We start from the raw sequence: 115343 nt of genomic DNA on the forward strand, positions 1-115343 counted from the left end.
TTGTGAAGTGTTCCGACTTGAAAAAACGCACTACTGCATTGAAGTGGATTTAGACTGCTTCTGCGCGATTAATTGCTTAAATCCACGTTTAATCAATCGAACACATCATCATTCATGATAAGGCGGAAAAGCTTGCAGATTTGCAGGCTTTTTCTATGTAAAAAAGCTGCCGGAACGATCTGCCGGCAGCTTTTTGCTTTCATTAAAAACCTAACGGGTGCAGAGATGTGATATCATCAATCGCCAGCTCAGTCGGAGCGCCGTTTCCGGTCGTCCGAAGCAGAACGGAATCATTTCTTCTTCCGACAATCACGCCTCTGTACGTTTTCCCATTGGCTTCAATCAGACAAAGCGCTCTCGGCATGTTATGCGGCAGTTTTGTTAAAAAGTCGATTTTTTCATGGATGGACATCTTGCTCATCGGTTTTTTCACTTTTCTGGCCGGCGGTGTCTTTTCTTCAGCTTTAGCTGCATTATGCACGGCCTCCGGTTCCTTTTCAGGCTTACGGGCTTCAGGTGCAGGCTCTTCCTTTTTTTCCGCTTCCTGAGGTTGCTGTTTGGCGGTGTCTTCAATTGCCTGCGGCACTTCTAACGGTTCCTGCTGCTTTTTCTGGTTCTCCGGCTCTCTCGCCTCTTGTTTATGCTGACTCACTTGTTCCTCTGCCTGTTTTTTCTCTGTTTGCTGAGCATCTTTTGCCTGAATGTCTTCCCGCTCTTTTTCCTCTGTTTCAATTGCACCTTTTACCTGAATGTCTTCCCGCTCTTTTTCATGGTAAACCGGCTGTTCCTCTGCTTTTGGCGGAGCCGGTTTGGCTTTTCTTTTAATGACGATCTCCTGCATGGACGAGCGTGTTTCCATATAATCCGGCTGAACAATATACATGAGCGGTTTTTTATCCGCGTTTCTTTTCTTATTAGACATCTTCATCCCTCCGATTCTGTCATATTCTATCTATATGACAGAATGCTGAAAATCAGAAGAAATAAAAAAGCAATCCCTATTTGGGATTGCTTGATGGTGAATCTGCTTAGCGGGCAGTGATATGGAAACCTGAATCAACATGAAGATTTTCACCTGTGATGCCTCGGGACATATCGCTAAATAAAAATGCAGCTGTATCTCCCACCTCTTCAGGTGTAGTCGTGCGGCGTAGCGGCGCACGCTCTTCGATGTCTTTTAAGATGGAGTTGAAGTCACTGATGCCTTTAGCAGACAATGTTCTGATCGGACCGGCAGAAATGCTGTTAACGCGGATATTTTCTTTTCCTAAGTCAGCAGCTAAGTACTTCACACTTGCGTCAAGAGAAGCTTTCGCTACACCCATCACGTTGTAGTTCGGCATAACGAGCTCTCCGCCAAGGTAAGTCAGCGTTACGATGCTTCCGCCTTCAGTCATCATCGGACGCGCCGCTTTTGCGACAGCAGTCAGTGAGTATGAGCTGATGTTGTGAGCTAGAAGGAAGCCTTCACGATTTGTGTTTAAGTATTCGCCGACAAGCTCTTCTTTGTTGGCAAACGCGATACAATGCGCGATACCGTGGATCACACCGACCTGCTCCTTAATGCTTGCGAAACAAGTTTCGATTTCCGCGTCGTTTGTCACGTCGCAAGGAAGGATAATGGAATCGTTCCGCTCTAAAGTTCCAGCGAGTTCATGAACAGATTTCTCCAGACGTTCACCTGCATATGTGAAAATCAATCGTGCGCCCGCTTCATGTAAAGAGCGCGCAATTCCCCAAGCGATACTGCGTTTGTTTGCTACTCCCATAACAACAATGTTGCGGCCTTCAAGTGAAAAATTCATATGTATAAAGCCTCCTATATTTGTTAAAGACATAGTATTAGTACCTGATCTTAATACCTATCATATCATAACCTTGTCCAGATGAAAAGCGCATACCAAAGTCAAACATAAAAGAGACCACCATAAGCAGGTGGTCTCATCGGTTTATTTTTATACTGTTTCGTTTAAAAGCGAAATGATTTGTCGGTCCGTGGCCCGATCCGATGGCGAGCGTATTTTCCACAGCTTCGCGGACAAAGTTGGCAGCAACCTCGAATGCCTGATGGATGCTGTCTCCTTTAGCGGTTTGAGCTGTTAAAGCCGCAGCAAAGGTGCAGCCTGTGCCATGCGTATGCTTCGTATCGATATAAGGATGGCTGATTTGCATAAACATGTTTCCATCAAAAAGAAGGTCAGTAATGTGATTGTCCTCAGGCTGGTGCCCGCCTTTGATAATCACATTCTGCGCACCCATCTTTACGAGCTGCTCCGCTGCTTTTTTTCGTTCATCCAGCGAGCGGATCGTCATTCCTGTCAGCGTTTCTGCTTCCGGCACATTCGGCGTAATCGCGTAGCTTCTTGGAATCAGCAGCTCCTTCAGCGTAGCAATTGATTCATCGCGAAGCAAGGACGCCCCGCCCTTCGCGATCATAACCGGATCAACGATTACCCGGCTTAATTCGTATTGATCAATTTTTCTTGCCACTTCTTCAATCATTTCCGCATTCCAAAGCATTCCTGTTTTTACGGCGTCCGGTCTCAAATCCTCCGCCACAGCGTCAATTTGCTCTCTCAATGCCTCTGCAGTCAGCGGGTACACCCCGTGGACGCCAAGTGTATTTTGAGCAGTTACCGCCGTGATGGCAGACATTCCGAATACACCAAGCTCCTGAAAGGTTTTAATATCTGCCTGTATCCCCGCGCCGCCGCCTGAGTCAGAGCCGGCGATCGTCAAGGCTTTATATATACTCATCACACTACACTCCTTTTATTACCCAATCCATTTATGATAGATGGATTTGGCCCGGGCAATATCATTCGTTCCATGGATCAATGCTCTGCCGTCCCGGAACAGCACCATTTTCATATCATCCGAGCGGCAGGAAATTAAATACGGATTTGCTGCTACTTCCAGCCCCGCCTGCCTCAGCTGCCTCGCCATCACGTCAAGATCTGCTTCTTTTGTGAAAGAGGATCTGATTTGCACCGTGTTTCTGCCGCACAATACTGCTGCTTTCGTTTGATTTTCATATGATAAAAACGGAAAATCCTTTGTGCCGCAGCTTGGACACGAGTCATCTTTAAGTCCCGCTGCTCTTACCTCTGACCGCTCATTTTTCCACAGGTCAAAGGAGCGCAGAACAGGCTCGCATTCCTCTCCCGTCAGCAGTTTCAGGGCGTCTGTCACCTGAAGGACAGCAACCTGCAGAACAGCCGGGCTGATAATGCCGGCTGTATCGCATGTCGCACCGCCAATCGGAAGAGTATCGAGTAAACAATGAAGACAGGGTGTTACTCCCGGCAATACAGTAAACGTGAGACCGTAGCTCCCCACACAAGCGCCGTAAAGAAACGGAATGCCTTCTTTCACCGCAGCATCGTTAACAATGAGCCGGGTTTCAAAATTATCGGCGGCATCTACAATGATTGATGCGCCGCGAATCAGCTCGGATACGTTTTCTGCTGTGACATCCATGACAAGTCCGGTCACACCCACATCACTGTTAATGGAACGAAGACGCTGCTCAGCAGCTGCTGCTTTCGGCATTTCCTTTTTGACATCATTTTCTGTATAAAGCTGCTGGCGCTGCAGATTGCTCCATTCGACGTAATCTCTATCGGCGATTTTCACCGATCCGACTCCCGCTCTCACCAGCATCTCTGCGCTGGCTGTTCCCAGTGCGCCGGCGCCGATGATCACAACGCGCGCCTCTCTCAGTTTCTTCTGGCCTTCGCGGCCGATTGGAGCAAACAGCTCCTGTCTGGAATACCTGTCCGTCATACAGGAAGACCTTCTCCCGGACTGCTTGCCGTCCCATATGACTTGGCTGGAATACGGCCTGCTTCATAAGATAGACGGCCTGCTTCTACCGCGAGCTTCATGGCGTGTGCCATTTTCACCGGATCGTTCGCGCCTGATACGGCCGTATTCAGCAGTACGCCGTCCGCTCCAAGCTCCATTGCATATGCCGCATCTTTTGGCGATCCGATTCCGGCATCCACAATGACCGGCACTTTCGCCTGTTCAATGATAAATGACAGATTCAGAGGATTTAAAATCCCCTGTCCCGATCCAATCGGAGAAGCCCCCGGCATAATGGCATGAACACCAAGCTCTTCAAGCTTTCTCGCCAGCACCACATCATCCGAGGTGTACGGCAGCACAATGAACCCTTCTTCAAGAAGCTGTTCAGACGCTTTTAACGTTTCCACAGGATCGGGCAGCAAGGAGCGGCTGCACCCGATGACTTCGACTTTAATCATGTCACAAAGCCCGGATGCTTTCGCAAGCCGTGCAATTCGAACTGCTTCTTCCGCCGTGCTGGCGCCTGCTGTGTTTGGCAGAAGCGTATATTGGGATAAATCAAGCTGCTCCAGAAAATTAGGCTGAGACGCTTCAAAGATATTCATTCTGCGCACAGCAAATGTTAAAATATCAGACTCTGAAACAGCCACCGCTTCCTTTTGAACGTCAAAGGATGGATATTTTCCCGTGCCCAGCAGCAGCCTTGATTGAAATTGTTTCCCGCCAATTGTTAACATTCTCATCCGCCTCCTACAAAATGGACAATTTCAATGACATCACGATCAGAAAGCTCTACCTCGTGATATTGTTCTTTGCCGATAATTTCATTATTTCTTTCAACGATCACGATTTTATTTTCAAGCTGATAAGACGCAAGCAGATCCTGAATCGTACCTGTGTCTCTATCCCACTCAACTAGTTTACCGTTCAGCTGAAGCATCATATCTGAACCGCCTCCTTGCGATCAATTCGAAAGGCGTGCAGCCAGTCTGTCTTGACCTCTTTATTCATCATGAGATCACCGATTAAAGCACCCGTTGCAGGAGCAAGCAGAATCCCGTTTCTGAAATGGCCCGCCGCAAATAAAATGCGGCTGTCCTCAGGGTGTCTTCCAATGTATGGTTTTCCGTCCTTTGTCCCCGGACGCAGTCCCGCCCAAAAACGATCAACCTTCATATTCTGAATCGCCGGCAGCATCGTTTTCGCTTTTTCCATAACCGACTGAAGTCCGCCAAGATCCGGCTTATCGCTCCAATCACCAGGTTTCATCGTCGCGCCGACAACCAGTCTGCCGCTTTTTCTCGGTACAATATAGCAATGATCATGATAAAGTGTTTTTGTCAGCGGAATATCATCATTCCAAACAGACAGGCACTCTCCTTTTACAGGAAAAAATAACTGGTTCAACCCGAGCTGTTTAAAAAACATCCCGCTCCAGACCCCGCTGGCAATCACGACATGGTCCGCATGCACGTCACCGGACGCTGTTTTGACCAAAATGGATTCACCGCCACGCGTCACATCGAGAACGGGAGTATGCTCAAAAATTTCCGTACCAAGCGCTTTAGCCGATTTAGCGTATGCCTTGCATACAAAATAAGGCTCAACATGAACATCGTCCTGAATAAAGCTCGCCCCGTAAATCTCACCGGCCGTATACGGCTCTTTTTCCAGCACTTCTTCTTTTGTATGCCAGCTGACAGAATCCAAATCGTCCATCCGTCTCAGGCGTGACACGTCTTCTTCGGAGAATGCAAGCTTAAACATACCGCCATCATGCCTTCTGATATCAATGCCGGATAATGCAAACAGCTCCTCTCCAAGACTCTGATACAAACGCTGACTGTGCATGGCGAAATCAAAAAACGCATCCCGCTCCTCGCACTCGGCATGGGCGCCAAGCATCCCTGCCGCGGAGCTTGTTGTTCTGCCGCCGATTGTTCCGCTTTCAAGCAATGAGGTGTTTTTCTTTTCTTTTGCCAACTGATAAGCTATCGCGGAACCAATAATTCCGCCTCCAATGACAACTGCATCATAATGCCTTTTCATACTGAATCTCCTTTAGCTTGCGGGAATATCGTCTGGCAGCTTCCAAAGGATCATCGGAAGAAAAAATTCCGGACATGACAGCGATACCGTCTGAACCTGCTTGTTTCACTTCTCTTAATCTGGCAGGTGTCATTCCGCCAATTGCAATAACCGGAATCGAGATCCTCTGTTTGATTTCTGAAAGCAAAGACACGCCTCTGCCCTCAAAGCCTTGTTTGCAATCCGTTTCATACACATGGCCGAACAAAACATAATCAGCGTCTTCCTTTTCTGCCTGAAGCGCTTCCTCCAGTGAATGCACCGATCGCCCAATGTGCAGGTGAGGAAATCTGGCTCTTACTTGTTTCGGCGAAAAGCTGCTGCTCGGCAGCTGAACGCGATGAATATTTGAAAAAAGCGCAATATCAACCCGGCCATTCATCACCAGCTTTTGCTTATCAACACCGCCTTCAGAAATAAGCTCCAGCAGTTTCAAAATGTCAGCCGCCGATTTAGACCGTTCACGAATATGGATGAAATCAACCTCATCCTGAATGGCTATAATTGATCTCGCTAGATCTTTAACCGGCTTGCGGTCATCAGTTATGGCGTGCAGCTCCAAGCCCTTCCACCTCTTTTACGCCGCTGTCTGACCAGCCTTCTTTTCGATAAGCCATACCCCAGAACTGATATTCATAATAGCTCGAAATAACGAAATTCTCTTTCATCTTGGCGCGCACTTCCTCCGTGCTGTTTTCCGCCAGCTCATCCAGGCGGTTAATTTGTTCTTCCACCTGCTGTCTGAACCAGTCACCGCCGTATGTGCTAATCCACTTCTGGTAAATCGGATGCCCCGGATCACATGTCAGCAATTTCTCACCAACCTCATAATAAAGCCAATAGCACGGGAGAAGAGCTGCCAAGATTTCTGCAAAGTTCCCGCTCAAAACCGAACGGTACATATGGGATGTATAGGAGTAAGCGGTAGGAGATGGCTTAAATGACTTCCGTTCTTCCTCACTGATTTCCAAAAGCTCCGTAAACTCGCGATGAAGCGCCATCTCCGCTTCATATGTACCTTGAGCATGGCTGGCCATACGTCCCGTTGTATAAAGGTCCTTCGCATAAGCGGCTCCGAACGATTGCACCTTTGCAAAATGAGTTAAATAGTAAGAATCCTGAAGCACGTAATATTTAAAGCGGTCGATCGGTAGGGTTCCGTCACCGATCCCCTGAACAAATGGATGGACAAAGCTGCCTTCCCACCATTCTGCGGCTGCACTGCGGCATTCTTCTGAAAACTTCACACGTCATTCCCCCTGTCTGATAATAAAAAAACCACTTTCCCGCAAGGAAAAGTGGTTTGGAATTGGCATAGTTATATAACACAAATACCGCTCCACTTCCCTACGCAGGTCTGAACCTGTTCAAGTTATGAGGGTCTAAAAGTCACACTTTTATCTCAGCCCTTATAAAGGACACCCCTAGTGGTTTTACGAATACATATTGAATTGTTCTGCACCTCTATATTAACACGAATCCTTATTTGGTCAAGATATTATCCTTCCAATGTTTTCTTAAGATCCGTTACGTACCCGCGTGATCCGGTGACAATTAAGCGGTCTCCGATTTTCAGTCTTGTATCGCCGTGAGGAACGATGCTGTCCACACCCCGGAAAATCCTGACAAAAATCACGTCGCCTGTTAAAGGGAATTCACGGAGAATCACGCCATCGTATTTGCTGTTTTCCATATTAATTTGATACAGCGAAGACTCCTGGTTCGTAAGCAGTTTCATGACGCCAGGCGCTTCTATCAGCGCGCGAAGCAGCGTTTTGGTCGACAGCAAGATGGAAAAGATGCTGATGCCCTGCTCTTTCAATTTCGCTTCGTTCTCCGGTGATCCGGTGCTGGCAATGACTCTTTCTGTTCCTTTTTCTTTGGCGTATAGTGCGATGTCCGTATTCATGTCTTCATCCCCTGTCGCCACCACAAGGATTTCTGTATCAAATATACCGAGCGATTCAAGGGTTTGATGCTCATAATCAGAAATCGTTTCGACGGAAAATACTGAGTCTGACAGCTTTTCCTCAGCGTTTTCTTGATAAACGTGCACGACACGCACTTCATACTCGTTCTCAGGCAATTCAAGTGTCACAGGCAGTGTCATTTGATTAGCGCCGATAAATGTGATCTTCTTTTTCTCCTCCGGCTGCTCCTGTTTTTTGTACAGCTTTTTAAAACCGACCGGCGTAAAAATACTTGCAATAACCGCCACCAGCGTAAGCGCTCCTGACATATTCGCGCTGATGACATGAAGCTGCTGGCCGATTGTCGCGGCTGCAATCACAAGAGAAAGCGTTGATGTCAGCAGGAAACCAGACGCCAATATCGTGCGGTTATCATACCATTTCTTCAAGTACAGGACAGGAAGAATTTTGCTTACTAGCAGCGCCATAAGCAGCAGCGGAATCATCACTAAAATTTTCGGGTCCTGAAAAAGTGTCCAAATATCCAATTTTACACCGACCATCACAAAGAAAATCGGTATTAAGAACCCGTAGCCGAAGGAATCAAGCTGCTGAACCAGTTCCTTGTTCGGCGAGAGCAAGGAAACAAGCACGCCCGCTAAGAAAGCGCCGAGAATATTTTCTGCCCCCAGTGATTCAGACAGAGCCACCAGTACGATAATTAAGGTGAAAATAGCACGAGTACCGATCTGGATCGTCCCTTTTGACATGGACTGAACAAAAGAACGGTGTTTAAAGATCCGACCGAAGAAGTAGAGCACTACTCCGGCTGCGAACAGGATCATCAAGAGCCACATGTTTCCGCTGTCCTCTCCGTATAAAGAAGAAAAAACAGCAAGAAGAATCATAGTGACCAAGTCAGCAATCACAGCAACAAGCAGGATGATCTGCCCGATGTTTGAATCCATGATCCGTTCTTCCTTTAAGGTTGGAACAACAACACCTAACGAAATCGTAGAAATAATAAGCGTCATTAAAAAAGCATTTTGGATAAATCCAGCCAATACGAACCCATAGGACAGCAGCAATGATAAAATAAAAATACCGATAAAAATAATGGATGCTGTGGCAAATGTATTGGGTGCTTCCTTGCCGTTTTGCAGAAACTGTTTTTTCTTTCCTCTCTCAAAGGAAGAAAAATCAATTTCAAGCCCGCTTAAAAACATTAAAAAGATAAATCCCAGCATAGAGAGCGTCTGAAGCCAAGTATCACCCTCCACAACTAAATTAAGACCGCTTTTTCCTATAATCAATCCCATAATAATTTCAGCAACTACAACAGGGATGCTGAGTTTAAACCGATGCAAAAGGATGGGAGTTAAAAATGCAACGATAAGTACGACAACTAATGATGCGACAGATGTATGCGCCATAATCTGAACCTCCTTTTTAAAAAAACATAACGCGATTTTAACAAGGGTGATGATAAAAAATAAAGTAATAAGGTCTCATTTTTTTTAGAAAATGATTCTTCTATAATTTGCACATAAAAGCTGGTGATGACTCACAGCAATTTGCTTCATAATAAATAAAATCATGAGTAAGGAGGATGCTGCATGGCTTACTACGATATTATCAGCGATATTCATGGCTGCTACGATGAAATGACAACCCTGATAGAAAAACTTGGATACACAATAAAAAATGGATTGCCTGTACATGATGAAGGCAGGGTGCTTGTTTTTGCCGGGGATTTGACAGACCGAGGCCCTAAATCAATTGAAGTCATCCGCTTTGTAGCCGGCGCTTATGAACAAGGAGCCGTGCGTTATGTCCCGGGAAATCATTGCAACAAGCTGTACCGCTACTTAAAAGGAAATCCCGTTAAAGTGATGCACGGTCTTGAAACAACTGCGGCAGAGCTTAAAGCACTTTCTGAAGAAGAAAGAAGAAAAGTCAGCGAACAATTTATGAAGCTTTATGAAACTGCGCCGCTTTACGACATCTTACATAATGGAGAATTGGTTGTCGCCCATGCTGGCATAAAGGCTGACGATATCGGCAAAAACACAAGGAGAGTAAAGGACTTTGTGCTTTACGGCGATGTGACGGGTGAAACGTATCCGGACGGCAGACCCGTCAGGAGGGATTGGGCCGCCGCCTATAACGGGAAAGTATGGGTTGTATACGGACACACACCTGTTAAAGAGCCCCGCATCATAAATCGCACCATTAACATTGATACGGGCTGTGTGTTTGGGAATGAACTGACGGCCTTCCGTTTTCCCGAACTGGAGACAGTCTCCGTTCCAAGCTCTATGCCCTATGACGAATCTAGATTTCGTCCCATATAAAAAAGGAGAGAATCGTTTTAATGATTCTCTCCTTCAACTAATTCTTGCATATCGTGCGGCAGAGCCGCATGAAACGTCATTTTCTCCTGCGTCAGCGGGTGGATAAACGACAGCTGCTCACTGTGCAGCGCCTGCCTGTCAATCTTTTGTCTCGTGCCGCCGTACAACGTATCGCCGCACAGCGGGTGTCCGAGATAGCTCATATGGACGCGAATCTGGTGGGTCCGCCCTGTCTCAAGCTGCAATGCCACCGAGGTTAAGTCGTCTGTTATACGTGTGACACGAAAGTGAGTAACAGCCTTCTGACCGCCCGGTGTCACCATCCGTTCAATGATACTGTCAGGATGTCTGCCAATCGGGGCGTCTATCTTTCCCTCTGTCTCTGTCATTCGTCCATGCACAACCGCAACATATCTGCGTTTCACAAGGCCGTTTTTTTGCGCCGACGATAAAATGGAGTGGGCAAAGCGATGCTTGGCAATCAGCATGACACCTGACGTATCCCGGTCTAGCCGGGTGACAAGATGAACCGTGGCCCGCACTCCGTTTTTTTGGTAGTGATGGATGATGCCATTTGCGATGCTTCCCGCCGGGTGCTCTCGCGACGGAATAGATGACACATACGGCTGTTTGTTTATCACAAGCACGTGTTCATCCTCATACAGAATATCGAGCGGAACAGGCTCGGCCAAAAGCGTCTCGCTCACCTGTTCCTCAGGAAACTTTACAACAAGAAGGTCTCCCTCTCTCAATACGTATTTAACAGTCACATGTTTACCGTTAATGAGAAGATCTCCTCCGCTAAACTTGATGTCGGTCAACAGACGTTTAGAAATCCCCAGCTCGCCCGCATATTCCTTTAAGGTCATTCCGTCTTCAGCGGAAGCGATGTTCTTTTCAATAATAAATTGCTCCACGATACGTCCTCTTTCTACTCACCTTTTCCGATAAATGAATCCTGTACTCTTTTCCAAAACGGAAACGGACGGAATCTTGCAAATCTTACATTTTCGGATGCAACCTGGCAGCGGATGGACTTTACATCCTTATGTAGCAGGGTTAAATGGTCAATTGTTACTTGAAAGTCAACTTCGTTTCTCGGTTTAATCATGCAATCATGATGGGAAGGGAGAAGGAGCGGTGATCCGACCGTCCGGAATACGCGGTTATTGATAGATGCCATTTCCGCAAGCTGAATCGCTCTGATGGATGGGTGGATAATCGCTCCGCCCAGCGCTTTATTATAGGCTGTGCTCCCGGAAGGCGTGGACAGGCAAAGACCGTCGCCTCGGAACGTTTCAAAGAGCTGCCCTTTGATTTCTACATCCGCCACAAGGCTTCCTTCTATGCTTTTAATCGTACATTCATTTAACGCCAAATATCTTTCCTCTCGCTCATTTTCATGGTAGGTCACGATCACTTCAAGGAGCGGATATTCCACAGTATGATACGGTGTTTTCGCAATTGCGAGCACAAGTTTTTCAATTTCATGAGGAACCCAGTCCGCATAAAACCCAAGATGACCCGTGTGAACGCCGACAAAAGCTGTTTTATCTAACCTGTCGCTGTATCTGTGAAAAGCGTATAAAAGCGTCCCGTCGCCCCCGACTGAAATGACGATTTCCGGTTCATTTTCATCCAGTTCCATGTCAAAATCCAATAAATACGCCTGTATTTTGCTTTTCAGCGTATCAGAAACATTATCTCCTTTTGACGATACGGCAAATTTCATGCTTTTTCTTCCCCTTTACCTATTGATGCTCGCTTCCTTTTTTCTTTCTAGAAAAGGCAGCTTGAGCTTCCTGTATTTCACCCTTGATCTCCGACATCTCTTCATCAAGCCGCGAAGCCGCTTCAGAAGCGCGCTGAAGCCTCAGTTTTACTTTTTCAGGAATGTTTCCGCTGTATTTATAATTTAATGAATGCTCAATGGTCGCCCAAAAATTCATCGCCAGCGTACGGATCTGTATTTCAACAAGAACATGTTTCTCTCCGGATATCGTCTGCAAAGGATACATCACGACAAGGTGATATGACCGATACCCGCTCTCTTTATGTTCTGCAATATAATCTCTCTGATCCACAACGGTGAAATCTTTTCGGGCAAACAGCATTTCCTTTACAAATTGGATGTCATCGACAAATTGGCACATGATCCTAAGGCCTGCGATATCCTGCATGGTTTCAATTTCATGTAACGGTATGCTTTTCCGTCTGGCTTTTTCGAGTATACTCGCCACAGGCTTGACGCGTCCTGTCACAAACTCAATCGGTGAATGGTCATCCTCATATTCATAAAGCGTGCGGATCCCCTTGAGCTTCACTTTTAATTCTTCAACAGCCTGGCGGTACGGCACTAAAAAACGCTCCCATTGCTTGTCATCCATCATACATCCCCCAATTCAGCACCAGTTTCTATAGAAATACGCGTTTCACTTTTTCTTCCATTTCTTCTCCGTAGTTCGCATTATCTTTAATATTTTCTAAAAGATACTCCAGCTCCTCATAGAGGCCTGACAGTTCAATGCTTTCCTTCCCTGCCTCTAAAACAATCGGTTTTCTTTGATCATGGGCCTGCTTCAGTTCAGGCCATATATGTTCCTTTATCATGACATATTCAAAAGAATCAGCTAATTCAAGTATGTATACAAAAGCAATGTTGTCAGAATCAACAAGCATTTGACCTGACGGCTTGCGCTCTGCTTCGTTTCCTTCTGTTTCACAGGTAAGGCGAAGCTCATCATCCGATAGTGTTGCATGTAAGATTTCGATTCTGTTTTGCATAATGCTCTCCTTTATAAACAAAGTACAGATTCATTTTATCATATCAAGCTCGATATTGATAAACCAAACATCTAAAGAGATAATAGTAAAAATGAGATTTACAGAGCTGAAAGGAAGACAATCATGAGCCAAGAAATTGAAATTGAATTTAAAAATCTGCTGACAAAACATGAATTTGAAAACATAGCTGCAGCACTGCACTTGACAGAAAAAGAATTTACAAATCAAGAGAATCACTATTTTGACACAAACAGCTTCGCACTGAAACAAAAACTTGCGGCGCTTCGAATCCGCAAGAAAAATGGCGAGTATGTGCTGACCTTAAAAGAACCCGCTGAAGTCGGACTTCTGGAAACCCACCAGAAACTTTCCGGCGTATCTGACTTTACACGTTTCACGATTCCGAAAGGCCCTGTCGAGGACCAGCTGAAGAAGCTTCATATCGATACAGACGCGATTCATTATTTTGGATCTTTAGCAACAAATCGTGCAGAAAAAGAAACAGAAAAAGGTTTAATAGTTTTAGATCACAGCCGATATTTAAATAAAGAGGATTATGAAATCGAATTTGAGGCGGCTGACTGGAATGAAGGCAAACTGGCCTTTGAAAAGCTGCTTCACCAATTCAGTATTCCTCTGCGCGAAACCAAAAATAAAATTCAGCGTTTTTATGAAGAAAAACGAAAGTCTATATAAGGTGGAATGACATAGTGAACGTAACGAATTGGGCGGCTCTCCTTCAGCTTCAGGCATTACAGTCTATATCAAATGCAAGCAGCACGGGCAGTCAGAGCGCCGAAAGCCCGCTTTCAAGCTTCAGCTCCTTGCTCAGCCAATATACAAATGGACTGTCCCAGCAAACAACAACGCCAGCAGCATCTTCAAGCCCGCTCAGCCAGCTGAACAGCGTTTACGGGACATCGCCGTCACTGCTTTCAGCTTACGGGCTTACCTCCTATTCAAACGGCAATGTCGGCCAAATGACAAAAGCGAGTGAAAGCACTGAAACAGCCGCTGTTGATATCTCCTCAAACAAACAAGAGGGTAAAAACATCAGTTCGGGTGACTTCTCAATCGACAGCGCTATAAAAAAAGCCTCTGACAAATACGGAGTCGATGAAAAATTAATCCGCGCTGTCATCAAACAGGAATCAGGCTTTAATGCAAAAGCCGTCAGCGGTGCAGGCGCAATGGGTTTAATGCAGCTGATGCCGTCAACAGCAACCTCACTTGGCGTTTCCAATCCGCTTAATCCGCAGCAAAACGTTGAGGGCGGAACGAAGTATTTAAAACAAATGCTGGATAAATATGATGGCAATGTATCCATGGCGTTAGCAGCTTATAACGCCGGACCGGGAAACGTTGATCGATACGGAGGCATTCCGCCTTTCAGAGAAACTCAAAACTACGTAAAAAAAATAACAGCAACCTATTACGCGTAACCGGAGCGGCTCTTGCCCTCCGGTTTTTTTGCGGAGTGAAATCTTACACATTCATGATTTGTATGTGATATGATATGAAATACAAACCCGGCTCTAAAGCCGAACCCTGTCTTCAAGCACATAAAAGGCAGTTTGTTTGTAGAAATGATGCCTTGTTGCTAAAATAAATCATAGATGAATTGAAATAAATACAGAAAATAACTTTTTGCAATAGGAATTATGATTCCTATTAGCCATATTTAAAGGAGTAGTCAACATGGGACAATCGTTTAACGCACCTTATGAAGCGATTGGAGAAGAACTTCTATCGCAACTTGTTGATACTTTTTATGAGCGTGTCGCGTCTCATCCTTTGCTTAAGCCCATATTTCCGAGCGATTTAACAGAAACGGCCAGGAAACAAAAGCAATTTTTGACACAGTATTTAGGCGGGCCTCCCCTTTATACTGAGGAACACGGCCATCCCATGCTCAGGGCAAGACATCTTCCCTTTCCAATTACAAACGAGAGGGCCGATGCGTGGCTCAGCTGTATGAAAGACGCAATGGACCATGTAGGACTAGAGGGCGATATTCGTGAATTTTTGTTTGGCCGGCTGGAGTTGACAGCAAGGCATATGGTGAATCAAACAGAAGCGGAGGATCGATCATATTGACAAACTATCAGCATGAGCAATACTTCGCCCATTGCCACGGCCATCCAAAAAAACCGCTGGAAATCTACATGTTTGTTGACCCTTTATGTCCCGAATGCTGGTCCTTAGAGCCTGTCATAAAAAAAATGAAAATCAGATACGGACGTTTTTTCACCTTACGCATCATCGCATCCGCAAGCCTTACAGCGTTAAATAAGAAACGCAAAAAGCATCTTCTGGCAGAAGCCTGGGAAAAGATCGCTAGCCGTTCCGGTATGCCGTGTGACGGCAGTGTATGGTTTGAGCAAGGTCAGCCGCTCTCTTCTCCATATATGGCCGCTCTCGCATTTAAGGCAGCCGAACTTCAAGGAAGAAGAGCCGGTATGCAATTTCTTCGGAATATGCAAGAGAGTCTGTTCGTTTCGAAGAAGAATATTACGGATGAAAACGTGCTTTTGGAAATAGCGTCAAAAACAAGCCTAGATCTCGAGGAATTTCAAAAAGACCTTCACTCCCAAAGCGCGGTAAAGGCGCTTCAATGTGACATGAAAATCGCGGCTGAGATGGATGTTACAGCCACTCCGACGCTGACGTTTTTTAATACGCAGCATGAAGACGAAGGACTTAAGGTCCCCGGCAGCTATTCATATCATGTATATGAAGAAATCTTATTTGAGATGCTTGGCGACGAGCCGAAGCCGTCGGAAACACCGCCTCTGGAATGTTTTATTGAATATTTCCGTTTCGTTGCCTCTAAGGAAATCGCTCTTGTATATGATTTGAGTCTTGAAGAGGTAGAAAAGGAAATGAAAAAATTGGCGTTTGCTAAAAAGGTTGCCAAAGTAGAGGCCAAGCATGGAATGTTTTGGCAGTCCCTCACCAGCAGTTCTGATGAATACCAATCATGTGAAAAATAGCCGCAGGCGTGTATATGCTTGAGGCTGTTTTTTTGTGTAATAATCAAACATACGTTCTGCACAAAGCACTAAAGAAACCGCGCCGGGATAAGCGCGGTTTCATATGTCTTAACGACAACAAAGGGGATGGGAGAAATTTTTCACGGTCAAACAAAGGGGTAATGTTTGTTTGTGATCAATTTCACATCCTTATCATATCAAAAGTTGTCGACTGTTGACAACCATTAAACTTAATGTTCATATTTTTGTCACAAAACATAACTGACAGATTTCATTCATATGCTTGTAAGGAACAAGGACGAGGAGGATCGCCATGATGTTTAATGTAATCTCAATTGTGTGCATTGTTGTTTTTTTCTGTTTAAATTTATTAGCTATGATGCATATGCTGCCTCTTTACATTACATCCCCTCTGCTGTTTCTCTCTATTCTGTTTACCTTGTACCGCCTGAACCATCGGAAAACCTTTAAAGGATTTTAAAAAGCCTGTGCATCATTTATGCACAGGCAATTTTTTTAAGACTGCTTTACTTTTAACAGCAGTTCTTCCATCTCATCAAGCTTTTCCTCAAACATTTTGCACGCAGCTTCAATCGGTTCTGGAGACGTCATATCAACGCCCGCTTTTTTCAGGATGTCGATCGGATATTGTGAGCTGCCCGCTTTCAGGAAGTCAATATAGCGGTCAACCGCAGGCTTGCCTTCCTTCAAAATTTGGCTACTTAACGCCTGGGCCGCACTGTACCCTGTCGCATACTGATATACATAGTAGTTGTAATAGAAATGGGGAATCCGTGACCATTCGAGTCCGATTTCTTTATCAATCACCATGTCGTTTCCGAAATACTTTTTATTCAGATCATAATATACATTGGTCAGGAGCTCAGGTGTCAGGGGCTCTCCTTCTTGCGCTTTTATATGGATAAGATGTTCAAATTCTGCAAACATCGTTTGTCTGAAGACGGTTCCTCTAAAGCCCTCAAGCATATGGTTGAGAATATATAAACGCTGTTTTTCGTCCTCTAAATTGTTCAGCAAATATTCACCAAGCAGCGCTTCATTTGTCGTGGAGGCAACTTCCGCGACAAAGATGCTGTAATTGCCGTAAGGATATGGCTGATGTTTTCTCGTATAGTAGCTGTGAACAGAGTGGCCGAACTCATGGACCAGCGTAAAGAGATTATTGACATTATCATGCCAGTTCATTAAAATATACGGATTTGTGCCGTATGTTCCAGAAGAGTAAGCGCCGTTGCGTTTCCCTTTATTTTCATAAACATCAACCCAGCGGTTTTCAAGCCCCTCTTTTAAGATAGAGCGGTATTCTTCTCCTAAAGGTGCAAGCCCCTTTAGCATATAATCTTTAGCTTGTTCGTACGTAACCTTCATACCCGCATCCTTCACAAGCGGTGTATACAGATCATAGATATGCACTTCATCCAGCTCAAGCACTTTCTTTCTCAGTGCAATATAGCGATGCAGCAGCGGAAGATGCTTGTTAATCGTTTTGACGAGATTGTCGTATACCTCTTCAGGGATACTGTTGTTAGAAAGCGCAGCTTCGCGTGCTGATTTGTACTTTTTCATTCTTGCGTAGAAGTTGTCTTTTTTCACAGTCCCGCTCAAGGTAGTCGCCATTGTGTTTTTATATTGGCCGTATGTTTTATATACAGCGTCAAACGCATTTTTGCGGACTTCGCGGTTTTCGCTTTCTAAGAAATTAATAAAATTGCCGTGAGTGATCTGTTTTTCATTTCCCTCTTCATCTTTAATTGATGGGAATGTAATATCGGCATTATTTAACACGCTGAACGTATTTGACGACGAAGACAGCACCTCAGAAGCTTCAGCCAGCAGCGCTTCTTCCTTCTCGCTCAGCACGTGCGGGCGTTCCTTTGTGATTTCCTCAATCGCGTGTGAGTAAAGCTTCAGCTCTTCTTTTTCAAGAATAAACTGCTGCAGTTTGTCTTCCTCTATGGATAAAATCTCCGGAACAAGATAGGCTGTAGCGCTTGCGGCCTGTGTATACAGATTTCCAGCCTTATCATTAAGCCCCTGATAAAAGGAGTTCCCGGTATCTTGGTCTGAGCGCATATGCGCGTATGTGTAAAGTTTGCCCAAACGCTCCATCACCTTATCTTGGTAAGTAAGGGCTTCGTATAAATGATCAGCTGAATCTGCCAGCTTGCCTTTATACTTAGATAAATCCGGTATTAATTCTTTGACAGCTTGAAATTCTTTATTCCAGGCCTCATCACTAGGAAAAATATCCTCTAGTCTCCATGTGTCCTCTACCTTTACCTCGCTTCGGTCAGGCAGTTGATTAGCTTTTTTTTCCTCAGCCATGGTGATCCCCCTCGTTTTCTTTGATTCAAGCCAATTGAAAAAACGGTTGTTTCTCAATAAACTTGTGTTGTGAATATCTTCCGGTTTTTCACTGCCATTTGTCAAATCATATGCAGTTATGAAGAGAACGAATGCCAAAAAAGCAGTAAAAACACGAAAAACCTTTCCTTTTGTGCTTCTCACAACCAGCCCACCACCTTTGTCTTAGGGTGAGCCAAATCAGGAAAACTCATTCGATAAAACAGCTTCTGTCTTTTTCAATGAGATCCTGTAATGATTGGCTGCGCTTTGCGGGCTGATTCAGCACATATACTTCTTTCTGAGTCTCCCTCAAAAATCCCTTCTTGCACAAAAACTCAATGTACTGTTTAACCGCCTCAATGAAATCCTGATCCCTGTATATGCCTCTTAGCAGAATGTTCTTTTTATGAATGTGTATTTTGCAGTGCTGCAAAACGGCTGAAAAGCGAATGGGCGCATGTTTATATCCAAGATCCGTAATAAACAGATAAAGATAGCCCTGCCATACAAAAACGGGACTCTTAAAAACAGCTCCTTTCTTTACAGGAACAAACACCTCTGTCGGAAGAAAAGAGAGAGGTGTTTGCCGTTTTTCATAAAACAGAAGCCTGATCCGATTCATATCTTGAGAGAGAAACCGATGAGTTTTGCGGCGAAAACGGAGAATGGCTCCTGTCCAATCTGAGTGCCTAAACGACGAATCTGGTTCAGCGAAAAATAAATCTTCAGCCGTTGCCTGGCGGATTGGAATCGTTTGGACGGAGCAATAAAAATGGGTTGTGTAAAATGGTATCATGCGGCTGAGCCTCAGGAAAGAATGTGTTTCGGGGCAGTAACATAACAGATCATTGTTCGGACTGGCATTGATAAACTGCCAATGGAAAGCAGACAGCTGGTAAAAGGATGCTGTTGTCCGTTTTAAGCGGCTGCCTCCTAGAATCCACTGCGGTATCATTCCTGCTTGTTTGAAACCGGCTGTTCTTTTTTGAAAGACATCTGGAGCGAGAGTCGCGCATTGGTATTCAACTGCAAGCGTATCCCTCTTTACTTTTGCCAAGATGTCGGGCCTTTGTTTAATCTCTTTCACATACGGCTCTAAAAGCGGGGAAGCCTTTTGCGTTTTCAGCCATACATAAAGCTGCCGTTTTCCTTCTAAGTGATAGGCGCTCTCAGGTTCTATGTCTATCGTGCAGGACTTGTTCTGTTTATGGGCAAAATGCGGTGCTTTCTGAGACCCTAGCTTCACATCGAGCTCCTCAGCACACACCGGGCAGAAAAACCTGGACTGCTTTAATTGTTCTCTCCTCTGCCTGCCTATGAGGTGAAACACTTGGCCGTCTTCTGTCACAGCACTAAACAATTGTCATCTCTCCTTTCCAGATTCATAACTCTTTCTGGAAATAACCGATGAACTCCTGTTCGCTGATGTTTTGCCTATATGTATGTTTTTGATTTTCCAGCTTCAATATGTTGTTTTGAGATAGAAAAAAACCGATTTCCGGCAAGAAATCGGTCTGCTATGATGCAAAGTGTTTTTTTATCGTTTCAAGAGCGTGCTCTGATACAACCAGCTTGCCGTATTCTTCAAGACGGTGTATGCTGATTGAGGATTCAGACGCGTACTCCAACAGGATGCTTAGCTGATTTTCAACCTCTTCATCAGTCAAATTGTGAAAATCCACATATAAATAATATCGGTTCTCAAACGAATATAAAGTCGTTTTACTTCCGTTAACGTTTAATTTAGATAGAGAAATTACATCTTCGAAGTCATCAAACCGCAAGACAAACTGAAGCTTTTGCTCCTTCTCTTCCTGATTGACTTCTTGCTCTTCTTTTTGAAAATCATCCAGCAAGGCGTCAAGATCCTCAGATGCTGGTTCTTGCTTTTTATCCTCAGGAATCGGCAGTTCGAGCTTTTGTCCGTCTTTGGAAAGCTGGGCTTTGGTGACGATAATTTCTAATCCTTTGTCCAGTGCCTGAACTTGAATCCAAAGAGGACCCTCAACAGCGAATTCTTCTTCCTCATGAACTTCATCCATAACTTCCCAGAATAGTTCTTCACTGCGCTCACGATTATACCAAATTTCTTCTCTGTCAAAACCGCGATCTTCAATATCTCCATAAGACATATAAAATTTTACTGTATGCTCGTTAATTCTTTCAATTTCCATTTGCCAACCTTCCCTTCTATATAAGATGTTGAAGGGACATCTAAGCTCCCGATTAATAGTACTTTACTACACTTTACCCATTCCGTCCACATCTTAACCTTGAACCTAGGCAAGTGTGAATTCCTTTGTATTTCTATTTTATGATAAATCAGTCACAAAAGAAATAAAAATGCATCTTCGGCCAAAAAATGGCTTGTCTTCCGCACCACTATCATAAATTGCCTCCCGCTTCATATATTAGTGGTACAAGCGATGGAACGAAAGCGAGGTGCCGATTCATGGAGCATGACTATCTGATATCGCTGCTGCTTATCGTCGGAATTGATCTGATTCTCGGCGGCGATAATGCAGTCGTGATCGCCATGGCCTGCCGAAATTTACCGGACAAGCAAAGACAGCAAGCCATTATTCTCGGAACATTTATCGCCGTTGCGATGAGAATCGGATTAACAAGCGCAGCGGTTTATCTTTTGAATATCCCTTTCCTGCAATGCACCGGCGGAATTTTCCTTCTATATTTGGGATACCAGCTATTAATTGAAAAAAAAGACGCCCAGCACGTCAAAAGCAGCACCTCTCTGTGGAAAGCCATTCGAACAATTGTACTCGCAGACCTGTTTATGTCGCTGGACAATGTTATTGCTGTCGCAGGAGCGTCGCACGGTGAGCTTTCTCTCGTTATGATTGGTCTGTGTGTATCGGTGCCGGTTATTATTTGGGGCAGCAAACTTATCCACATCGCGCTTGAGAAAATACCTTTATTGATTTATGCGGGAAGCGGATTATTGGCTTATACAGGCGGAGAAATGATCGTCCGGGATAAAAAGCTGTCTTTTTTTATGGCTCAGCACGGCGCCGTTGAAGCGCTTCTCCCCATTTTAACTGTCGTCTTTGTCATCCTTGCCAGCATTTATTATCAGCAGGTTGAAAAATAAAAGAAGGCTGATGATGTCTCAGCCTTCTTTTTAACGTGCGATCTATTAGTTTGCCAAACGCTGTGCTTCTCTTAATTGGAAAGAGCGGACTTTTCTTGGCAGGAAACGTCTGATTTCGTCTTCGTTGTATCCGACCTGCAAACGTTTTTCATCGATGATGATCGGACGGCGAAGCAACCCTGGGTGCTCGTTGATCAAGCGGTACAAGTCTTGCAGCGGCATTGATTCAACGTTCACATTCAATTTTTGGAATACTTTTGAACGGGTTGAGATGATCTCATCTGTTCCGTCCTCAGTCATTCTTAAGATTTGTTTTATTTCATCAATTGATAAAGGTTCAGAGAAAATGTTTCTTTCTACATAAGGAATCTCATGCTCCTCGAGCCACGCTCTCGCCTTTCTGCATGAAGTACAGCTTGGTGATGTGTATAATGTAACCATTCATCTTCACTCCTCTAATTAGTAGGATGAACATCTATTTTATTCTTAAATTGAAATTACTCTAAAAAAGGAATCTTTATAGGTATTATACTATAAAAAAGTAAGTGTGAACAGTGTCCTAAGAAAAAAATGTGTCAATCCAGCAAATTTTTATTTTATTCATGTGTTTGCATTCTCAATTAGCTTAACTCATCGAAAATATTTTTTTGCTTTTCTTCATCAATGAGTGTCAGGACTTCATCCGTTTTTTCGTATGATTCCCCGTACCATTTCTCATCTTTATAAGTATGAATCTTTTCATATGTCTGTTTCATGGCTTCAAGAATTTCTTCTTCTGATTCTGTTTTCGGTGACCAGTACAGAATCTCCATCTTGTTGACTTCATTCGTAGCCAATGACCGGCGCCGGTACCCAATTGACTGAGCATGCTTAAAATGCTCTCTTTGATAAAATCTCAGGCGTTTTTCTGTATCAGCATCATCTTCATCCACAGGCTCCACCTCAAGCAATATCGGCTTATTTTTCTTTTTCAGCTTGGCAAGCAGTTTGCCCCCAAGCCCCTGCCCTCTTGCATCTTTTGACACATACAGATAATCAACGAAGATAAAAGATTCAAATTCCGCAAACATTAAAATATGATGCTTGCCTTCGTCTTTATGATAAATATCGCTTCGCTCTTTCAAAAGAGCTTCCATATGCGCTTTTGATTTCAATTCTTCAATTGGAAAGTACTCGCTAAGCTTTTCGTACCAGTTCATTGATTTGCTCCTTATGAGTTCGTTGTCTTCATACTTTTAGATATACCCCATTTCTTCTTGTTTAAACAGCCTTACATCTATAAAGACGTACGAACTTTCCGCATGGTTTCATTTTTTTTCAGCAAGTAAGACGATTCGTCGTTTCACCGGAGATGTTTGATCATGCTCAATTCGCGCGTTTTTCCTGTTTGTAACGACTCAGGCCGGGCTGCGCCAACGCAATCAAAAAAGTCATGCCATATAATACAGCCGCCGAAATAAAAACTGTTTTTGCACCGGCAGCATCAGCCAGCAGCCCCATGATGGAATAGGTAACACCAGACCAAGGAGTCAACAGCGCGTTTTTGGCAGCCATGATCCCGATACGCTTATGTGCCGGAATGACCTCCTGCAATACGGTTTCCTGACAAATATCTCTGACCTGATAAAAAGGCCCCATCGCCGCGCAAGCTAGGGCGCATAAAAACGGCAAGGGAGAAAACGCAAAGAAAAATGTCAGCACTGACATCACAAGTGAGCTGAATATAATCGCGTACCCCATGTTTCGCTCAAAAAATGCAGAAAAATGGATGGCAATGACACTGCCGATCATAGCACCTATAAAATAAGAAGCGTTAAAGATTCCCCACCACACTTCTGTTTCATGCAGAACAGCCACTGTAAAAGCCAAAAGAATGGCAGATGACCAAACTGAGCCGGCAATAGCTTCTATCATGTCCATTGCAGTGATGTCTCTTACAATCGGGGTTGTCACCAAATCCTTCCATACACTTCTGCCAGATGCTGCTTCAGCTGATCTTTTCGTTCCTTCATCGTTCACATGAAGCAGGCTGATGAAAGCTCCGGAAAAGACAAACAGGCAAATGGCACTGCCGACCACGAACTCAAAGGATACAGCATATGTAAGAAAACCTCCAAGTCCCCAGCCAGCTGTTAAAAACAATTGATTAGCGAGTGAAATCACGCCGTTTGCTTTCACGTAATGCTCTTTTGAAACGATGAGAGGCAGCAGCGCGAACCTTGCCGGCTGAAAAAAGGCGCCCGAAAATGAAAAACAAAAAACAAACAGCAGCGTCATGATCAAGGAGGAAATTCCGTTTTGGCTGACACTGTATGCGATTAGCAGCGCAAAGACCGCTCTCAGCAAACTTGCACCGGCAAGAACCTTTTTAAAACCAAGCTTATGGAGTGCATCTGAAATGCAAAAGCTTGCCGCAACACTTGCAAACGACATGAACGATAAAATAAGACCCGAAAAAAAGACAGAGTCGGTCATTTGATAGACCCTTACCATTAAAACGATTGTCACCAGTACTCCAGCTAAAGATTGCAGAGATTGCGACAGAAGCAGCGCAAAGACGTTTTTCTGATGAATAATTTGAATAGTGTCCGCCTCCGTTTTTCCTCTAATTGTAAAAGATATGACTCTTACTTTCTATCAGCCTGTATAAAAAAAATCCTTCAAAACATTTGTTTTGAAGGATTTTCAACTTATGAATAGGCTTTAAATTCTTCTTCCGTGCACATCACAAAATGACCTGGTTTTACTTCACGGAATTCCATCTTTTCTCCATCCTTTAACCGATGCACGGACGGATCGTATTTCTGGCGGACACGATTTCTCTCATAATCCGGGTCAGGAAGCGGAATGGCAGAAAGCAATGATTTTGTATACGGGTGTAGCGGGTTTTCGTAAAGTTCATCTGCCGGCGCAAGTTCAACCAGCTTTCCGAAATACATCACTCCGATACGGTCGCTGATGTGTTTGACCATTGATAAATCATGAGCGATAAACAAGTAGGTGAGCCCTTTTTCCTTTTGTAGTTCTTTCATTAAGTTCACGACCTGTGCCTGAATAGACACATCCAATGCAGAAATCGGTTCATCCGCGATAATAAATTCAGGATCAACGGCAAGAGCTCTCGCAATCCCGATTCTTTGCCGCTGTCCGCCGGAAAATTCATGCGGATAGCGGTTGGCATGCTCCTTGTTTAAACCGACTGTTTGCAGGAGCTCATGAACCCGCTGCATACGCTCTTTCTTCGTTTTCGTCAGCTTATGAATGTCGAGGCCTTCTGCAATAATATCTGCGACTGTCATTCTCGGATTCAGCGATGCATATGGGTCCTGGAAAATCATTTGCATTTTGCGGTTGAATTCGAGCAGCTTTTTGCGGGATTTTTTACCGTGAACATTTTCACCGTTAAACAGCACCTCGCCATCAGTTGCTTCGTACAGCCGAATGATACTTCGGCCTGTTGTCGATTTACCGCAGCCGGATTCACCAACAAGACCTAATGTTTCGCCTCTATAGATATCAAACGACAGGTCATCTACGGCCTTAACCGTTCCTCTCGGTGTAACAAAGTGCTGTTTTAAATGTTTGATTTCTAATAGTTTCTCCGTCAATTTATTCACCTTCTCTCACTAAGACAGGTTTTTGATACGTATTCGCCAGCGTCCGCATTTTCGCTTTTACCGTTTCAGGCGGCTCTACCTTTGGCGCATCAGGATGAAGCAGCCACGATTTCACATAATGAGTATCGGAAACCTTAAACATTGGCGGCTCCTGTTCAAAATCAATTTTCATCGCATATGAGCTCCGGAGCGCAAAGGCATCTCCTTTTGGAGGATTTGTCAAATCAGGCGGCGTGCCCGGGATTGCCGTCAGCTGTTCGTCTCCTGAGCTGTCAAGTGTCGGCATGGATGCCAGCAGCCCCCAAGTATACGGATGTCTCGGATCGTAAAAAATTTCGTCTACCGTGCCGGTTTCTACAATCTGTCCCGCGTACATGACAGCGACCCGGTCAGCAACGTTAGCCACAACACCGAGATCGTGAGTGATAAAGATGATGGAGGTGTCAATTTTCTTTTGTAAATCCTTCATCAACTCCAGAATTTGCGCTTGTATCGTTACATCAAGAGCAGTTGTCGGCTCATCGGCAATCAGAAGCTTCGGATTCGCCGCAAGTGCCATCGCAATGACAACACGCTGTCTCATCCCGCCTGAAAACTCGTGCGGAAATTGGTTGACCCGTTTTTCCGGCATTGGGATTCCTACTAAATCCAGCAGCTCAACAGCACGTTTTTTCGCAGCTTCCTTTGAAATGTTTTCGTGTTTAAACAGCACTTCCGTAATTTGTTTGCCGACTTTCATTGTCGGGTTTAAAGAGGTCATCGGATCTTGGAATATCATTCCGATCTCTTTCCCCCGTACATTTTGCATTTCTTTTTCGGACAGCGGCACTAAATCCTTGCCGTCAAATAAAATCTCACCGCGTTTAAAATATCCCGGGGGCATCGGTATCAGCTTCATGATCGCTTGAGATGTCACACTTTTTCCGGAGCCTGACTCCCCGACGATTGCCAATGTTTCTCCTTTATTCAGATGGAAATTCACTCCGCGGATCGCCTGGACCTCTCCGCCGTATGTTTTAAATGAAATCGCTAAATCTTTTACTTCTAGTAGGCGTGTCACCCGTATCACTCCCTTATTTACGTAACTTAGGATCCAATGCGTCTCTTAATCCGTCGCCGACAACGTTAAAACCAAACATGGTAATGCAGATAAAACCGGCAGGGAAAAACAAACGCCACGGATAATAGGTCAATGCAGGCAATCCGTCAGAAGCCATCGTTCCCCAGCTTGCAAGAGGAGCCGGAACACCAAGTCCTAAATAGCTTAAAAAGGCTTCTGTAAAAATCGCGGTTGGAACAGTTAGTGTCATCGTGACTAAAATAGAGCCCATTGCGTTCGGCACGATATGTTTAAACAGCAGACGGGATGTTTTCGCCCCGAGTGTCTGCGACGCAAGCACGTATTCCTGGTTCTTCAGCTGCAGCACTTGTCCGCGAACGATTCTGGCCATGTTAATCCAGCCCGTAATCGTCATGGCAATAATAATCGTTAACAGCCCTTTCGGAAGAACAACCATCAGCAGGATAACCATTAATAATGAAGGAACAGCCCAAAGGATATCTGCGATACGCATCATAATCTCATCTGTTCTGCCTCCGCGGAACCCTGAAATACTGCCCCAAATAACACCGATCAGCAAGTCAAGAACAGCGGCCGCGACACCGATAAAGATTGAAATTCGCGCACCTACCCATGTACGGACGAAAATGTCCCTTCCTAGATCATCAGTCCCGAACCAGTGATCTTTTGAAGGCGGCTTATCCGCATTTAAGAGATTGGTAGTCGAATAATCATATTTTGAGAAAACAGGCGCAAAAATCGCCATGAGAATAATGAGAACAATAATAACAAGCCCGACCATCGCAAGTTTATTGCTGCGGAAGCGTAGCATCGCATCTTTCCAGAGGGAAAGGCTCTTTTTACTTATTTTCTCAGCATCGCCGGCATTCGCTGCGGCTGGTTCAAACATGTTTTTTGGAATGTTCTGCATGGCCTAGGCTCCTTTCTTTGCTTTGGAAAGCTTGATTCTTGGATCAATAATGCCGTATAACACGTCTACAATTAATACACATAAAAGCAGGATGACACTGAAGAACACCGTTACACCCATAATGACCGTATAATCACGGTTTGTAATACTGTTTACGAAGTGTGAACCAAGCCCCGGGATACCAAAAATGGTTTCAATGATAAAGCTTCCAGTTAAAACCTGCGCGGCCATCGGGCCCATATATGTAACGACTGGCAACAGCGCGTTTCGGATGGCGTGCCGCACTGTAACTGCAGGACGCGACAGCCCTTTTGCTTTCGCTGTGCGAATATAATCACTGTTTAACACTTCGATCATGCTTGAACGGGAAAGTCTGGCAATAAACGCCATCGGCATGGAAGCAAGTGCGATGGAAGGCAAAAAGGTGTATGACCAGGACTCCCACCCCGCGACCGGAAACAGCTCGAGCTTCATAGAGAACACATATTGCAGCACAGCCGCCATGATAAAGCTCGGAACTGAAATACCAAAGATCGTTAAAATCGCGACGGTATAATCCTGCCACTTATTATGGTAAAGGGCTGCAATGACCCCAAACAATACACCAAACGCTAAAGCGAGGAGAATAGCTTCTGCTCCAAGAGTGAATGAAACGGGGAAACCTGAACTGATCAGGTCATTGACACTCTGACCTTTATATTTAAATGACGGTCCGAAATCCCACATTGCAACAGATTTCAAATAGCTCGCATATTGTACAAACAGCGGCTTGTCCAAGCCATAATGCGCATTTAAGTTTGCTTCAATTTCAGGCGGAAGCTTTTTCTCACCCGAAAACGGCCCGCCCGGTGCTGCTTGCATTAAGAAGAATGTCACGGTTACAATCACAAATAATGTGATAATCATATAGACTAAGCGTCTTCCAATATATTTTAGCAAGGGGGAACACCTCCATGATTTTTACATTTTTACAATCCTTCAGTAAGAAAGGTATATGGGAAATAAGTCCCCATATACCTTGAGGTTTTTGTTTTCACAAATAAGACTTATTGAAAGTACGCGTTTCTGAAATAAATTTCTCCGGTTCCAGTAACGATGGTTCCTTTCAGATTTTCGTCTTGCACCCAAGGAATCGTATAAAAATAAACTGGCGCTACCGGCATTTCATCAATGAAAATATCTTCAGCTTTTTTCAGCAGCTCAGCACGTTTTGTTGGATCAGTTTCAGTTTGTGACTGGTTCAAAAGCTTTTTAAATTCCGGATTTTCCCACCCGGTATCGTTATTACCTCCGTCTTTGTCACGGAACATTTCAAGGAAGTTCATAGGATCATTGAAGTCGGCAAGCCAGCCCATACGGGCGATTTGATAATCTTGGCTGTGGAGCTTATCAATATATACATTCCATTCTGAGTTATCAAGCTCTACATCCACGCCTAAATTTTTCTTCCACATTTCTTGCACTGCCTGAGCGATTTTTGCATGTGCATCATCAGTGTTATAAGACAATTTGATTTTCGGAAGGTCAGATGCCTTGCTTAAGCCCATTTCTTTCAGGCCTTTTTCAAGATATTCTTTTGCTGTTTTGACATCGTTGTCTTTGTAGTAGCCTTCTTTGTTATCTTCAAATCCCTTCATTGTCGGCGGCACCGCAGCCATTGCCGGGATTTGTTCACCCTGCGTAATGTTTTTAACAATCGATTGGCGGTCAATCGCATAAGATAATGCTTTACGGATATTGACGTTGTCTAACGGCTTCGCTTCAGTATTGAATTTGTACCAATACACACCCGCCATTGGCTCAACATGTAAAGAACCGTCTTTTTTCAAGCTAGGGAGCGATTCAGTCGGAAGCTGTCCGAGCGGCAAACCGGCCCAATCAAGTTCGCCAGCTTGGAATTTTTTCAGTTCAGTATTGTTGTTGTTGATCATCACCATATTGATTTTCTTCAGTTTGACTTTGTCTTTATCCCAGTATTGATCATTCTTTTCAAGATCGATAGATCCGCTGTGTTTCCATGCCGTCATCTTAAATGGCCCGTTTGACACATAATCGTCTCCGGCATTTGTGTTCCACTTTTTGTTTTTCTCTGCAATTTTTTTGTTAATCGGCATATAAGTATAGAATGCTGTTAATTCAGTGAAGTATGGAGTCGGGTTGTTTAGTTCAACCTTTAATGTCTTATCGTTTTCAGCTTTTACTGCCACATCATCAAGGCTGCCTTTACCGGTATTTGCCGCCTCAGCACCTTTTATGTAGTAGAGCTGGTAAGCGTATTGTGATTCGTTATTAGGGTCAAGCACCCATTTCCATGCATATTCAAAATCTTGCGCTGTGACAGGGTCACCGTTAGACCACTTTGCATCATCACGAATCGTAAACGTATAGGTTTTTCCATCTTTGCTTGTTTCAATTTTAGAAGCTGCCCCTTCTTCAGGCTCACCCTCTGCATTAATACGTGTCAATCCTTCAAAAGTCTGACGGATAACCCCGCCTGATACCGAGTCATTTGCCAAGCCGGGATGTAAGGAGAACGGCTCAGTTTTAATATTAATGTTAAGAGTCGTCTTCCCTTTGCTGTCTTTTTTCCCATCACCGTTTGAACCGCTGCCGCCAAAGCCGCATGCGCTCAGCACGAGAGTGAAAATGAGCATTAACGTGACAATCGACCAACGTTTTTTCATATCCACAAACCCCCTAATAATCATTTTTTCAGCTCCTTACGGCTAAATCCTCAGAAATATCAGACAAATGAACCTGAGTGTTTACATAACTTTTATTCTGTTCCGTCTTTTCTGATTATTTTTGTAAAAAAGCTGTAACAATAGAGTGAACAAGTTCATTATAATGAAACAAATTCTTTATTGCAATATTATTTTATCAATTTAAAATTTTTAAACTTCGTTAGTTTTTCTGCCAATAACGTGATATCCTTCTGCCGTTTAAAGCATAAATTGATTAAAAACTATTTTAGGAGTTTCCAATCCATATTGCTTTATACATATAATATCTAGCTGTTTAACCGCTGAGAGCGGTTATCATTTGGACGATTTATAACTGTTCTTTTATTTATATCATTACAATTTTCATGCAAAAAGAACGTTTTTTCAGGATGACAATTGGCTATAATTGATTTATAATGAAGCAATCAAAAGAAAAGCTTGCTATGAAAAAGAGTAGTACACATTTCACCCGTTTAAAGAGAGTCTGCGGTGCTGGGAGCAGATAACGGGCAATGTGGAATGGACTTTGGAGCAGCTGACCGAACCAAAAAGTAGGCTCAGCCGGAGCAGTCTCCGTTACAAACGTCAGAGTGATTCCATTTTAATGGAATAATCAGGGTGGTACCACGGTTCATTCGTCCCTTTTTTACAGGGGAAGAATGAGCCTTTTTTATTATGTTCTAAGAAATGAGGTTGATTTTCCAATGAAACAGACGATTTTTTCAGGCATCCAGCCAAGCGGTTCCGTTACACTCGGCAACTACATCGGTGCAATGAAGCAGTTTGTCGAACTGCAGCATGATTATCACAGCTATTTTTGCATCGTAGACCAGCATGCGATCACAGTGCCTCAGGATCGGCTTCAGCTGAGAAAAAACATCCGCAGTCTGGCTGCGCTTTATCTAGCTGTCGGTCTCGACCCTGAAAAGGCAACGCTGTTTATTCAATCAGAGGTTCCCGCACATGCACAGGCCGGTTGGATGATGCAGTGCGTCGCTTATATCGGCGAGCTTGAACGAATGACACAATTTAAGGACAAGTCAAATGGCAAAGAAGCAGTTGTCTCGGGCCTGTTAACGTACCCGCCGCTGATGGCTGCTGACATTCTGCTGTACGGAACAGATCTTGTGCCTGTCGGCGAGGATCAAAAGCAGCATCTTGAGCTGACACGAAACCTTGCAGAGCGATTTAACAAAAAATATAACGACATCTTTACAATTCCGGAAGTGAAGATTCCAAAAGTAGGCGCTCGGATCATGTCTCTGACTGACCCGCTGAAGAAAATGAGTAAATCTGATCCGAACCAGAAATCTTTTATTACATTGCTGGACGAACCAAAGCAGCTTGAAAAGAAAATCAAAAGCGCTGTGACAGATTCTGAAGGTATTGTAAAATTTGATAAAGAAAACAAACCGGGCGTTTCCAACCTTCTTACGATTTATTCAATTCTCGGCAATACGACGATTGAAGAGCTTGAAGCGAAATACGAAGGAAAAGGCTATGGCGAGTTCAAAGGTGATTTGGCAGAAGTGGTAGTCGGCGCATTGAAGCCAATTCAAGACCGTTATCATGAACTGATTGAGTCAGAAGAATTAGACCGGATTCTTGATGAAGGCGCTGAGCGGGCGAACCGGACAGCAAACAAAATGCTCAAAAAAATGGAAAATGCCATGGGTCTCGGCCGAAAAAGACGATAACAAAAAGACCGCTCTTGCGATTTGCAAGAGCGGTTTTTTTAATTTACCTTTGATTCATTTTCTATTTCCCAAAGCTTCTCGAAAAAAGGCTGACCTTTGATCAGGTTTTCGCAAAAAGCCAAATGCTTGTCCGACCAGCCTTCAATGGTTTCGTTATACAGCATGTCCCAAATCTCTTCAAAGCTCATCCGTTTGATTTGTTCATACATATGCGGGTTCCACTCTGTGTACCAGTAGCCAATCTCCGCACGGTTTTTCAGCCCTTTTAATTGATCCAGGGCCATAAACATAAGCTGCTTAATTTGCCGCTCTTTTCTCGTTAATCCTCTGACATGCTCTGGTGCCAATGATAAGATATGATATTCTTTTGAGGACTCCAGCTTCTTCGGCTCAAATTCATACGTTTCCGGCTCTACATCTTTCACCATTTCATACACGAGCTGCTCCTGCCGCGGGATAAGGCGGCTTTTTCTGACAGGGATCGTGTAGCCGATTGTATCAACAGCCAAAATGCCGATTCCGTCCGTCACAACAAAACAATACTCCAGCTTTGTGCGTTCATGATTTTTGCGAATGTACGATTTTTGATGAACCTCTTCAAGCAAATCTTTCGGAAGCTCTGACAAATCGTTTTCTATGTAATGAAACAATACTGACGGCACCCTTAAGAGAGGCACCTGATCCAAAAGCTCAACCGTATCTTCCTTGCGCCATTCATGAAAGTGGCATACATTGTAGCCATTTTCTTCCCCTTCAAACCAATTGACCCACACATCATGAAGAAATAACATCTCTAACCCCTCACTTTATAAAAACTGTTGTCCACAGTATAGGCAAGGTGCAGAGAAATTATTCCATAGAGATTGAGGAAATCTGGAATAACTGGGTTTCTGTTATAAACACAAAACAAGCAGACTTCCTCGTATATTTTCTGACAAAGGAAATCTGCTTACTTTAGGAATTCGTTACATTTTCTAACGAACATGATTTTCATTTTTATTTAATATTTTTGGGATCCAGAGCATCCCGCAAGCCGTCACCGACAAAGTTAAAGCACAGCACGGTAATTAAAATAAATAGCCCGGGAAATAATGGGTACCACCATGCTTGAATCATCACTGTGAAATTTTGTGCGTCTTGAAGCATATTTCCCCAGCTTGCGATTGGCGGCTGAATCCCAAAGCCTAGGTAGCTCAGCGCGGACTCAGCGAGAATAACTGAACCTACCTTTAATGTTGCTGACACAATAATCGGCCCTAACGCATTGGGGAGAATATGTGAAAAGATAATTTTGTGCGTCTTCGTTCCGATTGTTTTAGCAGCCAGAACGTATTCCCTTGAACGAAGCGATAGAAACTCTCCTCTTACCAATCGTGCCGTTGTTGTCCAGCCGGTGAGACAGAAAATTAAAATCAGTTTGTCCACGCCAGGCTTGAAAATGGTAACCAGCGTGATCAGCAAGAAAATATCCGGAATAGATAATACAATGTCGACCAGACGCATAATGACAGCATCTACGATTCCTCTGAAATATCCTGCTAACGCCCCTAAAACCGTTCCGATTAGAATCGAACCGACTACAGACGCAAAACCAACCAATAAAGAGACACGCGCTCCATACAAGATCCGGCTGAAAATATCACGCCCGAACTTATCCGTTCCCATCAGATGTTCAAGGCCCGGTGCCTTATATTTATCAAGCAGGCTTTGCTGCTCTTGGGGATAAGGCGCAATCAAAGGAGCGAAAACAGCCGACATAATAATAATAAACAGTAGGACGGCCCCTAGAATGGCCAGTTTGTTTTTCGAGAATTTTTCCCAGAAGATCTTGGTCATCGTATCTGGTTTTTTCGAAATATTTTCTTTCAGCCTGATCTCCGGCGAGGGAGTTGTTTGTAGCTCTGACATCTCTGTTTCCCTCCTTTTAATATTCGATCCGCGGATCAACAATCGCATAAAGGATGTCTGCAATGAGGTTTCCGACAACGACAAGAACCGCCGAGATCACGGTCATTGCCATGATAACCGGATAATCGCGCTGGAATGCTGAATCGACAAACAGCTTTCCTAACCCCGGCCAAGTGAAAATCTGCTCTACGACAACCGCTCCGCCGATAAAGGAGGGAATCATTAAACCGAAGATTGTAATGACGGGTAATAATGCATTCCTCAATCCATGTTTAAATAGCACTCTGTTCTCTTTAAATCCTTTTGCTCTCGCTGTACGAATATAATCTTGATTTAATACATCAAGCATATTGGATCTCGTGTATCTCGTCAGTCCGGCCATGTCAGCTGTAGCTAAAACGAATGCAGGCAGAATTAAATGATGAATCCGGTCAAATATATTGAATTCGGTATTCAGCGTCTCGACGCCCCCGGTTGGAAACCATCCGAGATTTACAGATAACACCATAATCAAAATTAATCCAAACCAAAAGTTTGGAATAGCCAGACCTATAAACGAGGTAAATGTAATGCCATAGTCGAGCTTTGAATACGGCCGCTTTGCCGACAGGACACCGAACGGAATAGAAATCATAAGAGCCAAAATCGTTGAAACTAGCATCAGCAGGAGCGTATTGGGCAGTCTTGCCATAATCAATTCTGAAACAGGCGTTCCTTTTCTGACAATAGACGTTCCGAAATCACCTTGCACCATGTTGCCTAGCCACTTTAAATATTGAACGTACTGAGGATCATTCAGACCGTATTTTTCAATAAACTGCTCTCTGTCAGCCTGGCTGATTTTCGGGTCCATCATTAATGTCATCGGATCTCCGGGCGCGGCTTTCATGATAACAAATGATAAAATCGTAATTCCCAATAAAATCGGGATAGACATTAAGGTTCTTCTGATAATATATGCAGCCATATACTTGTCCCCCTTTACTTTCCTTATTCAAAACAGAAGAGGGAGAAAACGCTCTCCCTCCCCTTTAAGGGAAATTTATTTTGCAAGCCACCATTTTTCAATATTATACAAATCACGTTTCGGATGATATTTGTATCCTTCAAGATTTTCCGGCATTGCCATATGGTTGTTAGGGTAATACAAGAACGTATACGGCTGGTCTTCCGCAATTTTTTGATAGATCTGCTCATATTCTTTTGAATACTGCTTTCTGTCACTGATTGATTTTGCATCTTTCATGAGTTTATCCGCTTCGGCATTTTTATACCAAACGAAGTTTAAACCCTTTTTAATCTGGCTTGAATGGAAAGTGTCATATTGATCCGGGAATGTGGATAAACTCCATCCCATGACCATTGCATCATAATCCCAATTCGGAGGATTCATTTGTTCAACGAGAGCGCTCCATTCAACGATCTGGGTTTTCACTTCAATACCGATTTTTTTCAGCTGTTCCTGAACGACGACAGCGATGTCTTCACGGACTTTGTTTCCTTGGTTCGTTTTAAGGGTAAACGAGAATTTCTTTCCGTCTTTATCCAGAATACCGTCACCGTTCGTATCTTTCCAGCCGGCTTCTGCAAGCATCTGTTTCGCTTTTTTCTCGTTGTACTCAAATTTCGGAACATCTATATCTTTAGGATAGTTCCAAGATAAAGGGCTTTCCGGAATGTAAGCTACCTCGCCGTCTCCATCTAATACTTGGCTGACGATTGACTCGCGGTCAAGAGCGGTTGTCAGCGCTTGACGAACCTTTTTATCCTTGAATAATTCATTTTTTTCATTCCACCCGATGTACACATAACTTAATGCCAAATCAGTAACGATTTTTAGGTTATTGAATTTTTCAGCCGTTTTGTAGTCAGTGGCGGGCACATTAAAGAAATTAATATCGCCTGCCTGCAGCTGAGCAACGGCAGCATTTGCGTCAGGAATGACTTTATACGTCACAGTATCTAAATACGGTCTTCCTTCAAAGTAATCATCATTCGCTTCGAGCTTAATATATTGGCCCTGCTTCCATTCTTTAAACTTAAATGGTCCTGAACCGATTGGTTTCTTTCTGTTAAACTCATTTTCTTCTAAATCGGCAATCGGAACATTACCGAGAATATGTTTCGGCAGAATAGCTGTGCTGTCTAACGCATTGTTGTAGAAATTACCGTCTTTATATTTCAGCTTGAACAAGACTTCGTAATCGCCTTTTTTTTCTACGGATTTCAGCATTTCATATGTTGAACCGCGTTCTCCCTTGTAATCTTTGCTTAAAGGGACACTGTACGTAAATACGACGTCGTCTGCAGTCAGTTCTTTTCCGTCATGAAATTTAACGCCTTTTTTAATTTTCACATCATATGCAAGACCGCCGTCTAATTCTTTAATGCTTTCAGCGAGTGACAATTTCACATTTAGTTTTTCATCCGTTTTCGTTAAAAAGCTGTACAGCATATTTTCAATATCCGTACTTGCTTCATCCGTAGAATACAGAGAGTTAAAAAGTGTGGGTTCTCCGATTGAACCAACAACCAAATCCCCGCCCTGCTGCGGTTTGCCGGTTGATTTTTTCTCGCTGCTGCTTGATTTCGATCCCGAGCAGGCCGATAAAAAGATGGCCATCACCATTAATACACTTAGCATCATCAGTGCGGTTTTACGTCTTTTCATTAGATATTCCCCCTCTTGAAATGTTCGTTCTTCTTAGCTGTTGTTTATGTAGTATGCATACCCCCTCTCAAAGCTGTGCGGGCAACATTAGCTATAAAGGTGACAAGCCACAAAATGGCTGGGAGCAGCTTCTTTGAATTCTGGTATTTGTTCCTTGCAAATCGGCTTTGCAACAGGGCATCTTGTATGGAAAACGCAGCCTTTTGGCGGATTGGCCGGACTTGGCAGTTCTCCCTTCAGGACGATGCGTTCACGTTTGACAGATCCTTTTTTTCTTGTAACCGGGACAGATGATAAAAGGGCTTGGGTGTATGGGTGCAGCGGGTTGTCATATAACTCATGCTTGTCGGTCAGCTCCATCATTTTGCCAAGATACATCACTCCGACTCTGTCGCTGATATGGCGGACGACACTTAGATCATGAGAGATAAATAGATACGTCAGATTAAATTCTTCCTGCAATTCTTCCATTAAGTTGATGACCTGGGCCTGAATCGATACATCAAGTGCAGAAACCGGTTCGTCTGCAATGATAAGCTCCGGATTCAGCGTGAGGGCTCTTGCAATGCCGATCCGCTGACGCTGCCCGCCGGAAAACTCATGGGGATAACGGCTGGCAAACGACGGGTGAAGGCCAACTCTCGCAAGCAGCTCTTCGACTTTCTCATTTCGTTCTCGCATCGTGTACATGTGATGTGTGTTAAAAGGCTCCTTAATAATAGAACGCAGCGTTTTTCTTGGATTCAGCGAAGCAAATGGATCTTGAAAGACCATCTGAATATTTTTGCGGACGTTTTTTCGTAAATTCTCCTCTGACAGATTGGAAATATCCTGTCCCTTAAAGAGAATCTGGCCTTCAGTCGGTTTGTACAGCCTGATCATCGTTCGGCCGGCAGTCGATTTTCCGCAGCCCGACTCTCCAACGATTCCGAGTGTTTCTCCTTTTTTTAAAGAAAACGAAACACCGTCCACCGCTTTCACATCACCAACTTTTCTTTGAAAAAAGCCTGAGCGGATCGGGAAATATTTTTTCACGTCCCGAAGTTCTAAAATTGTTTCCTGATTAGCTGCTGTCATGATTGTTCGGCACCTTCTTCCTCGTATAAAAAGCATCTCACTGATCTTCCGCTTTTGTGTGTCAAAAGCGAAGGCTGATGGGTCCAGCATTTATCCATCGCTTTTGGGCACCTAGGAGCAAAACGGCACCCCGGCGGCAGATTATCCGGTGTCGGCACACTGCCTTTAATCGCATTTAATTTATCAATCTCTCCATCTATGACAGGAATAGACATAAGCAGTCCTTCTGTATAAGGATGAAGGGGCTCTAAAAATAACTCATCGACTGAGGCATTTTCTACGACTTGTCCGCAGTACATGACAATGACTCTGTCGGCTGCTTCCGATACGACACCTAAGTCATGTGTAATCAGCAAAATTGAAGTATCAAACTTCTGGCAGAGATCTTTCATTAGCTCCAGCACTTGGGCTTGTATTGTCACGTCTAACGCCGTGGTCGGTTCATCGGCAATAAGCAGTTTTGGATTACAGCTGAGCGCGATGGCAATCATTACCCTCTGTCTCATGCCGCCAGATAGACGGTGCGGGTATTCCTTCATCATTTGCTCCGCTCTTGAAAACCTAACCATCTTCAAGAGTTCGACGGCTCTTTGATACGCTTCTTTTTTCTTCATGTTTTTATGGTAAATCAGCACTTCGGTAATCTGTTCTCCGATCGTTAACACCGGATTAAGGGAGGTCATTGGTTCTTGAAAAATCATGGATACTTCGTTTCCGCGGATTTTGCAATAGTCATTTTCAGTGAATGAGGTGAGGTCCTTGTCTTCGAGTTTAATCGTACCGTCCATGATTTTTCCGCCTGAGCTCTGGACGAGACCCATAATAGACAATGAAGTAATACTTTTGCCGGAGCCCGATTCGCCTACAAGCGCCACGGTTTCGCCTTTTTTGATGTAGAAATCGACTCCGTCCACCGCAGGGATCGGCTCCTTTTTTCTAAAAAAATAAGTCTTTAAATTATTCACTTCTAAAAGTGTGCTCATGCTAGCTCCCCTTTCCCCCTCTTGTCACCAAACGTTTTCAAGAGAAAGTAATCCCTCTATTCAGAAATAATAAATAATATTGAATTATCGAAAAATTTTATAGTTGTATATTATTACAATCATTTTGCAAAATCAAGAATTTTTTAGGATAATTGTAATATTATTAATGGAATTCCATTATTTTATTCTTTTAAAGCGTTGCTTTCAAAAAGGTTTCAGGAGAGATGGACAACCCTTCTGTTGTACTGGCTCTGTTCTCCGTTAAATATTTTTTTACAATATTGAATCCGACTGCGTATCCAAGCATTTTCGGCTGATATCCTTTGCCGTATAAAAGCTGATCGAACAATCGATGATCCCGTTTGATGTTCAGATGAGGCGCTATCTTTTTTTCGTAAAAAACCTCAAGCTGCAGAGGGGTATACCAGGTGGTCCATTCAGCCGTTTTGCTTTGGCCTAACCTCTCATAAACAGCATATTCTGCCAGCCCCTCCATGATGATTGTATCAAGTAATGTGACGTCTTTTTCCTCTTTTGTGATATGATCTAACCGGCAAACATGATGATATTCATGTGTCATAAGGGCTGAAACCGAGGACAATTCGATATCTGACGAGAGAAAGAGGAACATTTTATCTGGAAAGGCGAGCCCAGATTTTGACCCGAATTCTAAACGGATTCTTCTGTTACCTTCATCAACCGGCAGTGCTACAATCGGCACGTCAGGTCCTCGCCACTTCTTTTTGAGATACTGCTCCTCTTTTTGTATATGCCGGAAAAGTCCTTTTTCTTTCAGAATGGAAGACGTGCTTATTCCCTCTTTTATGTTTTTAAACATTCCGTGATGCTGCAAATGTCCCAAGATGCCTTTCCAGTCTTCTTTCTTCGTTCTTGAAAAGTACGGGACAATGTAATGCGCCAGATCATCTATTGAAGCGGCTTTTTCAAACCATTTGTATGTTTGTTCCACGCTCATGCTATCGCCTCCTCTTTTTTATCCTATGCGCACGAAAAAAAACCGGCTACCCTTTTAGGGCAGCCGGTTTGGCGTCATGATTACTGATACTTTTTGAAGATTAGCGTTGCGTTATGTCCGCCGAATCCCAGTGAGTTGCTGAGAACATAGCTGAGATCCTGTCTGCGTGCTTCATCAGGCACATAATCTAAATCGCATTCTTCGTCAGGCGTTTCAATATTGATTGTTGGCGGGATCATGCCTTCTTTAATGGCAAGGACAGAGAAAATGGCTTCAATACCGCCCGCCGCGCCTAGAAGGTGGCCCGTCATAGATTTTGTAGAGCTTACCGCAAGTTTATAGGCATGCTCGCCAAAAACTGTCTTAATCGCCATTGTTTCATATTTGTCATTGTAATATGTGCTTGTGCCGTGAGCATTGATATAGTCAATCTCTTCAGGCGCAATGCCCGCATCTTTAATGGCTTCTTGCATCGCTCTCGCTCCGCCTTCGCCGTCTTGGGCAGGCGCTGTGATATGATAAGCGTCTCCCGTCGAACCGTAACCGACGATTTCTCCGTAAATTTTGGCGCCGCGTGCAAGTGCATGCTCAAGTTCTTCAAGAACGATAATACCCGCACCTTCACCCATAACGAATCCATCACGGTTTTTATCAAACGGACGGCTCGCTGTTTTCGGATCCGGATTTGTAGAAAGCGCTTTGTTGGCGCTGAAGCCCGCGAATGACATTCTAGTCAGCGGCGCTTCTGTTCCGCCTGTGATCATAGCGTCTGCATCGCCGCGCTGAATCACTTTAAACGCGTCACCGATAGAGTTTGTTCCTGTTGCACATGCAGTTACCGTACAAGAGTTAACTCCCTTTGCTCCTAAAGCGATAGAAATTTGCCCTGTCGCCATATCAGGAATCATCATCGGCACAAAAAACGGGCTTACCCGTCTCGGGCCTTTTGTTAAGAAGATTTCAAACTGAGACTCAAGCGTTTCAAGCCCTCCGATTCCGGAACCAACCCAAACACCGACTCTCGGCGCGATTTCATCAGTAATTTCAAGACCTGCGTCTTCAACTGCCATTTTCGCAGCGACAACCGCATATTGAGTGAAACGGTCCATTTTTCTTGCTTCTTTTTTGTCCATGTAATCTTCAACATTAAAGTCTTTTAATTCAGCGGCTACTTTAGCCGGATATTCTTCAGAATCAACACGAGTGATCGGACCGATCCCGGACACACCGTTGATTGCGTTATTCCAACTTGTATCGACGTCGTTGCCAAGAGGAGACAATGCTCCGAGTCCTGTAACAACTACTCTTTTTTTACTCATCTTGTGTGCACCTCACCTTTTTTTATCGGCCCCAGCGGATTGCAATGGCGCCCCAAGTTAATCCTCCGCCGAATCCTACCATGACGATCACATCGCCATCTTTGATTTTACCGGCTTCCAATTCTTCTACTAGAGAAATAGGAATGGATGCGGCAGAAGTGTTTCCATATTTATGAACAGTTTTAGACATCTTTTCGACAGGAAGCTCTAAACGCTCACGTGCAGCTTCCATGATGCGGATGTTCGCCTGATGCGGAATCAAAAAGTCGACGTCCTCTTTTGAGAGCCCGGCTTTTTCAATGACGTTTACGCATGATTCACCCATTTGGCGGACCGCAAATTTGAAAACTTCACGTCCATTCATGATTGTATGTCCTTTTTCATTCAGATACAAGTGCTGACCGCCTGTGCCGTCTGCTCCTAGTTCAAATGAAAGGATTCCTCTGTCATCACTGACTGGCCCGACTACCGCAGCGCCCGCTCCGTCACCAAACAGAACGGCTGTGTTGCGGTCTTCCCAGTCTGTAATGCTTGAGAGCTTTTCTACACCGACAACAAGGACATGCTTATAAGTTCCGGATTCAATAAATTGTTTACCGGTTACAACCCCGTACATAAAGCCTGCACAAGCCGCGCTGATATCCATGGCACATGCTTTCTTTGCGCCGAGCTGTTCTTGAATCATACAAGAAACTGTAGGAAATGACTGATCAGGTGTGACAGTCGCAACGAGAATCATATCGAGATCCTCAGCGGATACTTCAGCTTGTTCCAGCGCTTTTTTCGCTGCTGCAACAGCCATATGTGATGAATATACGTCATCAGCGGCAATTCTTCTTTCTTCTATTCCTGTTCTTGTACGAATCCACTCGTCAGAAGTTTCAACCATTTTTTCTAAATCATGATTTGTTAAAACCTTCTCAGGGATATAACGTCCAACTCCAAGTATTCCAGCTTTCATAAGGGAAGACTCCTTTGTATAGTTAATTTAGAAGATCAATCAGGTTATGATCAATTATTAGTATCAGGTACTAATTCTATCTTATTTTTTTTCACATGGCAATATATTCGTCTAATCTATCGGTTCATCTTACTCATAGAGTATGGTATATGGAAAAGGAGGCGTATGCAGGTGGATGTGTTTTCAAAAATGATGTTCGGCGATAGCGCCAAACAAAAAACAGAAAAAGAAGAAGTGCAGGAAGAGGAGGTTTCCCCGGCAAACGAAGAAGAGACGATTGATTACATGTATATTATGAACCAAATCGGTTCGATTATGAACTCTCTCGATCAAATCAAGCCCGCTCTGAAGGAGCTCGCGCCTATGGTATCCGCTATTAAAAAGAAAATCATGTGAAAAGCCACTTTCGAGAAAGTGGCTTCTTCTTATTCGGTTTCAGATTTCGCGTCGGATTTACCCAGCTCATAGGCTTCCGCCATTACCGTTGTAAATAAATTCATAAACGGCTGAATGGCCTCCATCGACAGCTCTATTCCTGATTTTTCAAGCTGCTCTTTCGCTTCAGGCAGATATTTCATTGCTATTTGCAGAAACTCAAGTGATTTTTCGTGCTGCATGTAAAGTCACCCCGTTACTCGTTTTTTGGCAGTTCACCTGTTTTGTTATATGTTTTGACCAGTTTGTCGATTTTTTTCTGAAAGGCTTTGTCCACAAGCGGACTGAAGGTTCCCATTTCGACAACTCGGCTTTTCAGATCGTAATAGTGATCGCCGCCTTTTAAAGTCCCTTTGTCGAATTGCTCAGCTATAATTTCATAGGCCTTGTCCACATTTTGCACCGTGCTGGTTAACACGGTGTTCTCGCCAAGATCGGATTGATCTGTGACATAGCCGATCGCATATAGGCCGTCTTTTTTGATTTGCTGAATGACAGGAACATTATACCCGTCTCCGGCAGGATACACAACATCCGCGCGTTCGTTCTTCATTTTTTGATAAAGGTTCACCGCAGTCGAATCATCATCCCAGTGATCCGTATATTTTGTATTCACTTCTATATTAGGATTTTCATACTTAGCCCCTTTTATAAAGCCGTCAACTTCTGGCTGCCATGAAAAAGAAGCGATGACGCCGACCTGATTGGTTTTTGACATATGGGCAGCGGTCATTCCGCCGAAAAAGCCGATTGCTTCCCCGCTGAGATGAACGCTTGTGACATTGTCCGCTTTTGCTTTTGCATTTGAAATCACAAACTGCATATCCGGATAGTCTTCACTGACCAAGTTAAATACTTCTTCATACTCACTTCCATGGCCAAAGAGGAGATTGACGCCGCGCTTATGAAAATCTTCAATCGCATTTATAATATCTTCATCTGTTTTTACGCCTTCTTTATAGTAGACGTCCACATTGTATTTAGATTGTATATTCAGTAATCCTTTATACCCTTTTGTGCCCCATACGAGGTCATTAATCGTATCAGGAAAGAGCATGCCGACCTTCTCAATTTTTCCTTTAAACGGAGTTTGTCCACATCCGCTTAATAAAAGGAGGACAGAAAAGATCATGACAAGCCTTGTGATCAAGTCATGTTCAACTCCTTTTGACAAGCTATCACATGTATTCAAATGATACGTTTATTGTATCTAGAAAACTCGAAACATGGAAGGTTTTTCTTAATATTTGTCGAAAATTGATGAAAATTGTCTTTTCCACTCAAGAATTTTTGTTTTCGCTTCATCTTTTGAAGTTTTTTTCGTGACTTGCAAATCAAAAATGCAATCTTTGCCTGTATCACGGCCGGGCTCAAGCAGGAATCTCAACAGTTCGTCAGCTACATCTTCTGTATAAAAGCCCTCTTCCTCCTGTTCTTCTTTCCACGGCCCATACATTTTAGGAAGGATCACCGCTTTTTCTGAACCTGTCTTTTCATGTTTCTCCCACTCTTTTCGGTCTTGTTCGTATACCAATACATAAGCGGATTTATATTGGTCCAAAGGCAGAAAGCCGCTGCCATATTGGATACAAATCGTATCATACTTTTGATCCTCAATGTGCTCAAGCTGCCGAAAGTGCTCGTTTCTTCCAAGCCACATGAGTCTTTCTTCTAAGTACATTTGTCTGTTTTCATCATCTGTTTCAGCCAAAACGACATCGACGTATATGCCTTCATCCATCATTCGCTCGCATAAAGAAAGGCCGAAAAATTCATCCGCCCCTACAATCAGCGTTGATTCCATTTCATCTGCCGCCCTTCCGGTTTTTCATTTATCCAAAGCAAAACAGCCTCCGCAAAAGAGAAGGCTATTGTTATTGTATTCTTTATAACTCTTTTTCATGCCTGTGAAAGAATTTGCAGATTGATGCATAGATCCTGCTTGGGTGCTCAAATAAATGAAACGTTATGTCAACCGGACAGCCTTGGTTTTGCTGCTGCTTTTCCTTAAATACTTCCGCATGCAGGCTGTACGGATACGGTGCTCCGGTCATCCGCTGCCATATATGAACCGGTACGCTGCTCGGATAGCTTTCGATTGTTTTATAACGGAGTGAAGCCGCTTCTTTTTCGGAGATTTCGTAGCTTTCCGATACCTCTTTCAAAAATTGCTTATAGAAAAATTTATTTTCTTTTTCTGATTCATAATGTGCCTGAAGATCGAGACAAGGATTCAACATTGCGGCTGATCGGATATGATCCGGGGAAAAACGAAGCAGTTCATCGGCCACGAGAGCGCCCATCCCTTCTGCTAAAATATGAATCTTCGGATTGAGTATTTCCTGCTTCAACACGAAATGTATCAGCTGTTTGGCATAGGTGACCGCTTTTTCCGCGCCCCAGTGCCTTCCGAACAGATTGCTGTTAAAAATGGTATAGCCTTCGTCCCTCAGCATATTTAAAAGCTGATTTCTGCCGTAATGCTGAAGCCAAAAGCTTGAATCATTACCGACAAAGTGGGTTCTGTCCCCGAGGACAAAGATGCCAAAGCCGTTCGGACGATAGGGCAGATGAATCACGTTATGCTCCGTTCCCAATTGAAAATACCTTTCCGTTATTCCCATCGCTTGCCCGCCTCCTTTCACACTTCATCTCACGCTATCTTATGTAAAAAGAAAAGAAACGAATAAGGTAAAGTCCTAGCCTTTCTATGTTTTGGCTATTATACCAATTGACGATATTTATTTTTTATATTTTACCATTAAAAATGTGACGAATCAGACTCTTTTGTCACCTCACTTTCTTCTAAAATTAGATTCCCCCTTGGCTTTATGTATGGTATGATAACTTCTAGAATAGAATGAGAAGGACGAGGTGGAAACGTGCGATTTATTATTGCTTTTATTTGGACGTTCCTTTTATCGCATATGGCATGCTATTTGATTGCCAGCATGAACAGTGTAGCGTATAACTTCACAACATCATCCGTAATTGCTGTCGTTTTATATGTGCTGATCATGGCGCTAGCAGCAATCATGCCTATGAACAACAATGCCAGCCAGCATTAATAATCCAAAAACCCAAAACATGTATTGTTTTGGGTTTTTTCGTGATCACGGTTTTCTTTTATACGTCCACAGGCGGTTGTGATTAGATGTTTCAGGAAACATATCTCCTGCTGACAGATTGACCTTTTGCGGGTTTTTGACCATACTCCCTGTCTCGCCGATTTCTACGTAGATGCCGTTGTTGGGCGCTTTCTGCCCGGGCCGGAATTGATGCTGCTGTCCCACTGCTTTTCCTCCTTTTCCTTTTTCGTGTAGTATGCGCCTAAGCGGGTGTGAATATGTTTCCATAAAAAAACTGCTGAGACCCGGCTCAGCAGTTTTTTCGGTTATTTTCCTTTGTAAAGGATCGCCTTTAACAGCGCTTTTTGCACATGGAGACGGTTTTCAGCCTGCTGGAATACAGCAGAATTCGGACCGTCAATAATCTCTGCCGTCACTTCTTCTTCACGGTGTGCAGGAAGACAGTGCAAAAATGTATAGTCAGGTTTAGCATGGCTGACAAGCGATGCATTCACCTGGTAAGGCGAGAAGACTGTGAGACGCTCTTGCTCTTCCGCTTCCTGTCCCATGCTTGTGAATACATCTGAATAAATGACGTCCGCATTTTTTACGGCTTCAATCGGATCAGCTGTAAGTGTAACGGAAGCACCGGATTGAAGGGCAGATGCCTTGGCTGCTTCCGCCGCTTCGTCTAACACTTCGTATCCCTTAGGCGAAGCAATCGAGATATCACAGCCCATTTTTGCGCAGCCGATCATCAGAGAGTGCGCCACATTATTTCCGTCACCGATATATGCGACTTTCACACCTTTGAGATCGCCTTTGATTTCCTTGATCGTCAATAGGTCCGCCAGCGCCTGGCAAGGATGATATTTATCAGTAAGCCCGTTGATGACCGGAATATCAGCGTGTTCAGCAAGCTCCTCCACCTTTTCATGCTCAAAGGTCCGGATCATGATTGCATCTACATAGCCCGAGAGCACTTTTGCCGTGTCAGCCACAGTTTCACCGCGGCCCAGCTGCAGATCTTTCTGGCTTAAAAAGAGGGCGTTTCCGCCAAGCTGCGCCATGCCGGCCTCAAATGAAACACGAGTCCGGGTGGATGATTTTTCAAAAATCATCGCAAGGGTTTTGCCTTGAAAAATAGGCTGAATCTTGTTTTGTTTCAGTTCACTGGCTTCAGCAAGCAACGCGCTGATGTCCTGTTCACTGAGATCTTTTAGCGTTAATAGGTCTTTTCCGAATAGACTGGTTTGCGTTTCTCCCATATTCACTGTGTGCATGATGCCACTTCCTTTTTATAAAGATCTCTGAGGGAAACAGGATGCGGACTGCCTGATCCGCTTTGCAAAAACGCCCGTACGGTTTCCTCTTCAGTAAAGACGGTAATGCCGTGTGTCATGGCTTCCAAACGCTCGTTGCGTGCTTCTTCAGAGCCGTTCAAATGGATATGGAGCGCTTTTTCATCCTGTTCCATCCAGGAGGCGAATGTGCCTTCATGAACCTTAAAGCCGGCGTTTTCCGCTAATGTCTTCAAATCTTCCGGTCCGTTTTGCAAATAAATGCTTCCTTTTTGATTCCAAACACGCGTGTAGATTTTTTTCAAGGCGCTGTCGGCGTCGTATGCAACACACATGCCTTCTCCTGTCGATTTCATTTCCGGTCCAAGCTTTACATCTACATCTTGAATCGCATGTGATGAAAAGACCGGGAACTTTACAGCAACACCATGGTGATTTTGAATTGCCGGGTTTACATCTTTTAGAGATGCCCCCGCCAGCAGCCGTGTGGCGAGCGGAATCATCGGGACGCCCATGACTTTGCTGACGACCGGAACTGTACGGCTCGCTCTCGGGTTCACTTCAAGGACGAGAATGGTTTCGTTATCGATCACAAATTGGATGTTCATAATGCCTTTAAACGAAAGCTTTTGGGCAATTTTTTGAGCAGCATCTTTTATTCCCTGCTGCAGCTTATTTGTGACAGAAGGTCCCGGGAGAATGGCGAAGCTGTCTCCTGAGTGGACGCCCGCCCGCTCAATATGTTCGGTATATGTCGGGATAAAGACTTCTTCACCATCGGAAATCAGATCAATTTCGACTTCTTTTCCTGACACGTACTGATCAATTAAAATGGGATACGGCATGCTGTCTTCTCCGTCCAGCAGCTGAGAAAGCGCAGCTTCCGATTCAACGATGATCATGCCCATTCCGCCAATGACATAAGAAGGACGGATTAATACCGGATAGCCGATGCCGTTTGCTTTCTCTGCAGCCTCTTCTTTTGTATAAGCAATTTCTCCTTTAGCGTGCTGCAATCCGAGTTCATCAAGAAGCTGATAAAATTGATCGCGATCCTCTAACACGTCGAGCGTTTCAAACGATGTGCCGAGAAGCGTGATTCCGGCTTTTTCTAGCGCTTCAGCAGCATTGATCGCGGTTTGGCCGCCGAACTGCACGATCGCAAAGTCAATGTTTTCCTGCTCCGCCACGTTTAATATGTGCTCCGTTGTCAGGGGCTCAAAATACAGGCGATCCGCAATTTCATAATCTGTGCTCACGGTTTCCGGGTTGTTATTAATCATAATCGTTTCGAATCCAAGCTTTTGCAGCGTTAACACCCCATGAACAGCACTGTAATCGAATTCAACGCCCTGGCCGATGCGAATCGGTCCTGAGCCGATAATCAGCGCGCGCTTTTTCTCTTTGCGGCTGATGTCTCCATCGGTTTCTCCGAAATACGTGGAGTAAAAATAGTTGGTTTTCGCATCAAACTCAGCTGCGCAAGTATCAACAATTTTGAAGGAAGGCGTAATCCCCTTCTCCTTGCGAAGAGCTCGCACCTCTGCCTCTGTCTTGCCGATAAGCGAGGCAATCGTTGCGTCTGAAAATCCTTTTTCCTTTGCCTTTTTCAATAAATCAAAAGAGAGGTCGCTCCCCGCTTCCATGATCTGATTTTCCAGCTTGATGATATTGTTAAAGGTGTGAAGGAAAAACGGGTCGATTTTTGTTTTTGCATGGATTTCTTCTATTGATATGCTTCGGCTTAACAGCTCCATCACAACGAAAAATCTTCGATCGTCAGGTGTGATTGCCAGCTCCCAGAGCGCTTCAATTGATAAGCCGCCGAGCTCCGGCAGATGCGTGCCGACGTTTTTCAGCTCAAGGGAGGCTGCCGCCTTTTGGATCGCCGCTTCTACATTACGTTCAATCGCCATCACTTCTCCGGTGGCTTTCATTTTTGTGCCGAGCTTGCGGTCCGCGTTTTTGAATTTATCAAACGGCCAGCGCGGAAACTTGACGATGACATAGTCCAATGCCGGTTCGAAGCTCGCATAAGTGGAGCCTGTAAGCGGGTTTTTTAATTCATCAAGCGTGTATCCGACAGCCAATTTCGCAGCCATTTTCGCAATGGGATAACCTGTTGCTTTTGACGCGAGAGCAGATGAACGGCTCACACGCGGATTCACTTCAATGACGTAGTATTGCTTGCTGAACGGATCAAGCGCAAACTGAATGTTGCAGCCGCCTACGACATCAAGTGCCGAAATGATCGTCAGACTTGCCGTTCGGAGCATTTGATAGTCTTCATCAGTTAATGTTTGTGAAGGCGCCACTACAATCGAATCGCCTGTATGCACACCGACCGGATCGATGTTTTCCATATTACAGACAGTAATGCATGTGTTGTTGCTGTCGCGCATCACTTCATATTCAATTTCTTTAAAGCCGGCAATGCTCTTTTCTACCAGACATTGATTGATCGGGCTAGCCAGAAGCGCTTGCTTGATCATGGCGGCAAATGCTTCTTTCGTAGGTGCGATGCCCCCGCCTTTTCCGCCTAACGTGTAAGCAGGCCGAATAATGACCGGAAAGCCGATGGATTCCGCAAAACGAAGGGCATCTGTTTCGTTATCGACAATTTCGCTCTCTGGAACTGGCTGATTCAGCTCGTTCATTAAAGAACGAAATTTTTCCCGGTCCTCTCCTTTTTGTATCGTATCAACGGATGTACCCAGAAGTTTGACGCCGTGCGCCTTTAAGATACCCGCTTCTTCAAGTTCAACCGCTAGATTCAGTGCAGTCTGCCCGCCTAAATTGGCCAGAAGTCCGTCGGGCTTTTCTTTCTTAATAATGTCTGTCAGGCTTTCTGCCGTCAGCGGTTCAAAATATATGTCATCCGCGAAAGCTTCATCGGTCATAATTGTTGCCGGGTTGTTGTTGACGAGAATAACCCGATAGCCTTCTTCCTTGAGCGCGATGCACCCTTGAGTGCCTGAATAATCAAATTCTGCCGCCTGGCCGATGATGATCGGGCCTGAGCCGATTACTAATATGCTTGAAATACTGGTGTCTTTAGGCATGGGCGATTTCTCTCCTTGCTGGTATCACATTCTTTAAATAATCATCAAAAATCCATTCGCTTTCCGCCGGCCCTGGATGGGCTTCCGGATGAAATTGCACACTCATGACAGGCAGCTTTTTATGGGAAAGCCCTTCAACTGACGTGTCATTGACATGGTGGAATCTAATCGTCAGCTCTTCTTGATTAATGGATTTTTCATCGACCACATAGCTGTGATTTTGGCTGGTCATGAACACCCGCTTCGTTTCACGGTCGATGACCGGATGGTTTGCGCCCCTGTGTCCGAACGGCAGCTTAAACGTGTTCCCGCCGAAAGCGAGCGCAATCAGCTGGTGGCCGAGACATATGCCGAGTGTCGGAAAGCGATTGACAATGTTTTTGATTTGTTCCATATGCGGTGTAATGGCTTTCGGATCTCCGGGTCCGTTGGATAACACGACACCGTCCGGCTTTATGCCGTAAACCGATTCCATTTGCTGATACGGTACAACTGTGACCTTGCAGCCTCGTTTCACGAGTGATGATGCAATTGATTTTTTATAGCCAAAGTCAATGAGAGCGATATGTTTATTCCCTTCGCCGATTGTGCTCATGTCCTGTGCGGACGCCTGTTCTGCGACGTTCTCAGGCTGCAGGGCAATCTCAGCCGCTTCTTTAGAAGCAGTGACAGACGCCCCCATCGTTCCGTTCGCGCGAATTTTTTTGACGACAGCCCTCGTATCGACATGGGACAAGAGCGGGATGTTCCATTTTTTCAGATATTCCTTAAGACTGTATACCGCTTCATGATGAGAAAAATGTTCGCACGCCTCGTAAACAACCGCTGCTTTCACTTGCGGTTTTTTGCTTTCAAAGTCGTTTTCATTAATGCCGTAGTTGCCGATCAGCGGGTACGTAAATACGATAATCTGTCCTTTGTATGACGGGTCTGTCAGCACTTCCTGATAGCCCGTCATTCCTGTGAAAAACACAGCTTCGCCCGTACAATCTTCATGTCCGTCCAGTTCTCCGCTGAACACTGTTCCATCTTCTAACACTAAATAACCTTCCATCTAAAAGCCCACCTCTTGATGAATAATTAATTATAAAAATGAATTTTTATGCTTTCATATCGAAAAAAAATTACAAATTAACAGCGGTATGCTGAGCAATCGCTTGTTTCAGCTTGCTGACGGCTTCTGTTATTTCATCCTTTGTCACGGTGAGCGGCGGCAGCAGACGAATCACGTTCGGTCCGGCCGGCAGTACGAGCAAGCCTAATGTCTGCAATTCAGCAATGATGTCTGCAACCGGCCCATCACACTCAATTCCAAGCATTAATCCTTTGCCGCGGATTTGCCTCACAAAAGGACTCTTCAGTTCAGCCTCCAGCTGTTCTTTCAAAAACGCACCCTTATCAGCAGCCTCTTGCAGAAATTCAGGCTGGAATACAACCTGCAATGTTGCATTAACGGCAGCCATCGCCAGCATATTCCCTCCGAAGGTCGTTCCGTGAGATCCAGGAGTAAACGCTGCTCCCAGCTCTTTCTTGCCGATTACCGCACCGACTGGAAAGCCGTTCCCCAATCCTTTTGCAGCTGTGATGATATCAGGTGAGAGGCCGAAGTGTTCGTATGCGAAGCCTTTTCCTGTCCGTCCAATGCCGGTCTGAATTTCATCTACGATCAGAAGCGCCTGCTTTTCCTTGCAAAACGACTGTACGGCTGTTAAAAATTCTGCACTGGCCGGATTGACTCCGCCTTCTCCCTGTACGGTCTCAAGCATGACCGCGGCTATGCCGTCTTCCTCCCCAAGAGCATCAAAAGCGGCAGGATCATTGTACGGGAGGTAGTAAAAGCCTTCCAGCATCGGGCCGAAGCCTGTTTTGATTTTATCCTGTCCGGTAGCTGCCATCCCTGCATAGGTGCGGCCGTGGAATGATTGGAGAAATGTGATGATTTTCGTTTTTCCAGTTGCTTTTCGCGCCAGCTTAATCGCGCCTTCATTCGCTTCCGCTCCGCTGTTGCAGAAAAAAACGAGATCTCCGGCACTGTTTGCCGCTAACTGCTGTGCCGCTTGCTCCTGAAGACTGTTTTCAAACAGATTGGATACGTGCCATACGCTGTCGAGCTGTTTTTTGACCGCTTCTGTGACCGCTTCATGGCAGTGGCCTAGGTTGGAAACCGCAATCCCTTGAATGAAATCGAGGTATGTTTTGCCGTTTTGATCCTCAACGCAAGTTCCCTTCGCTTTCTTTATCTCAATGTTCCACCGTCCGTAGGTTTGAAACAAGCTGCTCATGAAACAGCCTCCTTTGCTTTAACGATTTTTGTTCCTTGAAATGTTTGATCTGAGAAAAACGATCCTTTTCCATTTACGATCATCACTTCTGATACTTGATCCGATAATGCTGACAAGGCTGAATTGACCTTTGGTATCATCCCGCCTGTGATCACTTCCTGTTTAATGAGAGTCTGAATTTCCTCAGGGGTCAGGATGTCGAGACGCTGTTTTTCCTTCATAATTCCTTCCACGTCTGTGACGAACATCAGCTTATCGGCTTTCAGCGCTCCGGCGACTGCCGAAGCCGCAAGATCAGCATTGACATTCAGTGTTTTGTAATCGCTCGTCAAAGACAGGGGCGCAATTACCGGAATGATGCCTTCATCCATCAGCGCGTTTACCATAGAGGCATTAACCTTTTTAATTTCTCCGACTTCCCCGTATGTGTCCGGATCGAGATAGTCTGCTTCGAGAAGGCCTCCATCCTTGCCGGACACTCCCGCAGCCCGGAGCCCGTGTTTTGCAAGCTCGGCAACGAAAAATTTATTCACTGAGCCGGACAGTACCATTTCAGCGACTTCCAATACCGGTTTGGTTGTTTTCCGCTGTCCGCCTGCAAACTCTGTTTTGATGTTTAACCGTTTCAGCATATGTGTGATTTCCGGTCCGCCGCCGTGCACGATTGCCAATTTCCATCCTGATTCCATCAATTCTTTCAGGTTTTGAAAAAATTCTTCCGACAGCTCACGGATGACACTTCCCCCGCATTTAAAAACGATTGTTTTCTTCATTGTGCTCCCCTTTATTACGTGCGATAGCTCGCATTAATTTTGATATAATCATAGGTCAGATCACAGCCCCATGCTCTTCCGTTCCCGTCTCCTTCATGCATCTTGATGACAATGGCAATCTCGTCTCCTTCGAGATATTCTTTCGCGAGAGATTCAGAGAATGGCTGAGGCTCGTTGTTTTTAAACAGGCATTGGCCCCCGAGATAAACCTCTACTTCTTCAGCCTTCACCTGAGCCGCGCTGTGCCCGATAGCACCGATAATGCGCCCCCAGTTCGCGTCTGTTCCGTATACAGCAGTTTTTACGAGGTTCGACCCGACAATTTTTTTGGCAATCATGTTTGCATCAAGATTGTTTTTCGCCCCTTTTACTTGGGCTTCGATTAGTTTTGTCGCGCCTTCTCCGTCTCTGGCAATCTCCTTAGCCAAATCTTCACAAGCCATAAGAAGCGCTTTTTTAAAGATCGGCCAGTCTTTATGGTCTTCCGTAAGGCACTCATTTTCCGCGCAGCCATTTGCCATGACCAATACCATGTCATTGGTAGAGGTTTCTCCGTCAACTGTAATTTGATTAAAAGAGACGTCAGTGATGTCGCGGAGCGCTTTTTGCAGCGTTTTTTCTTCGATTGCCGCGTCTGTTGTCACAAACCCCAGCATCGTTGCCATGTTTGGGTGAATCATTCCGGAGCCTTTAGCCGCTCCGCCGATGGTGACTTTTTGACCGCCGATTGTCAGTTCATAGCACGTTTGCTTGATGACGGTATCTGTCGTTAAAATCGCTTCCTCGAAATCTCCAGATCCCGCAGGCGTTTCTTTCAAAAGCTCGATGCCGGCCTGAATGTTTTCCATATTTAAATGTTCGCCGATGACACCAGTTGAAGAAACGGCGACAAGCTCCGGCTCAATGCCCAGCTGTAAAGCGAGGTTCTCCCGCATTTTGTATGCGTCCTCTAAGCCTTGTTCCCCTGTACAAGCATTGGCAATGGCGCTGTTGACAATGACTGCTTTCAGAGCTGATCCATGCTTTAAGCTGTCCTGTGTGACTTTAATCGGAGCCGCCTGAAAGTGGCTTTGCGTATAAACTGCCGCGCTCACTGCCGGTGTCTCGCTGATAATGACGCCAAGGTCTTTTTTCGAGTAGCGCAGCCCGCAATGCACGCCCTTTGCCTGAAATCCTTTTGGCGAGGATACATCGCCTTTTACTTTCACTATTTGATCTTCACTCAACTGAATCATGGTTCGATTCTCTCCTGTTCTATGGATAAATTGGTGTCATGGTAAGACCTGTCTCTTCGTTCCAGCCATTCATGATATTGAAATTTTGTACTGCCTGCCCAGCGGCACCCTTCATCAGATTATCAATTACCGAAACGATCGTGACCCTGTTCGTTCTTTCGTCGAGGGTAACGGATACATCGCAGAAATTGCTGCCGAACACTTCCTTCGTTTGCGGGTAATGACCCTTTGGCCTCACTCTCACAAAATATGAATCTTGGTAAAATTCCGAATATAAATCGTGCAGATCTTCTGCAGATAGATCAGATGTTAATTGCGTATACATTGTCGCCATGATTCCCCTTGTCATCGGAACCAAGTGAGCAGAAAATGTAATAGCCTTCAACCCTGGCTGCCATTCTTTTAACGTCTGTTCAATCTCAGGGGTGTGCTGATGTTCATTTACTTTATAAATTTTAAAATTGTCGTTAAGCTCAGAAAAATGGGTTCCCATGGACGCTTTTCTCCCCGCACCGGAAACGCCTGTTTTCGCATCAACGATAACGAACGATTCATCAAGAAGCTTTTGTTGAGCCAACGGCGCGAGGCCTAGCAGCACAGCCGTCGGAAAACACCCCGGATTGGCGATGAGCTTCGCCTGCTGAATGTTCCTTTGATTCAGCTCCGAAAGGCCGTAAACCGCCTCTTGAATTGTTTCTTTTGGTGCCGCTGTCCGTTTATACCACTTTTCATATACAGCAGGCTCTTGGATCCTCAGATCACCTGACAGATCAATAACCGGAATTCCCGCCTCTGCAAGCTGCGGAGTCAGTTCACTTGATACTCCCGGGGGCGCAGCAAGAAACATGACATCGATTTCCTGTTTGATTGTATTCATATCAATGGGCTTGAGCTTCTGCTCAGCCAAGCCGGTAAGATGAGGATAAACATGACTATAGACCTTCCCCTCCCCGCTGGATGAATAAAGTATACATTCTTCTGCATGAGGATGATGAGTAAGAATCCTGACAAGTTCGGCGCCTCCATAACCCGTAGCGCCTACAATTCCTATTTTCAAAACGAATTCACCTTCTTGGTCTTTGTGAAATTATTTAACATTATAACATGAATAAAAATTAATTCAATCGTATATTTAATATTTTTATTCATTTATAAAATTTCTGTTCAATAAAAAAATCGGCGATTAAAAATCAGGCAGAAACCGCTTCAATTGTTGATCCGGCGCCATTTGCAGCTGCATAAAAAAACAGGCTGACCGTGTCAGCCTGTTTTCATCATCATCAATCCGCTCAGAAAATATAGAATAGAGCTTGTATAAAAAATCATTTGCACCGTAAAAAAGTCGGCGAGAAAACCGCCGAGCATAATGGCAGCCGCTGAAAAAACAGCGGTCCAAAAATGATAATTCCCAATCTTTTTTCCGCGTTCCCCGGCGTCTGTAAAGTCGGCGATTAATACTTTTTCTCCGTGTTTTTGCATCGCCCCAAAGAGACCTAACAGCACTTGCACGATGTACACTTGAAGAACGCTGTTTACATGCGGGACATACAAAAGCAGAACCGCCATGCCCCATGAGTTCGCAAGCAGATAATAGCGGCTGTCGATCCTTTCAGAAAGCCGGCCGAGGAGCGGGTAAATGAGCGCTCCGCTCAGTCCGAATAATCCGTAGGAAAACCCGAACTGCGTGTAGCTTGAGCCGATATTCTTCACAAACAGAATATAAAACGGAAAGATTAAACTGCTTGCGAAAAACACGCTGCTTTGTGAAAGTGTCAGCCATTTTAATTTGTTTTTCCCCATTATTTATACCTCTGATAAAAGTAATTCATAAACCGCTCATCCGGATCATACGTCCGTTTTTTCTGAAAAAACGCTTCGCTTTTCGGATACGCCTGTTTCATTTGCTCTTTTGTCTGATATGTCATATACGGCAGATAATAGCTTCCTCCGTGTTTGAGCGCGACGTCTGTCATACGCCTGATGATTCTGGCAGCGTCAGCCTGGTCTTCTTTTGAAAAGCCCTCGTTGATTAAAAGCACGAGCGAAAACATATCATCCTTCGCATAAGACAGGTCGGCCTTTTCGTTTTTTTGCACATACCGGATCGTGATATTAAGCAGATTCAGGTCTTCGTGTGACAGCGTTTGTCTCAGGTCGTCAATATAGGAAGCGTACTCCTTCACCGGCACAAAGTATTCCTGCAGCACGTCTGTATTTTCATTGTTTTCGTATTCGAGAAATTTTGATTCTGACCGCATGACGTTATTGCGTGAAATCTTTGTTCCATTTTGGCTCAGAAAATAGGATTGCTGGGTATTCCACAGCCAGTTTCTGCCCCACCCGTACCTTCTTGACAGGCCGAGCGCGAATTTCGTCACTTGTGTATGCTCATCCTTTTTGAGATCGCTGTAAGATGTCAGCTGATTCTGCTCTTCTGATAATACGTAATTTGTGACATACATGTCTTTCAGAAATCCTTTTTCTGCTGTTGAGATGCGAGCGAGGTGCATGCGGACACCCGGATTGCCTTTGACATGCTTTGTAAAATAGTCAGCATATGTACTGTAGTTCATTTTTTCCGTCTGCATGACGTACAGCTCGTCATCCGTTAATTCAAGCTCAGCATCGAGAATCACACCAAAAAGACCGTACCCGCCGATGACCGCTGAAAATAAGTCATCTTTTGGAGTGACAGTGATAATTGTGCCGTCGGCTTTTAAAAGACGGAATGATTTGACTGTATCAATCAGCGATCCATAGCGGATATCACGCCCGTGGGCATTGGCGCTGAGAGATCCTCCGATTGTGAAAATATTTTGTGACTGCATGACTTTTACCGCAAGCCCGTATGGATTTACGTATTTCTGTATGTCATTCCACGTCGCCCCGCTTTGGACCCTGATGGTTTTTTTCTCTTTATCGAAAGCGAGAATTTTGTTGTAGCCTGTCATGTCAAGAACGATGCCGTCCTCGTAATATGTATGGCCGCCCATCGAATGCTGGGTTCCGGCTATTGAGATTTTTATGTTTTTTCGATTGGCCTCTTTGACTGTGTCAATGAGGTTATTTTCTTCCTGCCCTTTCACTGTCTGCTTAATTTTCACCGGCATCAAGCGGCTGACATCGGTCATCTCGCCGGAACCGCTTTTTTGCTCTGAATGAACAGAGTACGCAAACAGGGCCGCATACGCACCGGTGCACAGCGCGAATGCAAGCAATTTCTTTTTCATGGCGCTCTCCCTGCTGTTTTTTTATGGCCATTATACCATGTTTGCGTCCTCTTTTTTCCAGATTATCGTCTTGCCCGTTTTTCAGCGCGGCGGTCAGCCACGATAAAACAAGCGTGAATGGCGCCCGGCAGCCAAAAGATGCATGTCAGTATGAGATTGAGCAGGGCCTGAAACGGCTTTCCCGTAAACAAAACAGCAAGCGGCGGACATAGAACGGCTAGCAGGTACATCATTTTGCTTCACTCCTTTTCAGCTGTAAAAAGGACAGCCTCACAGTAAGGCTGTCCTCTTTTGTTTTATTGTATGCCAAGCGCGATTTTTGCATATCTTGACATTTTGTCCCGAGTCCACGGCGGATTCCACACAATGTGAACTTCCGTCTCTTTCACTTCCGGAATGTCCGCAAGCGCTTTTTTCACTTCATCAACAATAATCGGCGCTAAAGGGCATCCCATTGACGTCAGTGTCATTGTGACGTGCGTTAAGCCGTCTTCATCCATATCAACATCGTATACTAACCCGAGGTTTACGATATCAACGCCAAGCTCAGGGTCGACAACCTGTTCCAGGGCGCCCATAATGTTTTCTTTTAATGCTTCTTCCACATTCCCTCACTCCTTTTTTCTACAGTATAACGTAAATCCGGCCTGTGTTTACACCTTTGTGCTTTATAAATGCGTTTCAAACCATTCAACGGTTTTTAACACAGCGGCCCGCGGCACTTTGTGATCGGCTCGTTCATCCGCAATAAACTGGAGATGTTCCGGCTGCTCGCTGTAATAAGATTTAATCGTATCATAAAATTTCCGGGTCGGCGCGTAAGGCACGACTTGATCTTTAACGCCATGCCAAAATAAAAGCGGGCGCTGGCGAAGTTTCTCCGGCTGAAGGCTGAGATCCAGCACTTTAAGGCGCTCCATGAGTTCCCGCACCCTTTCCTCCGGCACATCAATATCGATGCCCTGAGATTTGATGTGGTCGATCTGCTGCTGAAACAGCTCGACATAATTCGGGCTTCCCATCAGGCTGACGCCGGCTTGTACCCAATCATAAACCGTTAAAGCGCCAAGCGTTGTAATGCCGCCCATTGATGTACCCGCAAGCCCGATACGGCCGCCGTCTATCAGGCCTTCCTTCTCAAAATGGCTCTTGAGTACTTCAAGCTCTTCAATCTCGTTTAGCACGATGTCCCAAAAATGGCCGGCCAGCTTTTCAACAGCCATTTGCTCTCCCCGTTCACCATGGTGCAGCGCCTCCGGCAGAACGGCTCTAAAGCCCTTCTCCGCAAGCAGATAAGCAATATGAAGGTTGTGTTCCTTTGCGCTTGTAAAGCCATGTATAAAGAAAACAAGAGGAACGGCACGGTGCCTGTTCTCTTCTTTTACAATATGTAAAAACGGAATGCCGGAAACGGTTTGATTTTCAATTTGAATCACAATGTCCCCTCCTTAGGATAACCATAATCATAAGTGTAACATGTAGACAATAAAGATGGTAAAAAGCTACACTGTAATTAAGGCAACTTACGCAAAATCTAAGGTTAAAGGAGCTTTTCATGGAGACAAAACCCTATGTAATCGCATTAGATTTAGATGGAACATTATTAAAGGACGATAAAACAATATCAGAAAACACCCTTCAAACGATACAGCGTCTAAAAAATGACGGACATTACGTCTGCATCTCCACCGGCCGGCCGTACCGTTCAAGTTCCATATACTACGAGCAGATGAAGCTGACAACGCCGATCGTCAATTTCAACGGAGCGTTTGTCCACCATCCGCAAGATGACAGCTGGGGACGGTATCATACCTCACTGCCGCTTCAAGTTGTCAAACAGCTTGTGGATATCAGCGAGACCTACAACGTACATAATATACTTGCTGAAGTCATCGATGATGTGTACTTCCATTATCATGATGAGCATCTGATTGATGCCTTTAACATGAACACAACAAATGTCACCGTCGGCGATTTGCGTAAAAATCTCGGCGAGGATGTCACCTCTGTGCTCATCCATGCGAAAGAGGAAGATGTGCCAGAGATACGCGCTTATCTAACAGATGTGCACGCCGAGGTGATCGATCACAGAAGATGGGCAGCCCCGTGGCATGTGATTGAGATTATTAAAAGCGGCATGAACAAAGCGATTGGCTTGCGGAAAATCAGCGATTACTACGGCGTGCCGCGAGAACGGATCATCGCTTTTGGCGATGAAGATAACGACTTGGAAATGCTTGAATTTGCAGGATGCGGCGTCGCCATGGGAAATGGAATTGACGCAGTCAAGCAGATCGCTGACAAAACGACGGGTTCCAATGAAGAAGACGGGGTCGCCCAATTTTTGAAAGAATATTTCTCAATATAAAGAGCGGAGTGTTTTAATTTTTCCCACTTATAAACCTTTACCCGCCCCAGCATACTATGGGAGACGACTCATCTCGTCAAAGTATGGAAGGGGGCAGTCTCACAATGGGTAAACGAAGCAAATCCAAAAGGTTTATTCAGCAGGGTAAAGACTCCATCGGGCTACACGCCGCAAGATTTCCATATCGGTCTACATTAGAAGAAGCTCACCAGCATGCCGCGGCACGAGATTCGGCCGAAAGACAGGTTGAATACTAAATGAGAAACGAACTCTTTCAGCAGGCGAAATCATTTGTTCAACAGGCTGTCATGGTGACAAACGGCTTTGAGGAAGGCGATCAGGAGCAAGCGATTCTGAGAGCCAAAAATGCTGTGTCTTCTGCGTATGCCAATTCGACAGATGCGGAACGTCAACAGCTTCATCAATTTCAAGATCAACTGGATAAATTGCAATAAAAAAGGGCTATGGCGATTCGCCATAGCCTATTATTTGACCTCAAACTGCTGAACAGCCTGGACCTGCTTAAGATTCTCCGCTCTGCCCTTAAACGTCACCTTCACCTCGTATGTCCCCGGCTCCGGTACTTCCTTCCATTCATCAGAGAAATCATAGGTTTCTCCCGATTCAAGCGTCAGGTTTTGAAAAGCCTGCGTAAACATTTTGTCTTTCGAATAACGGTATCTTTCTTTGTGCTCAGAATCATACACGACAAGTTCAAATTTTTGTCCAGTGCTGAATTGAAACTCGACAGCACGTTCGCTTTGGTTCTTCAGTGACATGTTAAACTTGATTTGTTCAGGCTCCTGAATTGCGTCAACAGATAAAACAACCTCTTGATTCTCCATTCCGCCTGATACCTCCTTATCGGGTTCTGTCTGCTCATTTTTCCCGCAGCCTATTAATAGCACCACAGGCAAAAGCATCACAAGCAGCCGTTTCACGACTTCCACCTGCTTTCGTCAGTCTTTTCTAAAGAAACCAAAAATCCCGGTCGTTTGGACAATGTTTGTAAATGCTTTCGGGTCCACTTCTTTTACGATTTTTTCTAAATCGTACAATTCATACCTCGTGATGACGATAATCATCATTTCTTTCTGCTCGTTTGTAAAAGCTCCTTTGGCTGGGACAGTCGTTATGCCCCGCACCATTTTTCCGTAAATGGCTTCTTTGATTTCGTCCGCTTTTTTCGTCACGATCATTGCCGTAAGCTTCATGTGGCGGGTGTGAATCGCGTCGATCACCCTCGTTGTCACATACAAAGTAACAAGGGTATATAAAGCTTTCTCCCAACCTTGCAATAATCCTGCCGTCAGAATGATAATCCCGTTCAGAATAAAGAAATACGTGCCGACGGGTTTATCCTTCCATTTGGCCAGCACCATAGCGACGATATCAAGGCCGCCTGTTGAAGCGCCGTACTTTAATGTTAAACCGATTCCGACAGCGGAAATCACACCGCCGAATACCGCGTTCAGCAGGATGTCTTGAGACAGTCTCATTTCCGGCAGGATTCCCATAAACAATGTGGTCAGCGCGACACTCAAAATGCTGTACACCGTAAACGATCTGCCGACCTTCAGCCATCCTAAAATACCGACCGGAATATTTAAGAGGAACAAGAGCGTTCCCGTCGATATGTAGAAAGGGGCATATTGGTCAACGACGCTTGATAAAAGCTGGGCGACACCTGTGAATCCGCTGGCATATACATCTGCCGGAATCAGAAATAAGTTCAGCCCGGCCGCATTAAGTAAAGCCCCGATGATGACGATGAGTAATTTTTTTGTTTGATCTAGTACCATGGCATGTTCCTCCGCTCATTCTTCTTTATTATGTTTTCCCTTAAAACAAATATTTGAACACGATTTTGACAAATTAATATGATATAGTTGGCTTAAATCATATGATGACGAGCGATAAACGGAAAGAAGGGAAGCAAAATGACAGTTCATCTCATCGCTGACAGCGCCGCTGATCTGCCTCGTTCTTATTTTGAGGAAAACGGCATTGGCTTTATCCCGCTTAGGGTTTCTCTCGGCGACAAAGAATATGAAGATGCAGTCACGATTCATGCGGAACAAATATTTGAAGCGATGCAAAATGGGGAAGCGCCAAAGACGTCCCAAGCCTCACCGCAAACCATTAAAAATGTATTTTTGCAATATGCCGAAACAGGAGAGCCCGCACTTTACATCGCTTTTTCCTCAGGACTCTCCGGCACCTATCAGACAGCCGTCATGATCGCCAATGAAGTGAAGGAAGAATTCCCCGATTTTGATTTGCGGGTGATTGATTCCAAATGCGCTTCATTAGGCTGCGGTCTGGCCGTCCGGCATGCACGCGAACTCTGTATCAACGGAAATACAATACAAGAAATTGAAACGTCTGTAAAGAGCTTTTGCGCACAGCTTGAGCACATTTTTACAGTCGATGATTTAACGTACCTCGCCCGGGGCGGCCGAATTTCAAAAACGTCCGCATTTGTCGGCGGTCTGCTCAATATTAAACCGCTTCTTCATATGGAGGACGGCAAGCTTGTGCCTCTAGAAAAAATCCGCGGACAGAAAAAGCTGTTCAAACGGATTATTGAATTAATGAAAGAGCGCGGAGACAATTGGAGCGATCAAACCGTCGGAATCAGCTATGCCGCTAACGAAGGAACAGCCAATGAAATGAAACACTTGATCGAAGACGCGTTTAAGCCGAAAGATATCATCATGCACGCCATCGGCTCTGCTGTCGGATCCCATTCCGGGCCGGGCACACTGGCGATATTTTTTCTGGGTAGATCATAAAAAAACAGCCAGGCTAAAAAAGCCCTGGCTGTTTTCATTTTTATTGAATTCCGACTGCGTCATATGCCTTTTCGACAGAAGCTGATTGCTTCGAGTCTTCACCGTATAAATCATTGGCGGCTTCGATAGCCGCTTGCTTCATCATGCTGAAGTCTGAAGAAGGCGTTACATAATATGTCAAAGCCCGGTAATAAATTTGCTCACAAGCTTCACGCCCGATCCCCTCAACCCGCACATCATGGTGCACGCCGCCTTCTGCGAGAAGATATGCCGCTTTATTGTGGATCGACGAATTGATATGCACCCCGCCGTAATCCTCTGTGCCCGTATACCGGTTTGAATAATGATCCGGATTCCCCTGCTTGGAAGGGTCCTCTAAGGAACGTAAAGCATCCCCGCGTACATCCGGCGTATATACATCCTCGCCGATTTCCCAGTCATCCCGGTCTGTCATCGCCGCCATAATGTCAGAAATGGATTCGTTTAGCGCGCCTGGTTCTCCCTGATATAAAAGGCCGGCGGAATACTGGGTGACCGCGTGTGTCATTTCATGCGCCACAATGTCGAGCGATCCGGACAGCGGCTTAAACTTAGCGCCGTCACCATCCCCGTACACCATCTGCACACCGTTCCACGCCGCATTGTTCCAATGTGTTCCCACATGTACGGTAGACGTAATTCTCGCTCCGTTTTGATCAAAAGAATGGCGGCCAAACGTGCGGCTGTAATAGTCGTAAACGGTTTGTGCGTTTGCATGGGCATCTACAGCCGCAGGGTCATGAAATACGGACGTGCCGCTGGCCACTTCACTGCCTGTATACCCGATCAATTGGGACAAAAGGGTAAACAAGGTTTCGTTCAGGTTCTTTGCGTCAAAAGTATTTATCCCTTTTCCCCTTGTTTCGTCAGCCAAATAATAACGCCCATTCTGTTCAGTTACTTCAAAGCTTTTTTCTTCGCCTGATACGCCGATCCCTGTACCGGCTGCTTCATGAATGTCATTAAAAGAATAGATGACCTTTCCGCTTTTGGCATTGATGAAATAATGCCAATATCCAGGCTCAGGTTCAGACGTCGAAAGTCTTACAAGGTAGGCAAGATCATATGCGCCTTCGTACGGATAAATATATAATTCGGCTTTCGGTTCTCCGTCAACATACTCGATTTTTCCAATGGAGGCCTCAAGCGCACGGCGCGCTGTATGTATGGCTTTTTTCTTAGATACAGACGGTGTGACAGATATGTCATTTATTTGCGGGTGCACCTTCCCAAAGAAACTTTTCACTTGTTTGTTTTCCTTCATCGCGACCGCCTGTCCAAAGCCGTAAACTGGAATCCCTTTATACACTTCCTCTAATTTAAAAAATGTTTGATTTGTCTTTGAATCCTTTATTGTTTTTGAAATGCGAAAATGGCTGTTCGCGTTTCCTTTGAGCTTAAAATGGGTTTGTTGCTTGTCCAGATATGAAAATAGCGCTTCTTTCTGCGTTAGGTTTTGAGCTGGCTGCCATGATGGCTGTGATTTTTCGATGATGTATGAAGGGGTTTGATACGTATGGTCGTATTTGATGCTTTGATCTGCTGAGGCATTTGATGCAAAAACACATTGAGCCGCCGTGCATAAGCCGGCCATGAACAGAGATGTTTTGAACAGTGTACGCAAAACACCACATCCTTCCTGTTTTGGAATCTATTTTTTCGTTCATCCTAACAAAAAAACCGAAACTTGTATGTGGTGCTTCGTTCCTATTTTCAGGAAAAAGAAAGAAGGACAGAGGTTTCGCTCCGTCCTTCAGCTCCTATTCTACCAGTTTTTTATTCACGTAAATAATAACCCCTGCGCCATATGCCAAAATAAGCGGCGGAATCAGCTGCTCCTGGCCTTGAAATGAGATAAAGCTGTTCAGCAGAATGAACAAACCGGAATTCAAGAAAAAGTAGCCTGCTATTCTGGCCAGCCGATCCTTATCCCGGATACGTGCCTCATTAAATCCCGCCAGCATCCACGTCTGTTTTTTGATCCCGACAAAATAGGCTACCACAAAGAATAAAAGCGAAATGACAATTAATAGATAATTGATGCTGATCTCCATATTACAGCCTCCTACACCATTACTTGACGTTTAAATAAAGAAAAAAAGCGGCACAGCTAACCACAATCAGCAGAAGGACGACGAATGCATTGATGAGCGGCTGCACAAGAAGCAGAACAGCCAAAAACAGCAGATAGCCCGCACCGACCCTAGAAATCGTGACAATCTCTTGTTGAGAGCGCATTTTGTTTTTTCTTACACCCGCAAACATCATTAACTTCTTCCGCTTCCACACATAGCCTGCGAGCACCGCCAAATAAAGAGCCAATGGCACATATCTGTACGAGGGCGGCAGCAGCGGCAGGAGTATGATTACAGCAATGAGAAAAACTGAAAGCCCGCTTTTTCCTAACACAGAACCCCTCCGTTTCTGTTCCTCCCCTTCACCCATCATCGCTTCGGCAAGCTCTTTCGGATGAGAAAACTCATTTTCGACAGCTTCCCGCAGATCCTCTACACTATGGCCGGCATTCATTCTGTCTTGTACAAAAGCGGTTAAATGGCCCTTCAATTCGGCTATCGTGTTTTCTCTCTCTACTTCAGGCATATTCGCCAGCTCAGCGTTTAGTTCCTCCATATAGCGGTCAATGATGTGCTGTGCATTCATAGCAAATCCCCCGATAAAGACAGTAAAGCTTGATGGGTTTCCAGGTATTTCTCCAGCCGTTCTTTTAACATCGCTTCTCCTTTTTGCGTCATTTTGTAGTACTTCCTTTTCGGGCCGTCCAAAGAATCTTGCCAAAAAAATTCGACCCAGTCCTTCTCCGTCATCCGTTTTAAAATCGGATAAATCGCACCCTCTGAAATAGCCAGTGCAGGGGTTGTTTTTAAGGACGATGTCAGCTCATAACCATACATCGGTTTTGAGCGCAGCAGGGATAAAATAGCCAGCTCGAAAATCCCTTTGCGAAATTGAACAATCCAGCGGTCGTTAATTTGATTCGTTTTCATGGTTTAAATATATCGAAAAAATCACTATATATCAATGACATATAGCTATGAAAAATGTCCTGTTTTCCCCTTTAACAAAAATGGAATTTCTCATACTTTTTAACCTTTTTATTACAAAAATGTTTTTATATTATGAAGAGTAAGAAAAATGAATCTCTTCAGTTTAAAAAGGAGCAGTCGAATGCAGAAATCGATATCATTTTTTATCATTTTTTCAGTTCTCTGGGGGTCTTTATTTCTGTTTTCCATCATTGGCAGCTTAGGGACAACCCCGATTCCGCTGACAAAGGACTCCAAATTTCTCATGTCCAGCGTCATTCCTCAGGGCTGGGGCTTTTTCAGCAAAAATCCCCGTGATACCGCCATCGGCTTATATGAAGATGGAGATGCCAGCGCCAAGGTCAGATGGCCTAATATGAGGGCTGATAACCTATTCGGTCTGTATCGTTATGGGCGATCGCAGGGCGTAGAAATGGGCGTGATCTACAGCCAAGTCGGCAAGGAACAGTGGACAGCATGTAAAGAAACGGACCTGAGTGCCTGCAAAAGCAAAGCCAAAACCGTTCAACTGCAAACACCGGCGCCCCGCCCGCTGCTTTGCGGCAGCTATTATTTGACGAAAGAGGACATCGTTCCTTGGAGCTATTCTAAATACACCGCTTCGTCTTATCAGGTAAAAAGCATAGTCAAGGTTGTGATCTCATGCTCGAAAACATAAAACAGACCATCACCGGATGGGACAAAAAAAACCCGTGGACAAATGTATACGGACTCACGCGAAGCATTATTGCTTTATCCAGCCTGCTGACGCTGCTTGTCAATCATCCAAGCCTCATTATGAAGCCTGCCAGCGGAATCAGCAGTTACCCTGCTTGTAAAATGAATCTCAGTCTCTTTTGCCTCGGCGAAAATAACTATATGATGTTAAATCTGTTCAGGTGGGTCTGTATTGCCATTCTGGTGCTCGTTGTGATCGGGTGGCGCCCCAGAATCACCGGGATTCTCCATTGGTATGTCAGTTACAGCCTGCAGTCGTCGTTAATTGTCATCGACGGAGGCGAGCAGGCAGCCGCGGTTATCACATTTTTGCTGATTCCTATCACGCTGACTGACCCGAGAAAATGGCATTGGAGCGGAAGGCCTGATGACCCAGAGGGCCAAAGAACAATTGGAAAAATCACAGCTTTTATTTCTTTTTTTGTCATCAGACTCCAAGTAGCGGTACTTTACTTTCACTCTACTGTCGCTAAGCTGTCTCAGCAGGAATGGGTGGACGGAACGGCCGTCTATTATTTCGCCCAGGAAAAAACCATCGGCTTCAACGGCTTTTTTCAGGCTTTAACGAAGCCGTTTGTATCAAGTCCGTTTGTGGTGATTCCGACATGGGGGACGCTTCTCGTTCAGATTGTCATCTTTGCGGCACTGTTCGCGCCGAAGAAGCATTGGAGATTGATTTTAATTATCGCTGTTTTTATGCATGAGATATTCGCGGTTATGCTGGGTTTAATCAGCTTTTCACTCATCATGGCCGGCATTTTGATATTGTATCTCACTCCAATTGATTCCACGTTTCAATTTACATATATACGCAGACTGAAGTGGAATAAAAAAGAAAAGAAGGGAGAGGTTTCAGTTTGAAGAAGGCGTTTCTTGTATTTTTGTCGGTTGTATTGGTGACAACAGTGTTTTTGGTCAAGCAGCAGGAAAGTGTAGCACAGGCGAAACAGCTTGAGTATTCAGGTGAAGAGATTTTTAAAGGGTTTGTGTTTGCTCAGGGTGAAGTGGGCAAAAAGCTTCCAGAGGTATTTAATAAAGCGATGACAGACAAGCTCAACACAAAACAGGCAAAGGCTTTTGCCAATCAGGTTGTTGCTGATATCAAAAAAGAGGATGCTGACTTTTTTGACACTCTGAAGAAAGCTGTTTACAGCAAAGATGCAATGAAAGTGGATGAACTGCTGAAAAAAGCAGGTCAAATCGTTGAAGAAAAAGTAGAAGCTGCAAAGGACATCGCCGCTTCCAAGGATGATACGTCCAGAGTTCAAGCCGAGCTCGTCAACACGGTCGATACCGCTAACTATTTCTATTATGTTTCTTACGTTGCTGCTGCCGGTGCGCTGATTCTTGTCATTCTTGCCATTGATATTACGCCGATCGCGATTTCAGACAATGTGGATCGCGAAATGGCAATCAGAACGCTGGTTGATGAATTAAATTAGCATTAAAAAAGGCTCGCTCCGCAGTTCTGCTGCAGGCGAGCCTTTTTCACGCACTATTTTTTCTCGTATGTCCAGCCGTCTTCCTGATACACTTTTCCGTTTTTCATTAAGTGGCCAAGCGCCCGTTTAAAGGCAGCCTTGCTCATGTTAAAACGTTCTTTGATATCATCAGGCTGGCTTTTGTCGCTGTACGGCATGGCGCCGTTTCTCGTTCTTAAATACGTAAGAATATACTCGGCATCAACAGACAGCGCATCCTGCTTTCTCGGAAGAAGCGACATATTCACTGAGCCGTCTTCCTTCACTTGAATCACACGTCCTGTCACTCTTGAGCCGAGTCTAGGCTCTTCTTTTCTTTCTGATGAATGAATAAAACCGCGGATTCCGTCATCCGTAATGATGAACGATCCTGAAGCGATCAGCCTGTACACCGTTCCGGTCAGCTCTTTATTCATCAGATCGTCTGAAGCGTCCGTAAACAGCTCGCTGATGATGTCCTCCGGTGCAGGTTTGGCAAACATGCGCCCCCGATTTGTCACCTTCAGCATACAGTAGAGCTTATCCCCTTTTTGCGGCCAGACATCTTCATACGGCGGCAAATGCTCTGTTGCGACAAGCGCGTCTTTCGAAAGGCCGACATCGACGAATACGCCCATATCCTCTACCGTGTCCACTACCTCGACCCAGCCGTACTCATCAGCGCTGATGATTGGAATTTTCATCGTTGCTGCAAGCCGTTCCTGCTGGTCAACGTATATAAAGACCTCTACCTCATCTCTGTCTTCTATATCCTCTGTCACTTCACTATTATGTAAGAGAATCGTATCTTCTCCATCGGTTAAAAAGTAACCGAAGTCCGTTTCGTGATCTATACTCAAGGTTAATTGCTGCCCTGGTCTCATGCTATCGTCCTTCCTCTTCCCGCTTATTTCACTGCGGATCTTGTTAACATTTTTTCCAATCATCACAAATTGATTCTTTGTTCTGTTGGAAGTTTCTCTTTATTCTACTATAATCAACACATAAGTTAAATGTTATGGAGGTTTTCATATGGCAAAAGAAAGTTCATTTGATATTGTATCCAAGGTGGAACTCCCTGAAGTGCAAAACGCGATTCAAATCGCACTGAAGGAAATCAGCACACGCTATGACTTCAAAGGGAGCAAAAGCGACATTTCATTAGATAAAGAAGAGCTTGTTCTAGTTTCCGATGACGAATTCAAATTAAGCCAGCTCAAGGATGTGCTTGTCAGTAAATTGATTAAGCGCGGCGTACCGACAAAAAACATTGATTACGCCAAAATTGAGAACGCGTCCGGCGGCACCGTACGCCAGCGCGCAAAGCTTGTTCAAGGGATTGACAAAGACAACGCCAAAAAAATCAATACCCTCATCAAGAACTCCGGACTGAAAGTAAAGTCTCAAGTGCAGGATGATCAAGTGCGTGTCACCGGAAAAAACAAGGATGATCTTCAGCAGGTTATCGCAGCAGTTCGAGATGCTGATCTGCCAATTGACGTTCAATTTATAAATTTCAGATAAATTTTCTGATTCCTATTGATTATTGTCTTTATTTTCGGTAAATTTGGAGAAAGGGAAAATGCCAGGCATCTTTTGGCAGCTCCTGAACATGGAAAATTTCATATCCGTTCTTATCAAGAGAAGCAGAGGGACTGGCCCGACGAAGCTTCAGCAACCGGTGTAATGGCGCATTGCCATGACCAAGGTGCTAAATCCAGCAAGCTCGAACAGCTTGGAAGATAAGAAGAGACAATATCACTAACAAAGTCTTCTTCTTAAGAGGACTTTTTTTATTTCTCTTTTTTCCTTGCTGAATGTGAATAAAGGAGGCAGACAATGGGACTTTTAGAAGATTTGAAAAAACAGGTGTTAATCGGTGACGGCGCAATGGGCACGCTGCTTTACTCCTTCGGAATAGACAGGTGCTTTGAGGAGCTTAATCTTTCAAAACCTGAGGAAATTCAGCGTATACATAAAGCCTATGTCGAAGCGGGAGCAAACATCATTCAAACCAACACGTACGGAGCGAACTATATTAAATTATCGAGACACGGCCTTGAAGATGATATCAAAAAAATGAATCAGGAGGCTGTAAAAATCGCGCGGGCTTCCGCCGGCGATGCGTATGTGCTCGGGACGATGGGCGGCATCCGCACGTTTAACAAAAATGCGTACAGCCTTGACGAAATCAAACGAAGTTTTCGCGAACAGCTGTATTTACTGCTGCATGAAGAGCCGGACGGTTTGCTGTTAGAAACGTATTATGATTTGGAAGAAGCCCGTGAAGTGCTGAAAATCGCACGGAAAGAAACCGATCTTCCGATTATGCTGAATGTATCCATGCATGAGCAGGGCGTACTTCAGGATGGAACGCCGCTTTCCGATGCGCTGCGCTCGGTTGCGGATCTCGGTGCCGATATCGTCGGCATTAACTGCCGGCTCGGCCCTTACCACATGATTGAAGCGCTCAGTGAAGTGCCGATTTTTGATGACGTGTTTTTATCTGTCTACCCGAACAGCAGCCTCCCCTCTCTCGAAGAAGGCCGGCTCGTATATGAAACTGACGACACGTATTTTCAAAACAGCGCGGCTGAGTTCCGCAAGCAAGGCGCGCGGATTATCGGCGGCTGCTGCGGCACCACGCCAAACCACATCCGGGCTATGGCAGAGGCTGTGGGCGGACTCGCCCCCGTTACGGAAAAGCATGTAAAGGTTCGAGCAAAGGAATTGGTGACTGTTCAGCACGAACGGACAGAGCCGGGATTAAATGAAATCGCTGCGGAAAAGCGCTCAATTATTGTTGAGCTGGACCCGCCGAAGAAATTGAGCTTTGACAAATTTCTGTCCGCCGCTGCTGAATTAAAAGAAGCGGGAATCGATGCCCTGACGCTCGCCGATAACTCACTGGCAACCCCGCGGATCAGCAATGTTGCCTGCGGCGCTCTTGTCAAGCAGCAGCTCGATATGCGGTCTCTTGTCCATATTACATGCCGGGACCGAAACATTATCGGTCTGCAGTCACATTTAATGGGACTCGACACTTTAGGGCTGCATGATGTGCTGGCGATTACCGGCGATCCTTCTAAAATCGGTGATTTCCCGGGTGCAACGTCTGTCTATGACTTAACGTCCTTTGATTTAATCAGGCTGATTAAACAGTTCAATGAAGGGCTGTCTCTGTCCGGAAAGCCGCTCGGAAAGAAAACCAATTTCTCAGTGGCCGCTGCTTTTAATCCAAACGTCCGCCATCTCGATAAAGCCGTAAAACGGCTGGAGAAAAAAATAGACTGCGGCGCCGATTATTTTATCTCACAGCCCGTCTATTCGGAGCAGCAGCTTGTCGATATTCATAATGAAACAAAGCATTTGAAGACTCCGATTTATATCGGCGTTATGCCGCTGACAAGCAGCCGGAACGCTGAGTTTATCCATAACGAAATTCCCGGCATCAAGCTGTCCGATTCCATTCGCGAAAAAATGGCGCGCGCCGGCGAAGATAAAGAGAAACAAAAGGCGGAAGGCCTTGCGATTGCACGCTCCCTGCTGGATACCGCCTGCGAGCTGTTTAACGGCATCTATTTAATCACGCCTTTTCTCAGATCCGACTTAACCTCGGAACTTACTTCTTACATTAAGCAAAAAGATGAACAGCGTCAGAATATTTATTTGCATTAACATCCCTTGCTAAGACTGTCCGAACCAATTGGGCAGTCTTTTTCAAACCCGATTCGTGTTACGATATAGAAAATAAATCACATAAGAGGAGGAACATCATGCTTGAAGTGAAAACCATTCCCGCAGAGGATACATATGAAATCCGGAACCGCATTTTGCGTCCCCATCAATCAATTGAACAATGCAAATATGAACAGGATCAAGCAGAAGGCTCTTTCCATCTCGGCGCTTTTTTTGAAGGAACGCTGATCAGCATCGCTTCCTTTTCTCCCGAGAATCAGCCGCTATTGACTGAATCACCCGCATATCGGCTTAGAGGCATGGCAACGCTCGAAGAATACCGTGATCAAAAAGCCGGAAGCACACTGATCACATACGCGGAGCAGAAGCTGGCCGATATGGGCGTACAGGCGGTCTGGTGCAACGCAAGATACCATGTGAAAGGCTATTACGAAAAGCTTGGCTGGAAAGAACTTGGCGAGCCGTTTGAGATTTCCGGCATTGGCACCCATATTGTGATGTACAAAAAACCAGGAACAAGCAGGTGATGACATGCATTCAGCGATTGAGCTGATTCAGCTTACTGAAAAACATGTGCCTGGCCTATTGCGTCTGTCCCGGCAAGCCGGGTGGCCGGATTACGGCGAAAGAGAGCTGCAGTTGCTCGTAAAACACGGACGCTTCTTCGGGTATCAAAACAGCCAAGGAGACATCATCTCCTGCATCGGTTTGTTTTTGTATGGCCGACTTGCTTCTATCGGACTCGTTATCGTCGACAACGAGTACAAACGGCGAGGCCTGGGGAGGCGGATGGTGAACGCGTGTATCAGCCAAGTCGATGAAAACACCGCCATCATGCTTTGCGCCACGAAGGAAGGTTTGCCGCTTTATGAAAAAGCCGGATTTCAAACAGCGGGTTCAATCCGCAAATACAGCTGTCAAAGCGTCAAGCCGCTTACAAAGCAGCATGACAGTGAACTGACATCTTTTACAGAAAAGGATTTTCCGGAATTAATCGCGGCTGATCAAGCCGCCTTTGGCGGAGACAGAGCAGCACTTCTCCATCATTTGATCTCTCAATCAGCGGAATGTGTAATTGCCAGAAATAATGAAGGCACATTCATTGGCTATGGCTTATCTGTACAAACACCGGCCAATCTGAAATTAGGCCCGCTTATCGCACCTTCACCGGGTCTCGCTGCTGGATTGGTCAACAGGCTGGCCGCAGGAAAACAAGGACCGTTGCGAATCGACGTGCCTGGGGAAAGCCCGTTGCTGCATGACAGCCTGGAAGCAATGGGCTTTCACTTAGACGATGAGCCCCCGCTTATGATGTACCAAAAAAAGACGCTGCCTGCACGAAACAGACAATTATTCGCTGTCATCTCACAGGCGCTCGGTTAACCCTTTTTTACCCGAACAGGAAGATTCTGTTCGGTTTTTTTAATGCCTTCAGGGACACTCTAAGCAGAAGAAAAGGAGTGTGCTTTGAGATGGAAACATCAAAACAAAATAACGGAATGACGATTGTAGCTATCGGTTCAATCCCTTTAATATTAACCCTTGGAAACTCTATGCTTATTCCCATACTGCCAAAAATGAAATCTGAACTTCATTTATCCCAATTTCAAGTCAGTCTCGTGATCACGGTGTTTTCCCTGATTGCGGCGTTTGCGATTCCGATTGTCGGCTATCTCGCAGACCGGTTTTCACGGAAAATTATCATTATTCCCTGCTTATTTTTGTATGGAGCAGGCGGATTGCTGGCCGGGTTTGCGGCAGGTTTTTTTGACAATGCTTATCCGTGGGTCATGGCTGGCCGGGCTCTTCAGGGTATCGGAGCAGCAGGAACGGGACCGATTGCGATGGCGCTGTCAGCGGACCTATTTAAAGGCGCGCAGGAAAGCAGAGTGCTCGGCCTTGTTGAAGCGTCAAACGGCATGGGGAAAGTTCTATCGCCGATTATTGGCTCACTTATCGCCCTGATCGTTTGGTATGGCGCATTTTTTGCCTTTCCTGTGTTTTGTATCATTTCAATCGTGCTGACTTGGATTTTTATTAAAGAAAAGAAAAAAGAAAAAGAACCGCCTCCTATCGGAAAATACGCAAAAGGGCTGTTAAGTGTATTTAAGCATGAAGGCAGATGGCTGTTTACCGCTTATTTAGCCGGGGCTACCTGTTTGTTTACCTTATTCGGCATTTTGTTTTACCTATCAGACGTACTGGAAAAAACATACGATACAGACGGCGTCAAAAAAGGGCTGATTTTGGCGATTCCCCTTTTGGTCATGTGTGTGACATCCTATACGACGGGCAGCAAAATCGGGCAAAAGCAATCGTTAATGAAAAAGCTGATCGTCATCGGTTTAGCGTTTATGACTGTGTCTTACGCGGCACTGTCATTCATTGAAAATCTCGTCCTGTTTATCAGCGTTCTCGTGCTGAGCAGTATCGGTTCTGGCCTTGTCCTTCCTTGTATTAACAGCTTTATTACAGGCGCTGTCGGCAAAGAACGACGGGGTTTTGTGACATCGCTGTACGGATCAGTGCGTTTTCTGGGGGTGGCGATCGGGCCTCCTATTTTCGGGCGCTTGATGCAGTGGTCAAGACCCGGCATGTTCTTAAGCATTGCGGGCTTGACGCTGGTTGTCGGCATTCTTGTGCTTACGCTGATTCATGTCAAACAAAATAAAGACGAGACGAATGAAAAAGAAGAGCCTGCAATGAATGGAAATCGGTTGCAACCGGCTGAGGAAAGGTAGCGGCCGGTTTGAAAATCGAACGGATCGAGACCTTTCCGCTCTTGCACCGATTAGAGAAACCTTACGGAGATGCAAACGGATTTAAACAATACCGGACATGCTATCTGATCAGAATTATCACAGAAAGCGGCATTGACGGCTGGGGAGAGTGTGCGGATTGGCTCCCGGCCCTGCATGTCGGTTTCACAAAACGAATCATTCCCTACCTCTTAGGTAAACAGGCAGGCAGCCGCCTGCCTTTAGTGCGCACAATCAAAAAATGGCATCAGCGGGCGGCATCGGCGGTAAGCATGGCACTGACGGAGATTGCGGCGAAAGCGGCAGGTTGTTCCGTATGCGACATGTGGGGCGGACGGTACAGAGAAGAACTCCCTGTATATGCCTCTTTCCAATCCTATTCAGACCATCCGCAATGGATCAGCAGCTCGCTTACGAATGTTGAAGTTCAATTGAAACAGGGCTTCAATCAAATCAAAGTCAAAATCGGCGGGACAACCTTTGAGGAAGATGTGCGGCATATCACTGCCCTGCAAAACACGGCCGGCAGCTCTGTTTCTATTATTCTGGACGCAAACCAAAGCTACGATCCAGCAGCAGCTTTAAAGTGGGAGCGTCTCTTTTCGAAATGGACCAATATCAGCTGGCTGGAAGAGCCTCTGCCTTTTGACCAGCCGCAGGATTACACTTTGCTGCGGAGCCGTTTATCCGTTCCTGTCGCCGGCGGAGAAAATATGAAAGGCGCGGCACAATTTGCGCCTCTCCTCTCACAGCGCTGCCTGGATATTATTCAGCCTGATGTCATGCATGTCAATGGAATCGATGAGTTTCGCGACTGCCTCCAGCTCGCGCGTTATTTCGGTGTGAGAGCGTCTGCCCATGCCTATGACGGCGCTCTTTCCCGGCTTTATGCTTTATTTGCGCAGGCCTGTCTGCCTCCGTGGTCAAAAATGGAGAACGACCAAATTGAACCGATTGAGTGGGACGTAATGGAGAATCCTTTTACAGAACTGATCAGCCTTCAGCCTTCAAAAGGAATCGTGCACATCCCGAAAGGAACAGGGATCGGCGGAGAAATCAATACGGAGATCGTCAATCGGTATATGTGGGATGGTTCAGCGTTTTAAGCTGTCCCATCCCTTTATTTATAGACATAAATCATGGACAGCCTCATAAAATGGTAACAGCGGACAAGTCTTTTCATAAAGGAGCAAATGACTTAATGGCTGAACTGCTGATGAAAGCAAAACTCACGTTTATGATTGTCACAGGCGGTGTATTACAGGGACTCGGCATGTCCTTATTTTTATTTCCGCATGATATTCCGACAGGCGGGGCGGCAGGTATTGCGGTCTTATTGCACCATTTGTTTCACATTCCCCACGGCTTCTCGGTATGGGCTGTGAATGTGTCAATGCTTTTTACTGCTTTAAAATGGCTGGAGATGAGAACATTCACCGGCACTCTCGCCTCGATTACCGTCACCTCTGTATCGGTATTGATCTTCGATGTCATTTTTCCGGACATCACCTCAAACCTGTGGCTTGATTTGGCAAGCGGCGCTGTTTTATTAGGACTCGGCATCGGACTTTTATACAAATATAAAATTTCTAACGGCGGGTTTGGAGCCCTTGCTCTTATGATCTCAATTTACCGGGGCGGAAACCCGGGAACCATCTTGCTCATTATGAATTGCATCATTTTTATGATTACCGCATCAATTATTGCCTGGGGCATTGTGATTCAAGCTCTGATTTGCCAAGTGATATCAACAAGAGTCATCGACTTCATCTATAACATCCGCCTGACCTCTCTTCCCATACTTACGCCTATGTACCGTCATAAAAAATAATAGGCAAGAGGCTCTCCCGATACAGAGAGCCCCGCAGCCGCTGTTTTACAAAAAAAAGGTATCGGATCTTAACCCCAAGCGCAAAGTCTCCAGAGCAATCGCATCATGAAATGAGATATTCGCCAAATTGACATTCGGCCCGATCCTTTGGATAAAACTTTGCTGGAGCGTTTTGTTCGGTGCTTCAAATATCATTCGGCTGATATCGATATCCGACAAAATGATATCATCAACGATTTGAAACCGGACATCTCCGCTGCTGGAACAGATCCCCCCTGTCCCGCTTTCCCTTGCTTCCGTAATCACTTTCTCTGCGCCTGCCTCCATATCTTCGAGAATATACTCAAGCCATTCCTCAGAGCACTGGCAGCTTGATACTTCCTCATCCTTGCTGCCTACCTCGCTGAGCACAAGAAATTCATCAGAAAAATCAGCAATGTAAGCCGCTTTTTCTTTATTCGTCATCGGGAGAGTGCCGTTTGAAATCTCAATATATTCGCACCCGAAGTAGGTGCAGTACCGATGAAATTCGTTGACTTTATTCTGGCTCACATATTTCTCAAACAGCGTGCCGCCGAAGAAAAACTTCACGTCATGCTCTTTCAGGGAGCTGATTTTTTCTTCAAGGTCTTTCGTAAGTAATGAAGTGCCCCAGCCGAATTTCACAAAATCTATATAGTCGGATGCCGCGCCTATCACATCTTTGAAAAACTGTAAGGGATAGCCGTTGTCGATTAAAATGGTCTGTCCGTTTTCTCTCGGTTTACTTGTTCTCACTGGCAATTCTAGTGAAAAATCATTCATATCATGACCCTCTCTATCGTTGGAACTTCTCTTTCTTGTTTTACTTTCATCACGAAGTCGCCCATTATTTCTTTTGTACAGTACGCAATGTCTTTCGGATCAAATAACGGCTGGCTGCTGTCAAAAAACTTCTCCGCAACGGATGAGTTTTTGATTCTTTCAATCACTTCAGCCGCCGCAACATTCGTCCCTTCTATGATGCTTTTGATATATTCCGCACACGCCATATCATCATCACCTGACGGATGGGAAGCCACAATGTTCAGTACACAATCTTTTGCAGCGAGCTTTTTCACATATTCCGCTGTTGATCTGGCATTAGAAAATCCGGTCACAAAAAGATGCCTGGACTTCAGCGCTCCTAACGCCGCTGTGACGCCGTTTGTCGTTTTCTGAATCAGCCGCTTATCCGCCATATCCTGCTCTGCCATACGCTTTGGAGAATTATCCAAATCAAACCCTTTGATTCCGACCCCCTTTTCCTCTCCTGTTAATACATAATCCGGATAGGTTTCTTTCAGCTTGAAGGCTTCTTCAGTTGTCCGGACCAAGAGAATTTCTTTCGCCCCGCCGATAAAAGCAAAATGGGCCACGGTAAAGGCTCGAATGACGTCAATAACGATATTGATATCCGCCGGGGCAAGTGAATGATGATGCCCCTGATAAATGGTAATTGGCATAATACCTCTCCTTGGGCATAAAACCATTTTGCTAAAAAGCATATTCAGCTGGTCTCTTATTGGTTCCGCCGCGCCTCCGTCTCCTCATTTTAGGCGGCCGCACACCTAAAAACCCTGAACCTTTATCTCAAAAGTGAATAGTCTGCCTATAACTCGATCAATAGATAAAAAACAGACAGATGCAAAACGGGGGGAAAATATTGAACGAACACATCACCTTTGACACATGGAACGAAACGCTGGCAAAAGAGATGAAGGAGCAATTGATCGATGAGCTCGATGTATTGAAATGGGCTTACAGGACATACGGGGATAAGATCGTGTATGCATGCAGCTTTGGCGCTGAAGGGATGGTGCTTCTTGACTTAATTTCAAAGATCAACAAACATGCGCACATCATCTTTTTAGATACAGGGCTCCATTTTCAGGAAACATATGAGCTGATCGAAGCCGTCAAACAAAAATACCCGGCATTTACGATCCAGCTGCTTGAACCCGAACTGAACTTAAAAGAACAAGCGGCGCAATACGGCGATGAATTATGGAAACACAACCCGAATCTCTGCTGCCAATTACGGAAAATCGCACCTCTGCAAAAACACTTATCAGGCATGACAGCTTGGATTTCAGGTCTGCGCCGGGAGCAATCGCCGACGAGAAAGCATATTCAATTCATCAATCAGGATCAGAAATTTAAGCTTATTAAGGTCTGTCCGCTCATTCACTGGACATGGGATGATGTTTGGACGTACATCCGGCTCCACAATTTGCCTTACAACAAACTGCACGATCAAAATTACCCGAGCATAGGCTGTGAAATGTGCACATTGCCTTCTTCAAACCCAAATGATGAGAGAGCGGGAAGATGGGCCGGACGCGAGAAAACTGAATGCGGTCTGCACCAGGAATGAAAGACCGTATGTCGTGAGAATGGAAGCGCCGGCAGGTTTCAATCTACATTTTCTATTGATGAGAAAGCCCGTCCAGCGAAGAAATGGCAGACTATTAAAAAACAATGTAAAACGCAAAGATGGAGGTTAAGCACGTGAATGCAATCGAGCCCCATGGAGGGGTGTTAATCAACCGCTTCGATCCCGCATGCACTTTTGATGGCTGCACTTGCGAAGCTGAGCTTGATCAGCTGGCACTGAGCGACCTCGAGCTTATCGCGATCGGCGGCTACAGCCCGTTAACAGGTTTTTTGGGAGAAAAAGATTATCATTCCGTTGTGAAAGAGATGAGGCTGGCGAACGGTTTGCCGTGGAGCCTGCCTATTACGCTGCCTGTCAGCGAAGAAACAGCCAAACAGCTGTCTGTCGGAAATCACGTGAAGCTTGTGAAACACGGCGTGACGTACGGCATGATGACAGTGACCGATATCTATCAGCCAGACAAATCACAGGAGGCGCTGTCTGTTTATAAAACAAACGATCCCGCCCACCCCGGAGTAAAAAAACTGCTGGAGCGTCCGGACTTTTATATTGGAGGGCCTATCCTTGTCAGCCGCCTTCCCGATAAGTCCTTCGAACAGTTTTATGCAGCGCCGGCACAAACGAGAACGGCCTTTGAAAAGCTCGGCTGGAAAACGATTGTCGGCTTTCAGACGCGGAATCCCGTTCACAGAGCCCATGAATATATTCAAAAAACAGCGTTGGAAACCGTCGACGGTCTGCTGCTTCATCCGTTAGTAGGAGAAACGAAATCAGATGATATTCCGAGTGATATCAGAATGGAAAGCTACCAAGTACTGCTTGACCAGTATTATCCAAAGGATCGGGTGATGTTATCGGTGTTCCCTGCCGCCATGCGGTATGCCGGGCCGCGTGAAGCGATTTTCCATGCGCTCGTCCGCAAAAATTACGGCTGCACCCATTTTATCGTCGGACGCGATCATGCAGGTGTCGGCAGCTATTACGGAACGTACGACGCACAGACCATTTTCAAATCATTCACTGAAGAAGAGCTGGGCATCAAGCCGCTGTTTTTTGAGCATAGCTTTTACTGCCGGAAATGCGGAAATATGGGCACCTCTAAAACGTGTCCGCACAGCGCGAGAGATCACATCCATTTATCAGGCACCAAAGTGAGGGAGCTTCTCCGCCAAGGCAAAAAGCCGCCGAAAGAATTCAGCCGGCCCGAGGTTGCAAGCGTGCTGATAAAAGGGCTCCATCAGCAGCCTGTTGCCATTCAGAGAAACAGCGGGGGATCAGAATGACACACAACCCGAATATCGTTTGGCATCCAGCGGTGATCCAAAAATCTGATAGACAGAGCTTAAACGGACATAAAAGCTGCGCCCTTTGGTTTACCGGTCTGTCCGGCTCAGGAAAATCAGTGCTCGCCAATGCCGTAGATGAAAAGCTCTATCACATGGGAATTCAGAGTTATGTCCTTGACGGCGATAATATCCGCCACGGATTGAATCGAGATCTCGGCTTTCGGACTGAGGACAGAATCGAAAACATCCGCCGGATCGGGGAAGTCGCAAAGCTGTTTGTCGATAGCGGCCAAATGATCTTAACAGCCTTTATTTCTCCGTTCAGAGAGGATCGGGATATGGTCAGAGCGCTGTTTCCCGACGAAGAATTTCTCGAAATTTATGTGAAATGCCCGCTCCAGGTTTGTGAACAGCGGGATCCGAAAGGTCTTTATAAAAAAGCGCGCAACGGAGACATCAAACATTTCACGGGGATTGATTCTCCCTATGAAGCGCCTCTTTCTCCCGATTTGATCATTAAATCTGACCAAACGTCCATTGCGGATGGAGCTGATTTGATCATCAAAGAATTGCAGCACAAAGGCATCATTTAAAAAACCCGACATTGATCGGGTTTTTTTATTTAGCAAACTGCGCAATCAGACTGTTTATTTTTTCTTTTTCCTCATAAAAGAGCCCGTGCCCATTGTTTTCAAAGGGAACCAATTCCGATTGCTTTATGCCGCGTTTTAATACTTTTGCAAAATCAAACGGAGCGATTTTGTCCTTTCTGCCGTGCAGGATGAGTGTCGGCACCTTGATTTCCGCCAGATCCTTTCTGAGATCCTCGTCTCTTAACGCAATGCCTGAGTGAATCGTTCCGTAAGAGGAAGCGTCCAGCAAAAGATTCTGGAACCATTGCTGGAACTCCGGAGAAACTTGTTTTTCGAAAAACTGTCTTCCCAGGTCAGCAAGTGTCTTCGGCCGATCGCTTTTGAATTGTTCAATCATGTCATCAATGTCTTGTTTCCTCATGCCGTACGGATAGCCCGGGCGCTTTGTAAATGCTGGCGCGGCCGCTGACAATAAAACCAGTTTATCGATATCGGCGCTCTCATGCCTTGCCATGTAACGGATCGCAATCGCACCTCCCATCGAAAAGCCGGCAAGAATCGCATTCTCAAGCTGAAGCGTATAAATAACGGCTTTCACGTCATCTGCCATCGTATTATAATCGTAGCCTTCCCACGGACGGTCGGAATCACCGTAGCCCCGAAAATCGATGCCAATAAAACGGAATCCTCTTTTCGGCAGCTCATTCATTTGATATTCAAACATCTTATGATTCAGCGGCCAGCCATGCAAGAAGATAATAGGCCTTCCATGCCCGATATCCTCCACAAACAGTGTCACATGCTCCTCGGTTTTTACGTAATGCCCCACTCCACATTCCTCCTGTTCCCTTTTCTTTCCCGTCTTGTAAACGCCTTGACGTACAGGAAGTTTTGCATTTATGCTTACAAAACAAGCGGGCTGCAGCACCCAGAAAAGGCTCTTCACGTTTTACTATATGTATCAATTAGCGGAAACGATCTATGAAATTGATCCTGATGGCTTTAGGTCATTCAGGAATGTAAAGGATGTCAAATGATGAATAAAACAGCGATTCAAAAACCGTACGTACCAGAAAATCTGCAAGCTGCCGATTTTCATGAAACGGCTGCAACAGATGATGTGATCAGCATGCATTTATATGAAGATTGTTCAATTTCCGGTGAAGACATAGACAGGCTTTGTATTGAAAAAACCGTATTTCGGAATGTCGTGTTTATCGATGTTTCCTTTCGTTTTATTGAGCTGACAGATGTGATTTTCGAAAAATGCGATTTATCGAACGCTGATTTCAGCGGGGCTGTTCTGCACAGAACTTTATTTAAGCAATCGAAAATGGTCGGAATGAACTTGGCGGACTCAACGCTGCGGAATGTGTCGTTCGAGGAATGTCACGGGCAATTCAGTTCATTTTATTATTCGAATATGAAACACGTTCTGTTTCATCATTGTGTCCTTCTGCAAAGTGAATGCAGCAGCATGGCGCTCCAGCAGACACACTTTGATGCGTGCGAACTGGAGGGCGCCAACTTTACCGGTACGTCACTTCAAAACGCGGACATCAGTTCCTGCCGGTTTGAACAGATCCATGTCTCACTAGACAAATTAAAGGGCTGCAAAATTGCTCCGGAGCACGCGATGGCCTTTGCGAGAGCGCTGGGAGCTGTCATCGTCTAGCTTAAGCCTGCGTCATCAGGCGGCGGGCTGTATCTGCAGCCGCCTTGATGCCGATTTTCAGATCCTGAAGAGATGCATAGGAATACGACAGCCGAATGCTGCGCCGGTCTTGGCCGTCATAAACGGAACCGGGGTTCACCAGCACCTGCTGTTTCAGTAATTCAAGAAACAGCTGCCTGACAGGCAGTTGTTTGTGGAATGTGACCCATATATAAAAGCCGCCGGCTGGGATGCGCCACTCGGCAATATCTCCTGCATACTGCTGAAGAAACTGAAGTGCCGCGTCTCTCCTTTTCTTCAGCTCCCTTCTTACCCAAGCGAGGTGTTCTTCATAATATCCTTGTGACAGCCATTGCGCCGCGGCCCATTGAGAGAGGCCGCTCGATCCGTAATCCGTCTGCATTTTAATGTCGGCCAGCCTTTCAATAACTGGTTCCGGGCCGGCCAGCCAGCCGATTCGAAGACCGGGGCTTACTGTTTTCGAAAACGTGCCGAGATACAGGACATTGCCTTCCTGATCCATCGACTTTAACGGCAGCGGCGGCTGTTCTTCAAACCACAAATCACCGTATGCATCATCCTCAATGACCGGCAGCTGCTCTTTTTTTGACAGACTGACAACCTCTTCCCTTCTCTTCTCTGACATCACAATGCCAGTCGGATTTTGAAACGACGGAATCGTGTAAAGCAGCTGGCCCCCGTATTGCTTCCGGTAAGCTGAAATCAGCCCCGCCTGCATTCCTTCTTCATCCATCGGCACACCGCGAAGCCGCATCCCTGCGGATTGAAAAACATGCAAAGAGTGAAGATAGGAAGGTTTTTCTGTCAAAATGACCGAGTCCCGCTTTAAAAGCCCGATCGAAATGAGCTGGAGCGCCTGTAATGCGCCGGATACAATTAAAATGACTGAAGGTGACACATTGATATGCTTTGTTTTTAAATGCTCAGCCACCGCCTCCCGCAGGTCTATATTTCCTTTCGGCTGTTCGTATCCTAAAGACAGAACATGCGGATTGATTTGCTGAAACATCCTGCGCATCGTTTCATCCGGCAGCAGCTCTGGTGAAAGCTCTCCCGTCCCCAGCCGAATGATATCCTCTCGCACCTCGTTTTTATTGATATCCTGAATGATAGAAGAATTGGGATGATGAATCCCTGAGCGGACATAGGTGCTCCAATCAAGCGGCGGAGCTGACGCAAGCACGCTCCATGTGCTGTTTACTACCTTTGTGCCGCCGCCTCTTCTCCCCTCTAACAGACCTTGAGACGTGAGTTCATCAATCGCCGATGTCACTGTGCTTCGGTTGACCTGAAACATATCCGCCAGCGTTCTTTGCGACGGAATTTTCGTCCCTACAGCCCACTCGCCATGGAGAATTTTTTCTTTTATATATTGTTCGATTTGCCGATGAAGCGGAATGTCCGATTCACGGCTTGGCTGCCAATGTGACAACGTCAAGCCCCCTTTTTTTCACATTATACATTTGGCTGGTTTCAAAACCAACCAAATGGCCGGAGACATGTAAAATCTTCTCTATTATTATGAGAAAAACAGATGTGAAAGGAGTTTTTTTCAGCATGAATGCAATGATTCACGGAATTGTGCTGGCCTTCGGCTTAATTTTGCCGCTGGGGGCGCAGAATGTGTTTATTTTTCAGCAGGGAGCGTGGCAAAGGCATATTTGGCTGGCGCTTCCAGCCGTCATCAGTGCTTCTGTCTGCGATACCCTGCTCATTGTGTTAGCGGTTGCGGGTGTATCTGTCATTGTGCAGCAGGTGCCTGTTTTTGAGACGGGAATGATGGCCGTGGGATTTTTGTTTCTCATTTATATGGGCTGGGTGACATGGAACAGCCGTCCGAAAACGGATGACAAAGAAAACAATACATTCACAGCAAAGAAACAAGCCGCATTTGCCGCAGCCGTGTCTCTGTTAAACCCGCACGCCATTTTAGACACTGTCGGCGTCATCGGTACAAGCTCTTTGCAGTATTCAGGGCTTGAGAAATGGCTCTTTATGGCCGCCTGCATCGCTGTGTCTTGGATTTGGTTTATCAGTCTTGCGATAGCGGGCCGGCTGTTTCAGACGATAGATACGAGCGGCAGGCTTATGTTGATCGTAAACAAATGTTCTGCGGTGGTAATGTGGGCTGCCGCCGTCTATTTCTTGTTCTCGATCTTTCGTTAACTGGAGGAAACCACAGCCTAAACATCGAATTCTATTTAGAAAAGGGGGCGATGTTTGTGACTGATGCTAAACAGTTTTATGACTATCATACCTGGGCGAACAAGCGAATCTTGAACCATATCGAACACCTGCCGGAGGAAACTGCTTATCAAGAAGTAAAGAGCGTATTCCCTTCTGTCAGTGACGTGCTGCTTCATATGTGCAGGGCTGACTACATATGGCTGAACGTTCTTTCGGGAGTGGACTACCAAGAGATTATAGACGGCGCAGGCAAATTCGAGTCCGCGCATGGCAATATGGCAGCGATTAAACAGCACGCTTACGATTTGGAATTACAGTATCATCATTTCTTCAGCCGCCAAACGGACTTAGAACAGACCTTCTCCATGCAGCATCCGAAACTCGGTACACTGGAATCAACCTATGCAGACACCATCCTGCATGTCGTCAATCACGGCACTTATCACAGAGGGAACGTGACGGCCATGCTAAGACAGCTGGGCCATTCAGGCGTACCTACTGATTATATGTACTATTTATATGAGAAAAGAGAAAGCAAGGGCTAAACTGTCCTTGCTTTTTTTGGCCGTAAAGCCTCTAACTTTTACATACCTGTATAAGCACGCTCCACATCAAGCTGTACAGGCCTGCCGCTTCGATACGAATCGGTCGCGGCGATGCCGACTTCTAAATTGATCTTCGCATCGACATCTGTCACAATCGGTGTTTTTCCATTCCGGACACACTCTGCAAAATGCTGTAGTTCTAAGCAGTAGGCTTCATGAAAACGAGTTTGAAAGTCTGGGATGATCTCATAGCTGCTCCCTTTAGCGGTGAGGATGGTGACATTTTGGTTTCTCAATGTCCCTATGAAAATACTGCCTTCTGTCCCAATAATTTCTGCACGGATGTCATGGCCGTATGGAGAGGTTCTGCTTGCCTCGACGTCCCCCGCTGCGCCGGAATCAAATTCTAAATACGTCAGCGCCTGATCAACATCGCCGTATTGTTCCATAAACGGGTTGTTTAAAATCCGGCCGTGTCCGGAAACAGAAGTGATCTCCGCTCCGAGCAAATATCGGGCAATATCGTAATCATGGATGGAACAGTCGATAAAGATCCCTCCGCTATGTTTGATAAACTCAGCGGGAGGCGCTCCTTGATCGCGTGTAAAGCCTTTATAATAGATGGGTTTGCCGATCTCACCAGCGTCTATCCGCCGTTTCGCATCCGCATATGCAGGATCAAAACGCCTCATAAAACCGACTTGGCAGATGACACCCGTCTCTTTTATTGTTTCAGAAACTGATTTTGATTCCTCAAGGTTTAATGTCAGCGGTTTTTCAACGAAAATCTGCTTGCCGTTTTCCGCCGCTTTGATGATCATTTCCCCATGTGTGCTTGTCGGCGTTACGATGACCACAGCATCAATCTCGGAATCTGCTAAAATCTCATGCGGATCATCCGACCATTTTTCAAGCCCGAATTCTTTAGCGACCTGCTCGGCTCTTTCTGTCATCGGATCAACGACACTGACAAGCTCAGCTCCCGGAACGCTGGTCATAAGGTTTCTTGCGTGATAGTATCCCAGTCTCCCTAACCCTAATACCGCGCATCTTACTCGATTTCCCATGTCCTCATCTCCTCAGTCTCCTTTTTTACCGCTCGATGAAAGCGTTTTACCAAAATGATTTAAAAAAATAGCGGTTCATCCACTATTTGGCCGATATATTTTTGCGCAAGCGCTTTCTCAAAAGGTGATTTTATTTTACAATGTCCTTTCTTCCCATGCAATATCTTTTTCGCCTTCGCTGTCAAAAAGAAAAGAACCCGCTGCATTAACGGATTCTTTTCTTGAACGGTGATGTAGAATGTCTGATCACTAGCTCGGGTGATAACACGATTTTTTGTTTTGCCTTTCGTTTTCCTTCGATTTCTTCCGCCAGCAGTTCAATAACGCGCTGCCCCATTTCTTTAATCGGCTGGGCTACCGTTGTCAGGGGCGGATCGACCATTTCAGCAAGTATGGTGTTATCAAACCCGATGATGGACAGATCATCCGGAACCTTGATGCCTCTTATTCTCGCCGCCTGAATGGAGGCACAGGCCAATACATCGTTAAAAGCAAAAATAGCCGTTGGCCTATCCCTGTCCAGCAATTTTCCCGCCTCTTCCTTTCCGCTCTCCAAAGAGAAGCGTGTCGGAACAATCAGCGACTCATCGATCGGCATATTCGCTTCCCCCATCGCCTGCCGGAATCCTTTGATTCTGTCTGTTTCACCTGTCGTTGACCCGTCACCCACAATGCAGGCAATCCTCGTGTGGCCCAGTGACAAAAGATGCTTGGCAGCCTCATACCCGCCGAGAACATCATCCATCACGACGATATCCATCGGAAGAAGGGGCTTATCCTGAGAAATCATGGCGAGCGGGATATGTTCGCTAATAATTTCCTCTAAAGCTGACATGCTGTCATGATTCTCAATTCCTGTCGCAAAAATGATGCCGTCTACGTTTTTTTGCTTTAGGACAGAAAAATATTTCGTTTCTTTTTTCGGATCGTAATCGGTACTGCAAATGATCATCTGAAAACCAAGCTCATCCGCTCTTTCCTCTATGCTTTTCGCGAGCTCGCCGTAAAACGGGTTTGAAATATCAGGCGTCACAAGGCCGATAATATTGGTCCGCTTTCCCGTTAAAGCAGCGGCGTGAGCATTGGGCGTGTACGCCATTTCCTTCATCACATTCATGACCCTTTGCCTTGTTTTGTCACTGATCCGGCCCGTATGGTTAATGACGCGCGATACGGTCGTGATCGAGACACCCGCCTTCCTCGCCACATCGTAAATTGTCGTTTTCATCTTCATCCCTCGTCTGCTTATTGAACTTTCCGGCTGACAATTTTCCGGTATTCAATTGGTGAAATGCCTTCAATTTGCTTAAAGAGTTTTGAAAAGTATGTCGGGTCCTCCATTCCAATCGTTTCCGCGATGACGCCCATTTTATCATTTGTCGAGGATAAAAGACGCTTTGCTTCAGTCATTCTCACCCGATTTGTGTATTGGCCCGGCGTGACACCAAGCACTTGCTGCATGCAGCGGGTCACATAATCCTGATTATAGTGCAGAGCGAGCGACAGATCCTTGATTGTCGTTTTCTCCTTATAATGCTCCTGTAAGTATCGGGCGGCCTCCCATGCCACCCGCTCTTTTGCAGACGGAATTTGAAACGCCTCCTTTTGAAGGTGCAGCATCAGCTCTTCAAACAAGATTTGTTTTCTGAGCGGCAAATCGGAGTTTTCTGCGGAGTAATCAATGAGCCGTTCAAACTGCTGCGCCATAAATTGCGGGCGTTGCACCTTGCCTTTTCTCGGCAATGCCAGTCCGTAGCGGGCCGGCTCCTCGAAGCTCCCCTTTTCCCGCTGAAGCTCTGCCCAATTGCTGCCCCCTTTTGCGGTAAATTCATATTGATGTTCATCAAAGTGAAGCCAATAATAGGAGGTCGCTTCATCACTGCCCTTTGTCCCATAGTGTTCAAGACCGGGAGAAAGCAAGATATATTCGCCCCCTTCAACAGAGAACGATTTTTCATTTTCAGTGATATATAACGTCCCCTGCTTGACGTATATCAGATCAAATACAGAAAAAACGCGTTTGACATGGGTTTCTCCTTTTTTAAAAACCCCTTCTCCGGCTGCAATAAACACCGGAAAAGGCGGGACTGTAAACAGGATGCGAGGCAATTTGATCACCCTCCTTTTTAAGTCGGATTTTTGCAAGAAGTATCGTTTCTCTCCCTTTTTATTATAAGGAAATGGAGGTACACTTTAAAACGTTGATTTTATTTACGAAAGGGGTTAGACACTATGAAACAAGCTGTCTTCAAATCAACTGCTTTGAAAAAACCCGCTGACAAATCGTTCTCATTATTTTCGCTTACTTGGCCGATCTTTATTGAGGTCTCATTATATATGTTTATGGGTAATGCTGATACACTGATGCTGAGCCAATACTCAGATAACAGTGTGGCGGCAGTCGGCGTCAGCAACCAGATTTTGAATTTAATTATCGTGATGTTCAGCTTTATCGCAACAGGAACAACTGTTGTCATCTCACAATTTTTAGGATCCCGGAAAAAGAAAGAAGCTATGGAAGTCGCTTATGTGTCAATCGCAGCCAACTTCTTCATCAGCCTCGCCATCAGCGCTCTCATCTTTTTTGCGGCAGTTCCTCTGCTTCATATGATGGGATTATCAAATGAGCTGATGCCTGACGCTAAAGTCTTTTTACAAGTTGTCGGAGGTCTGTCCTTTATTCAGGCTTTAATCATGACATTCAGCGCAATCTTAAAAAGCTATGGCTACACAAAGGATACAATGTTTGTCACAATCGGCATGAACATTTTAAACATTGCCGGAAACTTTGTTGTTATTTTCGGTCTGTTCGGCTTTCCAGTTCTTGGCGTAGCCGGTGTTGCCATGTCCACATCTATCGCGCGTGTTATCGGATTAATCGCGATGATTGTCATTGTCAACAAACGCATTCAGCTGAAGATGTCGTTGAAAAAAGTATTTCATATGCATAAAGACCATTTGCGCAAGCTGCTGAAAATCGGCATTCCTTCAGCAGGCGAACAGCTTTCTTATAACCTTTCGCAAATGATTGTCACTTATTTTATTGCCATCATGGGGGCGCAGGCTTTAACAACCAAAGTGTATACGCAAAATATTACGATGTTTATTCTGCTATTCGGGACTGCGATCAGCCAAGGCACACAAATTTTAATCGGCCGCTATATTGGCGGCAAACAGTTTGACGCCGCATATGAGCGCTGCATGAAAAGCTTGTATTGGGCGCTTGGAATTGCTGCGGCCACATCTGTTTTGATGACAATCTTTTCAAAAGACCTGATCGGCATCTTCACACAAAGCCCTGATATTATTGCTACCGCAAGCCTTTTGATTGCGATGACCATCATCCTTGAACCGGGCCGCTCATTTAATGTGATTATTATTAACTCTCTGCGCGCCGCGGGGGATGCGAAATTCCCGGTCTACATGGCGATGATTTCCATGTGGGGCATCGGCCTTCCGCTTGCTTATCTATTCGGCATTCATCTCGGTTTCGGGCTTGCCGGCGTATGGATTTCTTTTATCGCGGATGAATGGGTCCGGGGAATCTTAATGTACAGAAGATGGCGCTCACGGATCTGGATTCAAAAAGGTATGGCGTAACACCCGGCAGAACAAGCCGGGTGTTTTTTTACAGCTCGGACAGAATCATTTTTGCTTCGCTGTCTGTTAAGGCATGCTTGTGTCCAAATACGTTGTACTGCTCTGCTCGGATTTTTTCCAGAATGGCTCGGTACAGCTGAGCTGCAGCTTTTACCGCTTTTTGAGAATACTGAGGGAAAATCGGCAGGGCATCCAGGCACTCTTCAAGGTAAGCCTCCGCTTCAAAAGCGATGTACTCCCACGTCATCGTGAACGCTTTATTGACGGTGCCTTTTTCTAGATCGTCTTCTGTATAGCCGAATTGCTGCATCACCTGGCGGGGAATGCGGTTTTTTTGATGCTGGTCCGTTCCGAGATTGTTTAAAATTCGAATCAGCTGTATGGCCAAGCCGAGAGAGACCGCTGCTTGTTTGAGCTGATCTTGATTTCGGCGCGTCAGCATCGGCAGCAGCATCAATCCTGCGTTTCCGCCCGTCTGATATGCGTCCATGAGCAGTTCATCAAGGGTTTCATGCGTCTTCGATTCATCTTTCTTTGCGGCAAGGAACTCCCGAAAAGGCTCGCTGTCTAATGTAAATGTCTGATACGCATGGTCGAACGCTTTCCACAAATCGTGTTTCCCGTTACTCGCCCTTTGAAAAACATGTTCAGCCTCAGCTTCAAATACAGGTATCACCTTCTCATCTGCACTGGCTGCCGTATGGCAAAACGCCAAAACCGCCCAAGCAGCTTGTCTTTGCTTCAGCGGGAGAAATGAGAATGCCCGGAAACAGGCTGGCGCGTATTCGCTGACAATCTGTCCGCATTGCTGATAGGCTTCTTTTATCTCTTTCATTTCTTTTCACTCCTATGTATCACTGCTTCTTCAAGTCTATTATGTTTTCTCCTAATTGTATATGAAGAAAAAGCCGATTCTTACTTTGTAAAAGTAACAAGAATGAAAAATGCGCAACATGCTGCTTCAATCATATAAACCTCGAATACCTAGTCTGAACAGGACCATCAACGAGATATGCTTTTTTTATTTTTAATGCCATACAACAGATAGAGATTAAACACTTCTCAATCACTGCTTCAATAAAAGAGGAATCACGGAAAAAAGGGCTAATTGTTATTTAATACATTATAGTAATGGAGTGAGTTCAGTGATAAAATTTTTTGAATATAACTGGCAGGTTAGAGATCAATGGTTTACTTGGTGTCATCAACTAAGCACTGAAGAGTTACTTAAAAACCATCTTGGCGGGGTAGAGAATATTTTATATACCCTTTTTCATATTATTGACGTGGAATATAGTTGGGTTCGTGCTATCCAAGGAAAAGAAGATATCGTTGTTCAGTTCGCTGATTATCAAACACTCGATAAAGTGAAATCCCTTTCAAATACATTCCGAACTGAAATTATTGATGTTTTAGAAACACATTCAGAGCAAATAAAAGATGACCTTGTAAGCGTTCCTTGGGAGAAAGATGTTCTATATACGCGAGATGAAATATTACACCATATAATCGCTCACGAAATCCACCATATTGGTCAACTTTCTGTATGGGCTAGGGAATTAAAGTTAAGCCCAGTATCAGCTAGTTTTATCGGCAGAACATTAAAACCTATTCATTCATATTGAAGGAACGTGGGGACTTTGGTGCAACAACACTTCGATATTGCTGTTGTAAAAAAAAGGATAGATAGAGCATATATTTCTCTGCCCATCTATCCTTTCTTATTTTAATCTATACATCTCCGGCTTTTAAAAACATTTGCATAGAACCTACCTCTCGTCAATATCAATCCGATACGCCTCAAACCATGTATGAATTTGGGCAAGATGGGCGATCAACTGCGGTCCTTTCATCAGCTGACCGTACCATGGGACCTGAAAGGAGGAGCCTTCCGTCTCTAAAAGCTGATCCAATTGGTTTCTGTCCAGCAGGGTATGGAGCACGGAGTCCTTTTGGCTCCTGATCGCTTTCAGCCACTCGCTGACTCCTTTTGTATATTCAGGATGGTGCGTTTTCGGATACGGGCTTTTTTTACGATATAAGATTTCATCAGGCAAAATACCTTCAAGCGCTTTTCGCAAAATGCCTTTTTCCCGGTTGTCATGCATTTTCATTTCCCATGGGATATTCCAGACATATTCAACGAGCCGATGATCTGCAAACGGCACCCGCACCTCAAGGCTCGCCCCCATGCTCATGCGATCCTTCCGGTCCAAAAGATTGGTCATAAACCAAAGCATATTTAAATAGAACAGCTGTCTCCTTGCTTTATCCTCACCTGTTTCACCGTCTAGTAACGGCGTTTCGGCCAAGGTTTCTTCGTATTTCGCATGCACGTATTCTTTCAAATTCAATTTTTTCTGCCACGTATCGGAGAGCAGCTTCACCCGCTCTTCAGTTGATCTCATCCAAGGAAAACCGGACTCAACGTCTGCTGTATGGAACCACGGATATCCGCCGAAAATCTCATCCGCGCATTCTCCTGACAGGCTGACGACAAAGTCCTTTTTGATTTCACGGCAAAACCACAATAGGGACGAATCGACATCAGCCATTCCCGGAAGGTCCTTGACCAGAACGGCTTCCTCCAAATGATCGACGAGATCTTTTTGGCTGATGACGCATTTATGGTGTGTCGTGCCGAAAGCCTCTGTCATTTTTTCAATCCACGGCCCGTCGTCATTCGGCTGAAAGGCGCTCGCTTGAAAAAATTTGTCGTTTTCTTCGTAATCAATCGAATAAGTATGAAGCGGGGCTTTTCCTTCCTTTTCAAAATGGCCCGCCGCAATCGCTGTAATCGCGCTTGAGTCCAGACCGCCGGATAGGAACGTACAAACCGGAACATCCGACACTAGCTGCCGCGTCACCGCATCCTGAAACAACGATCTCACATTGGCCACACTGTCTTCAAAGCTGTCCGTATGTTTCTCGCTTTTGACATTCCAATAACGCCATATGTTCAGTCCGTCTTTAGAAAACGTCAGCGCATGGGCCGGACGGACTTCATTAATGCCTTTAAACACGCCTGTTCCCGGGGTTCTGGACGGTCCGAGCCCGAATATTTCCGAGAGACCCGTTCTGTCCACACGCGCCTTCACCTCGGGGTGTGCGAGAATGGCTTTGAGTTCTGATCCGAAGAGAAAAGAAGAGCCTTGCTCCGTATAAAAAAACGGCTTCACGCCAAGACGGTCTCTCGCCGCAAACAGCAGATCACGCTTTTCATCCCACACGGCAAAGGCGAAAATGCCGTTCAAGCGATCCACACAATTCTCCTGCCATTCAATGTAGCTGTGCAGCAACACCTCGGTATCAGATGTCCGCTCGAACTGATGGCCCCGCGCCCGCAGCTCTTTGCGCAGATCTTCCGTGTTATACAGCTCACCATTGTAAATAATTGTGTACGTATCCCCTTTATAGGTGCATGCCATCGGCTGGCGTCCGCCTTCAATATCAACAACCGCAAGCCTTTTATGTCCGAATAAAACATGGTGCTCTCCCCAAACGTTAGAATCATCAGGCCCCCGTTTGGAAAGAGTGTCTGTCATTCTGTTCATCGTTTGTTTTTCTTGGACGAGCTGCTTTTTAAAGTCGACCCAACCCGTAATTCCACACATGTGATATCAGCTCCAATCCCGTTTCTTTCGGTATCAAATTCGTTTCTTTCAGCACCTTAGTAAGTTTATGCATCTATAGACAGATAGTTGATTTGTCCACAAAAGAGTTGTATGGGACAGGCTTGTATTGGAAAGAAAAGAGAGGAACGAAGAAAAAAGGAGAGCACTTCATTTATGAAACGAAAACAATTTCTATATAAAGATGAACAGAAATGGGAATACGGCACCATTCTGATCGAAGACGGCATATGCTTAATCGAAAACCAGGAAGGTGATGTGCTGCTGGCGGAAAGTCTTCAAAACAGACCGATCTGGATTCAGCGCGAAGGGAAGTGGGAGCAGGCCGATTTCCAGGACAAAATGGTTCTGACCTGTTGCGGAGAAGACATCTCCCTTTCCGGCGGAGAATGCCTACGCTATGAAAAATCGGTAAAACGTCCGCTCATGACGCTTCTGGATTCGCTGGATGATGAAACCTTTCTCGCTTTTTTGCAGCATTTGCACAGCTTTGGTTTATCGGTATTCGATTGCGTGTTTTCTTATAATAAAGAGGTCTTTTCAAATATCTCAGAGGAACAGGGTGTTTCCTTTTATCACTTTTCAAATGATACCGCCCAATGCGCGCTGCAGCACCATTACAGCAGAGGAACGGCTGGCGACCGGTTCGAATGGACGGCTTCCGATGGAAAACGTTCCATTATGTATTCAGCGGTCCAGCGGGGACGCAAATAAAAAAGCGGTGCTGCGGCACCGCTTTTTCTTTATTTTTCTACAACAACCTTTACAGCCTTGCTTTCTTTTTTATCTGTATCAGCTGCCGTGACGTACAGCACAGTCCCGGCTTTTTGTTTTTTGATTTTTACCGTAAAGGCACCTTTTGCGTCAGCTTTACCAGAAGCGATCACTTTTTTCGATTTGTTTTTCACTTTGATCACCGCTTTGCTGCTGGCCGTGCCTTTTACTGCTGTGTCTTTCGTTTTGACAGCCTTTACTTTCGGTGTGCCGGATGGTTTTCCTTTCACGACAACCACTTGTAAGGATGTTTTTGCATCACCTTTAGAGGCTTTCACATGCAGGACTTTATCTTGTTTCTGAGTCGGGATGCTGACTTTAAATGTACCGTCTTTTCCCGCTTTGGCACTGCCGAGTTTTTTCTTGCCGCTCATCACCTCGATCAGCGTGCCTTCCTTCGCTTTTCCTCTAACGGCTGTTTGCGTGCTTTCCAGCTTATTGACCTTCACCTGTAAGTCAACGGCACTGACAGCCTGCATCACATTCAGCCGGCCGTATCCGGAATGCCAGTCAACTCCTGGAATGCGGGGAATTTCGATTGGATCGCCATTATCATCATACATTTCCTCTTCTTCACCGTCGGCGCTTTCAAAGGAAATATCGTCCGCTGTCTTTTTCAGGATATCCTCTGCTTCTGTTCTTTTAAGCTTCGGATTTTGCGCAAACAGCAGCCCTGCCGCAGCTGCCGCATAAGGCGTCGCCATGGACGTTCCGCTCATGTACGTCACATTTCCGTTCGGCACCAAGCTCGGGATATCAGAACCCGGCGCACTGATGTCGAGACCTTTCCCGTAGTTAGAGAAGTCTGCTGTCATATCCATGCGGTTCGTTGCTCCGACTGACATGGCATATTTAGAGGAAGCTGGGTAAGATAAGGAATTGGCTCCGTCATTTCCGCTGGCTGCCGCAATCAGGACGTTTTTGTCAGCCGCGTATTTCAAAGCAAATTCAAGCACGCGGCTGTAGCCTCCGCCTAAACTTAAATTAATCACCTTTGCTCCTTTATCAGCAGCATATTTGATGCCGAGGGCGATTTGTTCAGTATCTCCGGAGCCTGTGGAATCAAGCACTTTGACAGGGATAATTTTCGCTTTGGCGTTCAAACCAGTCATTGAATAGCCGTTATCGCTTTGGGCGGCGATAATTCCGGCGACGTGCGTTCCATGCCCCTGATCATCCATTGCATTGTTATTCCGCCCGACAAAATTGCGTCCGAGATCGGTTCTTACTTTTCCTTTTAAATCGGCAAGCGTGCTGTCCACACCTGTGTCTACTACCGCAATCAATGTATCGTTCAGCTTGCGCTTGGACAGCAATGTGCTGGCAGGCTCATATTTGACATCTGCATTTTTGATGCCGCCGTTTTCACCATTGTTTCTAAGCGGCCACTGGTAAGAGTACTGAACGTCGTTAGACAGGCTTTTGTATTCCTGAACCGGTTCAGCAAATTCTACGTTAGACATTTTGGATAATGTCGCGGCAGCGCTTTTCACACGTTTTGCGCTTGCCGTGTATGTCCCGCTTTGCTTTTGATCCTTCGGCAGTTCAAAAGAGTAGAGGTTGTCAAACAGTTTCTTTGCCTTATTCACATTGGAAATGTCTTTTTTCGATTGCGCGCTGGCAGAAAAGCCCTTCATTTCGTTATGTACTGATGAGAGGCTTTTATTGTCTTTTACCTTAAAAATCACCTTTGTTGTCTGAACTTCGCTTTTTGCCGCCAGGCTGTTTTCAGATAAAACCGCTCCTGCCGTCTTGCCTTCAAGCTTTGTGATGTTTAATCGCTCCGCCTGTTTCTTTATATCCCCTTTCAGGAAAGACGGAACGGATTGTAAAGCCGTTTCGTATAACCGATTGATTGCTTTTTGATCCTTTTCTGTTACCTTATATGCAGACGCTGCGCCATTTTCTGACACATCGTCAAACATCGGTTTTAGCGTCACAAGATCTTGATAGACTTCATTTCTCTCTGTTTTATTGAGTGCGAGTTTTGCAGCAATAAATGGAGCCGCTTTGTAGTAAAGGCTTGTCAGTTCTTTGCCCTCTGCTGTTTGGCTGAGCTGCTCATCACGAATCGCTCTCAGCTTTGCCAGAATGCCTTTTCCCGATTTTTTCTGATCGACACTCATTTCCACTGGGCAGGCTTCTTCCTCTTCCAGATCTGAGGGCTGTTTTTTGGTGCCTGTATATCCAATCGTATATTTGGCTTCGGCAGCTGCTTCTGCGCTTCCTCCGTCTTCCGTTTCCTCTTCCCCGAGGTTCTCAACCTTTACATAGTAAGGGCCGCTCCATGCATAAGGAAACACAATTTCACTCTTTCCATCCTCTGCTGTGTAGGAACGGTACATGTCAAACGTCTCATCTTTAAGCGCTTTTTCCTTGCTTGGATAGACAGATACATTCAGTACAGCATCACTCTTAACAGTCAGTGCCATATGCGAGTCTTTCTGAATATCTGCCTTTCCCGGATTCACTTGATACCATTTCGCCTGCTCCGGTTCCTTCATGGTTCCCGTTTGTTCTTTGTCTTTTTCCAGCGTACCGGCTACATCAATGGTTCCAGCAGCAGCTGCTTTGGTGCCTGGAGAAAAAAGGCTGAAGATCAGTGCGAAAATAAGCACTGCCGCCAAAAAAGAGCTGAATTTTCTTCGTTTCATGTTATCCCTCCTGTAAAATAATGAATCTTTTTGAAGAGTATCATAATTTCATAGGCCGAGATACCGCTTACAGGGAATTTTAAGGTTATTTTAAATGATTTGGAATATCAGGGAGGAACCATATAAAAAACCCGATTCTCTTTAGAATCGGGTTCAAGCTTTTTCTATTAAAATAATCGGAATCCAATCGGCAGATGAAGACCGAGCAGCACTGTCAGCACAAGGACAATGATAAAGCCGATCCACAGTCCGCCAGTTGATTTTTCTTTTTTCTTGCGGATCAATAGCATTTCCATCAGGCCGATGGTGATAATGCCAAGCAGCATTTTTCCAGCGTATTCCCCGTTCCAGTTGGCGAAACGGACAAACAGCTCAGCACCTGTCAAAATAATAATGATATAGAATAACCGCAGAATCATATGAGTGATTTTGGCGCCCTTCGCACTTCCTGATGAATACAGCGAGTAGCTGACGAAAAGCAGGATCAGCGCTACCACCCATGATGTAATATGCATGTGTGTCATACATGTTCCCCCTATCAGATAAAATTACCCCACTTATAGTACCACGAACTTGTCCCTGGCTACAAAGATGATTCACAGAAAAAGCGGCGGTTCCTGTGCCGCCCTCCTTATGATCAGCCGATTTGATTTGACAGCGTTCCGATGGGTTCAATCGTGATGTCGATTTGATCGCCTCGCCGCAGAAATTTCGGCGGTGTAAAGCCTTTTCCTACACCGGACGGCGTGCCGGTCGCAATGATGTCTCCCGCTTCAAGCGTCATCCCCATTGAAAGGGTTTCGATTAATTCCGCGACAGAGAAAATCATATCGCTTGCCGAGCCGGATTGGCGCAGCTCGCCGTTGACCCTCGTTTCAACCTTAAGGCGCTCCGGATCGGGAATTAACGATTTATGTACAAGCACAGGTCCCATCGGACATGTCGTATCCAGACTTTTTCCGATAAAAAACTGCTTATGTCTTTTTTGCAGATCCCGTGCCGTGATATCATTCACAATCGTATATCCGAAAATATGGTCATAAGCTTCTTCTTTTGAAATGCGGGTGCCGCTTTTTCCGATGATGACAGCAAGCTCTCCTTCGTAATCGAGCTGAGAGGTGACCTCCTCATGGCTGTTCACCGCATCACCGTGGCCAGTGACTGTTACAGGCGATTTTGTAAATACCATCGGATGCTCCGGAATGTCAGCCTCGCTGCCCATTTCAATTGCGTGATCCCTATAGTTTTTGCCGATGCACATGATATTTTTTGACGGCTTAGGAATAGGCGCATGGAGCTTCACATCAGATAATGAGTAAATAAATGATCCAAGCTCATCATTTGGTTTCTTCGCCCACTCGGCCAGCTGCCTTGCGTGCGCAACAAATTTATCCCCTTCTGCGATACACTCAATCAGCGAACCCGGAATCGTCTCAAGTTCAAACAGTTTTTTTTCAGCCCTTTGCAAGTCCATAATTTTATCATCTTCAATGATCAGGCCGACAAACATTCGGTTGTAAAGTTCCCCTGTCGCAAATTTCATGTTATTCCTCCATCATCTTTTAAATCAGAGTTCTACTTCAGTTATTCTCTGTCGAATGCTGAAATTCCTTTTTATCAAATGCGTGTTTTCATTCCCGTTTCGGGACTGGCTCGCTGTTCATATCATACAAATGGCTTCTGAGGAGGAGGAAAGAATATGGAAAGCATACATTTATTTTTTCGCCGGCAGCAGCTTAACAGAACGGGGACTGCCAAGGGACTGATGATGACAGACAGAATCGTTTCTCCCATTCTTCTCACACAGCGTGACAGCCTGCAAAAGGCGTCCTATGAAATAAACTGTGATCAGTCTCCGCTCGGTGAAAAAAAGTTTTATCTGAATGCGGAACAAGATGATCCTTCACTGATGCGGCGCAGGCTTGCTTATTGTTTTTTTCATCACATCGGCGTCGCTTCCCAGGATGCTTCTTACATCTTTCTGATCATCAATGGCCAAAGGGAAGGCATTTATTTGAAAATTGATGGACTCGATGAGAATCGCCGGCTGCCGAAAGGAGCCATTTATGAAGTGAAGGATACCGATCCGAGGGTTCCGCTGTCTGTTTTCAAACACGACGCTTCCATTGAAAACAGACAGCGCACCGCATACTTACGTGAATTTCTCACGCTGATCTGTACAGCTGAGGATGACGAATTTGCCGAACGAATTAAAATGTATCTTGATGTAAAGCTGTTTTTCCTATGGCTGATCGGCAGCGCCTGCACCCGCCAAGCCTTTTATTACGGCCTTTGTTTGAACGATGCCGGCCGTTTTCACATCGCTCCAATGGAAACAAAAGCGCTTGCCGCATACGGATTTACAGAAGAAGACCCTCTATTGACAAACGGCCGTACACTTGCGTCAAGACTTCTCTCCATCCCAGCTTTCCGGGCACAATATCACGCGCTAATGAAAAACGTGCTGAGCCGGGAGTTTACGATCGACCGTCTGTCTCCGTTTATCAGAGACTGGAATTTTGACATTTGTCAAAGAGCAGGCGATGATCCTCACATGAAAAAAAGCCCCTTACAATTAGAGAAGGAGCAAGCAAATATCCTGCGCGAAATCGAAGAACGGCAGGACTTTTTACAAGTACACCTGGCGAGATTATAGTCCTTTCTCCGCCAGAGCAAGTCAAAAAGACCGCAACAAAAATTGTCGCTTTTTTAGTCAAATTGACGAAAGGCAACCTTTTCAGCCAAAATAGGTTATACTATCTATATCCAGTATGCATCAAAATAAAATCTAGAATTGGAGATTGTTTCATGAATACAAAAATTGAAGAAATGAGAGTTATGCTAATTGAAACAGCACAAAAATACGGTATGAATTCGAAAGAAACGATTCAATGCAGCCAAGAGCTGGACAGTCTGCTCAATATTCGAATTAAAGAAGAAATCACCTCTTGGGGGCAAAACGCCCGTGTGTGATCATATGATATGTATTTAAAGGCTTCCCGCCTCACCCGCCGCTATGGCTCATCAACATCCTGAGACATGCTTCAAGTCGAGAATTTGCCGCCCGAAAACAACATCTTGAATACAGCAGACTCTTTCAGGATCAGCATGAAACATCACACTTCAGCAGCACGAATTACTCCGAAAGACATTTCTTGTACCTCTTTTGCACATACACCAACGCAACACAATATACAATCACGCAGGCGGACAGCGGCAGCATCGCCGCATTTCCGCTTGGCCATATACAATACCCATCTTCTTACATATTTAAACCTTCATCTGGAAAAAATAAACGGATTTTTTTATACATCTCTCCGGCATGTCCCCATTTAATTTTCTCTCACACAAATGTGCGTTTGTCATAAGCTATCGTGAATAGCCCAGCAGAAACAAATCTTGTCCTTACTTGACCTGCCTTTTTTCAATTTTACAACAAAGGATGTGCTCGTATGCCGGCAATTGTCGGAGCGTTTAAAATTAATGCGGTCGGTACGAGCGGAGTCGTTCATATCGGAGACTGCATTACCATTTCTCCTCAAGCCGAGGTCAGAACGTTTGCCGGGGCAGGCAGCTTTAATACCGGTGACAGTCTGAAGGTGATGAATTATAAAAACGCAACGAATGTGTACGACAATGATGTGGTTGATCAGCCGATCGCAGGCAATGCGTAAAGGAGTGGTGCTTCATGAATTTTTATATCAATCAAACCATCCAAATTAACTATCTCCGGCTGGAATCAATCAGCAACTCCTCCATACTTCAAATCGGGAGCGCCGGATCTATTAAGTCTCTTTCAAACTTGTATAATACGGGCAGCTATGTGGAACCCGCACCTGATGTTTCCGCTTTGGGGGCACAGGGTGAATCGGAAGGGCCCGATACAGGATCATTGGTCCCGCTCCAGCCCCCTGGCCGTTAATAATAAGATGAGAGGTGAAAGAACATGTATGATCAATCCATTTCCTCTTACTTGCAAAATTTGAATTCCTTCGTTCAGCAGCAGGCGCTGCATATTCAGCAGCTCGAACGCCAGCTGAAAGAGATGCAAACTGAAATGAATACGATGAAACAGCGGCCGGCCACAACCATTGAGCGTGTGGAATATAAATTTGATCAGCTGAAAATCGAACGGCTCGACGGCACGCTGAATATCGGTTTAAATCCGACAGACCCGAACAGCGTTCAAAACTTTGAAGTGAGCCAGACTACACCGGAAATCGGAATGATGCAGCAGGAAGAGAGCGCCCAGCTCATGCAGCAAATCCGGCAGAACGTCGACATGTACTTAACCGAGGAAATCCCGGCTGTTTTGGAGCAGCTGGAAAAACAATATGACAGCAGGCTTGACGACACAAATCGGCATCATGTAATTGAGGACATCAGAAAACAAATAGACAGCCGGATTCACTATTATATGTCCCATATCAAAAAAGAAGAAAACACGCCGCCTAAACAATATGCGGAACATATCGCTGAGCATGTGAAGCGTGACGTGATCCGTGCTGTGGAACATTTTCTCGAACATATCCCCTCCGAAATGAAAGGAGATGAGCAAGCATGATTTTTACCGTCGTCAACCGCAGCCTGGAAGTCGGAGATATCCGCATGAACGGTGTATCCAGTTCCTCTGTTTTCCAAATTGGAGACGCAGAATCCATCTATTTATCGTCTATTTTCGATACGCCGCCTGAATCCCTTATTATCGGTCCGTTTGCTCCGCTGCCGTCGAATCATGCTTAAGCGTATATCACGCATCAGACAGATTAAATTTAACTCACTCGGAATATCAAGCGTATTTCAAACAGGCGATACAAACGAAATTGATATGAAAATAAAAGTGCTCGCTGTTCAGCGCTCGCTTTCAACGTTTTATGAAAATGAGGGCTCATTTAACAGAAAGGAGTACCCTATTTTTGATCAGCAGGCTGTGAAGCTTCTTCCGGAAACGGGCGTGCAAACCGCTTTTTGCCATGAGGTGCCTGTCATTCATGTCCGCAACATCAAAATTCAAGGGGTCTCATCCTCTTCCGTTTTTCATGCAGGCTCAGCTTCGGTCGTACGCGGCGACGCGCGGATTAAACATATCCGTCAGATTTTCCCTCCAAACTCACAATCGTCCGGCACGGGCATATAATAAACAGAGACTTCTATAAAGGGTGTCGTCTATGCCAGCAATTGTCGGGCCTATAGCTATCAATTCTATATCGGGCGGAGTCGTGAACTTTGGTGATTCCTTTTACCTTTCTCCGAAAAGCTCTTCAAAATCTGCGCTCGGTTCGGGAGCAGGAAACACGGGAGATTTCCTTCTTTTAAACAACGCAGTCAACGCGACAAATTATATAGACCCCGATGTCAGCGATCAGGATATGGTTGGAAACGGATAAAAAGCAGCCGCTCTGCAAAGAGAGGGCTGCTTTTTATTTTTTCTTTTTCCGTTCATTGGACTTCTTTGTTTTAATCAGCTTTTCAGGCGGCTGTTTTCTGATCCATTTAACAAACCGGGCAAGCTGCGGATCGTTTCTGAGCGCTTCTATTCCGGACAATCGAACTGCCAGCTCCTGATTTGTATACAAGGCGTGGATCTGTTTATGGCAAGAGATGCAAAGCATCGCAGTCGGCAGAAACGTTCCGCCTTCTTCCTTCGGTGTGAGGTGATGCTCTGTCAGCTGGACATCGCTCCGGCCGCACAGCTCACATATCCCGACAGTCTGTTTTGCCACATCCGCGTCCTCCTTACATCATCTCAAGTGTTACCCTTGTGCCGCGTCCGCTAGGTTCAGCCGGATGTACGATCAGCTTTTTCGGAAGCCGCGCCCGCAGTTCCTGCACATGGCTGATAACGCCGACAGACAGATTGTCTGACTGCAGTTTTTCCAAGGCGGTGACAACCGTATCAAGCAGATCTTGGTCAAGCGTTCCAAACCCTTCATCCAAGAAAAAGAATTGCAGCGGGTATTCACCGCGAAGCTGGATCTGCGCAGACAGCGCGAGAGCAAGAGAAAGCGAGGTAAGGAAGGTCTCCCCTCCTGACAAGCTTGATACCGGGCGCTTAACGCCTCCATTGGCATCATCCCGCATCACAAATCCGCCTTCTGAATCCACTTCAATGGCATAACGCTGTCTTGTCAGCACGCCGAGCCGTGCTGACGCATCCCGTGCAACACTTTCAAGCTGTTCCTCAGCTAAAAATTCAACGAACGTATTGCCTTTAAACACTGCTTGAAGCTTGTCCAGCCTGTCGATATGGGTCTGCCATTTTTTCAGCTCAGCTTCAATTTCATTGAAACGTTTGTGATGGTCGCGGATCACAGCCAGTGCTTTGGCCGCCGCTCCTTTTTCTTCCATAGCCGTCCCAAATGCCTCCTCGGCTTCTTTTAAGGACGTGACGGTTTCGTTCCATTCACTTTCGGATAAGGATCTGCCGGCGAGCTTATCAGACACACGTTTTAAGTTTGCGGCATTTTGCTTACATTTATCCAGAAACTGGTCAATACTGCCTTTGATCTTTTTAAGCTCATCGGCTGGGATGAGACTGCGCTCCACCTCGTCAGCCCGGACAAAGCGGGTGCTTTTCGCATGTTCAAGCCAATCCGCTTCCGCTTTTTTCAACCTTTCTTCCGCTTCCTTAAGCGTATGCTCGCTTGCTGAAGCGCGGCTTTTTGCCTGATTGAGCATCATTTGGGCGCTTTGCAGCTCTTCATATAGAGATTGCTCTTTTTCCTTTAAACACTTCAGATCCTGCTGAACTGAGCGGAGCTTCGTTTGGATGGAATCCTCTTTTACATAGTCTCCGAGTTCCTGCTGATAATCAGCTATGACGCCCTTCGTACGTTCTGCGGCATAGTTAATCTCCAGTTTTTCCCTTTCAAGCTGATGGCTCGATTCCCGCAGCTGATCCTTATGTGACTCATGCTCAGAAAGAAAAGCGATACTGCGTTCAATTCGTTTCTCGCATTCTTCCGCGGCCCGGTCCTTTTCTTCGATGGCTTGCTGCCATTTTTCCGCTTCATCCAGAGATTGGCCTTCAAATGCTTCATGAAACATCTTCTGCTGGCTGTCCATCGAGGACTGAAGCTCTTCGATCATGCTGCCAATACGGTCAGCCTCTCTTTTTTCAAAACTCATTCTCTCGTTAAGCTGTTCAGCTTTTTTTAGTGATTCCTGATATGTGCCGATCATTTGGGTCATTCGTGTTTTGACTGACAGGATGTCCTGTTTGATTTGCTTCCATTCTATTTTTGCGGCATGAAATGCTTCCTGCACCGGCTGATTCTCGCAGGAAGCAGCTGCCTCAAGAGCCGGCGCTTGAATCGATTTCAAAAACGGACACTGCTCGAGAAAGCGGGCGGACTGCTCTTCAAGTGTGATTTTGGCAGAAAGAATCTCCTGACTGAGCGCCGCCGCTTCTGACAGCAAATCTTCTGTCTGTTTGATTTCTGCTTCAACGTTGCGATCCGGCTCATATGTCCCATGTGCTGAGGCAGACGGATCATGATCGGTTGAACCGCAGACCGGGCAAGGTTTTCCGGCAATCAATTTTTCCGATAACTCCTTGGTAAGTGCCGCCATTCTTGCTTTCTCACGCTGAGTATGGAGTGTGTTTTGTCGCTGTTTTGCCTGATCAGCAGTACGCGTAAGGGACCGTTCCGTCTCGCAGACCATATGATACACAGCTTGAACAGCCTCATATGCCTGTATGATTTTATTTTCTTCCGCTTCAGCCTTTTGAACGAATGTGTTCTTTTCCTCATTCATCCTCTGTAATACAAGGTTCAATGCGTCAATGCGTTTTTTCTCTTTTGCCAGCTGCTCCTCAGTCTGTCTGATCCGCAAAGCCATTTCAGCGGCCTGCTGGCAGCTTTTCCGCTCATCAGTGGTTACCTGCAAGGTTTTGAGCTGCTGTTTTAATTCCGTCTGTCTGTTTTGTCCCCTTGTAAGACGGTCGGTTACGGTTTCTAATTCCTTCATGACAGATTGAAGATTTTCGGCCTTCTGCTGAAGTTCAGCCTGTTTGCGCTCTGCCTCCTGCCGGGCCTCTCTCAATTTGATTTCGATCTCCTGCAAGCGGAAGAGCTGTTCCTGCTCAGCTAAAAGCTCTGGCTCTTTCTCGCTTTTATGGCGGCGCCACGCTTCATATTCTTCATTCTTTTGCTGAAAGAAAGCGGTGCGTTCTGTTAAATCCTTTTGGGCAAGCACTTCTTCCCTCGCGGCCTTCTCCTCATGCTGTACCGCTTCCAAGTACCGGTCCGCATACGGCTTTAGAGCGGCTGCTGTTTCCGCTTCCGCCAGGCGTTTTTGCATGCTGCCGACATGCGGTTCTTCCTCTTCAAGCCGCTTTTTCTCTGCTTCATAAACGATTTTTTCCTTTTGGACATTCCAGATCTCTTGATGCTCCGCAAACCGTTCTTTTATTTGATCACGATTTTTCCGCACTGATTCCAGTTTGGCTTCCGTTTGTTCAAGCGCTTGTTCAGCTTGTTCAACCGCTTCTGAACTTGCCTCGCCGAGACCCGATTGCTCTGCAAGCATTTCGTTTTTTCTCGCATTGGCTTCCTGCGCCTGCCGTCTCAGTTTTTTCACAAGGCGGTCTCCATACTGTTCCAAATTGAATAAACGCTGAAGCATATGCCTGCGTTCCGCCCCTTTTAAGGAAAGAAATTCAGCAAACTTCCCTTGCGGCAGCACAACCGCTCTCGTAAAGTCGTCGATGGTCAGCCCCAAGAGCTCCTCGACTCTTTTGTTCACTTCATTGGCCTTATCAGCAAGCACGGTTTGCTCATCCTTGATCTCGATGAAACGGCAAAGCGCTGTTTTCACTTTCATTTCATCCGTTCTCTTAAACACGCGCTCGACTTTGTAAGAGGTTTGATGATTGGTCTGAAGCGCAAACGTAAAGGAAACAGTCAGCGAATCTTCCGCATGGTTTAAGATCCCGTGCGTATTGTTCGCCGCCCGCTCTACCTTTCCGTATAAAGCAAGGGTCATCGCATCAAGGATCGAGGATTTACCGCTTCCTGTCGGCCCGAAAATACCGAAGACACCTGCACCGGAAAGGCTGTCAAAATCTATCGTTTGCTCCTCCCTAAAGCTGTGGAGCCCTTTTATCGTTAAGGCGATCGGCTTCATCTTGCTTCCTCCTCATCTTCTGTGCCTGATGCAAGCTCTAAAAACAGCTTCACCATTTCATCATCCGGCACTGCGCCGCCTGTCTGTTTTTCATAAAATTTCTTGAAACGGTCTTCGATGGACACATGCTTAACCTCGATCCGTTCGCGCTCAATGTTTTGTTCTTCAAAGACCGGCCTGATATGGATAAAGCCCGGATGCGCTTTTCGCAGTCGGTGAATGTCTTCAAGTGACAGCTGGTCCGTCACACGGATTTCAAGATCAATCCAGGCATTCTGATCCCTGCCTTCATCGAGCCAGCTGTAAACCTCGCTTAAACCATTTGCCGCTTTCCATTTTACGAGAGACTTGCCGCTTGATAATAAAACCTCATGCCAAGAGGCCTCTTCGCCCGGCTTTGCGTCTACAATGGTCACCGATTTGGCGTAGCCTGCCTCAGAAAAGCTGTAGGCCAGCGGAGATCCCGAATACCGCGCAAGCGTTCGCGCCCGTTTAATCGTTTGCGGCCGATGCAAATGGCCAAGCGCCACGTAAGCGGCGTCCGCCGGCAGGCTTTCAGCGGCCACCGTATAAGCGCCGCCCACTTCAATCGGCCGCTCCGAGTCCGTTTGATTGCCGCCCGCAACATAAATATGGCTGGCCGCAATCTTTACGGCGTCTTTTCGAAAGCGACTTGTAATCTGTTCAAATGCCTGCCTGATTTTCACATCATAGTGATCACGGAGAAGTTTCTCATCAAATGTATCGGAAAGAACTTCATTTAACCGTGCCTCAGACGGATATGCCAGCGCTCCGACAGCCAAAAGCTCCCCTGCTGAAGGCACTTCTATATGAAGCGGTTCAGTTGTCGGATAGCCGATTAAATAAATTCCGTTCTCATGTGTCAGCGGTGAAGCAGCGGACAATCTGTCAGGATTATCATGGTTTCCGGCAATGACAACGATCGGGCGCTTTCCTCTGTCACTGAGAGCGGACAGGCTTTCATAAAATAACTGCTCGGCTAAAGCCGGCGGGTTCACGGTATCAAACGCGTCTCCCGCCATCACAATAGCGTCGATCTGCTCTTCCTTTACGATTGTATTCAATTCGTCCAATACATCCGCCTGTTCACTCAGCCTGCTTCTTCCTTCAAGGGTTTTTCCAAGATGCCAGTCAGCCGTATGTAAAATCCGCAAATGCGTTCACCTCTCTTTTGTATAGAAAAAAGAGATCCGCTCCGTCAAATCTTGGAGCTTATGGATCTCGTCATAAAGTCAGGATGTGCCCTCCGTCAAAGAAATAAAGCGCACACCCTTTTACCTTCGTTTGGGCAATTTGTTCAACGGCCCTTGTGTACAGCTGAATTTGCGTTTCATATCTCTTTTTCAGGATCGGGGCTGCTCCTTCAAAACCGTGCTGGAATTTACCCTCAATCCGGTCTGTTTTATAGTCCAGCAAATATAAGCCATCCTCTGTTTCGTAGAGACAATCGATGATCCCCTGCACCAATAGCGGCTCATCCGCCTCTTTCACATCAGGAAAAATCTCTTTTGCCGGAAGCGCCAAACTGAATGGAACTTCGCGGTTCTTCCATTTAGCGCCGATCAGTGTTTCGCCAATTTCCGTATGGAAAAATTGAACGATTTCCTCAATATTGATAACGGATTGCTGTTCTTCGGTGAGCAGCTCTTTTTCATAAAGATGCTGCACTGTCCGCTCCGCTTCTTCTATCGTCGGCACATGTGTCAGCGGAATATGCTGCATGACCGTATGCATAGCCGTTCCTTTTTCTGCTGCTGTCAGGCCTTTTTTCATCATGAAAGCCGGGCGTCTATACAGAATGCTTCCATCAGCCGGTTTAACGGGCGCCCGTCCGCTGTATTCGTCTTCGTACTCTCTTCTTCTCTTAATCTCAGAAACAGACTGCTTCGTGCGAATTTGTGTCACCTCGTGATGCGAATACTTCCAGGCCAGCCGCTCGCGAGCTTTTTCCTCAAATGCAAACGGGCCTGGAGCCGGTTCACCACGGCGGATCGCTTCAAGACGTTCACTTTTTTCTTCCAGTCTCTCTTCCAGCTCATCATCAAGCAGATCATATGAATGGATCATTTGAATAGCAAAGCGGGCCGGATGGCCTGATATATCAGAAACCGCTGCCGCGCCGCCCTCAGCCAAAGGCTCCAAGTCTCTGTGTCTGACAAGAGCAGGTCCGATGAAATCCAAATACGTTTTCGCCTGATAGCGGTCAAATTCCGGCAGAAGCCAATCAGCTTGGGACGCGGATGCCTGCCATTTTGCCAGCTGTTTCTGATGATCCTTGCATGAGCCTACAAGAAACAGCTTTTCCTTTGCCCTCGTTAAAGCCACATAGAGGACACGCAATTCCTCAGACAGCAGTTCCCTGCGCATTTTTTTCTTCATCGCGATGAGCGGAAGCGTCGGATAGCTGATGCGCCATTCAGGATGGATAAATTTCGTGCCAAACCCAAGCTCCTTGTCCAGCAGGTAGGATTTGTTAAGATCCATCATGTTGAAATTCCGGCCGAGTCCCGCTGTGAAGACGACTGGAAATTCGAGCCCTTTGCTGCTGTGAATCGTCATTAAACGGACAACATCCTCCTGTTCGCTTAACGCTCTCGCCGTTCCCAGGTCATCGCCGCGTTCCTGCATGCGTTCGATAAACCTCAAGAAGCGAAACAGGCCGCGAAATGCCGTCGATTCATATTGGCGCGCCCGGTCATAAAGGACACGCAAGTTAGCCTGGCGCTGTTTTCCGCCTGGCATCCCGCCCACATAATCCATATATTTTGTGTCGCGGTACACTTCCCAGATCAGCTCGGACACCGAATGGTTTTTCGAAAATGCGCGCCATTTTTGCAAATGTCTGTAAAACGTTTGCAGCTTTTGATAGAGCTCATCGTTTCGGTCGCCGGCTGCCAGATAGTCTTTCATTGCTTCATAGTACGGCGCCTTTTTGTTTTCAAGCCGGATCAAGGACAGCTCGTTCTCGTCAGCACCGACAATCGGTGAACGCAGAACGGAAGCAAGCGGAATATCCTGATACGGGTTATCAATCACCTTCAGGACAGAAAGCACTACAGACACTTCCACCGCATCAAAGTAGCCTGATGTTAAATTGGCGTAAACCGGTATGCCCTGAGCTCGCAGTTCCTCCATGATTTGCGGCGCCCACGGCATGGATCGCAGCAAAATCACGATATCGCGGTATTGAATATTGCGGTGTGTTTTCGTTTTCCCGTCATATACCTTAAATGGCGATGAGATCAGCTTGCGTATTTCCTTGACGATCGCTTTTGCTTCGAACTGCACCGTTTCCAGCTCTTCCGCTTCCTCGCCTGCGTCCGCCTCCTCTGACTTGTCAATCAGCAGCAGCTCTGTTTCCGTTTCATTGTTTTCCGGATACGCTGCCCCGAGTTTCAGCTCAGCCTGTTCATCATAATCGACCTCGCCGATTTTGCCGCCCATCAGCTGTTTGAACAAAAAGTTTGTGCTGTCTAAAATATCAGCTCTGCTTCGAAAGTTTTTGTTCAAGTCGATTTTCCGGCCCGTACCTTCTCCGCTCTCTGTAAATCGTTTGTACTTGGAGAGAAAAAGAAGCGGCTCCGCAAGCCTGAATCGATAAATCGACTGTTTGACATCTCCTACCATAAACAGGTTGCCTGTCTCTTCCGGCCCGCTTGTGACGAGCTGAAGAATGGATTCTTGCACCAGGTTGGTGTCCTGATATTCATCGACAAGCACCTCATGAAACTGCTCTTGATAAAATCTTGCCGCCTCACTCGGCTCACGTTCGCCTTTTTCGTTCACAGCGGTCAAGATGGACAGGCAATAATGCTCCAAATCAGAAAAATCGATGAGCGATTTCTCCTGCTTCGCGGCTTCAAACCGTTTCCCGTAGCTGATAACAAGCTGGACGAGTGTTTCAATGACAGGCTCCATGTCAGCCAAACTTTTTACATGCTGCTCAGGGCTTCTGGTGAAGTAATCAGTTTTGAGTTTTTCAAGCAGTTTTTTGGCGCCATTTCGTAAGTCTGTCGCTTCATCAAGCAAGACGGGATCAAACTCGTCCCCTTTCACCGCTTTTGCACGCTTAAAGGAGACAGCGGGCACGCGTTGATAAAGTTCATTAAAGTCATCCTGATGCTGAATCAGGTCATCAATCTGCGCGAGATCATCGAGAAAATTTTCAGCGCGCGGTGCCGGTCCGCCCGGCGCTTTTGTCAGCTCAAGGGCACGCTGAAGTTTTTCCTTTGCTCCGTCCAGCACCATCGCAATATCTTCTTTGACATACGGATAAAACGGCAGTTCCTCGATCGCGCTCTTTTCTGTTACATCATACAAATGAACAAAACTTTTCAGCCATGTCTCCGGATCAGGGTGGGAACGGGAATACTCGTACACCTGTTTCACGAGATATTGCAGATCTAAGTCATGCCGGTCAGTCGTGTAGCGGTCGACAAGCTCAAAGAACGCCTTATCACCCTTTGCATATTCATCCTCAAACAGCTCATCAAGCACCTCGTCCCCGAGAAGCTCGCCTTCTGTCTGATCAGCAATCCGAAAGCCCGGATCAAGATCAATCAGGTAGTAATATTTTTTCAGCACCTGCAGGCAAAACGAATGAAGCGTTGAAATGCTGGCCCGGTTTAATAGGGACAGTTGGCGTCGGATATGCAGCGATCCTGGGCGTTTTACCAGCTCTTTTTCCAGTGCATCCGCGATCCGGTGTTTCATCTCTGCCGCTGAGGCGTTTGTAAAGGTGACAACGAGAAGCCGGTCTACATCAACCGGATTTTCTTCCGCCGTGATTTTCCGGATCATTCTTTCGACAAGAACAGCGGTTTTACCGGAGCCTGCCGCCGCTGCCACAAGGATATCCTGGCCGGTTGAGACGATGGCATTCCACTGGTCATCTGTCCATGTACTGTCTGCCGGTTTAGGAATGTTCATTGCCATCAGCCTCCTTCTTTATCCAATCAAGTACCGTCTTGTCCTTTTCGGCCTTTAACTGACGATACTCGTTTTCTTCTAATGATTCATCAAATTGGCATACTGATTTAAACGCACAGTATGTGCAAGGCGTCTTGTTCTTCATTTTATACGGCTCAATGGATACGCGCCCGTCAGTGATTTGCTCGCCTGCTTCTTGGAAGGTGCGGCGCACATGCTTCGTCAACAGCTCGAATTCTTTTTCACCGACTGCCGCTGAATCCGATCTGAGTGAGCCGTCTTTCTTCAGGCCCGCATTGATGATATTTGATCTTCCTTCTTGAAGGGTTGTATCCATGAGGCGAATCGCTTCCTGATCACCGAGGAGGAGGCCCTTCATCTTAAATTTCTTAAAAATTTCATGTTCAATTTCATCAAGTCCGAGCGGAAGATTCGATTGTATCATCGGGTCATGAATATGGAAATACAGCACTCCGGCCGGCGTGGCTTTCATTCCTAGCCAGTCTAACGAATGTGTAATCGATAAATCCAGATACGTCAGCATTTGCAGCGCAAGTCCGTAATACACTTCCGCCAAGTCAAGGCCTTTATCGCTGGATTTATAGTCGACAATTCGGAGGAGCAGGCCTTTAGAGCTTTCCGCTTTATCCACGCGGTCAATCCGCCCGACGAGCTCCATCGTACAGCCGTTTTTCAGCTTAAAGGTAAGCGGCGGGAGCGGGCCCTTTCCGCCAAAGCCCAATTCAAGGCCGATCGGCACGAATCCGCTCGCTTTCGCATGCTCGCTTAAAATGCCGGACACGCGTGTCACAATTTTTTGCAGTTTTTCCTTCACGTAATAATGTCTGTTTGAACTGAGCAGAATTTCTTTTTGCAGTTTCGGCGCCAGCCGCTCGACCGCATCATAAGAAAACAGCTCGCACTGCTCCTTCGTTAGGTCGCGCCAATCTATTTTGTGCTCACGCAGCCGGTCTGAAATCAGTTTTAAACTCGAATGAAAGAGCTGCCCGATATCCGGTGCTTCAAGCTTGAAAAATTGACGTTCCTTCAGATGCAGCCCGTGGGACGCAAAATGGGAGAACGGACAAGCGTTAAAGGTTTCCATCCTCGACACGCTCCCTTGAATGCGTTCACCATAGAGCTGTCTCGATACAGAGCGTTCAAGCTGCTTGACTTCATTTCGGAAAAACAGGCTAGAGAAAAGCTTTTTCGATTCCAGTCTGTCAGGTTCATTCATCAGCGCATTGTACGCGCTCCACCAGACATCGCTGATCTCATATTCCCTCGTCCATAATCTGAGCTGGCTAGCGGTGTATGATTGTGCCACGCTTTTATTGACAAGGTACATAAGCTGTTCCTCATCGCTGACCTGCTCCGGTTCATTTGTCAATAGACGCTCACGATGCTGCGGAAACAGTTCTTCCAGCCGCTTGATTACAATCGACGGCAAAAGCGTTTTCCCTTCCGCATCAGCAATCGGATACGTCACATAAAGGCGGTCAGACGGGCTTGAAAGCGCCATATAGATGAGGAAATGCTCATCTAGCAGACGCTCCCGCCCGCCGGAGGAAAGCTCAATACCTATCGTCTTCAGCCACTCACGATCATCATCCGACAGCACCCCGTTTTCGTCAGGGCGAGCCGGGAGGACGCCGTCGTTTGCCCCGATCACAAAGGTGCATGAGGTGCCGTATATTCTGGACAAATCCATATTGCCGACAAATACCTGATCAAGCGCCGGAGGGATGAGAGAGAATGTCAGCGACTCTGCACCGGTCTCCATCATTTGCTGAAACAAATCGAGAGAAATGTCATCTTCGCCCATCATTTCCACAAACTCTTCAAGCAGCTGAATGACCGCATCCCACGCCTGCTGGTGCTGCTGTGCTTCAATGATTCTGCCGTCTTCCTCAGCCCGCTGTCTTTCCTGATCCAGCTTCAGCGGCACATCTGTCTCTTCTAAATAACGGTAAAGCGCCTCCGCCTTCTCTTGAACCGTTTTTGCTTTTTTCATTCGTTTCTGCAGCTGGAACAGCGGCGGAACAATCCAATCGCGCGTGTCATTCAGCATGTTTTCCATTTCGATTTCTTGATCGGTCTGCGCAAATTCATCATCTAACGACACAAAACGTCTGTAATGGAAACGATCGCCCTTTGTCCAGCGATCGCCTTTGATCCCATAAGCGATACAGTAATTCTCCAGCTGATCAACCTGCTCTCTTACCTTGGCCTTCGGCTGGTTAAGCGGGAATAACAGTTCGGTTTTCACGCAGCGGAACACCGCTTCATAACGCCAATTTCCCTTTAATACGTCAAGGCTTGACCGGATAAATTCTACTAACGGGTGGTTCAGCATAGAAGTTTTCCCGTCAATAAAATAAGGAATCTCGTAATCTGCAAATACTTCCTTGACCATATCCTTATAGTCTTCCGGCTGACGCGCTAGAATCGCCATATCCTTGTAACGGTAGCCCTTCTCTCTGACAAGGCTGTGGATTTCCCGGGCAATACCTTCCAGCTCTGCTCGTCTGTTAGCGGTCTGCATCACAGTAAAAGCCTCTTGTTTCTCAGCAAATGGAATGACCGGACGCGCTTCATACTGTGCTTCTAAATGGGCTAATTCCGGTGCGCGCTTGTGCCGCTTTGATTCATCAAGCTCTTTATAGGTGATGTCCAGATTCAGTTCCTTTGCCGCCTGGTGCAAGCGATAATACGTTTTTCCCGTCATTCTGAACAAATCAAGTTCCTGCGGCTCCCCCTCATGTGACGGCTTGTCCGCTGTGAGTGAAAACGTGATATGCTCTGCCTGAAGCATAAGCTGCTCTAACACCCTGAATTCCTGCGGTGTAAACTGATAAAAGCCGTCTACATAGACATGTGCCCCTTTCAAATCTTCCGCCTGCGGGATATGCTCTGCCAATAGTGTCAAATAATCCTCAGAATGAAGATACTGATCCTCAAGGCTTTTTTCCATCTGCTGGTACAGGATCGATAAATCATGAAGCTTTTCAGATAAAACACGCTCCCCCCGATACTCGGAAGCTGTTCCGCTATCCGCCATCCGTCGAATATCTTCCGGTTCCAGACAGTATCTCTTAAACTCAGTCAGCATCCGTTCTACCTGTGCGGTAAAACCGCTTTTATCACTTGCTTTTTGATAGACTTTAAACTCCTGTTTGTGCTCTTCAATGAGCTTCCGCAGGAGCATCTGTACGCCCGTGCTCGTAAGAAACGGCCTGCTCATTCCTCCCGTATGCTGGAGGACGCGCCAGGCCAGTCGTGAAAAGCTGAAGACTTGAGCACGAATCATGCCGCCCGTATCAGGCGTTTTAGCAAGCTCGTATTCCATTAAAAACGTCATTTGATCCGGGACTAGAAAAATGATCGGTTTCCCGAATGGAGCCCGGCGCAGTTCATCTTGAATGCTGTCGATGATCAGCTTCGTTTTTCCACTCCCGGACCTGCCTACTAAAAACTCTGCTCCCAAATTAGAAGACCCCTCTCTTTTTATCTGTTTATATTTTATCGAATATTGACGAAAATGACCAATCTGATCTATTGGTAAAAACGGCCTTTTCATTATAAGAAGCTGAAATTCTCCGCACATGTTTTCTGGCCTCACATATACTTTTACAGAAGCCCAATTCCTTAAGAATGGAGTTGAACCCCCTTGTATTACAGCTATTTTCCTTATCCAGCGCAATACCGGGAAGACCCTGTTTTGATTCAAAATCTCCAGAAAGCCATCAACGGAGAATTCAGCGCGGTTCAATGCTACCGCAGGCTTGCTGAACTTGCCCATCCTGCTGATGTCAGAAAACAAATTGAAGAAATCAGGCGCGATGAAATCCGCCATCTCCGTGATTTCTCCTCATTATACGGAGCCATTACAGGCAAACCTATCATGCCGAAACAAACAGAGAAATGCCCGGACACTTTTACAAGAGGACTTGATGCAGCTTTTAAAGATGAACAGAAAACCGTTGACTTTTACTTACGCGCAGCTGAGGAAACCTCAAATGTAAAGGCAAAGGGTATCTTTACGCGCGCCGCACGAGATGAACAAAACCATGCTGTCTGGTTTTTATACTATTTGATGGATCGCTAGCACCATTTTGATCGACACGATCAGATTATATTTACACCCTCTCCCCCTAAAACACACTCCACTGTTTTTCTTAACCTCAGCCGGGAAACATAAAATCATACACGAACATATGAGGGGGAATCAAGCATGCAGCAAACCATTGAAGCTTGTATCACATGTATGGAAGCTTGCAACCATTGTTTTACGAAATGTTTGGAAGAAAGCGCGCACCACGATCTGAGCGGCTGCATCCGGCTTGACAGAGAATGTGCGGATATTTGCGCGCTGGCAGTGAAAGCCATGCAAACGGACAGCCCTTTTATGAAAGAAATTTGCGCACTTTGCGCCGATATTTGTGAAGCCTGCGGCACTGAATGCGAAAAGCATGATCATGATCATTGCCAAGCGTGTGCGACGTCTTGTTTTGCCTGCGCCGATCACTGCCGCAAAATGGCTGCGTAACGAAGCATGAGAGGGTTCAAATGAGAGCCCTCTTCACTCTTTTGACAGCCATACAGAGTAAAAATCAATCCACCCCTCTTCATCCAGCATCAGACCCTCAACAGTTTCACTCGATGCAACCTCAAGCACATTTTGATACAGCGGAATCGCGCTGACATCGCCGATAAGCTGACGGTCAATTTGTTTTACTATATTCATTCTGGAAGACCGGTCGGGCAATGAGAAAAACCGTTCTATCATTTCTGAAAATGTCCGTTTCTGTTCATCTGAAAGATGCTGATGCAAAAAGCTGTTCTCCGAAAGCAGCAAATGCAAAAAACCAAACTCGCTTTCTTCATAAAACGTTGCGCTGTCATGAATGATGTCAGCCATTTGTACGATTTCCGGGCGGCGCAAATCGGCAGCAGTACAAAATTGCAGCTCAAGCCTAATGCCGTTCCGTTCACAAACCTCTTGAATCCATGCTGCGTCCTCGCGATGATCCGTTTCAGAAAAGGTAAACAGTGACAGCGTTTCCCCCGCATATCCGCTTTTTTTCATTAATTCCGCAGGTGAAGCGTCTCCCCAGTCAAAAGGCGCCGGGTGAAAAAAAGATGATACCGGAATGTTTCTGTGTCCTCCCGCCTCACGAACGAGCTGTTCAGATGAAATCAGCAGCCGAAGGGCTTTTCTTAAACTTGGATGCTGAAGCGGCCCTTTCTTTCGGAGGTTTAGTGACAAATATTGAACATGCCGTTCTTCAAAAACAGTTTGCCGCTCAGGAAGTTTCTGTTTTTCTCGAAGGGTAAAACCGTACACATCATCTGCT

118 protein-coding genes, 4 pseudogenes, 2 riboswitches and 1 other annotated feature (2 of these 125 only partly in view) are annotated in these 115343 nt (G+C 45.6%); of the genes and pseudogenes, 45 read left to right on the forward strand and 77 right to left on the reverse strand.

Going from position 1 to position 115343, the window contains the following annotated elements; translation table 11 throughout:
- Window positions 1-118, forward strand: the final stretch of a protein-coding gene (cotZ, locus tag M1D69_RS14805; RefSeq protein ID WP_024120943.1) for a spore coat protein CotZ. The gene continues 332 nt to the left of window position 1, outside the view; the window shows 118 of its 450 coding nt (coding positions 333-450); its start codon lies beyond the left edge, outside the window; it ends in the stop codon at window positions 116-118.
- Between the two features lie 84 nt (window positions 119-202).
- Here cotZ and cotO read toward each other — a convergent pair whose 3' ends face one another.
- The 10 genes from cotO to M1D69_RS14855 form a co-directional block, all read right to left on the reverse strand.
- A complete protein-coding gene (gene cotO / locus M1D69_RS14810; RefSeq protein ID WP_458105664.1) occupies window positions 203-928 on the reverse strand; it encodes a spore coat protein CotO in 726 nt (241 codons plus the stop codon).
- A 100-nt stretch (window positions 929-1028) separates the two neighbouring features.
- Entirely contained in the window at window positions 1029-1805 is a 777-nt protein-coding gene (gene fabI / locus M1D69_RS14815; RefSeq protein WP_024120941.1) for an enoyl-ACP reductase FabI, read from the reverse strand.
- A gap of 136 nt (window positions 1806-1941) precedes the next feature.
- Window positions 1942-2757, reverse strand: a complete 816-nt coding sequence (thiD, locus tag M1D69_RS14820; RefSeq protein WP_458105663.1) for a bifunctional hydroxymethylpyrimidine kinase/phosphomethylpyrimidine kinase — start codon at window positions 2755-2757, stop codon at window positions 1942-1944.
- Window positions 2758-2775: 18 nt separating this feature from the next.
- Window positions 2776-3786, reverse strand: coding sequence for a thiazole biosynthesis adenylyltransferase ThiF (gene thiF / locus M1D69_RS14825; protein WP_458105662.1), 1011 nt, complete (start codon window positions 3784-3786; stop codon window positions 2776-2778).
- Window positions 3783-4553 carry a thiazole synthase gene (gene thiG, locus M1D69_RS14830; protein WP_458105661.1) on the reverse strand — a complete coding sequence of 257 codons (771 nt, stop codon included), beginning with the start codon at window positions 4551-4553 and terminating at the stop codon, window positions 3783-3785. Before thiG ends, thiF begins: the two co-directional genes overlap by 4 nt.
- Window positions 4550-4750: a sulfur carrier protein ThiS gene (thiS, locus tag M1D69_RS14835; protein WP_458106140.1), complete on the reverse strand. Its 201-nt coding sequence runs from the start codon at window positions 4748-4750 to the stop codon at window positions 4550-4552. The genes thiG and thiS overlap by 4 nt, the downstream gene beginning before the upstream one ends.
- Window positions 4750-5859, reverse strand: a complete 1110-nt coding sequence (gene thiO / locus M1D69_RS14840) for a glycine oxidase ThiO (protein ID WP_458105660.1) — start codon at window positions 5857-5859, stop codon at window positions 4750-4752. The genes thiS and thiO overlap by 1 nt, the downstream gene beginning before the upstream one ends.
- Window positions 5843-6460 carry a thiazole tautomerase TenI gene (tenI, locus tag M1D69_RS14845; RefSeq protein ID WP_458105659.1) on the reverse strand — a complete coding sequence of 206 codons (618 nt, stop codon included), beginning with the start codon at window positions 6458-6460 and terminating at the stop codon, window positions 5843-5845. Before tenI ends, thiO begins: the two co-directional genes overlap by 17 nt.
- Window positions 6438-7145: a thiaminase II gene (gene tenA / locus M1D69_RS14850; protein ID WP_044156371.1), complete on the reverse strand. Its 708-nt coding sequence runs from the start codon at window positions 7143-7145 to the stop codon at window positions 6438-6440. The genes tenI and tenA overlap by 23 nt, the downstream gene beginning before the upstream one ends.
- Window positions 7146-7225: 80 nt before the next feature.
- Window positions 7226-7334, reverse strand: a riboswitch (TPP riboswitch).
- Window positions 7335-7396: 62 nt separating this feature from the next.
- Window positions 7397-9241: a monovalent cation:proton antiporter family protein gene (locus tag M1D69_RS14855; RefSeq protein ID WP_217827145.1), complete on the reverse strand. Its 1845-nt coding sequence runs from the start codon at window positions 9239-9241 to the stop codon at window positions 7397-7399.
- Window positions 9242-9424: 183 nt separating this feature from the next.
- Here M1D69_RS14855 and prpE point away from each other — a divergent pair, with 183 nt between their 5' ends.
- Window positions 9425-10162, forward strand: coding sequence for a bis(5'-nucleosyl)-tetraphosphatase PrpE (gene prpE / locus M1D69_RS14860; RefSeq protein WP_458105658.1), 738 nt, complete (start codon window positions 9425-9427; stop codon window positions 10160-10162).
- 17 nt (window positions 10163-10179) lie between these two features.
- Here prpE and M1D69_RS14865 read toward each other — a convergent pair whose 3' ends face one another.
- Genes M1D69_RS14865 through M1D69_RS14880 form a run of 4 tightly spaced genes read right to left on the reverse strand, consistent with a single transcriptional unit; the run spans window position 10180 to window position 12946 of the window.
- Entirely contained in the window at window positions 10180-11079 is a 900-nt protein-coding gene (locus M1D69_RS14865; protein ID WP_458105657.1) for an RluA family pseudouridine synthase, read from the reverse strand.
- Window positions 11080-11093: 14 nt separating this feature from the next.
- Complete coding sequence (locus M1D69_RS14870; RefSeq protein WP_010333761.1) at window positions 11094-11894, reverse strand: NAD kinase; 801 nt, start codon at window positions 11892-11894, stop codon at window positions 11094-11096.
- 19 nt (window positions 11895-11913) lie between these two features.
- The gene (gene yjbM, locus M1D69_RS14875; RefSeq protein ID WP_024120930.1) at window positions 11914-12549 is read right to left on the reverse strand and encodes a GTP diphosphokinase; all 636 of its coding nucleotides are present in this window, start codon (window positions 12547-12549) and stop codon (window positions 11914-11916) included.
- A gap of 28 nt (window positions 12550-12577) precedes the next feature.
- Window positions 12578-12946, reverse strand: coding sequence for a UPF0738 family protein (locus tag M1D69_RS14880; RefSeq protein ID WP_458105656.1), 369 nt, complete (start codon window positions 12944-12946; stop codon window positions 12578-12580).
- Window positions 12947-13069: 123 nt separating this feature from the next.
- Between M1D69_RS14880 and M1D69_RS14885 the strand changes: the two genes are divergently transcribed.
- The 5 genes from M1D69_RS14885 to M1D69_RS14905 all read left to right on the forward strand — a co-directional run bounded on the left by M1D69_RS14885 (window position 13070) and on the right by M1D69_RS14905 (window position 16420).
- The gene (locus M1D69_RS14885) at window positions 13070-13642 is read left to right on the forward strand and encodes a CYTH domain-containing protein (protein WP_458105655.1); all 573 of its coding nucleotides are present in this window, start codon (window positions 13070-13072) and stop codon (window positions 13640-13642) included.
- Between the two features lie 14 nt (window positions 13643-13656).
- Window positions 13657-14388: a lytic transglycosylase domain-containing protein gene (locus M1D69_RS14890; RefSeq protein WP_458105654.1), complete on the forward strand. Its 732-nt coding sequence runs from the start codon at window positions 13657-13659 to the stop codon at window positions 14386-14388.
- A 256-nt stretch (window positions 14389-14644) separates the two neighbouring features.
- Window positions 14645-15043, forward strand: coding sequence for a globin domain-containing protein (locus M1D69_RS14895; protein ID WP_010333756.1), 399 nt, complete (start codon window positions 14645-14647; stop codon window positions 15041-15043).
- Window positions 15040-15939, forward strand: coding sequence for a protease adaptor protein SpxH (spxH, locus tag M1D69_RS14900; protein ID WP_044156379.1), 900 nt, complete (start codon window positions 15040-15042; stop codon window positions 15937-15939). The genes M1D69_RS14895 and spxH overlap by 4 nt, the downstream gene beginning before the upstream one ends.
- Window positions 15940-16252: 313 nt before the next feature.
- Window positions 16253-16420, forward strand: a complete 168-nt coding sequence (locus M1D69_RS14905; RefSeq protein WP_024120925.1) for a hypothetical protein — start codon at window positions 16253-16255, stop codon at window positions 16418-16420.
- A gap of 35 nt (window positions 16421-16455) precedes the next feature.
- Here the strand turns inward: M1D69_RS14905 and pepF are convergent, their stop codons facing one another.
- The 4 genes from pepF to M1D69_RS14925 form a co-directional block, all read right to left on the reverse strand.
- Window positions 16456-18285, reverse strand: coding sequence for an oligoendopeptidase F (gene pepF / locus M1D69_RS14910; RefSeq protein ID WP_176471078.1), 1830 nt, complete (start codon window positions 18283-18285; stop codon window positions 16456-16458).
- A 229-nt stretch (window positions 18286-18514) separates the two neighbouring features.
- The gene (locus M1D69_RS14915; RefSeq protein WP_458105653.1) at window positions 18515-19666 is read right to left on the reverse strand and encodes a competence protein CoiA family protein; all 1152 of its coding nucleotides are present in this window, start codon (window positions 19664-19666) and stop codon (window positions 18515-18517) included.
- A gap of 157 nt (window positions 19667-19823) precedes the next feature.
- Window positions 19824-20480 carry an adaptor protein MecA gene (mecA, locus tag M1D69_RS14920; RefSeq protein WP_458105652.1) on the reverse strand — a complete coding sequence of 219 codons (657 nt, stop codon included), beginning with the start codon at window positions 20478-20480 and terminating at the stop codon, window positions 19824-19826.
- Window positions 20447-20572: a hypothetical protein gene (locus tag M1D69_RS14925; protein WP_120698858.1), complete on the reverse strand. Its 126-nt coding sequence runs from the start codon at window positions 20570-20572 to the stop codon at window positions 20447-20449. The genes mecA and M1D69_RS14925 overlap by 34 nt, the downstream gene beginning before the upstream one ends.
- 186 nt (window positions 20573-20758) lie before the next feature.
- Here M1D69_RS14925 and M1D69_RS14930 point away from each other — a divergent pair, with 186 nt between their 5' ends.
- A complete protein-coding gene (locus M1D69_RS14930) occupies window positions 20759-21415 on the forward strand; it encodes a TerC family protein (protein ID WP_458105651.1) in 657 nt (218 codons plus the stop codon).
- A 45-nt stretch (window positions 21416-21460) separates the two neighbouring features.
- Here the strand turns inward: M1D69_RS14930 and spx are convergent, their stop codons facing one another.
- From spx to oppA, 8 genes are all read right to left on the reverse strand, one after another.
- Complete coding sequence (gene spx, locus M1D69_RS14935) at window positions 21461-21856, reverse strand: transcriptional regulator Spx (RefSeq protein ID WP_024120919.1); 396 nt, start codon at window positions 21854-21856, stop codon at window positions 21461-21463.
- A gap of 179 nt (window positions 21857-22035) precedes the next feature.
- A complete protein-coding gene (locus M1D69_RS14940; RefSeq protein WP_458105650.1) occupies window positions 22036-22614 on the reverse strand; it encodes a GNAT family N-acetyltransferase in 579 nt (192 codons plus the stop codon).
- A 166-nt stretch (window positions 22615-22780) separates the two neighbouring features.
- Complete coding sequence (locus M1D69_RS14945) at window positions 22781-23998, reverse strand: MFS transporter (protein WP_458106139.1); 1218 nt, start codon at window positions 23996-23998, stop codon at window positions 22781-22783.
- Window positions 23999-24105: 107 nt separating this feature from the next.
- Window positions 24106-25023 (reverse strand): oligopeptide ABC transporter ATP-binding protein OppF, encoded by a 918-nt coding sequence (gene oppF, locus M1D69_RS14950; protein ID WP_458105649.1) that lies wholly within the window; start codon window positions 25021-25023, stop codon window positions 24106-24108.
- A gap of 1 nt (window position 25024) precedes the next feature.
- Window positions 25025-26101 carry an oligopeptide ABC transporter ATP-binding protein OppD gene (gene oppD, locus M1D69_RS14955; protein ID WP_340927409.1) on the reverse strand — a complete coding sequence of 359 codons (1077 nt, stop codon included), beginning with the start codon at window positions 26099-26101 and terminating at the stop codon, window positions 25025-25027.
- A gap of 4 nt (window positions 26102-26105) precedes the next feature.
- Window positions 26106-27023: an oligopeptide ABC transporter permease OppC gene (gene oppC / locus M1D69_RS14960; protein ID WP_024120915.1), complete on the reverse strand. Its 918-nt coding sequence runs from the start codon at window positions 27021-27023 to the stop codon at window positions 26106-26108.
- 3 nt (window positions 27024-27026) lie between these two features.
- Entirely contained in the window at window positions 27027-27962 is a 936-nt protein-coding gene (gene oppB / locus M1D69_RS14965; protein ID WP_024120914.1) for an oligopeptide ABC transporter permease OppB, read from the reverse strand.
- A 107-nt stretch (window positions 27963-28069) separates the two neighbouring features.
- The gene (gene oppA, locus M1D69_RS14970) at window positions 28070-29707 is read right to left on the reverse strand and encodes an oligopeptide ABC transporter substrate-binding protein OppA (protein WP_316274813.1); all 1638 of its coding nucleotides are present in this window, start codon (window positions 29705-29707) and stop codon (window positions 28070-28072) included.
- 473 nt (window positions 29708-30180) lie between these two features.
- Window positions 30181-30392: a binding site (T-box leader), on the forward strand.
- Window positions 30393-30450: 58 nt separating this feature from the next.
- On the opposite strand from oppA, the gene trpS reads away from it, so the two are divergent.
- A complete protein-coding gene (gene trpS, locus M1D69_RS14975; protein WP_044156771.1) occupies window positions 30451-31443 on the forward strand; it encodes a tryptophan--tRNA ligase in 993 nt (330 codons plus the stop codon).
- Window positions 31444-31481: 38 nt separating this feature from the next.
- On the opposite strand, the gene M1D69_RS14980 is transcribed toward trpS, so the two are convergent.
- The 9 genes from M1D69_RS14980 to fabH all read right to left on the reverse strand — a co-directional run bounded on the left by M1D69_RS14980 (window position 31482) and on the right by fabH (window position 41338).
- Window positions 31482-32234: a YjbA family protein gene (locus tag M1D69_RS14980; protein ID WP_024120912.1), complete on the reverse strand. Its 753-nt coding sequence runs from the start codon at window positions 32232-32234 to the stop codon at window positions 31482-31484.
- 205 nt (window positions 32235-32439) lie between these two features.
- On the reverse strand, window positions 32440-33351 hold the full coding sequence (appC, locus tag M1D69_RS14985; protein WP_084991544.1) for an oligopeptide ABC transporter permease AppC: 912 nt from the start codon (window positions 33349-33351) through the stop codon (window positions 32440-32442).
- 16 nt (window positions 33352-33367) lie between these two features.
- Window positions 33368-34318 (reverse strand): oligopeptide ABC transporter permease AppB, encoded by a 951-nt coding sequence (appB, locus tag M1D69_RS14990; protein WP_394714603.1) that lies wholly within the window; start codon window positions 34316-34318, stop codon window positions 33368-33370.
- A gap of 75 nt (window positions 34319-34393) precedes the next feature.
- Window positions 34394-36022, reverse strand: a complete 1629-nt coding sequence (locus M1D69_RS14995; RefSeq protein WP_458105648.1) for a peptide-binding protein — start codon at window positions 36020-36022, stop codon at window positions 34394-34396.
- A gap of 87 nt (window positions 36023-36109) precedes the next feature.
- Window positions 36110-37099 carry an oligopeptide ABC transporter ATP-binding protein AppF gene (gene appF / locus M1D69_RS15000; RefSeq protein ID WP_044156397.1) on the reverse strand — a complete coding sequence of 330 codons (990 nt, stop codon included), beginning with the start codon at window positions 37097-37099 and terminating at the stop codon, window positions 36110-36112.
- Window positions 37096-38082: an oligopeptide ABC transporter ATP-binding protein AppD gene (appD, locus tag M1D69_RS15005; RefSeq protein WP_458105647.1), complete on the reverse strand. Its 987-nt coding sequence runs from the start codon at window positions 38080-38082 to the stop codon at window positions 37096-37098. The genes appF and appD overlap by 4 nt, the downstream gene beginning before the upstream one ends.
- 190 nt (window positions 38083-38272) lie before the next feature.
- A complete protein-coding gene (locus M1D69_RS15010) occupies window positions 38273-39058 on the reverse strand; it encodes a DUF2268 domain-containing protein (protein ID WP_458105646.1) in 786 nt (261 codons plus the stop codon).
- An 80-nt stretch (window positions 39059-39138) separates the two neighbouring features.
- Entirely contained in the window at window positions 39139-40377 is a 1239-nt protein-coding gene (fabF, locus tag M1D69_RS15015) for a beta-ketoacyl-ACP synthase II (RefSeq protein ID WP_458105645.1), read from the reverse strand.
- A 22-nt stretch (window positions 40378-40399) separates the two neighbouring features.
- Window positions 40400-41338, reverse strand: coding sequence for a beta-ketoacyl-ACP synthase III (fabH, locus tag M1D69_RS15020; protein WP_010333732.1), 939 nt, complete (start codon window positions 41336-41338; stop codon window positions 40400-40402).
- Window positions 41339-41503: 165 nt separating this feature from the next.
- Between fabH and M1D69_RS15025 the strand changes: the two genes are divergently transcribed.
- On the forward strand, window positions 41504-41734 hold the full coding sequence (locus M1D69_RS15025; RefSeq protein ID WP_458105644.1) for a hypothetical protein: 231 nt from the start codon (window positions 41504-41506) through the stop codon (window positions 41732-41734).
- 29 nt (window positions 41735-41763) lie between these two features.
- Here the strand turns inward: M1D69_RS15025 and comZ are convergent, their stop codons facing one another.
- The 4 genes from comZ to M1D69_RS15045 all read right to left on the reverse strand — a co-directional run bounded on the left by comZ (window position 41764) and on the right by M1D69_RS15045 (window position 44397).
- The gene (comZ, locus tag M1D69_RS15030) at window positions 41764-41955 is read right to left on the reverse strand and encodes a ComG operon transcriptional repressor ComZ (protein ID WP_003224559.1); all 192 of its coding nucleotides are present in this window, start codon (window positions 41953-41955) and stop codon (window positions 41764-41766) included.
- A 14-nt stretch (window positions 41956-41969) separates the two neighbouring features.
- Complete coding sequence (locus M1D69_RS15035; protein WP_458105643.1) at window positions 41970-42923, reverse strand: BMP family ABC transporter substrate-binding protein; 954 nt, start codon at window positions 42921-42923, stop codon at window positions 41970-41972.
- 90 nt (window positions 42924-43013) lie between these two features.
- Window positions 43014-43577, reverse strand: coding sequence for a hypothetical protein (locus M1D69_RS15040; RefSeq protein WP_458105642.1), 564 nt, complete (start codon window positions 43575-43577; stop codon window positions 43014-43016).
- Between the two features lie 82 nt (window positions 43578-43659).
- The gene (locus M1D69_RS15045; protein WP_024120901.1) at window positions 43660-44397 is read right to left on the reverse strand and encodes a hypothetical protein; all 738 of its coding nucleotides are present in this window, start codon (window positions 44395-44397) and stop codon (window positions 43660-43662) included.
- 258 nt (window positions 44398-44655) lie between these two features.
- On the opposite strand from M1D69_RS15045, the gene M1D69_RS15050 reads away from it, so the two are divergent.
- Entirely contained in the window at window positions 44656-44841 is a 186-nt protein-coding gene (locus M1D69_RS15050) for a YjzD family protein (RefSeq protein ID WP_010333727.1), read from the forward strand.
- Window positions 44842-44886: 45 nt separating this feature from the next.
- Here M1D69_RS15050 and M1D69_RS15055 read toward each other — a convergent pair whose 3' ends face one another.
- The 13 genes and pseudogenes from M1D69_RS15055 to M1D69_RS15115 form a co-directional block, all read right to left on the reverse strand.
- Complete coding sequence (locus tag M1D69_RS15055; protein ID WP_458105641.1) at window positions 44887-45066, reverse strand: YjzC family protein; 180 nt, start codon at window positions 45064-45066, stop codon at window positions 44887-44889.
- A gap of 85 nt (window positions 45067-45151) precedes the next feature.
- Window positions 45152-46124, reverse strand: a pseudogene (argF, locus tag M1D69_RS15060) (ornithine carbamoyltransferase).
- Entirely contained in the window at window positions 46112-49204 is a 3093-nt protein-coding gene (locus tag M1D69_RS15065; RefSeq protein WP_458105640.1) for a carbamoyl phosphate synthase large subunit, read from the reverse strand. The pseudogene argF and the gene M1D69_RS15065 overlap by 13 nt, the downstream one beginning before the upstream one ends.
- Window positions 49197-50258: a carbamoyl phosphate synthase small subunit gene (locus tag M1D69_RS15070; protein ID WP_458105639.1), complete on the reverse strand. Its 1062-nt coding sequence runs from the start codon at window positions 50256-50258 to the stop codon at window positions 49197-49199. Before M1D69_RS15070 ends, M1D69_RS15065 begins: the two co-directional genes overlap by 8 nt.
- A 70-nt stretch (window positions 50259-50328) precedes the next feature.
- A complete protein-coding gene (locus tag M1D69_RS15075; RefSeq protein WP_458105638.1) occupies window positions 50329-51486 on the reverse strand; it encodes an acetylornithine transaminase in 1158 nt (385 codons plus the stop codon).
- Complete coding sequence (argB, locus tag M1D69_RS15080) at window positions 51483-52259, reverse strand: acetylglutamate kinase (RefSeq protein ID WP_044156412.1); 777 nt, start codon at window positions 52257-52259, stop codon at window positions 51483-51485. The genes M1D69_RS15075 and argB overlap by 4 nt, the downstream gene beginning before the upstream one ends.
- 14 nt (window positions 52260-52273) lie before the next feature.
- Window positions 52274-53494: a bifunctional ornithine acetyltransferase/N-acetylglutamate synthase gene (gene argJ, locus M1D69_RS15085; RefSeq protein ID WP_458105637.1), complete on the reverse strand. Its 1221-nt coding sequence runs from the start codon at window positions 53492-53494 to the stop codon at window positions 52274-52276.
- Between the two features lie 19 nt (window positions 53495-53513).
- Window positions 53514-54551 carry an N-acetyl-gamma-glutamyl-phosphate reductase gene (gene argC, locus M1D69_RS15090; protein ID WP_059352716.1) on the reverse strand — a complete coding sequence of 346 codons (1038 nt, stop codon included), beginning with the start codon at window positions 54549-54551 and terminating at the stop codon, window positions 53514-53516.
- Between the two features lie 203 nt (window positions 54552-54754).
- Window positions 54755-55249, reverse strand: a complete 495-nt coding sequence (locus tag M1D69_RS15095) for an MFS transporter (protein ID WP_458106138.1) — start codon at window positions 55247-55249, stop codon at window positions 54755-54757.
- Between the two features lie 44 nt (window positions 55250-55293).
- Window positions 55294-56724, reverse strand: coding sequence for an FAD-binding oxidoreductase (locus M1D69_RS15100; protein WP_458105636.1), 1431 nt, complete (start codon window positions 56722-56724; stop codon window positions 55294-55296).
- A gap of 62 nt (window positions 56725-56786) precedes the next feature.
- Complete coding sequence (locus tag M1D69_RS15105; RefSeq protein ID WP_003224527.1) at window positions 56787-56957, reverse strand: YqaE/Pmp3 family membrane protein; 171 nt, start codon at window positions 56955-56957, stop codon at window positions 56787-56789.
- A 63-nt stretch (window positions 56958-57020) separates the two neighbouring features.
- The gene (locus M1D69_RS15110; protein WP_003224525.1) at window positions 57021-57329 is read right to left on the reverse strand and encodes a metal-sulfur cluster assembly factor; all 309 of its coding nucleotides are present in this window, start codon (window positions 57327-57329) and stop codon (window positions 57021-57023) included.
- A gap of 63 nt (window positions 57330-57392) precedes the next feature.
- Entirely contained in the window at window positions 57393-58160 is a 768-nt protein-coding gene (locus tag M1D69_RS15115; protein ID WP_458105635.1) for a prolyl oligopeptidase family serine peptidase, read from the reverse strand.
- A 119-nt stretch (window positions 58161-58279) separates the two neighbouring features.
- On the opposite strand from M1D69_RS15115, the gene M1D69_RS15120 reads away from it, so the two are divergent.
- The 3 genes from M1D69_RS15120 (at window position 58280) to M1D69_RS15130 (ending at window position 59547) form a co-directional block, all read left to right on the forward strand.
- A complete protein-coding gene (locus M1D69_RS15120; RefSeq protein ID WP_458105634.1) occupies window positions 58280-59092 on the forward strand; it encodes a Cof-type HAD-IIB family hydrolase in 813 nt (270 codons plus the stop codon).
- Window positions 59093-59196: 104 nt separating this feature from the next.
- The gene (locus tag M1D69_RS15125) at window positions 59197-59349 is read left to right on the forward strand and encodes a hypothetical protein (protein WP_044156421.1); all 153 of its coding nucleotides are present in this window, start codon (window positions 59197-59199) and stop codon (window positions 59347-59349) included.
- A complete protein-coding gene (locus M1D69_RS15130; protein WP_003224518.1) occupies window positions 59350-59547 on the forward strand; it encodes a DUF3813 domain-containing protein in 198 nt (65 codons plus the stop codon).
- A gap of 30 nt (window positions 59548-59577) precedes the next feature.
- On the opposite strand, the gene M1D69_RS15135 is transcribed toward M1D69_RS15130, so the two are convergent.
- Entirely contained in the window at window positions 59578-60033 is a 456-nt protein-coding gene (locus M1D69_RS15135; protein ID WP_458105633.1) for a BsuPI-related putative proteinase inhibitor, read from the reverse strand.
- An 18-nt stretch (window positions 60034-60051) separates the two neighbouring features.
- On the reverse strand, window positions 60052-60894 hold the full coding sequence (locus M1D69_RS15140; RefSeq protein WP_458105632.1) for a YitT family protein: 843 nt from the start codon (window positions 60892-60894) through the stop codon (window positions 60052-60054).
- Window positions 60895-61032: 138 nt separating this feature from the next.
- On the opposite strand from M1D69_RS15140, the gene M1D69_RS15145 reads away from it, so the two are divergent.
- Window positions 61033-61887, forward strand: coding sequence for a DegV family protein (locus M1D69_RS15145; RefSeq protein WP_458105631.1), 855 nt, complete (start codon window positions 61033-61035; stop codon window positions 61885-61887).
- Between the two features lie 40 nt (window positions 61888-61927).
- On the opposite strand, the gene M1D69_RS15150 is transcribed toward M1D69_RS15145, so the two are convergent.
- From M1D69_RS15150 to M1D69_RS15165, 4 genes are all read right to left on the reverse strand, one after another.
- On the reverse strand, window positions 61928-63550 hold the full coding sequence (locus tag M1D69_RS15150) for a M4 family metallopeptidase (protein ID WP_458105630.1): 1623 nt from the start codon (window positions 63548-63550) through the stop codon (window positions 61928-61930).
- 136 nt (window positions 63551-63686) lie between these two features.
- Window positions 63687-63980 carry a DUF3784 domain-containing protein gene (locus tag M1D69_RS15155; protein WP_024120885.1) on the reverse strand — a complete coding sequence of 98 codons (294 nt, stop codon included), beginning with the start codon at window positions 63978-63980 and terminating at the stop codon, window positions 63687-63689.
- A 19-nt stretch (window positions 63981-63999) separates the two neighbouring features.
- A complete protein-coding gene (locus M1D69_RS15160) occupies window positions 64000-64587 on the reverse strand; it encodes an HAAS signaling domain-containing protein (protein ID WP_458105629.1) in 588 nt (195 codons plus the stop codon).
- Window positions 64584-64931, reverse strand: a complete 348-nt coding sequence (locus M1D69_RS15165; RefSeq protein WP_458105628.1) for a PadR family transcriptional regulator — start codon at window positions 64929-64931, stop codon at window positions 64584-64586. Before M1D69_RS15165 ends, M1D69_RS15160 begins: the two co-directional genes overlap by 4 nt.
- Window positions 64932-65112: 181 nt before the next feature.
- Between M1D69_RS15165 and M1D69_RS15170 the strand changes: the two genes are divergently transcribed.
- Genes M1D69_RS15170 through M1D69_RS15180 form a run of 3 tightly spaced genes read left to right on the forward strand, consistent with a single transcriptional unit; the run spans window position 65113 to window position 67150 of the window.
- The gene (locus M1D69_RS15170; protein WP_458105627.1) at window positions 65113-65649 is read left to right on the forward strand and encodes an SdpA family antimicrobial peptide system protein; all 537 of its coding nucleotides are present in this window, start codon (window positions 65113-65115) and stop codon (window positions 65647-65649) included.
- Window positions 65634-66569 (forward strand): sporulation-delaying protein SdpB family protein, encoded by a 936-nt coding sequence (locus M1D69_RS15175; RefSeq protein ID WP_458105626.1) that lies wholly within the window; start codon window positions 65634-65636, stop codon window positions 66567-66569. Before M1D69_RS15170 ends, M1D69_RS15175 begins: the two co-directional genes overlap by 16 nt.
- Window positions 66566-67150, forward strand: coding sequence for a sporulation delaying protein family toxin (locus M1D69_RS15180; RefSeq protein ID WP_458105625.1), 585 nt, complete (start codon window positions 66566-66568; stop codon window positions 67148-67150). The genes M1D69_RS15175 and M1D69_RS15180 overlap by 4 nt, the downstream gene beginning before the upstream one ends.
- A 53-nt stretch (window positions 67151-67203) precedes the next feature.
- Here M1D69_RS15180 and M1D69_RS15185 read toward each other — a convergent pair.
- A pseudogene (locus M1D69_RS15185) lies at window positions 67204-68102 on the reverse strand (CvfB family protein).
- A 98-nt stretch (window positions 68103-68200) separates the two neighbouring features.
- Between M1D69_RS15185 and M1D69_RS15190 the strand changes: the two are divergent.
- The 7 genes from M1D69_RS15190 to M1D69_RS15220 all read left to right on the forward strand — a co-directional run bounded on the left by M1D69_RS15190 (window position 68201) and on the right by M1D69_RS15220 (window position 75457).
- Entirely contained in the window at window positions 68201-68692 is a 492-nt protein-coding gene (locus M1D69_RS15190; protein ID WP_458105624.1) for a YajQ family cyclic di-GMP-binding protein, read from the forward strand.
- Window positions 68693-68799: 107 nt separating this feature from the next.
- A riboswitch (SAM riboswitch) is annotated at window positions 68800-68917 on the forward strand.
- Between the two features lie 90 nt (window positions 68918-69007).
- The gene (locus M1D69_RS15195; protein WP_458105623.1) at window positions 69008-70846 is read left to right on the forward strand and encodes a bifunctional homocysteine S-methyltransferase/methylenetetrahydrofolate reductase; all 1839 of its coding nucleotides are present in this window, start codon (window positions 69008-69010) and stop codon (window positions 70844-70846) included.
- Between the two features lie 98 nt (window positions 70847-70944).
- Window positions 70945-71394 (forward strand): GNAT family N-acetyltransferase, encoded by a 450-nt coding sequence (locus M1D69_RS15200; RefSeq protein WP_215510665.1) that lies wholly within the window; start codon window positions 70945-70947, stop codon window positions 71392-71394.
- 4 nt (window positions 71395-71398) lie between these two features.
- Window positions 71399-72250: a GNAT family N-acetyltransferase gene (locus M1D69_RS15205; protein WP_458105622.1), complete on the forward strand. Its 852-nt coding sequence runs from the start codon at window positions 71399-71401 to the stop codon at window positions 72248-72250.
- Window positions 72251-72339: 89 nt separating this feature from the next.
- Entirely contained in the window at window positions 72340-73608 is a 1269-nt protein-coding gene (locus M1D69_RS15210; protein WP_458105621.1) for an MFS transporter, read from the forward strand.
- A gap of 8 nt (window positions 73609-73616) precedes the next feature.
- Window positions 73617-74732, forward strand: a complete 1116-nt coding sequence (locus tag M1D69_RS15215) for a mandelate racemase/muconate lactonizing enzyme family protein (protein WP_458105620.1) — start codon at window positions 73617-73619, stop codon at window positions 74730-74732.
- Window positions 74733-74827: 95 nt separating this feature from the next.
- Window positions 74828-75457, forward strand: a complete 630-nt coding sequence (locus M1D69_RS15220) for a YitT family protein (protein WP_010333695.1) — start codon at window positions 74828-74830, stop codon at window positions 75455-75457.
- Window positions 75458-75502: 45 nt separating this feature from the next.
- Here the strand turns inward: M1D69_RS15220 and M1D69_RS15225 are convergent, their stop codons facing one another.
- Entirely contained in the window at window positions 75503-76261 is a 759-nt protein-coding gene (locus M1D69_RS15225; protein WP_458105619.1) for a phosphosulfolactate synthase, read from the reverse strand.
- Window positions 76258-76941 carry a 2-phosphosulfolactate phosphatase gene (locus tag M1D69_RS15230; protein ID WP_458105618.1) on the reverse strand — a complete coding sequence of 228 codons (684 nt, stop codon included), beginning with the start codon at window positions 76939-76941 and terminating at the stop codon, window positions 76258-76260. Before M1D69_RS15230 ends, M1D69_RS15225 begins: the two co-directional genes overlap by 4 nt.
- A gap of 200 nt (window positions 76942-77141) precedes the next feature.
- Here M1D69_RS15230 and M1D69_RS15235 point away from each other — a divergent pair, with 200 nt between their 5' ends.
- The 3 genes from M1D69_RS15235 to cysC all read left to right on the forward strand — a co-directional run bounded on the left by M1D69_RS15235 (window position 77142) and on the right by cysC (window position 79752).
- Window positions 77142-77852 carry a phosphoadenylyl-sulfate reductase gene (locus tag M1D69_RS15235; RefSeq protein WP_059336309.1) on the forward strand — a complete coding sequence of 237 codons (711 nt, stop codon included), beginning with the start codon at window positions 77142-77144 and terminating at the stop codon, window positions 77850-77852.
- 134 nt (window positions 77853-77986) lie between these two features.
- Window positions 77987-79156 (forward strand): sulfate adenylyltransferase, encoded by a 1170-nt coding sequence (sat, locus tag M1D69_RS15240; RefSeq protein ID WP_458105617.1) that lies wholly within the window; start codon window positions 77987-77989, stop codon window positions 79154-79156.
- Window positions 79153-79752, forward strand: coding sequence for an adenylyl-sulfate kinase (gene cysC / locus M1D69_RS15245; protein WP_458105616.1), 600 nt, complete (start codon window positions 79153-79155; stop codon window positions 79750-79752). The genes sat and cysC overlap by 4 nt, the downstream gene beginning before the upstream one ends.
- Window positions 79753-79777: 25 nt before the next feature.
- Here the strand turns inward: cysC and M1D69_RS15250 are convergent, their stop codons facing one another.
- Window positions 79778-80581 carry an alpha/beta fold hydrolase gene (locus tag M1D69_RS15250; protein ID WP_024120867.1) on the reverse strand — a complete coding sequence of 268 codons (804 nt, stop codon included), beginning with the start codon at window positions 80579-80581 and terminating at the stop codon, window positions 79778-79780.
- Window positions 80582-80651: 70 nt separating this feature from the next.
- Here M1D69_RS15250 and M1D69_RS15255 point away from each other — a divergent pair, with 70 nt between their 5' ends.
- The gene (locus M1D69_RS15255) at window positions 80652-80789 is read left to right on the forward strand and encodes a hypothetical protein (RefSeq protein ID WP_458105615.1); all 138 of its coding nucleotides are present in this window, start codon (window positions 80652-80654) and stop codon (window positions 80787-80789) included.
- The gene (locus M1D69_RS15260) at window positions 80789-81427 is read left to right on the forward strand and encodes a pentapeptide repeat-containing protein (RefSeq protein ID WP_458106137.1); all 639 of its coding nucleotides are present in this window, start codon (window positions 80789-80791) and stop codon (window positions 81425-81427) included. The genes M1D69_RS15255 and M1D69_RS15260 overlap by 1 nt, the downstream gene beginning before the upstream one ends.
- A 1-nt stretch (window position 81428) precedes the next feature.
- Here M1D69_RS15260 and pdxR read toward each other — a convergent pair whose 3' ends face one another.
- Entirely contained in the window at window positions 81429-82886 is a 1458-nt protein-coding gene (gene pdxR / locus M1D69_RS15265; protein ID WP_458105614.1) for a MocR-like pyridoxine biosynthesis transcription factor PdxR, read from the reverse strand.
- An 88-nt stretch (window positions 82887-82974) separates the two neighbouring features.
- Here pdxR and M1D69_RS15270 point away from each other — a divergent pair.
- Window positions 82975-83614: pseudogene (locus M1D69_RS15270) on the forward strand (LysE/ArgO family amino acid transporter); the annotation flags it as partial.
- Between the two features lie 56 nt (window positions 83615-83670).
- Window positions 83671-84180, forward strand: a complete 510-nt coding sequence (locus M1D69_RS15275; protein WP_458105613.1) for a DinB family protein — start codon at window positions 83671-83673, stop codon at window positions 84178-84180.
- Window positions 84181-84218: 38 nt separating this feature from the next.
- Here the strand turns inward: M1D69_RS15275 and M1D69_RS15280 are convergent, their stop codons facing one another.
- The 3 genes from M1D69_RS15280 to M1D69_RS15290 form a co-directional block, all read right to left on the reverse strand.
- Complete coding sequence (locus tag M1D69_RS15280; RefSeq protein WP_458105612.1) at window positions 84219-85247, reverse strand: Gfo/Idh/MocA family oxidoreductase; 1029 nt, start codon at window positions 85245-85247, stop codon at window positions 84219-84221.
- A gap of 205 nt (window positions 85248-85452) precedes the next feature.
- Window positions 85453-86475 carry a LacI family DNA-binding transcriptional regulator gene (locus M1D69_RS15285; protein ID WP_458105611.1) on the reverse strand — a complete coding sequence of 341 codons (1023 nt, stop codon included), beginning with the start codon at window positions 86473-86475 and terminating at the stop codon, window positions 85453-85455.
- A 17-nt stretch (window positions 86476-86492) separates the two neighbouring features.
- Entirely contained in the window at window positions 86493-87356 is an 864-nt protein-coding gene (locus M1D69_RS15290) for an AraC family transcriptional regulator (RefSeq protein WP_059293073.1), read from the reverse strand.
- A gap of 123 nt (window positions 87357-87479) precedes the next feature.
- Here M1D69_RS15290 and M1D69_RS15295 point away from each other — a divergent pair, with 123 nt between their 5' ends.
- On the forward strand, window positions 87480-88847 hold the full coding sequence (locus M1D69_RS15295) for an MATE family efflux transporter (protein WP_059293074.1): 1368 nt from the start codon (window positions 87480-87482) through the stop codon (window positions 88845-88847).
- 28 nt (window positions 88848-88875) lie between these two features.
- Here M1D69_RS15295 and M1D69_RS15300 read toward each other — a convergent pair.
- Window positions 88876-89705: pseudogene (locus M1D69_RS15300) on the reverse strand (phytoene/squalene synthase family protein).
- Window positions 89706-89992: 287 nt separating this feature from the next.
- On the opposite strand from M1D69_RS15300, the gene M1D69_RS15305 reads away from it, so the two are divergent.
- Window positions 89993-90472, forward strand: coding sequence for a DinB family protein (locus M1D69_RS15305; RefSeq protein ID WP_458105610.1), 480 nt, complete (start codon window positions 89993-89995; stop codon window positions 90470-90472).
- A 144-nt stretch (window positions 90473-90616) separates the two neighbouring features.
- Here M1D69_RS15305 and asnB read toward each other — a convergent pair whose 3' ends face one another.
- Window positions 90617-92461 (reverse strand): asparagine synthase (glutamine-hydrolyzing), encoded by a 1845-nt coding sequence (gene asnB, locus M1D69_RS15310; RefSeq protein ID WP_326325930.1) that lies wholly within the window; start codon window positions 92459-92461, stop codon window positions 90617-90619.
- A 174-nt stretch (window positions 92462-92635) separates the two neighbouring features.
- Between asnB and M1D69_RS15315 the strand changes: the two genes are divergently transcribed.
- On the forward strand, window positions 92636-93193 hold the full coding sequence (locus M1D69_RS15315; RefSeq protein WP_106294525.1) for a DUF2777 domain-containing protein: 558 nt from the start codon (window positions 92636-92638) through the stop codon (window positions 93191-93193).
- Between the two features lie 29 nt (window positions 93194-93222).
- Here the strand turns inward: M1D69_RS15315 and M1D69_RS15320 are convergent, their stop codons facing one another.
- The 3 genes from M1D69_RS15320 to M1D69_RS15330 all read right to left on the reverse strand — a co-directional run bounded on the left by M1D69_RS15320 (window position 93223) and on the right by M1D69_RS15330 (window position 97450).
- Window positions 93223-95907 (reverse strand): S8 family serine peptidase, encoded by a 2685-nt coding sequence (locus tag M1D69_RS15320; RefSeq protein WP_458105609.1) that lies wholly within the window; start codon window positions 95905-95907, stop codon window positions 93223-93225.
- 167 nt (window positions 95908-96074) lie between these two features.
- Window positions 96075-96431: a YisL family protein gene (locus tag M1D69_RS15325; protein ID WP_044156468.1), complete on the reverse strand. Its 357-nt coding sequence runs from the start codon at window positions 96429-96431 to the stop codon at window positions 96075-96077.
- A 113-nt stretch (window positions 96432-96544) separates the two neighbouring features.
- Window positions 96545-97450, reverse strand: a complete 906-nt coding sequence (locus tag M1D69_RS15330; protein ID WP_458105608.1) for a fumarylacetoacetate hydrolase family protein — start codon at window positions 97448-97450, stop codon at window positions 96545-96547.
- Between the two features lie 156 nt (window positions 97451-97606).
- Here M1D69_RS15330 and M1D69_RS15335 point away from each other — a divergent pair, with 156 nt between their 5' ends.
- The 8 genes from M1D69_RS15335 to M1D69_RS15370 all read left to right on the forward strand — a co-directional run bounded on the left by M1D69_RS15335 (window position 97607) and on the right by M1D69_RS15370 (window position 101294).
- Window positions 97607-98563: a CotH kinase family protein gene (locus M1D69_RS15335; RefSeq protein WP_458105607.1), complete on the forward strand. Its 957-nt coding sequence runs from the start codon at window positions 97607-97609 to the stop codon at window positions 98561-98563.
- Window positions 98564-98715: 152 nt separating this feature from the next.
- Window positions 98716-98880 (forward strand): aspartyl-phosphate phosphatase Spo0E family protein, encoded by a 165-nt coding sequence (locus M1D69_RS15340; RefSeq protein ID WP_024120848.1) that lies wholly within the window; start codon window positions 98716-98718, stop codon window positions 98878-98880.
- 479 nt (window positions 98881-99359) lie between these two features.
- On the forward strand, window positions 99360-99581 hold the full coding sequence (locus M1D69_RS15345; protein ID WP_010333672.1) for a spore germination protein: 222 nt from the start codon (window positions 99360-99362) through the stop codon (window positions 99579-99581).
- Between the two features lie 14 nt (window positions 99582-99595).
- Window positions 99596-99829: a spore germination protein GerPB gene (locus M1D69_RS15350; protein ID WP_458105606.1), complete on the forward strand. Its 234-nt coding sequence runs from the start codon at window positions 99596-99598 to the stop codon at window positions 99827-99829.
- A 24-nt stretch (window positions 99830-99853) separates the two neighbouring features.
- Window positions 99854-100471, forward strand: coding sequence for a spore germination protein GerPC (gene gerPC, locus M1D69_RS15355; protein WP_458105605.1), 618 nt, complete (start codon window positions 99854-99856; stop codon window positions 100469-100471).
- Window positions 100468-100650 (forward strand): spore germination protein GerPD, encoded by a 183-nt coding sequence (gene gerPD / locus M1D69_RS15360; RefSeq protein WP_024120844.1) that lies wholly within the window; start codon window positions 100468-100470, stop codon window positions 100648-100650. Before gerPC ends, gerPD begins: the two co-directional genes overlap by 4 nt.
- Window positions 100643-101044: a spore germination protein GerPE gene (locus M1D69_RS15365; protein WP_458105604.1), complete on the forward strand. Its 402-nt coding sequence runs from the start codon at window positions 100643-100645 to the stop codon at window positions 101042-101044. Before gerPD ends, M1D69_RS15365 begins: the two co-directional genes overlap by 8 nt.
- 31 nt (window positions 101045-101075) lie before the next feature.
- Window positions 101076-101294 (forward strand): spore germination protein, encoded by a 219-nt coding sequence (locus M1D69_RS15370; protein WP_010333667.1) that lies wholly within the window; start codon window positions 101076-101078, stop codon window positions 101292-101294.
- A gap of 33 nt (window positions 101295-101327) precedes the next feature.
- On the opposite strand, the gene M1D69_RS15375 is transcribed toward M1D69_RS15370, so the two are convergent.
- The 5 genes from M1D69_RS15375 to addB all read right to left on the reverse strand — a co-directional run bounded on the left by M1D69_RS15375 (window position 101328) and on the right by addB (window position 113473).
- The gene (locus tag M1D69_RS15375; protein ID WP_458105603.1) at window positions 101328-101630 is read right to left on the reverse strand and encodes an HNH endonuclease; all 303 of its coding nucleotides are present in this window, start codon (window positions 101628-101630) and stop codon (window positions 101328-101330) included.
- Window positions 101631-101643: 13 nt separating this feature from the next.
- Window positions 101644-105036, reverse strand: a complete 3393-nt coding sequence (sbcC, locus tag M1D69_RS15380; RefSeq protein ID WP_458105602.1) for an exonuclease subunit SbcC — start codon at window positions 105034-105036, stop codon at window positions 101644-101646.
- Entirely contained in the window at window positions 105033-106211 is a 1179-nt protein-coding gene (gene sbcD, locus M1D69_RS15385) for an exonuclease subunit SbcD (RefSeq protein WP_248338333.1), read from the reverse strand. Before sbcD ends, sbcC begins: the two co-directional genes overlap by 4 nt.
- Window positions 106212-106281: 70 nt before the next feature.
- A complete protein-coding gene (addA, locus tag M1D69_RS15390) occupies window positions 106282-109986 on the reverse strand; it encodes a helicase-exonuclease AddAB subunit AddA (protein WP_458105601.1) in 3705 nt (1234 codons plus the stop codon).
- Window positions 109973-113473, reverse strand: a complete 3501-nt coding sequence (addB, locus tag M1D69_RS15395) for a helicase-exonuclease AddAB subunit AddB (protein ID WP_458105600.1) — start codon at window positions 113471-113473, stop codon at window positions 109973-109975. The genes addA and addB overlap by 14 nt, the downstream gene beginning before the upstream one ends.
- Window positions 113474-113656: 183 nt before the next feature.
- On the opposite strand from addB, the gene M1D69_RS15400 reads away from it, so the two are divergent.
- Window positions 113657-114094 carry a ferritin family protein gene (locus tag M1D69_RS15400; protein WP_044156482.1) on the forward strand — a complete coding sequence of 146 codons (438 nt, stop codon included), beginning with the start codon at window positions 113657-113659 and terminating at the stop codon, window positions 114092-114094.
- Window positions 114095-114220: 126 nt separating this feature from the next.
- Complete coding sequence (locus M1D69_RS15405) at window positions 114221-114535, forward strand: four-helix bundle copper-binding protein (RefSeq protein WP_044156484.1); 315 nt, start codon at window positions 114221-114223, stop codon at window positions 114533-114535.
- A gap of 33 nt (window positions 114536-114568) precedes the next feature.
- On the opposite strand, the gene M1D69_RS15410 is transcribed toward M1D69_RS15405, so the two are convergent.
- Window positions 114569-115343, reverse strand: partial view of an ABC transporter substrate-binding protein gene (locus M1D69_RS15410; RefSeq protein WP_458105599.1) — the 3' portion only. It continues 956 nt past the right edge of the window; 775 of the gene's 1731 nt are visible here — the last part of the coding sequence; the start codon falls outside the window, past its right edge; its stop codon occupies window positions 114569-114571.

The sequence above is a fragment of the Bacillus sp. PK3-037 genome, assembly GCF_054161355.1.

What these genes read in the sequence shown, in the direction of transcription:
- M1D69_RS14880 (WP_458105656.1), bottom strand. Translation starts at nt 12,946, where the DNA reads ATGCAAAACAGAATCGAAATCTTACATGCAACACTATCGGATGATGAG.
- M1D69_RS15335 (WP_458105607.1), top strand. Translation starts at nt 97,607, where the DNA reads ATGGAAAGCATACATTTATTTTTTCGCCGGCAGCAGCTTAACAGAACG.
- thiO (WP_458105660.1), bottom strand. Translation starts at nt 5,859, where the DNA reads ATGAAAAGGCATTATGATGCAGTTGTCATTGGAGGCGGAATTATTGGT.
- fabH (WP_010333732.1), bottom strand. Translation starts at nt 41,338, where the DNA reads ATGAAAGCTGGAATACTTGGAGTTGGACGTTATATCCCTGAGAAGGTT.
- M1D69_RS15230 (WP_458105618.1), bottom strand. Translation starts at nt 76,941, where the DNA reads ATGCCAATTACCATTTATCAGGGGCATCATCATTCACTTGCCCCGGCG.
- M1D69_RS14895 (WP_010333756.1), top strand. Translation starts at nt 14,645, where the DNA reads ATGGGACAATCGTTTAACGCACCTTATGAAGCGATTGGAGAAGAACTT.
- M1D69_RS15145 (WP_458105631.1), top strand. Translation starts at nt 61,033, where the DNA reads ATGACAGTTCATCTCATCGCTGACAGCGCCGCTGATCTGCCTCGTTCT.
- M1D69_RS15220 (WP_010333695.1), top strand. Translation starts at nt 74,828, where the DNA reads ATGGCTGAACTGCTGATGAAAGCAAAACTCACGTTTATGATTGTCACA.
- M1D69_RS15040 (WP_458105642.1), bottom strand. Translation starts at nt 43,577, where the DNA reads ATGGAATCAACGCTGATTGTAGGGGCGGATGAATTTTTCGGCCTTTCT.
- M1D69_RS15075 (WP_458105638.1), bottom strand. Translation starts at nt 51,486, where the DNA reads ATGAGCAGCTTGTTTCAAACCTACGGACGGTGGAACATTGAGATAAAG.
- thiG (WP_458105661.1), bottom strand. Translation starts at nt 4,553, where the DNA reads ATGAGAATGTTAACAATTGGCGGGAAACAATTTCAATCAAGGCTGCTG.
- M1D69_RS15025 (WP_458105644.1), top strand. Translation starts at nt 41,504, where the DNA reads ATGCAGGTGGATGTGTTTTCAAAAATGATGTTCGGCGATAGCGCCAAA.
- thiD (WP_458105663.1), bottom strand. Translation starts at nt 2,757, where the DNA reads ATGAGTATATATAAAGCCTTGACGATCGCCGGCTCTGACTCAGGCGGC.
- M1D69_RS14870 (WP_010333761.1), bottom strand. Translation starts at nt 11,894, where the DNA reads ATGAAATTTGCCGTATCGTCAAAAGGAGATAATGTTTCTGATACGCTG.
- fabF (WP_458105645.1), bottom strand. Translation starts at nt 40,377, where the DNA reads ATGAGTAAAAAAAGAGTAGTTGTTACAGGACTCGGAGCATTGTCTCCT.
- M1D69_RS14995 (WP_458105648.1), bottom strand. Translation starts at nt 36,022, where the DNA reads ATGAAAAGACGTAAAACCGCACTGATGATGCTAAGTGTATTAATGGTG.
- M1D69_RS14930 (WP_458105651.1), top strand. Translation starts at nt 20,759, where the DNA reads ATGGAGCATGACTATCTGATATCGCTGCTGCTTATCGTCGGAATTGAT.
- M1D69_RS15330 (WP_458105608.1), bottom strand. Translation starts at nt 97,450, where the DNA reads ATGAAATTTGCGACAGGGGAACTTTACAACCGAATGTTTGTCGGCCTG.
- M1D69_RS15320 (WP_458105609.1), bottom strand. Translation starts at nt 95,907, where the DNA reads ATGAAACGAAGAAAATTCAGCTCTTTTTTGGCGGCAGTGCTTATTTTC.
- appF (WP_044156397.1), bottom strand. Translation starts at nt 37,099, where the DNA reads ATGACAGCAGCTAATCAGGAAACAATTTTAGAACTTCGGGACGTGAAA.
- appD (WP_458105647.1), bottom strand. Translation starts at nt 38,082, where the DNA reads ATGAGCACACTTTTAGAAGTGAATAATTTAAAGACTTATTTTTTTAGA.
- appB (WP_394714603.1), bottom strand. Translation starts at nt 34,318, where the DNA reads ATGGCTGCATATATTATCAGAAGAACCTTAATGTCTATCCCGATTTTA.
- gerPD (WP_024120844.1), top strand. Translation starts at nt 100,468, where the DNA reads ATGATTTTTACCGTCGTCAACCGCAGCCTGGAAGTCGGAGATATCCGC.
- cotO (WP_458105664.1), bottom strand. Translation starts at nt 928, where the DNA reads ATGAAGATGTCTAATAAGAAAAGAAACGCGGATAAAAAACCGCTCATG.
- M1D69_RS15010 (WP_458105646.1), bottom strand. Translation starts at nt 39,058, where the DNA reads ATGAGCGTGGAACAAACATACAAATGGTTTGAAAAAGCCGCTTCAATA.
- thiF (WP_458105662.1), bottom strand. Translation starts at nt 3,786, where the DNA reads ATGACGGACAGGTATTCCAGACAGGAGCTGTTTGCTCCAATCGGCCGC.
- M1D69_RS15120 (WP_458105634.1), top strand. Translation starts at nt 58,280, where the DNA reads ATGGAGACAAAACCCTATGTAATCGCATTAGATTTAGATGGAACATTA.
- M1D69_RS15225 (WP_458105619.1), bottom strand. Translation starts at nt 76,261, where the DNA reads ATGAATGATTTTTCACTAGAATTGCCAGTGAGAACAAGTAAACCGAGA.
- gerPC (WP_458105605.1), top strand. Translation starts at nt 99,854, where the DNA reads ATGTATGATCAATCCATTTCCTCTTACTTGCAAAATTTGAATTCCTTC.
- comZ (WP_003224559.1), bottom strand. Translation starts at nt 41,955, where the DNA reads ATGCAGCACGAAAAATCACTTGAGTTTCTGCAAATAGCAATGAAATAT.
- M1D69_RS15325 (WP_044156468.1), bottom strand. Translation starts at nt 96,431, where the DNA reads ATGACACACATGCATATTACATCATGGGTGGTAGCGCTGATCCTGCTT.
- M1D69_RS15315 (WP_106294525.1), top strand. Translation starts at nt 92,636, where the DNA reads ATGAAACGAAAACAATTTCTATATAAAGATGAACAGAAATGGGAATAC.
- M1D69_RS15350 (WP_458105606.1), top strand. Translation starts at nt 99,596, where the DNA reads ATGAATTTTTATATCAATCAAACCATCCAAATTAACTATCTCCGGCTG.
- M1D69_RS15140 (WP_458105632.1), bottom strand. Translation starts at nt 60,894, where the DNA reads ATGGTACTAGATCAAACAAAAAAATTACTCATCGTCATCATCGGGGCT.
- M1D69_RS14905 (WP_024120925.1), top strand. Translation starts at nt 16,253, where the DNA reads ATGATGTTTAATGTAATCTCAATTGTGTGCATTGTTGTTTTTTTCTGT.
- thiS (WP_458106140.1), bottom strand. Translation starts at nt 4,750, where the DNA reads ATGCTTCAGCTGAACGGTAAACTAGTTGAGTGGGATAGAGACACAGGT.
- M1D69_RS15100 (WP_458105636.1), bottom strand. Translation starts at nt 56,724, where the DNA reads ATGAAAAAGAAATTGCTTGCATTCGCGCTGTGCACCGGTGCGTATGCG.
- addA (WP_458105601.1), bottom strand. Translation starts at nt 109,986, where the DNA reads ATGAACATTCCTAAACCGGCAGACAGTACATGGACAGATGACCAGTGG.
- M1D69_RS14980 (WP_024120912.1), bottom strand. Translation starts at nt 32,234, where the DNA reads ATGTTATTTCTTCATGATGTGTGGGTCAATTGGTTTGAAGGGGAAGAA.
- prpE (WP_458105658.1), top strand. Translation starts at nt 9,425, where the DNA reads ATGGCTTACTACGATATTATCAGCGATATTCATGGCTGCTACGATGAA.
- M1D69_RS14940 (WP_458105650.1), bottom strand. Translation starts at nt 22,614, where the DNA reads ATGAACTGGTACGAAAAGCTTAGCGAGTACTTTCCAATTGAAGAATTG.
- M1D69_RS15155 (WP_024120885.1), bottom strand. Translation starts at nt 63,980, where the DNA reads ATGGAGATCAGCATCAATTATCTATTAATTGTCATTTCGCTTTTATTC.
- argJ (WP_458105637.1), bottom strand. Translation starts at nt 53,494, where the DNA reads ATGATTCAGTTGAGTGAAGATCAAATAGTGAAAGTAAAAGGCGATGTA.
- M1D69_RS15205 (WP_458105622.1), top strand. Translation starts at nt 71,399, where the DNA reads ATGCATTCAGCGATTGAGCTGATTCAGCTTACTGAAAAACATGTGCCT.
- M1D69_RS14925 (WP_120698858.1), bottom strand. Translation starts at nt 20,572, where the DNA reads ATGTGGACGGAATGGGTAAAGTGTAGTAAAGTACTATTAATCGGGAGC.
- M1D69_RS15345 (WP_010333672.1), top strand. Translation starts at nt 99,360, where the DNA reads ATGCCGGCAATTGTCGGAGCGTTTAAAATTAATGCGGTCGGTACGAGC.
- M1D69_RS15200 (WP_215510665.1), top strand. Translation starts at nt 70,945, where the DNA reads ATGCTTGAAGTGAAAACCATTCCCGCAGAGGATACATATGAAATCCGG.
- M1D69_RS15340 (WP_024120848.1), top strand. Translation starts at nt 98,716, where the DNA reads ATGAATACAAAAATTGAAGAAATGAGAGTTATGCTAATTGAAACAGCA.
- spx (WP_024120919.1), bottom strand. Translation starts at nt 21,856, where the DNA reads ATGGTTACATTATACACATCACCAAGCTGTACTTCATGCAGAAAGGCG.
- M1D69_RS15175 (WP_458105626.1), top strand. Translation starts at nt 65,634, where the DNA reads ATGCTCGAAAACATAAAACAGACCATCACCGGATGGGACAAAAAAAAC.
- cysC (WP_458105616.1), top strand. Translation starts at nt 79,153, where the DNA reads ATGACACACAACCCGAATATCGTTTGGCATCCAGCGGTGATCCAAAAA.
- argB (WP_044156412.1), bottom strand. Translation starts at nt 52,259, where the DNA reads ATGAAGAAAACAATCGTTTTTAAATGCGGGGGAAGTGTCATCCGTGAG.
- M1D69_RS15370 (WP_010333667.1), top strand. Translation starts at nt 101,076, where the DNA reads ATGCCAGCAATTGTCGGGCCTATAGCTATCAATTCTATATCGGGCGGA.
- M1D69_RS15165 (WP_458105628.1), bottom strand. Translation starts at nt 64,931, where the DNA reads ATGAAAACGAATCAAATTAACGACCGCTGGATTGTTCAATTTCGCAAA.
- pepF (WP_176471078.1), bottom strand. Translation starts at nt 18,285, where the DNA reads ATGGCTGAGGAAAAAAAAGCTAATCAACTGCCTGACCGAAGCGAGGTA.
- M1D69_RS15210 (WP_458105621.1), top strand. Translation starts at nt 72,340, where the DNA reads ATGGAAACATCAAAACAAAATAACGGAATGACGATTGTAGCTATCGGT.
- yjbM (WP_024120930.1), bottom strand. Translation starts at nt 12,549, where the DNA reads ATGGATGACAAGCAATGGGAGCGTTTTTTAGTGCCGTACCGCCAGGCT.
- M1D69_RS15195 (WP_458105623.1), top strand. Translation starts at nt 69,008, where the DNA reads ATGGGACTTTTAGAAGATTTGAAAAAACAGGTGTTAATCGGTGACGGC.
- asnB (WP_326325930.1), bottom strand. Translation starts at nt 92,461, where the DNA reads ATGTGTGGAATTACGGGTTGGGTCGACTTTAAAAAGCAGCTCGTCCAA.
- M1D69_RS15065 (WP_458105640.1), bottom strand. Translation starts at nt 49,204, where the DNA reads ATGCCTAAAGACACCAGTATTTCAAGCATATTAGTAATCGGCTCAGGC.
- M1D69_RS15190 (WP_458105624.1), top strand. Translation starts at nt 68,201, where the DNA reads ATGGCAAAAGAAAGTTCATTTGATATTGTATCCAAGGTGGAACTCCCT.
- oppA (WP_316274813.1), bottom strand. Translation starts at nt 29,707, where the DNA reads ATGAAAAAACGTTGGTCGATTGTCACGTTAATGCTCATTTTCACTCTC.
- appC (WP_084991544.1), bottom strand. Translation starts at nt 33,351, where the DNA reads ATGTCAGAGCTACAAACAACTCCCTCGCCGGAGATCAGGCTGAAAGAA.
- fabI (WP_024120941.1), bottom strand. Translation starts at nt 1,805, where the DNA reads ATGAATTTTTCACTTGAAGGCCGCAACATTGTTGTTATGGGAGTAGCA.
- M1D69_RS15285 (WP_458105611.1), bottom strand. Translation starts at nt 86,475, where the DNA reads ATGAAAACGACAATTTACGATGTGGCGAGGAAGGCGGGTGTCTCGATC.
- M1D69_RS15295 (WP_059293074.1), top strand. Translation starts at nt 87,480, where the DNA reads ATGAAACAAGCTGTCTTCAAATCAACTGCTTTGAAAAAACCCGCTGAC.
- M1D69_RS15130 (WP_003224518.1), top strand. Translation starts at nt 59,350, where the DNA reads ATGAGAAACGAACTCTTTCAGCAGGCGAAATCATTTGTTCAACAGGCT.
- M1D69_RS15070 (WP_458105639.1), bottom strand. Translation starts at nt 50,258, where the DNA reads ATGGAAGGTTATTTAGTGTTAGAAGATGGAACAGTGTTCAGCGGAGAA.
- sbcC (WP_458105602.1), bottom strand. Translation starts at nt 105,036, where the DNA reads ATGAAGCCGATCGCCTTAACGATAAAAGGGCTCCACAGCTTTAGGGAG.
- M1D69_RS15255 (WP_458105615.1), top strand. Translation starts at nt 80,652, where the DNA reads ATGCTTACAAAACAAGCGGGCTGCAGCACCCAGAAAAGGCTCTTCACG.
- M1D69_RS14855 (WP_217827145.1), bottom strand. Translation starts at nt 9,241, where the DNA reads ATGGCGCATACATCTGTCGCATCATTAGTTGTCGTACTTATCGTTGCA.
- mecA (WP_458105652.1), bottom strand. Translation starts at nt 20,480, where the DNA reads ATGGAAATTGAAAGAATTAACGAGCATACAGTAAAATTTTATATGTCT.
- M1D69_RS15405 (WP_044156484.1), top strand. Translation starts at nt 114,221, where the DNA reads ATGCAGCAAACCATTGAAGCTTGTATCACATGTATGGAAGCTTGCAAC.
- M1D69_RS15260 (WP_458106137.1), top strand. Translation starts at nt 80,789, where the DNA reads ATGAATAAAACAGCGATTCAAAAACCGTACGTACCAGAAAATCTGCAA.
- trpS (WP_044156771.1), top strand. Translation starts at nt 30,451, where the DNA reads ATGAAACAGACGATTTTTTCAGGCATCCAGCCAAGCGGTTCCGTTACA.
- oppC (WP_024120915.1), bottom strand. Translation starts at nt 27,023, where the DNA reads ATGCAGAACATTCCAAAAAACATGTTTGAACCAGCCGCAGCGAATGCC.
- M1D69_RS15280 (WP_458105612.1), bottom strand. Translation starts at nt 85,247, where the DNA reads ATGGGAAATCGAGTAAGATGCGCGGTATTAGGGTTAGGGAGACTGGGA.
- M1D69_RS14885 (WP_458105655.1), top strand. Translation starts at nt 13,070, where the DNA reads ATGAGCCAAGAAATTGAAATTGAATTTAAAAATCTGCTGACAAAACAT.
- M1D69_RS15045 (WP_024120901.1), bottom strand. Translation starts at nt 44,397, where the DNA reads ATGGGAATAACGGAAAGGTATTTTCAATTGGGAACGGAGCATAACGTG.
- M1D69_RS15160 (WP_458105629.1), bottom strand. Translation starts at nt 64,587, where the DNA reads ATGAATGCACAGCACATCATTGACCGCTATATGGAGGAACTAAACGCT.
- M1D69_RS15105 (WP_003224527.1), bottom strand. Translation starts at nt 56,957, where the DNA reads ATGATGTACCTGCTAGCCGTTCTATGTCCGCCGCTTGCTGTTTTGTTT.
- M1D69_RS15170 (WP_458105627.1), top strand. Translation starts at nt 65,113, where the DNA reads ATGCAGAAATCGATATCATTTTTTATCATTTTTTCAGTTCTCTGGGGG.
- M1D69_RS15365 (WP_458105604.1), top strand. Translation starts at nt 100,643, where the DNA reads ATGCTTAAGCGTATATCACGCATCAGACAGATTAAATTTAACTCACTC.
- M1D69_RS15125 (WP_044156421.1), top strand. Translation starts at nt 59,197, where the DNA reads ATGGGTAAACGAAGCAAATCCAAAAGGTTTATTCAGCAGGGTAAAGAC.